The sequence below is a fragment of the Arthrobacter sp. 18067 genome, from assembly GCF_902706295.1.
GTDB lineage: Bacteria > Actinomycetota > Actinomycetes > Actinomycetales > Micrococcaceae > Arthrobacter.
Genome location: NZ_CACSJJ010000015.1, coordinates 56,752 through 147,126, shown reverse-complemented (window position 1 = coordinate 147,126; position 90,375 = coordinate 56,752). Strand labels below are relative to the sequence as shown.

General features: G+C 63.6%; 86 protein-coding genes and 1 riboswitch (1 of these 87 only partly in view). Of the genes, 51 read left to right on the top strand and 35 right to left on the bottom strand.

Annotation, left to right across the window (positions count from 1 at the left end; genetic code table 11):
• Window positions 1-141: 141 nt before the first annotated feature.
• The 14 genes from GVL04_RS15790 to GVL04_RS15725 all read left to right on the top strand — a co-directional run bounded on the left by GVL04_RS15790 (window position 142) and on the right by GVL04_RS15725 (window position 14,020).
• Window positions 142-945 carry a hydroxypyruvate isomerase family protein gene (locus GVL04_RS15790; RefSeq protein WP_089596273.1) on the top strand — a complete coding sequence of 268 codons (804 nt, stop codon included), beginning with the start codon at window positions 142-144 and terminating at the stop codon, window positions 943-945.
• Window positions 946-1,016: 71 nt separating this feature from the next.
• Entirely contained in the window at window positions 1,017-1,967 is a 951-nt protein-coding gene (locus GVL04_RS15785; protein WP_268825385.1) for a 2-hydroxy-3-oxopropionate reductase, read from the top strand.
• 146 nt (window positions 1,968-2,113) lie between these two features.
• Complete coding sequence (gene gcl, locus GVL04_RS15780) at window positions 2,114-3,889, top strand: glyoxylate carboligase (protein WP_159706268.1); 1,776 nt, start codon at window positions 2,114-2,116, stop codon at window positions 3,887-3,889.
• A gap of 24 nt (window positions 3,890-3,913) precedes the next feature.
• Complete coding sequence (locus tag GVL04_RS15775; protein ID WP_159706266.1) at window positions 3,914-5,098, top strand: glycerate kinase; 1,185 nt, start codon at window positions 3,914-3,916, stop codon at window positions 5,096-5,098.
• Complete coding sequence (allB, locus tag GVL04_RS15770; RefSeq protein ID WP_159706264.1) at window positions 5,091-6,440, top strand: allantoinase AllB; 1,350 nt, start codon at window positions 5,091-5,093, stop codon at window positions 6,438-6,440. The genes GVL04_RS15775 and allB overlap by 8 nt, the downstream gene beginning before the upstream one ends.
• 10 nt (window positions 6,441-6,450) lie before the next feature.
• Window positions 6,451-7,221 (top strand): winged helix-turn-helix domain-containing protein, encoded by a 771-nt coding sequence (locus GVL04_RS15765; protein ID WP_159706262.1) that lies wholly within the window; start codon window positions 6,451-6,453, stop codon window positions 7,219-7,221.
• Between the two features lie 97 nt (window positions 7,222-7,318).
• Complete coding sequence (gene bcp / locus GVL04_RS15760) at window positions 7,319-7,786, top strand: thioredoxin-dependent thiol peroxidase (RefSeq protein WP_159706260.1); 468 nt, start codon at window positions 7,319-7,321, stop codon at window positions 7,784-7,786.
• Window positions 7,787-7,996: 210 nt separating this feature from the next.
• Entirely contained in the window at window positions 7,997-9,115 is a 1,119-nt protein-coding gene (locus GVL04_RS15755) for a PP2C family protein-serine/threonine phosphatase (protein ID WP_159706258.1), read from the top strand.
• Between the two features lie 18 nt (window positions 9,116-9,133).
• On the top strand, window positions 9,134-11,125 hold the full coding sequence (locus GVL04_RS15750; protein ID WP_159706256.1) for a glycosyltransferase family 2 protein: 1,992 nt from the start codon (window positions 9,134-9,136) through the stop codon (window positions 11,123-11,125).
• Window positions 11,115-11,447 (top strand): STAS domain-containing protein, encoded by a 333-nt coding sequence (locus GVL04_RS15745; protein WP_159706254.1) that lies wholly within the window; start codon window positions 11,115-11,117, stop codon window positions 11,445-11,447. Before GVL04_RS15750 ends, GVL04_RS15745 begins: the two co-directional genes overlap by 11 nt.
• The gene (locus GVL04_RS15740) at window positions 11,440-11,859 is read left to right on the top strand and encodes an ATP-binding protein (RefSeq protein WP_159706252.1); all 420 of its coding nucleotides are present in this window, start codon (window positions 11,440-11,442) and stop codon (window positions 11,857-11,859) included. The genes GVL04_RS15745 and GVL04_RS15740 overlap by 8 nt, the downstream gene beginning before the upstream one ends.
• Window positions 11,860-12,104: 245 nt before the next feature.
• On the top strand, window positions 12,105-12,647 hold the full coding sequence (locus tag GVL04_RS15735) for a hypothetical protein (protein WP_235036318.1): 543 nt from the start codon (window positions 12,105-12,107) through the stop codon (window positions 12,645-12,647).
• Entirely contained in the window at window positions 12,648-13,733 is a 1,086-nt protein-coding gene (locus GVL04_RS15730) for a C2 family cysteine protease (protein ID WP_159706248.1), read from the top strand.
• An 8-nt stretch (window positions 13,734-13,741) separates the two neighbouring features.
• A complete protein-coding gene (locus tag GVL04_RS15725) occupies window positions 13,742-14,020 on the top strand; it encodes a hypothetical protein (RefSeq protein ID WP_159706247.1) in 279 nt (92 codons plus the stop codon).
• A gap of 143 nt (window positions 14,021-14,163) precedes the next feature.
• Here GVL04_RS15725 and GVL04_RS15720 read toward each other — a convergent pair whose 3' ends face one another.
• Entirely contained in the window at window positions 14,164-15,258 is a 1,095-nt protein-coding gene (locus GVL04_RS15720) for an alanine--glyoxylate aminotransferase family protein (protein WP_159706245.1), read from the bottom strand.
• 25 nt (window positions 15,259-15,283) lie between these two features.
• Window positions 15,284-16,531, bottom strand: coding sequence for an MFS transporter (locus GVL04_RS15715; RefSeq protein WP_159706243.1), 1,248 nt, complete (start codon window positions 16,529-16,531; stop codon window positions 15,284-15,286).
• 62 nt (window positions 16,532-16,593) lie between these two features.
• Between GVL04_RS15715 and GVL04_RS15710 the strand changes: the two genes are divergently transcribed.
• The 7 genes from GVL04_RS15710 to purM all read left to right on the top strand — a co-directional run bounded on the left by GVL04_RS15710 (window position 16,594) and on the right by purM (window position 22,318).
• Entirely contained in the window at window positions 16,594-17,055 is a 462-nt protein-coding gene (locus GVL04_RS15710; protein WP_159706241.1) for a helix-turn-helix domain-containing protein, read from the top strand.
• 86 nt (window positions 17,056-17,141) lie between these two features.
• Window positions 17,142-17,972, top strand: a complete 831-nt coding sequence (locus tag GVL04_RS15705; RefSeq protein WP_159706239.1) for a phosphatase PAP2 family protein — start codon at window positions 17,142-17,144, stop codon at window positions 17,970-17,972.
• A gap of 154 nt (window positions 17,973-18,126) precedes the next feature.
• Window positions 18,127-18,636 carry a 2-oxo-4-hydroxy-4-carboxy-5-ureidoimidazoline decarboxylase gene (gene uraD, locus GVL04_RS15700; RefSeq protein ID WP_159706237.1) on the top strand — a complete coding sequence of 170 codons (510 nt, stop codon included), beginning with the start codon at window positions 18,127-18,129 and terminating at the stop codon, window positions 18,634-18,636.
• On the top strand, window positions 18,633-18,974 hold the full coding sequence (gene uraH / locus GVL04_RS15695) for a hydroxyisourate hydrolase (RefSeq protein ID WP_017199951.1): 342 nt from the start codon (window positions 18,633-18,635) through the stop codon (window positions 18,972-18,974). Before uraD ends, uraH begins: the two co-directional genes overlap by 4 nt.
• 89 nt (window positions 18,975-19,063) lie before the next feature.
• Window positions 19,064-19,396 carry a hypothetical protein gene (locus tag GVL04_RS15690; RefSeq protein WP_159706235.1) on the top strand — a complete coding sequence of 111 codons (333 nt, stop codon included), beginning with the start codon at window positions 19,064-19,066 and terminating at the stop codon, window positions 19,394-19,396.
• Window positions 19,397-19,541: 145 nt separating this feature from the next.
• Window positions 19,542-21,173: an amidophosphoribosyltransferase gene (purF, locus tag GVL04_RS15685; RefSeq protein WP_159706233.1), complete on the top strand. Its 1,632-nt coding sequence runs from the start codon at window positions 19,542-19,544 to the stop codon at window positions 21,171-21,173.
• Window positions 21,170-22,318, top strand: coding sequence for a phosphoribosylformylglycinamidine cyclo-ligase (purM, locus tag GVL04_RS15680; RefSeq protein ID WP_159706231.1), 1,149 nt, complete (start codon window positions 21,170-21,172; stop codon window positions 22,316-22,318). Before purF ends, purM begins: the two co-directional genes overlap by 4 nt.
• 67 nt (window positions 22,319-22,385) lie before the next feature.
• Here purM and GVL04_RS15675 read toward each other — a convergent pair whose 3' ends face one another.
• The 5 genes from GVL04_RS15675 to GVL04_RS15655 all read right to left on the bottom strand — a co-directional run bounded on the left by GVL04_RS15675 (window position 22,386) and on the right by GVL04_RS15655 (window position 27,574).
• Window positions 22,386-23,156: a VOC family protein gene (locus GVL04_RS15675; RefSeq protein WP_159706229.1), complete on the bottom strand. Its 771-nt coding sequence runs from the start codon at window positions 23,154-23,156 to the stop codon at window positions 22,386-22,388.
• The gene (locus tag GVL04_RS15670) at window positions 23,153-23,935 is read right to left on the bottom strand and encodes a VOC family protein (protein ID WP_200846865.1); all 783 of its coding nucleotides are present in this window, start codon (window positions 23,933-23,935) and stop codon (window positions 23,153-23,155) included. Before GVL04_RS15670 ends, GVL04_RS15675 begins: the two co-directional genes overlap by 4 nt.
• 118 nt (window positions 23,936-24,053) lie before the next feature.
• The gene (locus GVL04_RS15665) at window positions 24,054-25,325 is read right to left on the bottom strand and encodes an MFS transporter (protein ID WP_159706227.1); all 1,272 of its coding nucleotides are present in this window, start codon (window positions 25,323-25,325) and stop codon (window positions 24,054-24,056) included.
• Window positions 25,326-25,412: 87 nt separating this feature from the next.
• Window positions 25,413-27,065 (bottom strand): amidohydrolase, encoded by a 1,653-nt coding sequence (locus GVL04_RS15660; protein ID WP_159706225.1) that lies wholly within the window; start codon window positions 27,063-27,065, stop codon window positions 25,413-25,415.
• A gap of 284 nt (window positions 27,066-27,349) precedes the next feature.
• Entirely contained in the window at window positions 27,350-27,574 is a 225-nt protein-coding gene (locus GVL04_RS15655) for a DUF3073 domain-containing protein (RefSeq protein WP_024818182.1), read from the bottom strand.
• A gap of 242 nt (window positions 27,575-27,816) precedes the next feature.
• On the opposite strand from GVL04_RS15655, the gene GVL04_RS15650 reads away from it, so the two are divergent.
• Complete coding sequence (locus GVL04_RS15650; RefSeq protein WP_235036317.1) at window positions 27,817-28,644, top strand: septum formation family protein; 828 nt, start codon at window positions 27,817-27,819, stop codon at window positions 28,642-28,644.
• Between the two features lie 14 nt (window positions 28,645-28,658).
• Here GVL04_RS15650 and clpB read toward each other — a convergent pair whose 3' ends face one another.
• On the bottom strand, window positions 28,659-31,316 hold the full coding sequence (gene clpB, locus GVL04_RS15645) for an ATP-dependent chaperone ClpB (protein WP_159706223.1): 2,658 nt from the start codon (window positions 31,314-31,316) through the stop codon (window positions 28,659-28,661).
• Window positions 31,317-31,465: 149 nt separating this feature from the next.
• Here clpB and GVL04_RS15640 point away from each other — a divergent pair, with 149 nt between their 5' ends.
• Window positions 31,466-32,083: an MSMEG_1061 family FMN-dependent PPOX-type flavoprotein gene (locus GVL04_RS15640; RefSeq protein WP_159706221.1), complete on the top strand. Its 618-nt coding sequence runs from the start codon at window positions 31,466-31,468 to the stop codon at window positions 32,081-32,083.
• Between the two features lie 6 nt (window positions 32,084-32,089).
• Here GVL04_RS15640 and GVL04_RS15635 read toward each other — a convergent pair whose 3' ends face one another.
• The 4 genes from GVL04_RS15635 to GVL04_RS15620 are packed head-to-tail and all read right to left on the bottom strand — an operon-like array spanning window position 32,090 to window position 35,218.
• Complete coding sequence (locus GVL04_RS15635) at window positions 32,090-33,157, bottom strand: sulfate/molybdate ABC transporter ATP-binding protein (RefSeq protein ID WP_159706219.1); 1,068 nt, start codon at window positions 33,155-33,157, stop codon at window positions 32,090-32,092.
• A complete protein-coding gene (locus GVL04_RS15630; RefSeq protein ID WP_159706217.1) occupies window positions 33,154-33,966 on the bottom strand; it encodes an ABC transporter permease in 813 nt (270 codons plus the stop codon). The genes GVL04_RS15635 and GVL04_RS15630 overlap by 4 nt, the downstream gene beginning before the upstream one ends.
• Before the next feature lie 38 nt (window positions 33,967-34,004).
• Window positions 34,005-34,811, bottom strand: coding sequence for a molybdate ABC transporter substrate-binding protein (modA, locus tag GVL04_RS15625; RefSeq protein ID WP_159706215.1), 807 nt, complete (start codon window positions 34,809-34,811; stop codon window positions 34,005-34,007).
• The gene (locus GVL04_RS15620) at window positions 34,808-35,218 is read right to left on the bottom strand and encodes a molybdopterin-binding protein (RefSeq protein WP_159706213.1); all 411 of its coding nucleotides are present in this window, start codon (window positions 35,216-35,218) and stop codon (window positions 34,808-34,810) included. Before GVL04_RS15620 ends, modA begins: the two co-directional genes overlap by 4 nt.
• Window positions 35,219-35,450: 232 nt before the next feature.
• Between GVL04_RS15620 and GVL04_RS15615 the strand changes: the two genes are divergently transcribed.
• The 3 genes from GVL04_RS15615 (at window position 35,451) to GVL04_RS15605 (ending at window position 38,547) form a co-directional block, all read left to right on the top strand.
• Entirely contained in the window at window positions 35,451-36,785 is a 1,335-nt protein-coding gene (locus GVL04_RS15615) for an FAD-binding oxidoreductase (RefSeq protein ID WP_159706211.1), read from the top strand.
• A gap of 131 nt (window positions 36,786-36,916) precedes the next feature.
• Entirely contained in the window at window positions 36,917-37,786 is an 870-nt protein-coding gene (locus GVL04_RS15610) for a DUF4031 domain-containing protein (protein ID WP_159706286.1), read from the top strand.
• Complete coding sequence (locus GVL04_RS15605; RefSeq protein WP_159706209.1) at window positions 37,783-38,547, top strand: 2-phosphosulfolactate phosphatase; 765 nt, start codon at window positions 37,783-37,785, stop codon at window positions 38,545-38,547. The genes GVL04_RS15610 and GVL04_RS15605 overlap by 4 nt, the downstream gene beginning before the upstream one ends.
• 33 nt (window positions 38,548-38,580) lie before the next feature.
• On the opposite strand, the gene GVL04_RS15600 is transcribed toward GVL04_RS15605, so the two are convergent.
• A complete protein-coding gene (locus GVL04_RS15600; protein ID WP_159706207.1) occupies window positions 38,581-39,087 on the bottom strand; it encodes a hypothetical protein in 507 nt (168 codons plus the stop codon).
• A 45-nt stretch (window positions 39,088-39,132) separates the two neighbouring features.
• Between GVL04_RS15600 and GVL04_RS15595 the strand changes: the two genes are divergently transcribed.
• A complete protein-coding gene (locus GVL04_RS15595; RefSeq protein ID WP_159706205.1) occupies window positions 39,133-40,797 on the top strand; it encodes an exo-alpha-sialidase in 1,665 nt (554 codons plus the stop codon).
• Between the two features lie 11 nt (window positions 40,798-40,808).
• Here the strand turns inward: GVL04_RS15595 and GVL04_RS15590 are convergent, their stop codons facing one another.
• The 3 genes from GVL04_RS15590 to GVL04_RS15580 all read right to left on the bottom strand — a co-directional run bounded on the left by GVL04_RS15590 (window position 40,809) and on the right by GVL04_RS15580 (window position 42,612).
• Window positions 40,809-41,210, bottom strand: a complete 402-nt coding sequence (locus GVL04_RS15590; protein WP_159706203.1) for a YccF domain-containing protein — start codon at window positions 41,208-41,210, stop codon at window positions 40,809-40,811.
• An 88-nt stretch (window positions 41,211-41,298) separates the two neighbouring features.
• Window positions 41,299-41,748 carry an SRPBCC domain-containing protein gene (locus GVL04_RS15585; protein ID WP_159706201.1) on the bottom strand — a complete coding sequence of 150 codons (450 nt, stop codon included), beginning with the start codon at window positions 41,746-41,748 and terminating at the stop codon, window positions 41,299-41,301.
• A 267-nt stretch (window positions 41,749-42,015) separates the two neighbouring features.
• On the bottom strand, window positions 42,016-42,612 hold the full coding sequence (locus tag GVL04_RS15580) for a phosphoribosylanthranilate isomerase (RefSeq protein ID WP_159706284.1): 597 nt from the start codon (window positions 42,610-42,612) through the stop codon (window positions 42,016-42,018).
• A 97-nt stretch (window positions 42,613-42,709) separates the two neighbouring features.
• Here GVL04_RS15580 and GVL04_RS15575 point away from each other — a divergent pair, with 97 nt between their 5' ends.
• The 5 genes from GVL04_RS15575 (at window position 42,710) to GVL04_RS15555 (ending at window position 46,000) form a co-directional block, all read left to right on the top strand.
• Window positions 42,710-43,336, top strand: coding sequence for a HutD family protein (locus tag GVL04_RS15575; protein WP_159706199.1), 627 nt, complete (start codon window positions 42,710-42,712; stop codon window positions 43,334-43,336).
• A gap of 57 nt (window positions 43,337-43,393) precedes the next feature.
• Window positions 43,394-43,459: riboswitch (guanidine-III (ykkC-III) riboswitch) on the top strand.
• Window positions 43,460-43,468: 9 nt separating this feature from the next.
• A complete protein-coding gene (locus tag GVL04_RS15570; protein ID WP_159706197.1) occupies window positions 43,469-43,783 on the top strand; it encodes a multidrug efflux SMR transporter in 315 nt (104 codons plus the stop codon).
• Window positions 43,784-43,785: 2 nt separating this feature from the next.
• The gene (locus GVL04_RS15565; protein WP_159706195.1) at window positions 43,786-44,160 is read left to right on the top strand and encodes a multidrug efflux SMR transporter; all 375 of its coding nucleotides are present in this window, start codon (window positions 43,786-43,788) and stop codon (window positions 44,158-44,160) included.
• Window positions 44,161-44,332: 172 nt separating this feature from the next.
• A complete protein-coding gene (locus tag GVL04_RS15560; protein ID WP_159706193.1) occupies window positions 44,333-45,340 on the top strand; it encodes an aldo/keto reductase in 1,008 nt (335 codons plus the stop codon).
• A 9-nt stretch (window positions 45,341-45,349) separates the two neighbouring features.
• Entirely contained in the window at window positions 45,350-46,000 is a 651-nt protein-coding gene (locus GVL04_RS15555) for an MBL fold metallo-hydrolase (RefSeq protein WP_159706191.1), read from the top strand.
• Between the two features lie 4 nt (window positions 46,001-46,004).
• On the opposite strand, the gene GVL04_RS15550 is transcribed toward GVL04_RS15555, so the two are convergent.
• Both GVL04_RS15550 and GVL04_RS15545 read right to left on the bottom strand, forming a co-directional pair.
• A complete protein-coding gene (locus tag GVL04_RS15550; protein ID WP_200846864.1) occupies window positions 46,005-47,726 on the bottom strand; it encodes a DEAD/DEAH box helicase in 1,722 nt (573 codons plus the stop codon).
• A gap of 362 nt (window positions 47,727-48,088) precedes the next feature.
• A complete protein-coding gene (locus GVL04_RS15545; RefSeq protein ID WP_159706187.1) occupies window positions 48,089-49,501 on the bottom strand; it encodes an MFS transporter in 1,413 nt (470 codons plus the stop codon).
• Between GVL04_RS15545 and soxR the strand changes: the two genes are divergently transcribed.
• Window positions 49,500-50,048 (top strand): redox-sensitive transcriptional activator SoxR, encoded by a 549-nt coding sequence (gene soxR, locus GVL04_RS15540; protein ID WP_159706185.1) that lies wholly within the window; start codon window positions 49,500-49,502, stop codon window positions 50,046-50,048. The genes GVL04_RS15545 and soxR overlap by 2 nt on opposite strands.
• Window positions 50,049-50,070: 22 nt before the next feature.
• Here soxR and GVL04_RS15535 read toward each other — a convergent pair whose 3' ends face one another.
• Together GVL04_RS15535 and GVL04_RS15530 are read right to left on the bottom strand one after the other, a co-directional pair.
• A complete protein-coding gene (locus GVL04_RS15535) occupies window positions 50,071-51,522 on the bottom strand; it encodes an FG-GAP-like repeat-containing protein (RefSeq protein ID WP_159706183.1) in 1,452 nt (483 codons plus the stop codon).
• Between the two features lie 156 nt (window positions 51,523-51,678).
• The gene (locus GVL04_RS15530; RefSeq protein WP_159706181.1) at window positions 51,679-52,083 is read right to left on the bottom strand and encodes a hypothetical protein; all 405 of its coding nucleotides are present in this window, start codon (window positions 52,081-52,083) and stop codon (window positions 51,679-51,681) included.
• A gap of 125 nt (window positions 52,084-52,208) precedes the next feature.
• On the opposite strand from GVL04_RS15530, the gene GVL04_RS15525 reads away from it, so the two are divergent.
• Window positions 52,209-52,955, top strand: a complete 747-nt coding sequence (locus tag GVL04_RS15525) for a cyclopropane-fatty-acyl-phospholipid synthase family protein (protein WP_159706179.1) — start codon at window positions 52,209-52,211, stop codon at window positions 52,953-52,955.
• Here the strand turns inward: GVL04_RS15525 and GVL04_RS15520 are convergent.
• Window positions 52,952-53,989, bottom strand: a complete 1,038-nt coding sequence (locus tag GVL04_RS15520; RefSeq protein ID WP_159706177.1) for an Lrp/AsnC family transcriptional regulator — start codon at window positions 53,987-53,989, stop codon at window positions 52,952-52,954. The genes GVL04_RS15525 and GVL04_RS15520 overlap by 4 nt on opposite strands.
• Window positions 53,990-54,130: 141 nt before the next feature.
• Between GVL04_RS15520 and GVL04_RS15515 the strand changes: the two genes are divergently transcribed.
• Both GVL04_RS15515 and GVL04_RS15510 read left to right on the top strand, forming a co-directional pair.
• Window positions 54,131-55,348, top strand: a complete 1,218-nt coding sequence (locus tag GVL04_RS15515; RefSeq protein WP_159706175.1) for a M20 family metallopeptidase — start codon at window positions 54,131-54,133, stop codon at window positions 55,346-55,348.
• Window positions 55,349-55,385: 37 nt separating this feature from the next.
• A complete protein-coding gene (locus GVL04_RS15510) occupies window positions 55,386-56,678 on the top strand; it encodes an MFS transporter (RefSeq protein ID WP_159706173.1) in 1,293 nt (430 codons plus the stop codon).
• A 70-nt stretch (window positions 56,679-56,748) separates the two neighbouring features.
• On the opposite strand, the gene GVL04_RS15505 is transcribed toward GVL04_RS15510, so the two are convergent.
• Window positions 56,749-58,011, bottom strand: a complete 1,263-nt coding sequence (locus GVL04_RS15505) for an MFS transporter (protein WP_235036319.1) — start codon at window positions 58,009-58,011, stop codon at window positions 56,749-56,751.
• Between the two features lie 632 nt (window positions 58,012-58,643).
• Here GVL04_RS15505 and trmB point away from each other — a divergent pair.
• Genes trmB through GVL04_RS15490 form a run of 3 tightly spaced genes read left to right on the top strand, consistent with a single transcriptional unit; the run spans window position 58,644 to window position 60,458 of the window.
• The gene (trmB, locus tag GVL04_RS15500) at window positions 58,644-59,549 is read left to right on the top strand and encodes a tRNA (guanosine(46)-N7)-methyltransferase TrmB (protein WP_159706169.1); all 906 of its coding nucleotides are present in this window, start codon (window positions 58,644-58,646) and stop codon (window positions 59,547-59,549) included.
• 22 nt (window positions 59,550-59,571) lie between these two features.
• On the top strand, window positions 59,572-59,964 hold the full coding sequence (locus GVL04_RS15495; RefSeq protein WP_159706167.1) for a hypothetical protein: 393 nt from the start codon (window positions 59,572-59,574) through the stop codon (window positions 59,962-59,964).
• A complete protein-coding gene (locus tag GVL04_RS15490; RefSeq protein ID WP_159706165.1) occupies window positions 59,964-60,458 on the top strand; it encodes a type II toxin-antitoxin system RatA family toxin in 495 nt (164 codons plus the stop codon). The genes GVL04_RS15495 and GVL04_RS15490 overlap by 1 nt, the downstream gene beginning before the upstream one ends.
• A gap of 3 nt (window positions 60,459-60,461) precedes the next feature.
• Here the strand turns inward: GVL04_RS15490 and GVL04_RS15485 are convergent, their stop codons facing one another.
• Both GVL04_RS15485 and GVL04_RS15480 read right to left on the bottom strand, forming a co-directional pair.
• On the bottom strand, window positions 60,462-61,136 hold the full coding sequence (locus GVL04_RS15485) for a zf-HC2 domain-containing protein (RefSeq protein WP_159706163.1): 675 nt from the start codon (window positions 61,134-61,136) through the stop codon (window positions 60,462-60,464).
• Window positions 61,133-61,630 (bottom strand): sigma-70 family RNA polymerase sigma factor, encoded by a 498-nt coding sequence (locus GVL04_RS15480; RefSeq protein ID WP_159706161.1) that lies wholly within the window; start codon window positions 61,628-61,630, stop codon window positions 61,133-61,135. The genes GVL04_RS15485 and GVL04_RS15480 overlap by 4 nt, the downstream gene beginning before the upstream one ends.
• 151 nt (window positions 61,631-61,781) lie before the next feature.
• Between GVL04_RS15480 and GVL04_RS15475 the strand changes: the two genes are divergently transcribed.
• From GVL04_RS15475 to GVL04_RS15465, 3 genes are read left to right on the top strand one after another with little or no spacing between them, the layout of a single operon-like run.
• The gene (locus GVL04_RS15475) at window positions 61,782-62,294 is read left to right on the top strand and encodes a hypothetical protein (protein ID WP_159706159.1); all 513 of its coding nucleotides are present in this window, start codon (window positions 61,782-61,784) and stop codon (window positions 62,292-62,294) included.
• Window positions 62,295-62,353: 59 nt separating this feature from the next.
• Window positions 62,354-62,947 carry a DUF5655 domain-containing protein gene (locus GVL04_RS15470; RefSeq protein WP_235036315.1) on the top strand — a complete coding sequence of 198 codons (594 nt, stop codon included), beginning with the start codon at window positions 62,354-62,356 and terminating at the stop codon, window positions 62,945-62,947.
• Window positions 62,948-62,975: 28 nt separating this feature from the next.
• On the top strand, window positions 62,976-63,191 hold the full coding sequence (locus tag GVL04_RS15465) for a hypothetical protein (RefSeq protein WP_159706157.1): 216 nt from the start codon (window positions 62,976-62,978) through the stop codon (window positions 63,189-63,191).
• 5 nt (window positions 63,192-63,196) lie between these two features.
• Here the strand turns inward: GVL04_RS15465 and GVL04_RS15460 are convergent, their stop codons facing one another.
• From GVL04_RS15460 to GVL04_RS15445, 4 genes are all read right to left on the bottom strand, one after another.
• Entirely contained in the window at window positions 63,197-64,174 is a 978-nt protein-coding gene (locus tag GVL04_RS15460) for an ATP-binding cassette domain-containing protein (protein ID WP_159706155.1), read from the bottom strand.
• 1 nt (window position 64,175) lies between these two features.
• Window positions 64,176-65,030 carry an ABC transporter permease gene (locus GVL04_RS15455; protein ID WP_235036314.1) on the bottom strand — a complete coding sequence of 285 codons (855 nt, stop codon included), beginning with the start codon at window positions 65,028-65,030 and terminating at the stop codon, window positions 64,176-64,178.
• On the bottom strand, window positions 65,023-65,817 hold the full coding sequence (locus tag GVL04_RS15450) for an ABC-2 family transporter protein (protein ID WP_159706153.1): 795 nt from the start codon (window positions 65,815-65,817) through the stop codon (window positions 65,023-65,025). Before GVL04_RS15450 ends, GVL04_RS15455 begins: the two co-directional genes overlap by 8 nt.
• Before the next feature lie 117 nt (window positions 65,818-65,934).
• On the bottom strand, window positions 65,935-66,783 hold the full coding sequence (locus GVL04_RS15445; protein WP_159706151.1) for a hypothetical protein: 849 nt from the start codon (window positions 66,781-66,783) through the stop codon (window positions 65,935-65,937).
• A gap of 165 nt (window positions 66,784-66,948) precedes the next feature.
• Between GVL04_RS15445 and GVL04_RS15440 the strand changes: the two genes are divergently transcribed.
• Window positions 66,949-70,398 (top strand): DEAD/DEAH box helicase, encoded by a 3,450-nt coding sequence (locus GVL04_RS15440; RefSeq protein ID WP_159706149.1) that lies wholly within the window; start codon window positions 66,949-66,951, stop codon window positions 70,396-70,398.
• Window positions 70,399-70,422: 24 nt separating this feature from the next.
• On the opposite strand, the gene GVL04_RS15435 is transcribed toward GVL04_RS15440, so the two are convergent.
• Window positions 70,423-71,163, bottom strand: coding sequence for an alpha/beta fold hydrolase (locus tag GVL04_RS15435; RefSeq protein WP_159706147.1), 741 nt, complete (start codon window positions 71,161-71,163; stop codon window positions 70,423-70,425).
• A 73-nt stretch (window positions 71,164-71,236) separates the two neighbouring features.
• Between GVL04_RS15435 and GVL04_RS15430 the strand changes: the two genes are divergently transcribed.
• Window positions 71,237-71,935, top strand: coding sequence for a YafY family protein (locus GVL04_RS15430; RefSeq protein WP_159706145.1), 699 nt, complete (start codon window positions 71,237-71,239; stop codon window positions 71,933-71,935).
• A 31-nt stretch (window positions 71,936-71,966) separates the two neighbouring features.
• On the opposite strand, the gene GVL04_RS15425 is transcribed toward GVL04_RS15430, so the two are convergent.
• Together GVL04_RS15425 and GVL04_RS15420 are read right to left on the bottom strand one after the other, a co-directional pair.
• The gene (locus GVL04_RS15425; RefSeq protein ID WP_159706143.1) at window positions 71,967-73,139 is read right to left on the bottom strand and encodes an MFS transporter; all 1,173 of its coding nucleotides are present in this window, start codon (window positions 73,137-73,139) and stop codon (window positions 71,967-71,969) included.
• Window positions 73,136-73,801: a GntR family transcriptional regulator gene (locus GVL04_RS15420; protein ID WP_159706141.1), complete on the bottom strand. Its 666-nt coding sequence runs from the start codon at window positions 73,799-73,801 to the stop codon at window positions 73,136-73,138. Before GVL04_RS15420 ends, GVL04_RS15425 begins: the two co-directional genes overlap by 4 nt.
• Before the next feature lie 323 nt (window positions 73,802-74,124).
• On the opposite strand from GVL04_RS15420, the gene GVL04_RS15415 reads away from it, so the two are divergent.
• Entirely contained in the window at window positions 74,125-77,610 is a 3,486-nt protein-coding gene (locus GVL04_RS15415) for a discoidin domain-containing protein (RefSeq protein ID WP_159706139.1), read from the top strand.
• A gap of 60 nt (window positions 77,611-77,670) precedes the next feature.
• Here GVL04_RS15415 and GVL04_RS15410 read toward each other — a convergent pair whose 3' ends face one another.
• From GVL04_RS15410 to GVL04_RS15395, 4 genes are all read right to left on the bottom strand, one after another.
• A complete protein-coding gene (locus GVL04_RS15410; RefSeq protein ID WP_159706137.1) occupies window positions 77,671-78,471 on the bottom strand; it encodes a GNAT family N-acetyltransferase in 801 nt (266 codons plus the stop codon).
• A gap of 175 nt (window positions 78,472-78,646) precedes the next feature.
• Window positions 78,647-80,524 carry a DUF2264 domain-containing protein gene (locus tag GVL04_RS15405; RefSeq protein WP_159706135.1) on the bottom strand — a complete coding sequence of 626 codons (1,878 nt, stop codon included), beginning with the start codon at window positions 80,522-80,524 and terminating at the stop codon, window positions 78,647-78,649.
• A complete protein-coding gene (locus tag GVL04_RS15400; RefSeq protein ID WP_159706133.1) occupies window positions 80,524-81,672 on the bottom strand; it encodes a LacI family DNA-binding transcriptional regulator in 1,149 nt (382 codons plus the stop codon). The genes GVL04_RS15405 and GVL04_RS15400 overlap by 1 nt, the downstream gene beginning before the upstream one ends.
• Window positions 81,665-83,632 carry a heparinase II/III family protein gene (locus GVL04_RS15395; protein ID WP_159706131.1) on the bottom strand — a complete coding sequence of 656 codons (1,968 nt, stop codon included), beginning with the start codon at window positions 83,630-83,632 and terminating at the stop codon, window positions 81,665-81,667. The genes GVL04_RS15400 and GVL04_RS15395 overlap by 8 nt, the downstream gene beginning before the upstream one ends.
• 164 nt (window positions 83,633-83,796) lie before the next feature.
• Here GVL04_RS15395 and GVL04_RS15390 point away from each other — a divergent pair, with 164 nt between their 5' ends.
• From GVL04_RS15390 to GVL04_RS15365, 6 genes are all read left to right on the top strand, one after another.
• Window positions 83,797-84,810 (top strand): hydroxyacid dehydrogenase, encoded by a 1,014-nt coding sequence (locus GVL04_RS15390; RefSeq protein WP_159706129.1) that lies wholly within the window; start codon window positions 83,797-83,799, stop codon window positions 84,808-84,810.
• Between the two features lie 61 nt (window positions 84,811-84,871).
• The gene (locus GVL04_RS15385) at window positions 84,872-86,152 is read left to right on the top strand and encodes an ABC transporter substrate-binding protein (protein ID WP_159706128.1); all 1,281 of its coding nucleotides are present in this window, start codon (window positions 84,872-84,874) and stop codon (window positions 86,150-86,152) included.
• Window positions 86,153-86,265: 113 nt separating this feature from the next.
• A complete protein-coding gene (locus tag GVL04_RS15380) occupies window positions 86,266-87,192 on the top strand; it encodes a carbohydrate ABC transporter permease (protein ID WP_159706126.1) in 927 nt (308 codons plus the stop codon).
• Entirely contained in the window at window positions 87,192-88,133 is a 942-nt protein-coding gene (locus tag GVL04_RS15375; RefSeq protein ID WP_159706124.1) for a carbohydrate ABC transporter permease, read from the top strand. The genes GVL04_RS15380 and GVL04_RS15375 overlap by 1 nt, the downstream gene beginning before the upstream one ends.
• A 5-nt stretch (window positions 88,134-88,138) precedes the next feature.
• Window positions 88,139-88,837: a hypothetical protein gene (locus GVL04_RS15370; RefSeq protein WP_235036313.1), complete on the top strand. Its 699-nt coding sequence runs from the start codon at window positions 88,139-88,141 to the stop codon at window positions 88,835-88,837.
• 19 nt (window positions 88,838-88,856) lie between these two features.
• On the top strand, window positions 88,857-90,375 hold the 5' portion of the coding sequence (locus GVL04_RS15365; RefSeq protein WP_159706122.1) for a beta-galactosidase family protein. Its footprint extends 233 nt past the window's final position; only the first 1,519 of its 1,752 coding nucleotides appear in the window; the start codon lies at window positions 88,857-88,859; its stop codon lies beyond the right edge, outside the window.

The following is a 90,375-nucleotide window of genomic DNA, read 5'->3' as shown; positions in this document are numbered from 1 at the left end:
CCCTTGACTCCCACCCCCACCTTCTCTAAACTTTTCATAAAGCAGAATCTAAATTCCACAAAGCGGAAACTGAGGCCAGGCAACAAGGCAGCAGCCAAGCTAGGGAAGATAGATCCAAGCCCCTCCTCGGAAGGACCTACGATGACGTACACAGTGAACTGTTCCATCCTCCTGACGGAGCTGCCCTTGCTCGAGCGCCCCGCCGCCGCGAAGGCAGCCGGTTTTGACGCCGTCGAGTTCTGGTGGCCCTTCGAAACCTCCGTCCCCACCGACGCCCAAGTAACAGAGTTTGAAACAGCCATCAAGGACGCCGGCGTTCAGCTCACGGGCCTGAACTTCAACGCAGGCAACATGCCCGGCGGCGACCGTGGCCTGGTTTCCTGGAAGGGACGTTGCTCTGAGTTCAAGGACAACATCGACGTCGTAGCCGGTATCGGTGAGCGCCTCGGCTGCAAGGCCTTCAACGCCCTTTACGGCAACCGCCAGGATGAGTTCACCCCTGAAGAGCAGGACGAACTCGCCGCCAAGAACCTCGCCGCAGCAGCAGAAGGCGTCGCCCGCATCGGCGGCACCGTCCTCCTCGAACCGGTCAGCGGCGCACCCAAGTACCCGCTCCTCACCGCCGAAGACGCACTCAAGGTCATCGCCCGCGTCAAGGCAGAATCCGGTGCACAGAACATCAAGCTCCTCGCCGACTTCTACCACCTGGCAGTCAACGGCGACGACGTCGAATCCGTCATCGAGAACCATGCCAAGGACTTCGGCCACATCCAGATCGCCGACAACCCCGGCCGCGGCGCCCCCGGAACCGGCACCCTCCCCCTCGGCGAATGGATCGCCCGCAGCCGCGAACTCGGCTACGACGGCTACATCGGCCTCGAGTACAAGGAACCGCAGGAATCGGCCTTCAGCTGGGCCATCCGCCAGCGCGCCAACGCCAACTAGGCAACGCAGCCCCAACTAGGTAACAGCAAACGCTCCACTGAGCACTCAGTACGACACTTACTGTCACCTAGTTGGGTAAGCACACCCGGGTTAAAACACCCGGACTCCAGACACATACAGACTTCCCCAGAAAGAGAACCACAATGAGCAACGTTGCAGTCATCGGACTCGGAATCATGGGCCTCCCCATGGCCATCAACCTCGTCAAGGCCGGCCACACGGTCACCGGTTTCAACCGCAGCCAGGACAAGATCGACAAGCTCGTCTCCGAGGGCGGCCAGGGTGCCACCAGCATCGCGGACGCAGTCAAGGACGCCGACGTCGTCATCACCATGGTCCCGGACTCCCCCGATGTTGAGGGCGTAGTCAGCGGCAAGGATGGCGTCTTCGCCAACGCGAAGAAGGGCAGCATCTGGATCGACGCCTCCAGCATCCGCCCGGACGTCGCCAAGCGCCTCTCCGACGACGCAGTAGCGGCCGGCATCCGCCCGCTCGACGCTCCCGTGTCCGGTGGTGAGCAGGGCGCCATCGACGCCGTCCTGTCCATCATGGTCGGCGGCGAAGCTGCAGACTTCGAGGCAGCACAGGATGTCCTCAACGCAGTGGGCAAGACCATCGTCCACGTCGGCCCGTCCGGCTCAGGCCAGACCGTCAAGGCTGCAAACCAGCTGATCGTAGCCGTCAACATCCAGGTCCTCGGCGAGGCCATCGCCTTCCTCGAGGCCTACGGCGTAGACACCGACGCAGCACTGAAGGTCCTCGGCGGCGGCTTGGCCGGCTCCAAGGTCCTCGAGCAGAAGGGTCAGAAGATGCTCGACCGCAACTTCGACCCCGGCTTCCGCCTGGCCCTCCACCACAAGGACCTCGGCATCGTCACCTCCGCAGCCCGCGAAGCCAACGTCGCTGTCCCGCTCGGCGCAGTCGTCGCCCAGCTCGTCGCCGCAACCGTCAACCAGGGCGACGGCGGCCTCGACCACTCGGGCCTCTTCAAGCAGGTCCTCCAGCTCAGCGGCCGGAAGTAAGCTGCTCCGGCGGAGCCGGAACAAACAGCGCGGAACAAGCAACACAGCAGGGAACCCGCCGTCGTGCATAAACGACGGCGGCTCCCTCACCACACCCAAAAACACCACAGACTTCGCCCGAAAGGGCAAAAAACAAGGAGTACACCATGGCAAAGATGCGCACCGTTGATGCGGCCGTAGCCATCCTGGAAAAGGAAGGCGCAACCGAAGCTTTCGGTCTGCCCGGCGCAGCGATCAACCCCTTCTACTCAGCAATGCGTGCCCACGGCGGCATCCGCCACACGCTGGCCCGCCACGTTGAAGGCGCCAGCCACATGGCCGACGGCTACAGCCGTGCAGCTGATGGCAACATCGGCATCTGCATCGGCACATCGGGCCCCGCAGGCACGGACATGATCACGGGCCTGTACGCAGCCCAGGCAGACTCGATCCCCATGCTCTGCATCACGGGTCAGGCACCCGTTGCCAAGCTGCACAAGGAAGACTTCCAGGCTGTGGACATCGAGTCCATCGCCAAGCCGTTGACCAAGTTCGCCATGACCATCCTGGAGCCGGGCCAGGTTCCGGGCGCCTTCCAGAAGGCCTTCCAGCTGATGCGTTCGGGTCGTCCGGGCCCGGTTCTGTTGGACCTGCCCATCGACGTTCAGATGGCCGAGATCGAGTTCGACATCGACGCCTACGAGCCCCTGCCCATCGAGAAGCCCAAGGCTTCCCGCAAGCAGCTGGAAAAGGCACTGGACCTGCTGACCGCATCCCAGCACCCGCTGATCGTTGCCGGTGGCGGCATCATCAACGCCGGCGCTTCGGCCCAACTGGTTGAGCTGGCCGAGATCCTGAACGTTCCGGTTATCCCCACCCTGATGGGCTGGGGCGCCATCCCGGACGACCACCAGCTGATGGCTGGCATGGTTGGCCTGCAGACCTCGCACCGCTACGGCAACGAGACCTTCCTGCAGAGCGACTTCGTTATCGGTATCGGCAACCGTTGGGCCAACCGCCACACCGGCGGTCTGGACACCTACACGGCTGGCCGTAAGTTCGTGCACATCGACATCGAGCCGACGCAAATCGGTCGCGTTTTCTCGCCGGACTTGGGCATCGCGTCCGACGCCGGTGCGGCGCTGGACGGTCTGTTGGAGCTGGCTCGCGAACGCCAGGCAGCTAAGTCCCTGCCGGACTACTCGGGTTGGGTTGCCGAGTGCCAGGAGCGCAAGGGCTCCCTGCACCGCAAGACCAACTTCGACAACGTGCCGATCAAGCCGCAGCGCGTATACCAGGAGATGAACAAGGCCTTCGGCCGCGACACCACCTACGTGTCCACCATTGGTCTCTCGCAGATCGCTGGCGCACAGATGCTGCACGTGTTCGGTGCCCGCAAGTGGATCAACGCAGGCCAGGCCGGCCCGCTGGGCTGGACCGCTCCTGCCGCCTTGGGCGTTGTTCGTGGAACCCCGGATGCCACCGTTGTTGCCCTGTCCGGTGACTACGACTTCCAGTTCATGATCGAGGAACTGGCCGTGGGCGCGCAGTTCAACCTGCCGTACATCCACGTTGTGGTGAACAACAGCTACCTGGGCCTGATCCGTCAGAGCCAGCGCGGCTTCAACATGGAACAGAACGTTTCCTTGGCCTTCGAGAACATCAACTCACCGGAGACCAACGGCTACGGCGTGGACCACGTGAAGGTTGCCGAAGGCTTGGGCTGCAAGGCCGTTCGCGTTGAGGACCCGAACGACCTGCCTGCCGCTTTCGACAAGGCCAAGGCACTGATGGGCGAGTTCAAGGTTCCCGTAGTTGTTGAAGTGATCCTGGAAAAGATCACCAACATCTCCATGGGCGTTGAGATCAACGGCGTGAACGAGTTCGAAGAGCTGGCAGAAACCGCGGCGGACGCACCCACCGCGATCCTGGCCAAGGCCTAAGAGAAACAGTAAGGAGGCACCGGAATGCGTGTTGTCATCGCCCCGGACAAATTCAAGGGCTCGCTGTCCGCGCCCGACGTCGCCAAGCACCTGGCAACAGGACTCTTGGCGGGATTTGAATCGGTAAAGGCTACTGCGTCAACTTTTCACGCAACACGCATTCCGGTGGCCGACGGCGGCGAAGGAACCATCGACGCCGCCATCGGCTCCGGCTTCACCCGCCGGACCACCACCGTCACCGGCCCGCTGGGCGAGCCGGTGAAGGCCGACTTCGCGGTGCGGGACCAGGAAGCTGTCATCGAAATGGCGGCAGCTTCCGGTCTCGCCCTCCTCCCGGACGGACCCACGTCCCAGACGGCCAAAACCGCAACCAGCATCGGCACGGGCGAACTCATCCGCGCCGCACTGGACCTCGGCTGCCGCAAGATCATCCTGGGTGTCGGCGGCAGCGCCAACACCGACGCCGGCGCAGGAGTCCTGCAGGGCCTCGGCGCCGTGTTCCTGGACGATAACGGCAACGAGCTCCCCGGCGGCGGCGCCGCCCTCGCGGATATCGACAGCATCGACTTCTCCAACTTCGACGTCCGCGTCGAGGCCACGGAGTTCGTGTTGGCGTCCGACGTCGACAATCCCCTCTTGGGGGCCAGCGGAGCCCCAGCCATCTTCGGTCCGCAGAAGGGCGCGACGCCGGACGACGTCACCTCCCTCGATGCGGCACTGAGCCACTTCGTGGACGTCCTCGCGGCCACAACCGGGCAGCATGCCAAGTACGCAGCCAAGGCAGAAGGCGCTGGAGCAGCAGGCGGCGTTGGCTACATTGCCATCGCAGCACTGAAGGCAGAGCGGCGGCCGGGCATCGACGTCGTGCTTGAATTCACTGAGCTGGAAGAACGCCTGAAGGGCGCCGATCTGGTGATCACCGGAGAAGGCAGCCTGGACGAGCAAAGCCTGCTCGGCAAGACTCCCATGGGAGTCTCCCGCGCAGCACAGAGGAACGGGGTTCCCGTGATCGCAGTCTGCGGCCGGAGTACCCTGAGCCGGGAACAACTAAACGACGCCGGCTTCCACACGGTCCACGCACTGACCGATCTGGAAAAAGATGTCCAAAAATGTATCGCTGAAGCAGGTCCGTTGCTTGAACAATTAGGTAAGCACATAGGCGTGTACCTGGCGGAACGGACCGAAAACAAGGAGTACCTCAATGTCTGAAGCAATCGGCGCCTATGACCTCGTTATCCGGGGCCAGCGCATCCTGACCACCGCAGGCCTCGCAGCCCGCGAAGTTGGCATCCGCGATGGCATCATCGTCGCCATCGAACCCCTGGGCAACGGCCTGACGGGCAACGAGGTCATCGAACTCGCAGACGACGAAACCCTCATCCCCGGCCTGGTGGACACCCACGTCCACGTCAACGAGCCCGGCCGCACCGAGTGGGAAGGCTTTGCCTCCGCCACCCGTGCCGCAGCTGCCGGTGGCGTAACTACCATCATCGACATGCCGCTGAACAGCATCCCGCCCACCACCAGCGTGGACGGTCTGGAGCAGAAGCGCGTCGTAGCCAAGGACCAGGCGTTCGTGGACGTCGGATTCTGGGGCGGTGCCATCCCGGGCAACAAGAGCGACCTCCGCCCGCTGCACGACGAAGGCGTTTTCGGCTTCAAGTGTTTCCTCCTGCACTCCGGCGTGGACGAGTTCCCGCACCTCGATGCAGATGAGATGGAAGAGGACATGGCTGAGCTCAAGTCCTTCGACTCCCTCATGATCGTCCACGCCGAGGACTCCCACGCGATCGACCGCGCACCCCACCCCGGCGGCGACCACTACGAAACCTTCCTCGCTTCCCGCCCCCGCGGCGCCGAGAACAAGGCCATCGCCGAGGTCATCGAGCGCGCCCGCTGGACCGGCGCCCGCGCCCACATCCTGCACCTCTCTTCCTCCGACGCACTGCCGATGATCGCCTCGGCAAAGCGCGACGGCGTCAACCTCACCGTTGAGACGTGCCCGCACTACCTGACGCTCATGGCCGAGGAAATCCCCGACGGCGCCACGGCGTACAAGTGCTGCCCGCCCATCCGTGAGGCCTCCAACCGCGAGCTCCTCTGGAAGGGCCTGCAGGACGGCACCATCGACTGCATCGTCTCGGACCACTCCCCCTCCACACTGGATTTGAAGGACCTGGAGAACGGTGACTTCGCAGTGGCCTGGGGCGGCGTTTCCTCCCTGCAACTGGGCCTGTCGCTGATCTGGACCGAAGCCCGCCACCGCGGCATCCCGCTGGAGCAGGTTGTTTCCTGGATGGCCGAAAAGCCCGCCGCCCTGGCCCGCCTGCACAACAAGGGTCAGCTCGCCCTGGGTTACGACGCCGACTTCTCCATCTTCGCCCCGGACGAAGCCTTCGTTGTGGACGTCACCAAGCTCAAGCACAAGAACCCGATCACGCCGTACGACGGCCGTCCGCTTGCCGGCGTCGTCCGCAAGACGTACCTGCGCGGCACCGCGATCGACGGCCAGAACCCCGGCGGCAAGCTGCTCCGCCGCGGCAACGTTTAGGCCTACTGCCATGGCAGTCAATGCCTACGGGCCACCGCCCACCCGTGGTCCCGCGTCCCGCGGAGCTTCCACGGGTCGGCGGAACGGCCTGACTACACCGGGTCTGACCGCGCACGGGCTGGCTCTTTGGGTCAACCCGGCTGAGGGCGACGAGATCGATCCCGCAGTCTGGGAGCGGGCCGCACGCCTTGTCCTGGCCCGCGCCATGAAACTTGCCCCGGAGGCGGAAGTCCGCATTTGGCCCGCCACCGGGGCAGAGCACTCCGGCGTCGGCGATTCGTCCTGGGGCGGCACTCCGCAGGACATCGCCGACGCCGGTACCAACGGTCCGCAGACAGCGACAGTGACGCTCGCCGATGCCCTCGCGGAGGCGCGTTCAGAGGCCGCTTCCGACGCCGGTGACCACACCGAAGCGGGCGGCAGCACCGCCATCGAGCCCGTAACGTTGGCGAGCCGCCGCAGCCAACTTGCGGTGGACCTCGCTGCTGAAGTAGTGCTGCTGGACGGCGAGCCGGTTTCCTTTACTGGCATGGAATACAAGCTGCTGCGCTACCTCGTGGTCAACTGCTCACGGGCCATCAGTCGTGAAGAATTGCAACGTTTCCTGGAGTCATTTGACCTTCCCGGCGCGGCATTTCGCTCGATCGACGTTTATGTTGGAAGGGTGCGGCGGAAGCTAGGCTCCGCCCGACACACCGTCGCCACCGTCCGTGGTGGCGGCTACCAGTTCGTGCCAGGCCCCTATGCCACAGTGCGCGGACCTGCGGAATACAGCATCTAAGTTCGCTGTTGTAAAAGATCAACGCCCCGCAATTTGTATGACCGCTGTTGTTTGAAATGAAGGCCGGCTGTTTGCCGGTGAAACGTAAAGGATCGCCATGACCCAGAAACTCCTCGTCGGAACGCAAGCACCTGACTTCGCGCTTCTCGACGCCGACGGCACCAAGGTCTCGCTGTCCGATTACCGCGGACGCAACGTCATTGTGTACTTCTACCCAAAGGCAGCCACCCCCGGCTGCACCACCGAGGCCTGCGACTTCCGCGACAACCTCGCAAGCCTGCAGGGCAAGGGCTACGACGTCATCGGGATCTCCCCGGACGCCCCGGAAGCACTGTCCAAGTTCACTGGTGAATTTGCCCTGACCTTCCCGCTCCTCTCCGACGAGAACCACGCTGTGGCCCTCTCCTACGGCGCTTGGGGCGAGAAGCTGGTTGACGGCGAAATCGTCGAAGGCCTGGTCCGCTCCACCGTGGTCCTGGACGGCGAAGGCACCGTCAAGCTCACTCAGTACCAGGTTGCTGCGCAGGGCCACGTCCAGGCGCTCAAGGAAGAACTGGGCGTCTAACCCTCTCTCACCTACCGCGTGCTTGAGCGGATCCCTCTCTCACCTCCCGCGTGCTTGAGGGGATCGCTCTCTCACCTCCCGCGTGCTTGAGCGGATCCCTCTCTCACCTAACTGCACAATTCTTGTAACGCCCGCTCACTTCTGTGAGCGGGCGTTTCATATGCCTTGACTAAACGTGACAAAAACCCGGCAGCAGTAGTTAATGGAGCCATGGTCTCTTCCTCACCCGTGCGTCATGCTGTCGTCGTCGAAGATGACGCCGACATCCGCGGACTTCTCGTCCTCGTCCTCGAGCAGCTCGACTTTGTGGTGACCGAAGCTCCGGACGGCCTGTCCGGCGTCGAAGCAGTCCGCAATACCAACGCAGAACTCGTGACGTTGGATGTGAACCTTCCGGACATTGACGGCATGGAAGTCTGCCGCCGGCTCCGCGAATTCTCCGACGCCTACATCCTCATGCTGACGGCGCGGGCCGACGAGATCGACCGGCTCAACGGTCTGGACATCGGCGCCGACGATTACATCAACAAACCCTTCAGCCCCAAGGAACTCCAGGCCCGCATCCGGGCCCTGTTCCGCCGGGCCCGCACGTCCGCAGCGGCGGCCGACGACACCGGCCAAACGGACGAGCTGGCCCGTGCAGCAGTGGTGCAGCAGAGCCTGCTCCCGCGGGAAACGGTCCGCCTTGAGGGATACGACGTCGCCGGCGCCTTCCGCCCGACCCGCAGCGTTGGTGGGGACTTCTACGACTGGTACCAGACCCGCAACGGCATGCACCTGACGTTCGCGGACGCCATGGGCAAGGGCATGGGCGCGGCCCTGATCGCGGCAACGGTCCGTGCCGTGATGCGTTCGGTGGCGGACACCCCGGCCATCGATGCCGCCTTCGGCTCAGCCAGCACCACCATAGCGTCGGACCTGGACCAGTCCGGCTCGTTCGCCACCATGTTCCATGCGCGGCTGGACGCTCCGTCCGGAAAACTCAGCTATATCGACGCCGGTCACGGCCTTGCGCTGCACATCCCGGCCGAGGGGGCGGCGCAAAGGCTTGTGTCCGCCGGACCTCCCGTGGGCATCCTCGACGGCCAGCACTGGGCCGCTGCGGAGCTTCAACTGGAGCCCGGCGATTCACTGGTCATTGTCAGCGACGGCGTGCTGGACGCCCATGCTTCACTCGAGGATTTCATCCGGAACGTGGAAAAGGCCGCGCGGAGCGAAGGGACGTCGGACGGAGTGTGCGCCGCCCTTCTTGAGCTGGCACCTGCTGCAACAGCGGAAGACGACGTGACCGCCGTCGTGGTTCACCGCAAACCTGACATCGGGCGCTAACTAGACAAGAGGGGGATTGTGACACGTTTCTGGACCCGGCTGCTGGTTCTCCTGACAGTCATTCTGGGCGTCAACTATGTGGCGTGGCGTTGGATGGCGTCCCTGAACTGGGACGCGTGGTGGATCGCCGTTCCGTTGGTGATTGCTGAAACGTACAGCCTCATTGACGTGATGCTCTTCGGCCTGACGGTGTGGAACCTCAAGATCCGCAAACCACCGCCCCCGGCTCCGGCCGATGCAACGGTGGACGTTTTCATCACCACCTACAACGAGCCACTGGACCTGGTCATGACCACGGCCTTGGCGGCCAAGGACATCCGTTGGCCACACAGTACTTGGATACTCGACGACGGCGACCGCCCCGAGATGCGCCAACTCGCCGAGTCGAACGGGATCGGCTACGTCACCCGCGGCGCGGACTGGACGCCGGACATGCCGCGGCACGCCAAAGCAGGCAACCTGAACAACGCGCTCATGGTCACCTCGGGCGAGTACCTGTTGATTCTCGACGCCGATCAGGTCCCCGAGCCGGACATCCTGGACAAGACGCTGGGCTACTTCAACGACGACCGAGTGGCACTGGTCCAGACTCCGCAGTACTTCATCAATGTCCCCGCCGACGATCCCCTGGGCAGCCAGGCACCCCTGTTCTACGGCCCCATCCAGCAGGGCAAGGACGGCTGGAACGCAGCGTTTTTCTGCGGCTCCAACGCGATCCTGCGCCGGGAAGCCCTCATGCAGTTGGGCCTGGTGGGCTACGTCAAAGCCACGGAGAAGAGCGTCCGCCGCGCATTGGCTGCGTCCCGCTCGGCCATCAAGAAGGCACGGCGCTCCGAAGAGGCCCGCAACCCGCTGGTGGAGCAGATGCTCAACGAGGTGGAGGCCGCAACCAACGCAGCCCAGCAGGAACTCGAAGCACGGGTATCCCTCAGCGAGATCACCTACCGGGTGCGCCGCAAAGTGGACGAAGCCGTGCGCACCCTGGTGGCCGCCGATTTCTCCGCGCTGCAGGCCGACCTCGACGAGATCGCTGCGATGGAACTCGCCCACGTCGGTGAGTCCGGCGTGACCACCGTGGCGAGTGACGCCGTCGACCGCATGTCCGGACGCGACTGGTCCCCCTTGGGTGCGCTCGAGTCGGTCCACGCGGTCCTGGACGCCATCTCCGTGGAACGCACCGACGAAGCCCAACCGATCATGCCCCTGGCCACCATCTCAGTCACTGAAGACATGGCCACGGCAATGCGTATCCACTCCCTCGGCTGGAAGAGCGTCTACCACCACGAAATCCTCGCCAACGGACTGGCACCCGAAGACCTCAAAACCATGCTCACCCAGCGCCTCCGCTGGGCCCAAGGCACCATGCAGGTCCTCCTTCGCGAAAATCCGTTGGTCCAACCACGGCTCTCCTGGGGCCAGCGGCTCATGTACTTCTCCACCATGTGGAGCTACCTGAGCGGCTTCGCGGCCGTGGTGTACTTCGCGGCTCCCATCATTTACCTGACGCTCGGTATCCTGCCGGTGAGCAGCCTTAGTTGGGACTTCTTCATCCGCTTCATCCCGTTCATGGTGGTGAACCAGCTGCTGTTCGTGGTGGCCGGTCACGGCATCCCCACCTGGCGCGGACAGCAGTACAGCCTTGCGCTGTTCCCCACCTGGATCAAGGCATGCACGACGGCGGCGCGGAACGTTTGGTTCGGACGTCCCCTCGGGTTCGCCGTCACCCCCAAGGCCCGGCAGAGTGGCGGCCCGAGCTGGAGCCTGATCCGGCCGCAGATCGTTGTGGCCGTGTTGCTGGCCGTTGCGATGGTTGTCGGGATCGCCCGGCTTTTGACTGGTCTTTCTGAGCCCCTCGGCACGCTGGTGAATGTCGCTTGGGTAGCGTTCGACCTGGTGGTCCTGAGCGTGCTGGTCAAGGCAGTTTTGTACAAGGGGTTCGTACCTGAAGGTGCTGGCCCTGAAGACGTCGGGCCGGAGCGCCCCGAAGAGAGGAATGCAGATGCAGTTTAGCTATGAGGTCAAGGACTCCTACGCGGAGGTGAAGAGCGTAGGACGCTTGAACATGGTGGCGGCGCCCAAGCTCCGCGAAGTAGTGAATGAAGTTGTGGCCGGCGGGTCCAGCCGGGTTGTGGTCAACCTGGCCGAAACCGACTTCATGGACTCCTCAGGCCTCGGAGCGCTCATCGGTTGCCTCAAAGCAACCCGGCAGGCAGGCGGCGACCTCCGCATCTCCGGCGTTCAGCCACAGGTCAAGATGGTGCTGGAACTGACCAACATGGATCGGGTGCTCACGGCATACCCGTCGGCCGAGGAGGCGTTCGGAGATGACTGAGGTGATTGCACGCAAGGGCTACCACGGGCCGTCCAACGAGGCCGCGATTGAGGCCATCCACAATGAATTGGACGCTCTGTGGGACGACGCTTCCTTCGTGCCCGACATGGACCGGATGACGTTCGCAACCGCGGTGATCGAGGCAGCGGCGAACATCGTGCAGCATGCCCTCCCTGTTGCGGAGAAGCCCGTGGAGATCGACGTGGACATCAGCGTCCGCCCCACCCGGTTGGTAGCGCGGGTCAGTGCGTTCAACGCCCGCGAACCGTTCGCCAACGACATGCAGGCTTCGATGCCCGACGAGGACGCGGAATCCGGACGCGGGCTGGCGCTCATCGAGGCGTTGGTGACCACAGTGACCTTTGAGCGCCAGGACGGCACCAACACCTGGATCCTCACCCGCGACACCTGACCCTCTCTCACCCCTTACGCCCTCCCAGCCAACCCTCTCTCACCCCTTACGCCCTCCCAGCCAACCCTCTCTCACCTCCTGCCACCTTTCGGCCAACCCTCTCTCACCTCCTGCCACCTTTCGGCCAACCCTCTCTCACCTGCTCGGGTTGTTCTGCCCATCGCCTAGCGCAACGCAACGTGAAACCATTCGGTGAGATTCGCCGTCGAACGCTAACTGAAACTGGGGACGAAATGAACCGCCGCATGCACCGCAAACTTTGGGCGCTGGCCGCTGCCATGACGGTGATGACCGTTGCTGCAGGATGCAGCAGCACCCCTGACGGACCCACCCGGGAACCCAGCAGCGCGCCGGCAGTCACGGCCAGCCCGGCTCCACTGGCCGAGAGCACCGCCAAGTACGACTCCCTGCGTGCCGAGCTGATTGCGGCCTTGGAAAAACAAATGCCCGACATCACCTGGGCTGTGGACGATCCTGCCTCGGTGACCCAAAGCAAGGACGGCAAGTGCATTTTCGAACCACAAACCATGAAAAGCAGCGCGGACATCGTTGCGCCGTCCAAGAACTTTGAAGAGGTCTTCGCCGCTGCCGACCCCGTCCTCAAGAAGCACGGATTCCCCGCCTTCGACGGCACTGACCCGGTCCCGGGCGGTTGGGTGGTCACCCGCAGCAGCGATGGCGTGGGCGCCACGGTCACCATCGAATCGAAAAGCCCGGCCTACCTGCGCATGACCGTTCCGGTGGATTACGAAAGCTGCAATAACGCAATACCTAAGGGGGAGAATTAAATGCCGGGATTCTACGGAGCCGATATTGCCCAATTGCGGGCTCTCGCAAAGACCATGTCCAGGCACTCGGAACGGATGACCTCCCTGTCCACGGAGCTGGGTCACCTCATCAGCAATGCGCGCTGGGATGGTCGGGATGCCGCGATGTTCCGGGCCTCGTGGGACTCCGAACACCGTCCCACGCTGAAGAAAATCTCCAGCGAGCTGCAGACCCAAGCCAAAGAGCTGATCCGCAACGCAGACGAGCAGGACAAGTCCAGCTCGGGGTCCTCGGGCTCCGATCATTCGGGACGAGGAGATTCGAACCCGCCTGGCGACCCCGGTCCGCTCGACCCTGACACTCCCGACGTCGATGTTCCCGGCGACGTTCGCGACGATCCCAACGCTGGCGACCCCAGCGACATCAACCAAGGACAGATCGGAGACTGCTGGCTGCTGGCCGGGATCGGTTCGGTAGCCCAAGTTTTGGAGCGCGAAGGCAAGCTCGACGAATTCCTCGAAGAGCACATGCGCCCCGTCGGAGATCCACCGACGCACTGGGTGGTCACCCTCTACGAAGACGGCGAACCCGTGGAAGTCACTGTGGAGGCCAAGTCCACTGAAGGCGGCGTCCGCGGCGCAGACGGCGAGCCCAACTGGCTCTCCATCTACGAGCGCGCGGCAGCCGAGCACCGCGGCGGATCCTACGACGACATCGACGGCGGATTCAGCAACGAAGCCATGGAGCTGATGACCGGCCAGTCGGCCGACAAGGACGGCGAGCTGGACCTGGACGAGATCGAGGACAAGCTCTCCGACGGCCAGGCCATCTCCGTCGGTACCGAAGACGTCAAGGACGACGATTTCGACTGGGTGTGGGAGTCTGACGAAGTCAACCGCACTGACGTTGTCCCCAACCATGCGTATGTGGTGGTGGACGTGAAAACCAACGACGACGGCGAGAAGGTCATCGTCCTCGCCAACCCTTGGGGGCCGTCGGGCGGCTACATGGAGGGCGACGACGACCACAAGTCCGGCACGCTGGAACTGACCGAAGATGAGTACAAGGAAAACTTCGACTCTGTGTACTCCGTGGACGTGAAGTAAGGATGGCCGTGGAACAGCTCGTTACAGTCAAGCAGGGCATGCAGCCCACCTTCGACGGTGTCAAGGTTGGTGTGGTCAAGATCGGTATCGCCGACGGCGCTCCCGCTATCCAGTTCTGGATCCGCACGGCCGAGCAACAGCGGAAGCAGGCCTTCCGCGAAGGCCAGTCGGTCACGCTGCCTGGCGCCGGTTTGCTGACGGTCACTTCGATCCAGCCCGCCGACGGCAGCACCGCCGCCTCCGCGACTTTAACGTACGACGCCGGTCACGTCACCGACGGTCTGTGAGAGAGCGTCACCCAAAACCCGACGTTAGGTGAGAGAGCGTTCCCAAAAGGCCCGCGGTAGGTGAGAGAGCGTTCCCAAAAGGCCCGCGGTAGGTGAGAGAGCGTCACCCAAAAGCCGACGTTAGGTGAGAGAGCGTCCAGGGGTTAGGCCTTGGCGATGGCCTCTTTCAGCGCCCCCAGCACCAGGGTGACCGAGGCACTGTTGGCGTTCGGGCCCATCATGCCGATGCGCCACACTGTGTCCGCGAATTCCCCTACACCCGAGCCGATTTCCATACTGAATTTCTCCAGAAGGTAAGCGCGGACGGCAGCCGAGTTGACGCCGTCGGGCACTTTGACGGTGGTGAGGCTTGGCAATCGGGCGCCTTCGGCAGCGAAGAGTTCCAGCCCCATCTCCTGCAGCCCGTCCTGCAATGCAGTGCCGGCGGCACGGTGCCGGGCCTGCACCACGTCCAGCCCCTCGGCGAGGATCCGGTCCAATGCTGCTTCCAGGCCGGCGATCATGGTGACGGGCGCGGTGTGGTGGTAGGTCCGGGCTCCACTTGCTGCCCCGACGTACCCGCCGAGCAACCCGATATCGAGGTACCAGGACCGCGGATCCTTGACGCGGCGCTCGAAAGCGCGGTCGGACACAGTGAACGGCGACAGACCGGGCGGAACGCCCAGGCATTTTTGGGTACCGGCATATCCGACGTCGATCCCCCAGTCGTCTGCCAAGAGCTCCAGCCCACCGATGGATGTGACGGCGTCGGTGATCAGGAGAGCGTCACCCTTGCCGGCGCCGAGGGCAGCGATGTCGGAGATGACACCTACGGAGGTCTCGGCGTGGACGGCCGCGATGACCTTGGGATTGGGGTGCGCGGACAGGACTCGGTCAGCGTCGATGGGCTGTCCCCATTCGTGATCCACCCGGACCACCGTTGCCCCGCAGCGTCGGGCGACCTCGCACATCCGTGCCCCGAACAGTCCATTGACAGCGATGACTGCCACGTCGCCGTCGGACACGGTGTTCACGAAAGCCGCTTCCATGCCGCCGGAACCTGTGGCACTCAACGGGAGTGTCCGCGCATTGGAGGTTCCCCAGACAGTCCGGAGGCCCTCGCAGGTGTGGTCGAGCCGCTCGATGAACACCGGATCAAGATGCCCCAGCACGGGGTAGGCCAGGGCGGCCATGGCTTCGGGGTAGCAATTGCTCGGGCCGGGACCGAACAGGAACCTGGACGTCAGAATCTCTGGCATGTGCGAACTCCTTAGCTGGTTGAGGTCATTCTGCCCCAGCGTGCTGTGCGGAGCGAGCCAACCGCGCACCCCCGGGCTTCTTGGGGCGACGGAGCCGGTCCGCACCCCAGATGGCCAACGCGCCGAGCGCGAAAAATGCCCCCAGCGCACTGGCCCCGGTCCAGCCCCACACGTCGTAGACGGGCGCAACCGTAGCCGCACCTGCGGCGCTGCCCAGTGAGTAGAACACCATGTAGCTGCCAATGATGCTGCTGGCCGACTCCTCGGCTCCGGACACAATGAGCGTTTGGCTGCTGACATGGACTGCCTGCACGGCGGCGTCGAGCACGATGATGCCTGCGATGAACCAGAGCAGCGACCACTGCCCCAAGGACAACGCGAACCACGAACCCAGCAGCACGGAAAGGCTGATGCCTGTGACCCGTTGGCCCCATCCCCTGTCTGCCGCCACTCCCGCCTTGGACGCGGCCAATATTCCCACCAAGCCGGCCATCCCGAAGAGCCCGACCAGGCTTGGCGGAAGGTTCCAAGCCGGCCCACTCAGCAGTAACGACATACCGCTCCACAGCACACCGAATGACGCGAACAGCAGCATGGTGATGAGCGCCCGTGCGCGGAACACAGGATTGCGGCGGGTAAGCACCACAACAGACCCAACAGCCCGCCAGTAACGGACCTCGCCCCTCTCGTCCGGTTCCCCGGGCAGGGCACGAAAAACTGCCACGGCGAGGACGGCACCGGCCGCCGCTGCGAGTACATAAACAGACCGCCAGCCCCACAGCTCCGTCATCCCACCGGCCACGGTCCGCGCAAGGATGATGCCACTTACGACGCCGGCAGTGACGGTACCGATGTTTCGGCCCCTTTCCGCCGGGGTACTGGAGGCGGCGGTGTACGCCACGATGGTCTGCACTACGGACGAGGCCACACCCAGGAGCACGAAGCCCATCAGCAGAACCGGCTGCGATGAAGCAAAGCTGACGGTGCACGCTCCCACAGCCGTAGCGCCAACCTGGAGGGCGATCAGTGCGCGGCGGTCAACCAGGTCTCCCAGTGGCACCAAAAGAACCAGCCCCAGGAAATATCCGGCCTGGGCTGATGCCACTACCCAACCGACGCCCGCCACAGGGATGCCCATGTCAGTCCCGATGCGCTCAAGGAGGGGCTGCCCGTAATAGACGTTGGACACCATGAACCCGGCCACCACGGCCAGCAGAAGGAGGAGTCCAGGACCCACTCCCCGTCCGGATCTTGCCAGCTTGGTATTGCCCATGGCACTACTCCCCTTATTTGGTTTCAATATGCAACCAAATGAGCCTATGGCAGAATGGTTTCATGTTGCAACCAAGCAAGGTGGATTGGACGGATCCCGAATGCCCCGTCGCGAGGTCGGCCGATCTTGTCGGAGACAAATGGACCCTGCTGATCATCAGGGATTCGCTGGACGGAAAACGTCGCTTCTCAGAATTTGAGAAGTCCCTGGGCGTAGCCAAGAACATCCTGTCGGACCGGCTACGGCTGTTGGTGGAAAGAGGCGTCCTGACCCGGATTCCCAATGACCGCGGCACCCGCAGCGAGTATGAGCTCACAGGCGCCGGGCGCGATCTCTTCACCCTGATCCTCAGCCTCCGGCAATGGGGCGAGCGCAACGCCTTCGCCACCGGTGAGAAGCACTCCATCCTGGTCACCAAGGGCACCGGACAGCCACCGGCGCAACTTCAACCCTTCGCAACCGATGGCAAGGAACTCGACCCGGAGGACACTCTGCTGGTCAAAGTGGGCCAACCTCTCCCGTGATGGAACAGCCCATCTTCAGGATCGCCCAAGTCCAAACTGCTAAGGTTACTCACCAACGCGGAGGCCGCCACGGATAGGGGACACGAGTGACGACTGAAGGAAAAGAGGCGCCGGAGCAAGGCGTCCGCGGCGAAGTAAGCCAGGACAGGTTCGTTGCCGGGCAGGATCTGACCCGCTGGAAATCACCGGCTGGCCGAACAATGGCGCGGGGCGCGGAATGGGTGACCGGACTACTGGGCCCGTACGCTGCACTGATCATCACGCTGGTAGTGGGGCTTGCCGTAACACTCTCGCTGGCACTGGCCTTCGGCGAAGTCTACGAGTCCGTGACGGAAGCCGACGGCGTAGCAGGCCTGGACGATCCCGTCCTGGCCGCCGCTAAGAGCGTCCGCTCCCCTGCCTTGGATGTTGCCGTCACCGCCTACACGAATATAGGCGGCACCGTGGGCATGCCCATCATTGCCGTAGGCATCATGATTTTCCTTGCCATCAAACGGCGATCATGGACACCTGTCATCCTGATGCTTGCCGCCGGGCTGGGTTCACTGCTCATCACCATCCTGGGCAAGCCGATCTTCGGCCGTTCACGCCCGGACCTCGCGGACGCCATTCCTCCCTACGAGCATTCCGCGTCATTCCCCAGCGGCCATTCCCTGAACTCCATAGTGATCGCCGGCATCGTCGCCTACCTGATCATCCTGCGGCTCAAGACCATGCAGGCACGGATCATTACCGTGCTGGTGGCCGCGGTCTTCGCTTTCACCATGGGCCTGAGCCGCGTCTACCTTGGCCACCATTGGCTGACCGATGTGCTGGCTGCGTGGGCCATCGGCGTCGCTTGGTTGGCGCTGGTGATCACAGCCCATCGCCTCTACCTCACGATGCGAACGCGGCGTCGCAGCGCGGTAGTCTCTTGACACCGGGGCAATGCCTCGGCTTAACTGAATTACGTATGCTGAAATAACAGTTCCATGATGCGGAAGCTTGAAGCAAAGGCTTCCTCTTGCAAAAGCAGGAGTTCCGCATAGCCCACACCATGGATGCCAGCATTTGCACGAGGATGTCACAAGCATGGAGCTTGCAGAATTCAACAGTGTTGACCGGGACGAGGCCATCAGGATCCTGACCCCTTGCCTGGATATCAGCCGCTGGGTGGAAGCCGTCGTCGACGCGCGGCCCTTCACCAACGTCGACGAACTGCTGGGCCAAGCCCAGCGCGCCGCCGACCCGTTCAGCCCCGCGGAGGTGGAGTCTGCCATGGCGCACCATCCCCGGATCGGCGAACGCCCCAAGGCCCAAACCACCGAGGCCGCGATGTCGCGGTCGGAACAGGCTGGAGTGGACCCGGGAGACAACCAGACCACAGCCGCCCTGGCTGAGGGCAACCGGGCCTACGAGGAAAAGTTCGGCAGGGTCTTCCTGATCCGCGCAGCGGGCCGCAGCGCGCAGGAAATGCTCAGCGCCCTCCAGGAACGCATCACCCACACCCCCGAAGAAGAAGACACGATCGTGGCCGGCCAATTGCGGGAGATCGCACTGTTGCGCCTCTCCGGATTGATCAGCGAAGGAGTCAACGCATGAGCGTTTCACAAGTAACCACGCACATCCTGGACACAGGGTCCGGCCGCCCGGCGGCGGGTGTCGCCGTCGTACTTTACGTCCGTGAAGGTGACGACTGGACCCTTGTGGCGAAGGGCGAAACCGATGCCGACGGTCGTATCAAGACCCTCGGTCCGGAGCGGATTCCCGGCGGCGCCTACCGCCTCAATTTCGCCACCGGCGCCTACTACGAGGGCCTCGGAACGGAGACCTTCTTCCCGGAAGTGGACCTGAACTTCACAGTTTCCGACGCCGGCGAGCACTACCATGTGCCGCTGCTGCTCAGCCCGTTCGCGTTCTCGACGTACCGCGGCAGCTAACCCAACGCCGAGGTGACAGTTAATGCCAATGTTCTCGACGGACATTGGCATTAACTGTCACTTGGGCGAGGAACGGTAGGCTTTAACGCATGGCTTCAGAGGACACCACCCCCAACTCCGCCCGCCGCGAAATCACGGTTCGCCGGGCACCCAAGTTTGTACCCTTCATGATTTTGGGAGCCGTGGTGGGCGCAATCGTGGCCGCGATCATTGCTTACGGCCGCCAAGCCGACCCCGCCTTCGACGCCGGCACAGTCTTCGGTTTCTTCCTGATCGTCTGCGCCGGCGGCGGCGTCATCCTCTTCTCGATCCTCGCCCTGATCCTCGACCGCATCAGCGTCAAACGCTCGCAGCGGGCAGTGGTGGAAGCCGTGCCGGATTCGATTCCGGACGAAGGACCAGAGAACGACGACGTCCGCTAAGTCGGGCGCCCGGCCCGCCTCTTTTGAGGGGGCCAGTGTGATACACACCGCATTTTTGCAGGAACGCGCCTGTTCTACGCCCGATCCAGGGGTCACATTGGCCGCGGGGGAACTTACCACGGCCACAACATGAGACAATCGACCAGTGGCACGTGGCGACGGAAAACTTTCTCATGATCTTCTCCCCGGCGAAAAAGGCCCCCAGGACGCTTGTGGCGTCTTCGGGGTTTGGGCTCCCGGTGAAGAAGTAGCAAAACTCACCTATTACGGGCTGTATGCGCTGCAGCACCGCGGACAAGAATCGGCTGGTATTGCTACCAGTGACGGCAAGCGCATCAATGTCTATAAAGACATGGGCCTTGTGTCCCAGGTCTTCGATGAGACGACCCTGAACACCCTTACCGGGCATCTGGCCGTTGGCCACTGCCGGTACTCCACCACCGGTGCAAGCCACTGGGCCAATGCGCAGCCGACCCTGGGTGCGACCGCAACCGGCACGGTTGCCCTGGCCCACAATGGCAATCTGACCAACACCGCTGAACTCCGGGAAATGATCCTTGAGCGCAACGATGGCCAGCTGACCGGTGAAATGAAGCAGGGCAACACCTCTGACACCGCATTGGTGACCGCACTCCTTGAGGGCGAAGAGGGCAAGACCCTGGAGCAGACCGCTCTGGAACTGCTGCCCAAGATCAAGGGTGGCTTCTGCTTCGTCTTCATGGATGAAGGAACGCTCTACGCCGCCCGCGACACCTACGGCATCCGTCCGCTGTGTCTGGGCCGCCTGGACCGCGGCTGGGTTGTCGCTTCCGAGCAAGCAGGCCTGGCCACCGTTGGTGCGAGCTTCATCCGCGAGATCGAGCCCGGTGAGTTCATCGCCATTGACGAGGACGGCGTTCGTTCCCAGCGCTTCGCAGAGGCGACCCCCGCCGGCTGTGTCTTCGAATACGTCTACCTGGCCCGCCCGGATGCTGCCATTGCAGGCCGCTCCGTCTACGAGGCCCGTGTTGAGATGGGCCGCCAGTTGGCCCGCGAAAACACGCACGAGGCAGACCTGGTCATTCCCGTTCCGGAGTCCGGTACCCCCGCGGCTGTTGGTTACGCCGAGCAGTCGGGTATCCCGTTCGCGCACGGCTTCGTCAAGAACGCGTACGTGGGCCGTACATTCATCCAGCCGTCGCAGACCCTGCGCCAGCTCGGTATCCGGCTCAAGCTCAACGCCTTGGAATCCGTAATCCGCGGCAAGCGCATTGTTGTGGTGGATGACTCGATCGTCCGTGGCAACACACAGCGCGCGATCGTGCGAATGCTGCGCGAGGCCGGTGCTGCTGCTGTGCACGTGAAGATCTCGTCTCCCCCGGTTCAGTGGCCCTGCTTCTACGGCATCGACTTCGCCTCCCGGGCAGAGCTCATCGCCAACGGCGCCACCATCGAGGAGATTTCCCAGGCCATCGGTGCTGACTCGCTGGCTTACATCTCCGAAGATGGCATGATCGGTGCTACCCAGCAGCCGCGCGAACGTCTCTGCACGGCCTGCTTCACCGGCAAGTACCCCATCGAGCTGCCGCACGCGGACAAGTTGGGCAAGAATCTGCTGGAGCGCACCGACCTTGGTGGCTTGCCGGCTGCCGAAGACAGCTCCTCAGTGGACGATTCCGAGGACCCTGCCGAGAAGCCGGGCGCCACTGGTTGCGATCCCGGACCTGACGCCGAATTCGAAAACCTGCTTACCGACGCTGATCGTTTGACCGACGCCGACAAGAAAGAGTCTGTATGAGCTCCGCTACCCCCGCCGCTGAGAACAATTCCGGTATCACCTACGCTTCTGCCGGTGTCGACGTTGAAGCGGGCGACCGCGCAGTCGAACTCATGAAGGGCGCCATCAAGGCGACTCACAACTCTTCGGTGATTGGCGGCGTCGGCGGTTTCGCTGGCCTGTACGACGTCTCCAAGCTGCTGACCTACAAGAAGCCTCTGCTGGCCACGTCCACTGACGGCGTTGGCACCAAGGTAGCCATCGCGCAGGCCATGGACATCCACGACACCATCGGTTTCGACCTGGTGGGCATGGTGGTTGACGACATCGTAGTGGTGGGTGCTGAGCCGCTCTACATGACCGACTACATCGCTTGCGGCAAGGTTGTACCGGAGCGCATCGCTGACATCGTCCGCGGTATCGCTGCTGCCTGCTCCGTTGCCGGCACCGCCCTTGTGGGTGGCGAAACCGCTGAGCACCCGGGCCTCCTGGGTGAGCACGAGTACGACGTCGCAGGTGCCGCAACAGGCATCGTCGAGGCCGACGCCCTGCTCGGCCCGGACCGCGTCCGTGCCGGCGACGTCGTGATCGGCATGGCTTCCTCCGGCCTGCACTCCAACGGTTACTCCCTGGTCCGCCGCGTCATCAACCACGCCGGCTGGGCACTGGACCGTCAGGTTTCCGAACTCGGCCGCACGCTGGGCGAAGAGCTCCTGGAGCCTACCCGCGTTTACGCAGCCGACTGCCTGGACCTCGCCCGCACCTTCCCCGTCACCGGCGGCGCAGCGGTTCATGGCTTCAGCCACGTCACCGGTGGTGGCCTGGCGGCCAACCTGGCACGCGTCCTTCCGCAGGGCCTCGTGGCCACGGTTGACCGCAACACCTGGGAGCTGCCCGCGATCTTCAAGCTGGTCTCCGAGCTCGGCAACGTTCCGCTGGCCGACCTTGAGCGCACGCTGAACCTCGGCGTGGGCATGGTTGCCATCGTTTCCGCTGAAGCAGCCGACGCCGCAGTGGCCCGCCTCAACGACCGCGGACTTCCGTCCTGGGTTATGGGTACCGTTTCGGCTGACAACGACTCGATCGACAAGACCGGCCCGGACTACGTCCAGGGTGCCAAGGGCGTCGACGGCGGCGCTGTCCGTTTGGTGAACGCCTACGCCTAAGCGGCTTATCGCTTCGTAAAGAGAGCGGCCGGGCAGTCTCAACTGCCCGGCCGCTCTTTTGTTCTTCCTAAACCTGGATCAGGCTCAGGACTCCGCCTTGTGGGTCCTGGATAGTAGCGAGGGAGCCGGTCTCGGGATGGTCCTCCGGTTCCACCAGGACCTCTCCCCCAGCAGCTGCCGCGGCGTCTGCGGCCTTGCGCAGGTCCGCGACGCCAAAGTAGATTTGCCAGCCGGGCTCGTCCCCTTCGCCGGCAGGGACGACGCCGGCCACCTCGTCACCGTTGACCATCAGCGTGCTGTAGCTGCCGCCGTCGTCCTGGGGATATTCAGTGACCTCGTGCCCGAAGAGCTGCTGGAAAAAGCCGACGGCGGCCTGCGGCTCAGGCGTCAAGAGTTCAGCCCACGCCAACGCGCCGGGCTCGTTGAACAGGTGGCTCCCTATGTGCGTCCCGGCCTGCCAAATGCCGGTGGTCCCGCCGCCGGGTGGTTCGATGAACGCCAGGACACCGGTGTCCGCGACAGCCTCGGGCCCGAACTGGAGCTTCCCTCCAGCATGGACGGCGTCGTCCGCAATCTCTTCAGTGTCCGTAGCCGCGATGTAGACGTTCCACTGACCGTGCGTTCCGGCAGCCTCCTGCGTGGGGTTCTGCGGGGCAATCACGGCCACCAGCTGATCTTTCACGAAGGCCTGGGCGTAGCTCCGGCCATCGGGCGTGGGCAAGTCCTTGTAGCTCCAGCCGAACACGCGCTGATAGAAATCCTTGGCCGCAGCGACGTCCCTGGTCTGCAGGTCCGCCCAGCACGGCTCACCGCTTGTGTAGCGTTTCCGTGACGTCATGCTGCGAGGCCTGTCATGATGCTGAAGGCTGCACCGGCCGGGTCCATGAGGACTGCCATCCGCCCCACTCCCGGAACGTCAAAAGCCGGTGCAATGACATGGCTTCCCAACTCAACTGCCTGCTCCACCGTGGTATCGATGTCCACGACGTTGAAATATGTCATCCAGAACGGCGACAAGCCCTCGATGGGGAGCTTCAGCGCGCCTGCCACCGCCCTCCCGTCCACCAGCAGATTCGTGTATTCCTGCAGGTCTCCCGCAGGCGCCGTATTACTGGTGCAGCCTGTGACGGCCTCATAGAAAGCCACTGCCTTGGGGACGTCATTGGTCTGAAGTTCATTCCAAACCATGGTGCCGGGCTCGTTGATCAGGCCCGATCCGGGGTGGTTGCCAGCCTCCCAGAAGCCGATCTGGGCTCCGGTGGGATCTGTGGCGAAGAACATACGCCCTGAGCCGTTCGGGACGGAGTCAGGAGGGAAGGCAAGGGTCCCGCCCGCGGCCTCAACACGCCGGGCGGCCTCATCAGCCGAATCGACTGCAATGTAGTTCGCCCAATAGGAAGGCATTCCTTCTGGAGCATCAGGCAACTGCTGCATCATGCCGGCGACGTAGCGGCCCTTGAGCTTGGCCATGTAATAGGTCATGCCATTCCCGGCGTCCATGGCATCCAGCTCCCATCCGAAGAGGTCGCTGTAGAACTTCCTGGAAACGTCAATGTCGGTGGAGGAAAGGTCCACCCAACATGGTGTCCCCTGTTTGTAGCTGTCAGCCTCCGGCATGGCGTTCCTTTCGATGGGCTGCGTCCCCCATCAACTTAGTACCGGGGTCTGATAAGGACAACGCCTGCACGGCTCCCGGACCATTGCCGGTCCGGGAGCCGCCGCTCGGCGTTCAACCTTATCCGGGCAGGCGGATAGGGCCCACGCCGTCTTCCGCCGCCGGGCGCGCAAGCCGCCGGGACAGCAACGTCATGACGACGACGGCCAGCACCACTGGGATGCATACGGCGAGGACGATGGTCTGTGGTGATTGGCCGGTCGCCAGCAGAATTCCGCCAACAGCTGGACCGGCGATCGAGCCCAAACGCCCAAGGGCAGCAGCCCAAGCGACGCCTGAGGTTCGTGAGGATGCAGGGTAGACAGAAACAGCCACTGCCGCCTGGCCCACCATGCTGGTGGCCAGCCCCATGCCAACCCCAGCGAACAAGAGCAGAAGTTGCCACTGGCCGGGGTGCCCCAAAGCGATCATGAGCAGGAACGCAATGGCCAGGGCGGCTGCCACCACCAGCATCCGGCTGGTCTTAAACCTGACCGAGAACACCATGAGCAACAGGGCTCCCACAATTCCGCCGATTCCCAGAGCGGCTGCCCCGAGCGGTGCCATGGAGACGCTCAAGCCGAAGTTGGTGAGCAGCGTGGGAAGCCAGGATGAGAAGGCGTAGAACGTGGCGAAGATCAGGAAGGCGAACAACCACAAGAGTGCGGTGGACAGTCCAAAACCTCGCCGGAACAGGCTCCGGACCGTTTCCTGGCCTGCGCCGGCAGACGGCTTGGGCGCATCGGCATCGCCAATACCAAACCACATGATCGGCAACAGGATTACCGGGAGCGCAGCACCCAGCCAGAAAATGGACTGCCACCCTAGATTGGCGATCAGGTTTCCGCCGCTTAAACCAGCAGCCAACGAACCTCCCGAAAGGCCCATGGTCACAAAGACGGCAATCCTTTCGCGCTGTCCGCCATCTCTGCCGGCGGTCGCCAGGGAAATCGCAGCAGGCAGGACGGCTCCCAAACCGGCTCCGGTCACGAAGCGCGCGACGGTCATGAAGGGGATGCCTGCCGACAGTGCCGTCAAGGCCGACCCCAGAGCGAAGGCCACCACGCCCGCAAGAAGCATTCGTCGAAGGCCAATCCGAACGGACAGCCGCCCGCAGATCATGTAGCCGAGGACCACGCCAGCGTTGGTGGCTATGAGGGGTGCAGCGAATGCCGCAGGTGACAAGGCCCAGTCCTTCGCCAGGCTGGGGACGGCGAGCCCCAAGGAAGCCGTGTCGAAGCCGTCGAGGAGCACGGCCAGGAACGTCAGGACGATGACCAGCCACCGTGACAGTCCTGTGGACGTGGCCGTTGGCACATGGGCCTTCCCGGTGGAAGCGGGTGATTCAAGCATGGGGATTCCTTTCGAGGGTGCGGAAGTCCAACCACCGGGCACCTGACCGGCAGTAACGGGGTATGAAAGTGATGGGTGTGGCCGGCCCTAGTTGGACAGTGAGCCGTGGGTGACCGTCCCGGCAGCCATGGTCAGTTCCACGCCGATGCTGCCGATGTCTTCGGGATCAACGGTCCGCGGGTCTGCGGTGAGCACCACCAGGTCGGCAAGCATGCCTGCGCGGATGGAGCCTGTTCGGTGTTCATCGGAGGCGCACCACGCGCTCCCGCTGGTATACATCGACAAGGCTTCTTCTGTCGTAACTGCCCATTCCGGCCCGAGGATGCCTGCGGAACGGCTGCGCCGCGTGACGGAACTCGAAATGCCGCGTAGAGGTTCGAAGGGCGCGACCGGGCTGTCCGAACCCCCACCCACCGGCGCATCGACACGAGCCAGATACTGGGACAGGGGTGCGATATTGGCAGCTTTATCCGGCCCGAGGTACTCGGCGAATCCCCCACCCAAAGCAAAGTGGAGCGGTTCCTGCGCGGCCACCCCTACGCCCATGGCGTTCAGCCTGCTCCAGTGATCATCCTGGGGGTACAGCATGTGGATCAAGGTCCATCGGGAATCCGTAATGGGACTTATCGAATGGGCTGCTTCGAATGCCGACAGTGCCATGTCGATGCCGGCGTCGCCCACGCAGTGCGCTCCGACAGGAAGACCTGTCCGGTTGGCCGCCACGCAGATGGCTTCCAACTCGGCTGCCGACTGGAACGATTTTCCGCAAGGGTAGTCGGGATCGTCCTGCCGCTCATAAGGTTCCCGGTAGAAGCCGGTCTCAACGCCTCCATCGACGCAGAGTTTCACGCCCAGCGTCCGCAACCAGACGTCGTCGCGCTGTGCCTCTACTGCACCGGACTCCAGCAGATCCACTGCCTCCGCGGCTGTACCACCCGGCGTCGGCAGCTTCCACATCATGGATACCCTGACCTTTTGCGGCGATTCTGAGTAAATCGCACTGTAGGCGTCCATTTCCTCCAGGGTCAGCCCGGGGTCGATGACAGAGGTAATTCCGGCGGCGCTGTACCGTTGCTGGACTACGTCCAACGCGGCGCGGAAGTCGTCCAAACCCGGCTTCGGCAACTGGTTCATCAATCCGGCGACGTAGCCGCTCCCCACGATCTGCCCGGTCAGCTTCCCTGCCTCACGAAGATAGCTTGCACCGTCGGGCGCTTGGCTGGACTCAGTGATTCCGAACCGCTCAAGTGCCAGCGAATTCAGCACTACGTTGTGCCCTCCGCGTCGAACGATCACGGGGTTGGCCGGGGCTATGCCGTCGAGTTCGCTCCGGGACGGCATTCGCCTCTCTGCGAGACCGCTCTCATGCCAGTCGCTCGCGGTGACAACCCACTCTCCGGGAACCGCAGTGTCTGCCTGCCCCCGAACAACTTCCAGTAAGTTCGGGATGGACCGGCACTGGGCAAGCGACGGCAGCAGCAGCCCAAAGCCTGTGGACAGCATGTGGTTGTGCGAGTCGTGGAATCCAGGGCACACGAAACGCCCTTGCAAGTTCACCAACTTCGTGTCCGGTCCGGCGAGGAGCAACGCCTCCGCATCGCTCCCGGCGTAGGCAATGGTTTGCCCTTCCACTGCGACGGCGGTCACGGCATCCGTGCCGTCAGCTGCGCCTGTAAAAACAGTCCCGCCATATAAGACGACATCCGGGTGCCTGCCCGATACTTCTGAAAAATAAGCCATCTGTGCCTCCTGCCGGCCGCAGCCTTATATATCGCGTTCTTCATGACCGTCACAAATAGTCGATATCCTGAGGAGACTGTAACCCCACGGCTTCCGGGGCGCAATGGTTTTTCCAGTTTGGTATACCAAGTTACGAAACAAAAAAGGGCCCTCAGGGTACGCCAATGAATGACGTGCCCTGAGGGCCCTTTTCAAAGATAAACGGCATCCGAAAATGCGCGATGACCTTGAAGTACGACGGCGGTCCGCAACTCAGTGCCTACGGCACCTGATTGTTGCGACAGCTATCCGATTCGGCGGGTGTCAACCTCGTCGTCATCGTCTTCCGCGTACTTGTCCTCGTAGGCCGAATAGTCCGGCTCCGGGGGATCTTCGGGGAAGTGGCTCTTTACACGACTGGACGGACCCGTGAGCTCCCGCTCAAGTGCCGAATAGTCAGTGTTCGGGGAGTAGTACTTAATGTCCCGAGCCTGCTTGGTAGCTTTTGCCTTTTGACGGCCGCGCCCCATGGCGTGACCCCCTTTTGTACTTGGACCGGAGGTGGTCACCTTGGCTATCGGTGAGGCCCCGGAATGTTTGGTCAATTTGTCGTATGTCTAGATTACATGCTTTCGGGAGTGCCTGCGCGCCACCACAGGCCCGCGTCGGGGCCGGCTCCTGCCAAAACCAAGCCCGAACACCTCCCAGAGGCCCGAAAATTGGGTAGAGTCTGCCTCAATGCGGCGTCACAGCAGGAAGGCACACCCCGGAAATGAGCCAGGACAACACTCCACCACGCGATGGTTCACCACGCGATCAAGACGAGGACAAGACACCTCCCGCGCCCAAAACTCCACCGCGTGCAGCTGGTGAGCAACCGCCGGCGGCTCCGTGGGCGCCGCCTTCGGGCCTCCAACCGGATCCTGCGCCCGATCTTGACCCTGACTTTGTGCCGGACCCCGTGGCACAGCCAGATCCTGCCCTGCCACCCACAGAAGCGCAGGCGCCCTCTTACCCCAGCGCTTATCCAGGGCAACAGGGCCAGCAGCCATATCCCGGCCAGGAGTTGCCCCCGGAACCCAACGGCGATCCGGTCAAGCGCCAGCGCTTGGTCATCGGCGGCATTGTGGTGGGCGTGCTGGTCCTCATTGGCGTGGTGATCTGGGTATTGCTCAATCTGCTGGGAACCCGCCCCGAAGCCACTGTCACTACCCCGAGCGCCACGGCTACCCCGGGCCCACTCCCCCGGGATGCGAATTCCAAAGACTTCCAAGTGGGCGACTGCTTCGCCGACTTTGACCCCAATGCCAGCGAAGCACGGGCCGTCGCCTGCGATACCGAACACTCGGCCCAGCTCATTGGAGTGCACCTGTACCCGGGGGACGATTCGTTCCCGGGAACGAATGCCCTGCGGGACAAGGGACGCGAGGTGTGCAAGGCCTCAGTGGCAAAGCTCAACGCGGCAGCCGACAACTACGTGCTGCTTCAACAGAACGTTTACCCGAGCACCACCAGCTGGGATCGTGGCGACCGCCGCGTTGATTGCTTCGTCGTGGTGGATTCAGGGAACACCATCAAGGAAGATCTCCTCCAGAAGTAGCCCACCAACCAAAGCTATTTCCTGTGGACCGTGAGCCCGGCACCCACCGGCATACCGCCGTCGGGACCCGCCAGTGCTTCCAGGCCGTCAATGGTGAGCTCGTCCAGGTCAGCTGCGGTATCCACCAGCACGGTGTCGCCATCGCTGATCTCGCCCGCAAGGATCTCCTTGGCCAGGCGATCACCGATCTCGCGCTGAACCAGCCTGCGCAGCGGCCGGGCGCCGTAGGCGGGATCGAATCCGGACATGGCCAACCAGGCCCGGGCTCCATCGGTCACCTCGAGGCTCAGGCGGCGATCCCGGAGCCGGTTGCTCAGTTCAGCCACATGCAGCTCCACGATTCGAGCGAGTTCCTCTACGGACAGCGGGTCGAAGAGCACGATCTCGTCCAAGCGGTTCAAGAACTCCGGCTTGAACGATGCCTGCACCACAGCCATCACAGCTTCACGTTTGGCCCTGGCATCCATGGTTGGGTCAACAAGGAACTGGCTTCCGGAGTTGGAGGTCAGCACCAGGATGGTGTTGCGGAAGTCCACGGTGCGGCCCTGGCCGTCGGTGAGGCGTCCATCGTCGAGAACCTGGAGAAGGATGTCGAAGACCTCAGGGTGGGCCTTCTCAACCTCGTCCAGCAGCACCACGGAGTACGGTCGGCGGCGAACGGCCTCGGTCAGCTGGCCGCCCTCCTCATAGCCCACGTATCCCGGAGGGGCACCCACCAAGCGGGCCACGGAGTGCTTTTCGCTGTACTCGGACATGTCGATCCGGATCATGGCGCGTTCATCGTCGAAGAGGAAGTCAGCCAATGCCTTGGCCAGCTCCGTCTTTCCAACGCCGGTGGGACCCAGGAACAGGAACGAACCTGTGGGACGGTTGGGGTCGCTGATCCCGGCACGGGCGCGACGCACGGCGTCAGACACGGCCTGGACAGCCTTTGACTGCCCAATCAAGCGCTTGCCCAGCTCTTCCTCCATGTGAAGTAGCTTCTGCGATTCGCCTTGGAGCATTCGCCCCGCGGGGATCCCGGTCCAAGCCGAGATGACCTCGGCGATATCGTCAGCAGTCACGTCCTCGGCCACCATGAGTTCGGGCTTCGAATCGCTCCGGGCGGACTCCTCCTCGGCAGCGGCACTCAGCTCCCGTTCCAGGGCGGGCAGCTCACCGTAAAGGATCCGCGACGCCGACTCGAGGTCGCCTTCGCGCTGGGACTTGTCTGCGGCGGATCGCAGTTCATCAATCTTGGCCTTGAGGTCACCGACGCGGTTGAGACCGGCTTTCTCAGCTTCCCAGCGCGCGTTCAAGGCACTGAGTTCTTCGTTTTTGTCGGCCTTGTCCGCGCGCAGGGCAGCCAGGCGTTCCACTGACGCTGGATCGGTCTCGCCCTGGAGAGCCAGCTCTTCCATGGTCAAACGGTCGACGGCGCGGCGAAGCTGGTCGATCTCCTCCGGCGCGGAATCGATCTCCATGCGGAGCCGGGACGCAGCCTCATCCACGAGGTCGATGGCCTTGTCCGGCAACTGCCGGCCCGAGATGTAGCGGTTGGACAGAGTCGCCGCGGCCACAAGGGCGGAGTCGGCGATGGCCACCTTGTGGTGTGCCTCGTAGCGCTCCTTCAAACCACGAAGAATGCCGATGGTGTCCTCGACACTGGGTTCGCCGACGTAGACCTGCTGGAAGCGGCGCTCCAGGGCAGGGTCCTTCTCGATGTTCTCGCGGTACTCGTCCAAGGTGGTGGCGCCGATGAGGCGCAGCTCGCCGCGGGCCAGCATGGGCTTGAGCATGTTGCCGGCATCCATCGCACTGTCCCCCGTTGCGCCGGCACCCACTACCGTGTGGATCTCGTCGATGAACGTGACGATTTGGCCGTTGGAGTTCTTGATTTCCTCCAGCACGGCCTTCAGGCGTTCTTCGAACTCGCCGCGGTACTTGGCGCCGGCCACCATGGAGGCGAGGTCCAGGGCAATCAGCGTCTTGCCGCGCAGGCTCTCCGGAACGTCACCAGCCACCATGCGCTGGGCGAGTCCCTCCACCACGGCGGTCTTGCCGACGCCGGGCTCGCCGATCAGAACAGGGTTGTTCTTGGTGCGACGACTCAGGACCTGGACCACGCGGCGGATCTCACTGTCACGGCCAATGACCGGGTCCAGCTTGCCGGACCTGGCAACAGCAGTGAGGTCCGTACCGAACTTCTCCAACGCCTGGAAGGTGTTTTCCGGGTCAGGCGAGTTGACGTTCCTGTCCCCGCGGACACCCGGCAGGGCGGCGAGCAGCGCCTCATGGGAGGCACCGGCGTCGCGCATTAATTTGCCGACGGCGTCACTTCCGGCCGAGAGACCCAACAACAGGTGCTCGGTGGACACGAAGGAGTCGCCGAGCTTGTCGGCCTCGTTTTGGGCGGCCTGGATGGCCTGCATGGACTGGCGGGAGAGCTGTGCCTGCTGGACCGAACTGCCCGAGGAAGACGGCAGCGCCTTGATGGCCGAACTGGCCTGCACGCTCACGGCATCCGGATCGGCACCCGTGGCACGCAGCAGGGCCACCGCGACGCCGTCACGCTGGTCCATGAGGGCTTTCAAGAGGTGTGCCGGTTCAAGCTGCGGGTTGCCGGCAGTTGAGGCGTTCATGGCGGCCGCAGAAAGGGCCTCCTGGCTTTTGGTGGTGAATTTGACGTCCAAAGAGTGCTCCCTTTCTGGAGTGGAACCAATACTTTCAAAGTTGAGTCTACTACGCTCAACTTTGATTTTTGGCCCATTGTGTCCATGTTTGCCCACGGCGAAACCGGTGTCCAGAGTCGCCGGCTTGGCACGCAGCTTAGGCTGGGGGCATGGACGCCATTTCAAGTGCTGACGAACTCGAAGAACTGATCGGACTGCCGCTTGAGCGCGTGCGCCGGAAGGTGCGAACCTCGCTCAGCGATTTCGACAGGCAATGGCTGGCCGCCAGCCCCTTCTGCGTGATCTCGACGACGGACGCGCAGGGTAGCGTTGACGCCTCACCTAAGGGTGACCCGGCCGGTTTCATCCTGGCTCTGGATGACCACACCATCGCCATCCCGGAACGCCCTGGCAACAAGCTCGCGTTCGGCTTCCACAACATCCTGGAGAACCCCAACGTAGGCATCCTCTCCGTGGTTCCGGGCCGCACGGATACCCTGCGGATCAACGGGACCGCGCAAATTGTCCGCGACGCCGACTTCTTCGACCTGATGGTGGTCAAGGGCCACCGGCCCCGCGCCGCCGTCGTTGTCGCAGTGGAGGAAGTGTTCACGCACTGCGGCAAGGCCTTCATGCGCAGCGGACTCTGGCAACCCGAGACCTGGGAGACGGGCGGCCTGCCGAGCATCGCGGTGCTTTCACAGGCCTACACGCAGCCAGAAACTCCGCTGGAAGAGCTGGAGACCTATTACGGACCGTCCTACGCGGAGAAGATGTATCGGGAGTAGACCGGCTCAGGCCGGATAGACCGATACCAGCGCTGATTTGACCACGAATCGCACCTCCATGCCCGGGACAAGTCCCAGGTCGGCGGATGCCGCGGGGGTGATGTCGGCGGACAGGGCTTGGGACGGCCCTCCGGCACGGACCCGGATCTGGTCCCCATGCGGCTCAAGGTCCGTGATGGTGACGGCAAAGGAATTGCGGGGGCTGCCGTGGACATCGCCCAGGAAGACGGAAACGCTCGACGGCGGGAACGCGGCAACGCCTGCCTGTCCGGGCAGGGGTGGCCAGCCGGGATCGTGCTGGCCGGCGAAAACCCGGCCATCCGGCGTCGTGATTCCCTCCTCGGAGATGGTGCCGGTGACGAGGTTCAGCCCCGCAAGTCCGGCGGCGAAGTGGCTCCTGGGCCGTTCAAGGACCTGACGGGTGGGGCCTTCCTCGGCGATGCGGCCCTTTTCCACGACGATGACGCGGTCGGCCAGCATGTAGGCATCCAGGACATCGTGGGTGACGATGATGGCCTTCCGATCCTTCAAGACGCGTTTGAGCACGCGGCGAAGCAACGGTGCCGCATGGATGTCGAGGGCGGCCATGGGCTCATCGAGAAGGAGGAGCTCGGGCTCGGCGGCCAAAGCGCGGGCCACTGCCACACGTTGAGCCTGCCCGCCGGACAGTTGCGCGGGTTTTCGGTTGGCCAAGTTCGCGGCATCAACCTCCGCCAGCCATAGCTTTGCGGATTCCCGTGCCGCCGTTTTGGAAGCACCGGCACTCCGCGGACCGAACGCCACGTTGTCAAGGGCGTTCAGGTGCGGAAACAGCAGCGCCTCCTGGGCCAGCAGCGCCGTCCCCCGCAGGTGGGGCGGGCTCCAATGGCGAGTACCGGCGTCGAGGTTGAAGAGGTGGCGGCCACCGATGTTCGCCGCACCGGAGTCCGGGCGCAGCAGTCCCGAGATCACCCCCAGCAGAGTGGACTTGCCAGCGCCGTTGGGACCGAGGATGGCCACGGTTTCGCCATCGCCGAGGCTGAGGGACATATCGAAGTTCCTGGCGCGGAGGCTGGCTTGCAGTTCGAAGCTCATGCTTGGACCTCCGAAGGCGTGCTGCTGCGCCGGCGACCATAACTGAGCCCCACCACGGCCACCGCGACAGCCACCAGGACCAGGGACAGCGCGACCGCAGCGTCGGCGTCGGTCTCCCGTTGAAGATAAATCTCCAGCGGCAGCGTGCGCGTCACGCCTTCAAGGCTTCCGGCAAACGTCAGCGTCGCACCGAACTCCCCCAGGCTGCGCGCGAACGACAACACAGCCCCCGACGCCAGCCCCGGCAGGACCAGGGGAAGCGTGACGCGGCGAAGGACGGTGGTGGGTCGGGCCCCGAGGGTCGCCGCGACGGCCTCAAATCTGTTTCCGGCCGATCGCAGGGCGCCCTCCAAGCTGACCACCAGGAACGGCAAGGCCACGAACGTTTGGGCCAACACCACTGCGGTGGTGGAAAACGCGATCTGGATGCCCGCTACCTCCAGGGACTTCCCCAGGAGGCCCTGCCGCCCAAACGTGTACAGGAGCGCGATACCTCCGACGACGGGTGGCAGCACCAGCGGCAACAGCACGAAGGAGCGGAGGAGCCTCTGCCCGGGAAACTCGCCGCGGGCCAGCACCAGCGCCAAAGGAACTCCCAGCACAATGCACAGGACCGTACTGGCCGCCGAGGTCCGCAAGCTCAATCCCAGGGCGGCCAGTGAGGATTCGGACGTGACGAGCGGGATGAACTGCGGCCAGTTCACTTTGGCAAGCATTGCTGCCAACGGGAGAACCACCAGGAGTCCGCCCACGGCTGCAATGGCATAGATCCAACGCGGGATGCCTTGATAGCCGGTGGCGCTCTTCATGTTCCCCTTACAGCTGTGCGTTCAGTGGCGCGGCCAGGTTACGGCGCGCCAAAACCGGCGTCGCTCAGAACCTTCTTGCCTGCTTCACTGGTGACCGCGGCGATGAAGGCCGCCGCCAGTTCCTTGTTCTGGCTGGAGCTTACCGTGGCGATCGGATACGTATTGACTGCCTTGTCCGACTCCGGGAAGGGCACACCCTTGACCTTGCCACCCGCGCCCTTCACGTCCGTGACGTAGACCAGACCGGCATCGGCCTCACCCGAGGTGACTTTGCCGAGGACATCGGTCACCGAGGATTCCTCGCTGACGGGGCTCAACGTGATGCCGGCGGCCTTCTCGACCGTGTCTGTTGCCGCGCCGCAGGGAACCTGGCTGGCGCAGGTGACTACTTTGACGCCGGGCTTGGCGAGGTCTGCGAAGGAAGCGATCGACGCCGGGTTGCTGGGCGGGACTGCGATCTCCAGGAAGTTGGTGGCGAAGTTCGTAGCGGCACCGTCCAGCAGTTTGGCGTCGGCCAGCTTTGTCATGTTTTTGGTGTCAGCGGAAGCGAAGACATCGGCAGGAGCACCCTGGCTGATCTGCGTGACCAGGTCAGAGGAGCCGGCGAAGCTCAGGGTTACCTTGGTGCCGGGGTTCTTGGCTTCGAAATCCTTGGCCAGTTGAGTGAAGGTGGCCTTGAGGGAAGCCGCCGCAAAGACGGTCACCGTCCCGCTCAACGTAGACGTGCTGCTGGTGCTCGATGGCGTTGCGGAGGGGGCCGAGGTGCCGCAGGCCGCGAGCGCGCCGGCCAATCCCACCGCAACCGACGTGGCCACGATGCTCTTCTTCAGGTGGAGGGTCCTCATATGATGCTCTTTCCTTGCGGAGTTTCGATAATGACGGTGGTGGCCTTGACCACGGCGGTGGCGACTGATCCGAGCTCCAGCCCGAGTTCCCGGACGGCTTCGCTGCTCATGAGCGACACCACCCGGAACGGACCACACTGAAGCTCTACTTGGGCCATGACCTTGTCCGTGGTAATTCCTGTGACCAGGCCGACGAAGCGGTTCCGCGCCGAACTTCCCGATCGCGAGGGATCGTCAGGGAGGTGGGACTGATCCCTGGCCAGCGTGGCCAGTTCCAACCCGTCCACTGCAAGGCGGCCTGCTCCGTCCTTCTGCGCGGTCAGCGTTCCGTTTTCCGTCCAACGCCTCACGGTGTCGTCGCTGACGCCTAGGAAGCGGGCGGCCTCGGAAATTCGTATTTGCGGCATGGAATGAGTGTAGTTCCGTGTTTGCGGTTCTGATGCCTTGATTGTTCCGCATACGAAATATGACTTGAAACACGCGCTCGTGCCCGGTCCCGCCTGGCGCGTCCGTAAGCACGGTGCGTTAGGCGCGAACGGGTGCGGCCGCCGTCGTACTTCTTTGCGCTACCCATGGTCCACGGGAAGGCGCAGTCGTACCCTGTTCTGGGGGAGAGTTTCACATTCAAAGGAACGTCCCATGGAATGGATTCGTCCGGACAACCCGGACTATGACGAAGCCCGTAAACTCTTCAATGCGATGATCGACCGCAAGCCGGCTGTCATTGCAAAATGTTCCGGTCCCGGCGAGGTTGCCGAGGCCCTCAGCTACGCGCACAACCACAATTTGGACGTTGCGGTGCGTTCGGGCGGACACTCGGTTGCGGGTATGTCCACCAACGACAACGGCCTGGTGATTGACGTCCGCCCCATGAAATCGATCAGCGTAGACCCCGAGGCGAAGACTGCAACAGCCGGCGCCGGACTCACGTGGGGCGAATTCGACCGCGCAACGCAACAGCACGGCCTGGCCGTCACCGGAGGCCGCGCGTCCACCACCGGAGTCTCCGGATTCACGTTGGGCGGCGGCTCAGGATGGCTGGAGCGATCCTGCGGTTTCGCGTGCGACAACCTCCTCTCCGTTGACCTGGTGACCGCCTCCGGCGAACAGGTGACCGCCAGCCGCGATGAGAATCCGGAACTGTTCTGGGCACTCCACGGCGGGGGCGGAAACTTCGGCGTAGCCACCTCCCTCACGTTCCAGCTGCACGATGTTGGCCCTACCGTCATGGCGGGTCTCATGTTGTTCCCCGGGGAGAACGCCACGGATTTGTCGCGCGCTTTCCGGGGGCTCGCTTTGGAAGCCCCCGACGCCGTCGGAACAGCCCTCGTTTACCTCACCGCTCCGCCGGAAGAGTTCGTCCCGGAAGACATGGTGGGAAGGCTCGCCGTCGGCATGGCCTACCTGCACGCCGGCGATGTGGAGGCCGGTGAAGAGCACGCAAAGCCGTTCCGGGACCTTGGCCCCACCGTGGATCTGGTTTCCCCAATGGGTTACTCGGACTTCCAGTGCATGATCGATGACCCTCCGGACCACTACAACTACTGGAGCGCCGACTACCACAACGAACTCAGCGATGACGCGCTGGATGTCCTGGTTGATTCGGCGCAGCGGCTTCCCGGAGCCCACTCGCAGCAACTCGTGGCCCGGTGGGGTGGAGCCGTTTCCGGGCCCGCCGCGGCTGAGACACCCTTGCAGCACCGCGGGGCGGCATGGGTCAGCCACCCATTCGGTTTGTCCGAAACACGCGAGGGCGGACTGGAAGCCAAAGCGTGGGTCAAGCAGTTCCGGCAGGACATCGCCCCACACACCACAGGCGGAGTCTGGCTGAACTTCATCGGCGACGAAGGCCAGGACCGGATCATGGCGGCCTATGGGGAACAGAACTATCGCCGGCTGTCCTTGGTGAAGCGTGAGTTCGATCCTGACAACGTCTTCCGCGGTAACCAGAACATCCTGCCAGCGGAACGCTGAGTCTTCTACGCTCCTTCCCAGTTGCCGTGGACAGCACGGGCAGTGAAGCCCGTGTTTCCGGGGCGCAGCACGGCGGTAGACGTCCCGATGGCCGGCAACTGGGAAGGATCGCCTGGGACTACACTTTGGCAATGGCTATCTACGTCGATCCGCCCCTGTGGCCAGCGCACGGGACCGTATTTTCGCACCTGGTTTCGGACACGTCGCTGGACGAGCTCCACGCATTCGCGGCGGCTGCCGGCGTACCGGAGCGAGCATTCGACGGGGACCACTACGACGTCCCGGAGCGCCGCTATGACGACCTCGTGCTCGCCGGCGCAATCCCTGTGGAGGCCCGGATCCTGGTCCGCAAACTCATCGCCAGCGGCCTGCGGATTCCTGCGAGGGAGCGGAGCAAATCCTTGACAGTTCCTCTGATGGAACGTTGGAACAGTATCTTCCCCGGCCATGAGGAGCTGGGGCTTGAGCTGTTGGAGCGGTGGGGCGAGGACGGCAGGAAGTATCACAGCCGCACACATCTCCTGGCTGTTCTGGAAGCACTGGACGTCCTGACCGAACCGGCGCTGCCTGCGCGGACCGTCTCCTTGGCTGCGTGGTTCCACGATGCCGTTTATGAAGGTGTTGCCGGGAAGGATGAGGAAGACTCAGCCCTGCTGGCCGAGGACCGTCTCATGGCTGCCGGTTTGGCTCCTGCCGATGTGGCCGAGGTGGCGCGGCTTGTCCGGCTCACGTCCAGCCACTCCCCGGAGCCTGGCGACCATGCCGGGGCTCTCCTCTGCGACGCGGACCTCTCCGTCCTTGGCGGCGACGAACAGGCCTACGCACGCTACCTGGCCGCCGTCCGGGAAGACTACGCCTACGTCAGCGACGACGACTTCGCGAAGGGTCGCGCCGCAGTCGTGCGTCACCTCCTAAGCCTTGACCCGTTGTTCCACGGCGAACGCGCCAAGGAGCTGTGGCTGGACGCCGCCCGGAGTAACCTCGCCGGCGAACTGGCGTGAGCAGTCCGCTCAGCGAACCGGGCGCGCCACAACGGCAGCTTCCGTACGCGGTCCGGTTCGAATGGGGGCTCGACGGCGCCCGCGCAGTAGTGCCCGGAGCTGACCTTGCGGTGGTGGTTGATGTTTTGTCGTTCACCACGTGCGTCAGTGTTGCCGTGGACCGTGGGGCCCAGGTTTTTCCGCACCCGTGGCGGGACGCGGCTGCCAGTGAGTTCGCTGCCCACCTCGGGGCTGCGTTGGCGGGTCCGAGGGGTTCGGAGGGGTTGAGCTTGTCCCCTGCGAGCCTTCGGGCTGCTTCTACGGTGGGCCGGGTGGTTCTGCCCTCCCCCAACGGTTCCGCGATCAGCCATGAATTGGCGGCCTTTGCCCGCCAGGTGGTGGCCGTCTCGCTTCGCAACGCCGCCGCCACTGCGGACTGGGTTCATGCCACGTTGCCCGCCGAGGCCGTGATCGCAGTTATCGCGGCCGGTGAAAAGTGGGCCGACGGGGCACTGCGGCCAGCATTGGAGGATCAGCTCGGGGCCGGTGCGTTCATTGCCGGGCTGGCAGCTGCGGGACGTCGCAACTTTTCTCCGGAAGCCGAGTCGGCTGCGTCTGCCTTCGATGCCGCAGAGCCCCGCCTGGCCGCTGTTTTGCGCGGGTGTTCCAGCGGTCGGGAACTGATCGACGCCGGTTTCGCCGAGGACGTCAGCATCGCGGCGGAGTTGGACGGCAGTTCCGCAGTGGCGTTGCTCCGGGATGGGGCTTTTCAGACGGCATAGGCCAGGCGGTGAAGCTTTCGGGTCCTCAGGCCTTCAGCCGTGCGCCAGGAGTTCCAGTCCCACCACCGCCAAGCCCAGCAGGAACTCGGCGCCCAGTGCGATGAGTTTCTTCCACCAAGCCATCTTTACCCTGCGGACAGCCAGATAACCGATCAGGACCAAGGCGGTGATCAGTGCGATGGTTGACGCGCGCAATGAGGCTTCAATGCTCCATCGGCCTACGGCAGCAACAGCGATGAAGATCAGCGGCAGAACGATGGCTCCAAACGCGCCGAAGCTGGTGCGCGCCATACGCGAAAGCTCAGCCCCGGTTGGGGTCTTTGCGTGCACGGCCAAGTGGGAGACGAGATCGGCCACGAAGACCGCCAGCAGCGTTCCCACCACCGTGATGGCCAGCGTCGAAGCCGCCTCCCCCGCTGTGAGCGTCTCCGCATGAGATTGCAAGGCAAGGACAACCGCCAGCCCGGTGAACGTTACGTAGACACGTTCTTTGAGTGCTTCGGCTCGATGCTGGGCGCTGGGTTGGGCATTGTCGGTCACTCGCCAAGGCTATCGGCGGGGACTGGTCCGAGCTAGCATAGAGGTGTGACCTCCTACCTCTTGGCTTACCCTGAGCTCCCGCTGGCTTTACCCGACGTTGAGCATGTCCTGGCTGTCCGAGGCGTCGGCGGTTACCGTCAGTACCGCATCCCAGCCCTCGCGGTCAGCACCCAGGGAACTCTCTTGGCCGCATATGACGGCCGGCCCAATCTGGACGATCTTCCCAACCCCATCGATCTCCTCCTGCGCCGCAGCTACGACAACGGGGTCACGTGGGGGCCGCAACAGCTTGTCCGCACGGGCTCCGGGCTGCACGGTTTTGGGGATCCAAGCTTGCTGGTGGACGCCGAGACTGGCCGTATCTTCATGTTCCACGCCGCCGGGACGCACGCGGGCTTCTTCGAAGCCGTCTCCGGCTTGGAACCCGAAGACGACGTCCAGCACGCGGATGTCAGCTTCTCCGACGACGACGGCGACACCTGGCAGCACCGTCGGCTCACCTCGCAGCTCAAACACGGTGCCGTCACTGGCTTGTTCGCCGCCGCTGGCCAAGGAATTCAGATACACGTTGGCCCTTTCAAAGGCCGGTTGGTGCAGCAATTTGTGCTGTTGGTGGACGGAGCCATCATGGCCGCCTCCGCGTTCAGCGACGACCACGGCGAGTCCTGGTCCCTCGGAGACATGATCGGAACAGGCCCCTCCGGCATTGGGCCCAATGAAAACAAAGTTGTGTGCTTGGAAGACGGCCGGCTGCTGCTGCACTCGCGGGCAACGCCGTGCCGGTTATCTTCCGTTTCGGAAGACGGCGGGCTTTCCTGGAGCCCGCTGGTGCCTGTTGAGGACTTGCCGGATCCCAGCGACAACGGTTCCCTGACACGTTTCGACGGCCTTCCCGGTGTCGCTTCCTTCGCGTCGGCGGACACGTCTCAGTGGTTGATCGCCAGCAACAACCAGGACCGGCATCTTCGTCGGAACACTGTCCTGAGCCTCTCTCCCGACAACGGTGCCACTTGGCCCGCAAAGTTGCTGCTGTGCGAGGGCAGCTCGGCATACTCGACGGTGACGCGGCTGCCGGATGGGAACATCGGGGTTCTCTATGAACGGCAGGGATACCGGGAGATCGTGTTCGCCTCGATCCCCGCCAAGCAACTCACGGGCCAACTTTCCGCTGCTCCTCGCGGCGTTCCAGGTACTTTGGAACCCGCCGGATTGGTCTTCGACATGGAGCTGCGCTCCATCACCCCAGGCAGGCCCGCCGTCTGGCAAAACGCAGGTGAGTTCCATGTGATCCCGTCCACCAGCGGCGGCGATTGGGACGTGCAGACCTGGAAGGAAATCGGCCAAGGCTACGCCGGGGACCAGGTTCTTGGCCCGCGGGAAGCGCAGGACCTTAACTACGGCCCCATCGTCCCGGGCTACAAAGCCGGGGACATCCTCGCCTTCACCGGACGCGTCCGCAACATCGGCACCGGGCCGGCTACCGGCGTCGTACTTCTCGGACCGCACAACAACGCCGGCGATTTCCCGCCCGCGGATCTGCTGCCCGGCGAGCATGCACTTTTCTTCACCCCGACGTATACCGTCACCAGTCTGGACCTTGATCAAGACACACTGGAGCTCGCGTTCACTGCAGAGGCCGACGGCGGGACGATGGGTTCGAAGCGGACGTTCCGTTTCGATCTGCGCACCGGCGCCGTCGTTGCTTCCTAGCCGTGCCGCGCCTAGCGGTAGGTGCTGACGAACGGCTGGCTGGTAGGCACAATCTGCTTACCGAGCGGCATCAGCGACACCGGGATCAGCTTCAGGTTGGCGATCGCCAGCGGGATGCCAATGATGGTGATGGCCATGGCAACTGCGGTGACCACATGACCGATAGCGATCCATATGCCCGCCACCAGCAACCAGATAACGTTGCCGAGAAGCGCGAAGACCCCTGTCCCGCCCGGCTTTTCAACCACCATTCGGCCGAAGGGCCACAGGCAATATGCGCCAATCCGGAACGAAGCGATGCCCCACGGGATGGTCACGATGAGCACGCAGCAAATGATGCCGGCTGCGAAGTAACCCAAGGCCAGCCAGAACCCACCGAAGACAAGCCAGATGACGTTAAGGATCGTTTTCATAGTCCTCATTCTCCCCTGCGGGTGCGACAAAAAGCCTAGGGGTCTGCCCTGATTCTTCCCTGACTAATAGCCGGGTTCGTCTGCCGGGCTAGGCGAGCAGCTCGTCCAGCTTGTCGAAGGACGTGCCCCAGCCATCGCGGGTCATGTCAACCCACTCTTCCGACTCGAACGGACCCTGAGTGACGTTCATGCGTGTACGGCCGTTGAGGTCTTCGAATTCCAAGCGCATTTCCTCGAATTCGTGATCGGCGTCCGGAGCAGCTTTGGCTGTTGCGACCAAGAGGGCCGGCGTTTCCAACTCGGTGATCACGGCCTCAATGGGAGCCGACTGCTCGCCATTCTCGTCCGACCACACCATGACTACCTGCCAGATACCGCCCACCCGGGGCTCGACGATGATCTTGTCGCGGGGAGCTTCCACTTCCACAGGTCCAAACCACTGGGTGAGCTTGTCCGGCTCCATCCACGCTTCGAAAACCTTCTCGCGGGGAGCGTCAAACTCGCGGCTCATGGTCAGGGTGAAGTGTTCCGTGCTCATTGCGTGGCTCCTGGTTTTCCGGGTCTTCGATGCGTTTCAGCGGCGAACCTGCTGTTGGGAGCGATTCTAGGGGGTGCCAGTGACAACTCCGATGCTCTCTCACCTAATCACCCGTTTTCACCAACCATCTCTCACCTAATCACCCGTTTTCACCAACCCTCTCTCACCTAGTCACCGAAAGGACGGCTGGAGGTGAGAGAGCGTCCACCGAAAGCTAACGGAAGGTGAGAGAGGAACGGCTTTAAACCCGCGGAAGGTGAGAGACGATCAGGCTTTGGCGGCGTGGACGAACGCGCGGATTTTGGCCAGATCCTTCACACCCCGCGATACTTCGACGCCAGAGGAAACGTCCACTCCCCAAGCGCCGGCCGCAGTTGCTGCGAAGGCGACGTTGCCGGGTTCGAGTCCTCCTGCGAGCAACCACTGGCGGCCGTCCAGCCCCTTTTCACGCACCGACGCGTAGTCCCAGGACTCCCCCGACCCCGGCACGGCGGCATCGATCAGGAACACTTCTTCGCCCAGGTCAGCGAACTCGTCTTGGGAGGCACCCATGGTGACGGCCCGGATGAGCCGCATCCCGGCGTCGTGCACGGTTTTGACGTCGTCGGCGGTCCGGTGACCATGCAGCTGAACCCACTCAAGACCTGCAGCCCGGGCGATAGCGACGGCATCGGCTGCGGTCTCGTGCCGGAAGACACCCACCGCCTGAACACCAGTGGGCACCAAAGGCCGCAGGATGCGCACCTGATCAGGAGTGACCTCGCGCGGGCTGGCGGTGAGGACGAAACCGACGGCCTCCGCGCCGGCGTCGACGGCTTCCAGCACGGATTCCGGCGTGCTCAATCCGCACACTTTGACGAACATTCCCGTGCCTCCAGCCGTACTCATAACGTTTTCCACATATGACGTTAGCAAGCCGCAATGCCAACGCAGAACCGGTGTCCACCACTAGGCTGGTCGGATGGAGATCATCCGCTTTGCCGACATCCATCCCGAACCATGGCGCAATGGGGGCGGGGTGACCCGTGAGCTCGCCAGCCATCCGAAGGCCGCTTCGGCGCAGGACGGGGCATGGGATTGGCGCGTCAGCATCGCTGAGGTCTCCAAGGCCGGAGAATTCTCCACCTTCCCGGGCATGGAACGGGTCATCACCATCATCGACGGTGAACTGCTGCTCCTCACTGTGGATGGAGCCGAGCACCCCCTGGAGAAGTACCGGCCGTTCCGGTTCTCGGGCGAGGCCGCATCGGGGGCCACCCTCCCTACTGGTGACATCCGGGATCTCAACGTCATTGCGCGCAAAGGCGCGTTCAAGGGCTACACCTCCATCGTTGAGATCTCCAAGAAGCGCGCACACCCGGTTTTCGAGGGCCAGCTTGCCATCCTGCTCGAGGGCAAAGCCACAGTTGCGCCGGGCGCCGCTGTGGAGGAAGAGTCCGACGGCGATGCCGCGGCACCCAGCGCGGGGGAAGCTGTTGAGTTGTCACGCTATGACGCTGTGGTGGGCTCAGACACCCGCAGTCCCGAGATCTCCGGGCGTGGTTTCGTTGCAGTGATCTCCATCGACCACGTGGAGCCCAACTCGTAGGTTGGTGACGTTAGCCACCAGAGGTGGCCACCCAGCGCGGGAGTTGCTAGCCTGAAATGAAGGTTCCGCTCTGGAACCTCCGGACGACGGTTCAGTACCCGGCACGCGACAAGACTGGCCAAAGGAAATGTCATGTCGTGGTTAATTCTCATTCTTTCCGGGGCACTCGAAGCCGTCTGGGCCGCAGCACTCCATCGCTCCAAGGGCTTCCGTAAACCCGTCCCCACAGTCGTCTTTCTGGTGTCGGTCGTCGCCAGCATGGCCGGACTCGCCATTGCGATGCAATCCATTCCGACAGGCACGGCCTACGCAGTGTGGGTTGGCGTCGGCGTGGTGCTGACCGCGACTTACGCCATGGTCACCAAAGTTGAACGCGCGACGACGGCCCGACTGCTTCTGCTTGCTGGAATCGGCGCGTGTGTGGTCGGCCTGAAGGTGGTGGCATAGCCATGACTGCTAAGACAAAGAACACCGGCAACGGAATCTCCTGGGCAATCCTCTTGGCATCGGCACTGCTGGAAGCCGTGTGGGCTACCGCATTGGGGCTCTCCAATGGCTTCACGCAGCTCATGCCCACCTTGGTCTTCGCCGTCACGGCTGTCCTGAGCATGATCGGACTGGGCATCGCGGTGAAGCGCATTCCTCTCGGCACCGCTTACGCCGTGTGGGTAGGTATCGGGGCGGCACTGACCGTTGGCTGGGCGATGATCACGGGCGTGGAGTCAGCAAGTCCGCTGAAGCTGCTCTTCATCGCTGGAATCGTGGGCTGTGCTGCCGGTTTGAAGGCTCTGCCGGCGGATAAGCCTGTAGCCAAGACCAAGTAGGAGCACTCCGCGGTGGGCCCGGCACATTTCGATGCCTCGCTGCGCGTTAGAGGTCTCCTACCATCGAATGCACAGCAAACCATCGAATCGGGCGCACTCCCCCAGCAGGAATACCCGCGGCCATCACTGAGTTCACGCCTTCAAGAGCACCCAACGCGCATTGGAGAAGTTCATGATTGCAGTTCAGCTCGGCGATGGCCTCAAGGTAAGCCCCCTCGGCTTCGGCGGCATGGCCCTGACACCTGTCTACGGCGGGATCGATCCCCAAGAAGGCCTGAACACGCTGAGGCATGCCGTGGACGCGGGCATTACGTTCATCGACACGGCAGATGTGTACGGCGCCGGAAGCAACGAGGAACTCGTGGGCAAGCTCCTGAAAGAACGCCGTGACGACATCCAGGTGGCCACGAAGTTCGGAATTGAGGGCAACCCCGCGGACGGGTACACGGGAGTCCGCGGGGATGCGCCCTACGTCAGGCAGGCGGCGGAAGCGAGCCTACGCCGCCTGGACACTGACGTGATTGACCTCTACTACCTGCACCGCCGCGACCTCCGCGTTCCGATAGTGGAAACCGTGGAGGCCATGGCGGAGCTGGTCCGTGAGGGCAAGGTCCGGCACCTCGGACTGTCCGAAGTGACAGCCGAGGAACTCAGGCAGGCCAACGCCGTCCACCCCATTGCCGCAGTCCAGAGTGAATGGTCAATCTGGAGCAGGGATGTTGAGCTCAACGTTGTTCCTGCAGCCAAGGAACTTGGCGTGGGGTTCGTGCCGTATTCGCCGCTGGGCCGAGGGTTCCTCACGGGAACAGTCAGCGCGAGCGATCTTGGCGAGAATGACTTCCGCCATAAGATCCCCCGTTTTGGCGACGAGGCACTGGATGCAAACCAGGCCGTTGTGGCCGCGGTTCGCGAGGTAGCCAGCGGGCTGGATGCAACTCCTGCCCAGGTAGCCCTGGCTTGGCTGTTTACCCAAGGTCAGCGCCTCGGGATTTCTGTGGTTCCCATCCCCGGCACGCGCAAAACGCACCGGATCGACGAGAACCTGGGGTCACTGTCCCTGCAACTGGGAACAGCACAACTCGAGAAGCTCGACCAAGCCGCGGCCGCCGTCGTGGGTTCACGATCGGCGGACCCCAACTGGGTATCGCAGGGCCGCGAAGCCAACCCGGCAACTGCATAGACTGACACGATGGATTCGCTTATTCACTCATCGCGTGACGTCACTATCCGCAGCATTTCGGTCAGCGAGATGAACAACAACGTGTACCTGTTGACCTCAAAGTCCACAGGTGGGCAGCTGTTGATCGACGCTTCAGACGACCTCCCGGCCATTCAGCAGTTACTGGAAGACAGCGCTGCCGATTCGTCGGCCCCCACCAAACTGCTCAGGATCGCCACCACTCACCAGCACTGGGACCACGTCCGGGCGCTGCCGGAGTTGGTCGCGGTTACCGGCGCAACCACCTCAGCAGGAGCGGACGACGCCGATGCGTTGCCGGTTCCGGTGGATGTCCGGCTTGGTCATGGCGACGTTGAGCGGTTCGACGACTTCGAGATCTCAGCGGTTCACTTGCGTGGACACACCCCGGGCTCGATCGCTTTCGTGTACCAGGATCCGGACGGGCCAGCCCACATTTTCAGCGGAGACTCGTTGTTTCCGGGAGGCGTCGGCAACACGCAGAAAGATCCTGCACGCTTCACTTCACTGTTGAACGACGTGTCGGAACGACTGTTCGACGCCTATCCGGACGAAACCCTGGTGCACCCGGGCCATGGACTGCCCACAACCCTCGGCGCCGAGCGGCCACACCTTGAGGAGTGGCGCGCCCGAGGCTGGTGAGTCGTTAGCGGCCGCGACGCTCGTTCGAAGCCGGAGCCGATGCGCGGCGCGGGCCGCTGCGGGCCGGACGACCTGCGCCGGAGCCACCGCGACCGGAGTTACCGGAGGCACCCGAACCGTAGGATCCACCGGAGGTAGCGCCCGTAGCGGAAGACCAGACGGCCTTGTTTCCGCCGGTGCGGGTGCTCGTCGTGGATGCCGTGCGCGGGGCCGAAGCTGAGCGCTGGCCGGTAGCCGGACGACCGCTGCGGCCGTTCTGCCCCTGCGAGCCGGGAACGTCGTTACGGTGAGTGGAAGCTGCCTTGCCGCGACCGCGTGAGCTGCGGGCGACGTCGTCGTTCGCTGCTGCACGGCGATCTGCACGGTTGGTGTCCGTACGAACCGGCTCAGCCCCAACCTTGCCGCGTCCGCCGCGACCGCCACGGCCACCCGCGGTGGGGGCAGCCTGGGTGGAACGGCGTGCGCGCTTGCGCTGGGCGTTGGCGCCGGTGGACGTGCCGCCACCCTGCGGGGCTTTCGCCGCGAGGAGTGCTGCACGGGTGCGGGGATCAACCTTGTCCGCGATGTCGCCAACGAGCTCGGCAACCAGCGGGGAGTTAGCTGTCACGCGTTCAAACGAAACGTCAACGCCGGCGGCCTTCATGAGCTTCTTGACGTCGCTCTGCTGCTCGGGGAGCGTCAGGGTGACCACGGTGCCATCGGAACCGGCGCGGGCCGTACGGCCTGAGCGGTGCAGGTAAGCCTTGTGCTCTGTGGGCGGGTCCACGTGGATGACGAGTTCGACGTCGTCAACGTGCACGCCGCGGGCTGCGACGTCGGTGGCCACCAGGACGCGGACGTCACCGTTGGAGAACTCGGCAAGGTTACGGTCGCGGGCGTTCTGCGACAGGTTGCCGTGAAGGTCGACGGCGGGAATACCGGCGTCGGTGAGGGTCTTGGCAAGCTTGCGGGCGTGGTGCTTGGTCCGCATGAAGAGGACGCGGCGGCCGGCGCCGGAGGCCAGTTCGACGATGAGCTGCTTCTTGACGGTCTGGTCGTTGACCACCAGGACGTGGTGTTCCATGGTGGTGACAGCGGCCTGGGGATCGTCCACGGAGTGCGTCAGCGGGTTGGACAGGTAACGGTTGACCAGCTTGTCAACACCGTTGTCCAGCGTCGCGGAGAAGAGCAGGCGCTGACCCTGGGTGGGGGTCATGTCCATGAGCTTCTTGACCACCGGGAGGAAGCCGAGGTCGGCCATGTGGTCTGCCTCGTCCAGCACGGTGACCTCAACGGCTTCGAGGGTCAGGATGCGCTGGCGGATCAGGTCTTCGAGGCGGCCCGGGCAGGCGATGACGATGTCGACGCCGGCGCGCAGCGCCTTTTCCTGGCGTGCCTGGGAGATGCCGCCGTAGATGACCGTGGTGTTCAGGCCCATGGCCTTGGCCAGCGGCTCGATGGTGGCGTTGATCTGGGTTGCCAGTTCACGCGTCGGTGCAAGGACGAGGCCCATGGGGCGGCCCGGCTTGCGGAAGTGCTTTGCTTCGCGCTCGGCCAAGCGGGCCACGAGCGGGATGGCGAAAGCGATGGTCTTACCGGAACCGGTGCGGCCACGGCCCAGGACGTCGCGGCCTGCGAGCGTGTCCGGGAGGGTCTTCACCTGGATGGGGAATGCCTCTTCGATGCCATCTGCGGCGAGGGATTCGGCAATGGGCTTGGGCGTGCCAAGGGCAGCAAAAGTAGTCATAAACTTCATGTCTTTCGGGCGGTGTCCAGTTGCGGACATCGGCCCCCGACGCCGGTTGGGCCAGGGGTTCGCCGAGGAAAAGTCAGGTGGTCTACCGGTTCGCTGCAACAGCGGTGGCCGGGACCAAATAGAACGCGTTCATCGACGCAGGATGTGCCTCTCACATGAAAAATGCCCCGCCGCGCAGCCTTTCAGGCCACCTGCTTCAGGGCGTCACCGCACATCAAGTGTTCCCAGTCTAGCAGTGTTTCTCCTGCGGGCCCGCATCGGGGCTGGTCAGGCCCCCGTCCCACCCTGCGTTGCGAGGCCTGTTCTGCACCCTTCCGGGCGGCAATACCCTGCAGAGCGGGCCCCACAACGAGTCATTTGGGCTGGGTGAGCGAGAGTTCGGGTTCAGCGTCCGAGGCACCTGTTCCAGCATCCGGGGACACCATGCGTGCGGCGACCCTCGGCGCAATCAGAACCCCGACGACGGCGATCACCGCCGTCAGCGCGAAGACCCCCGCAAACGAGTTCGTCGTCGTAAATGCAGCGAAGACGAGTCCCGTGGCGGCGAGGGACAGCGCGCCGCCCAGGGAATCGGAGATGGACATGGCCGCGCTGTTGAAACCTTGGTTTTCCGGGGTGGACAGCGCCAACGTCATCACGGACAGCCTCGGGTACATGAGTCCCATGCCGCCACCGGCAAGTATCCAACCGCCAATGGCCACGGCTGCGGGCAGCGAGAGAGCCGCCGTCACCAGCGTCGAGATCACGGCTACCAGCACCAGTGTGGCTCCGATCTTCACGGCAAGGTCGTCGGCCAGCTTGGCGCCCAACTTCCCCTGGATGGCCGAGGCCCCGGCCCACGCCAGCGCGGCACCGGTCAGCGTCAGTCCTGCGAATGTCGGCGTGAACGCGTAACGCTCCGTCAGCAGGTACGGCAGGTATACCTCGGCCCCAAAGAACGCAGCCGACGCCAGTCCACGGACCAGGATGACGCTGGGCAGGCCACGGCGGGCATTCAAGGTCCCGCGCGGCACCAGCGGTTTCACCGCCACCAACGCCAGGACAAACGCGACGACGGCAATCACCCCACCCACGCCCGGCACCTCAGCGGACAGGTTCAGTCCCAGGACAGCGACGGCGGCCAGCGCCGCCCAGCCCATCCTCCCGAACGCCCACGGGACAGGTTCGGCAGCGGGTTCGGAATCCATCCCCCGGACGGCTGGCACCACCATCAGCAACGCCGGAACCACCAGCCCCACCACGCCCAGGAACACCCAGTGCCAGCTGCTCAATTGGGCCACGACACCTGCGGCGAACGGGCCCACCAAGGACGGAACCACCCAGGATGCGGCGAAGGCAGCAAAGATCTTGGGGTGCAGTGCGGGCGGGTAGACGCGGGCCACCAGCACGTAAAGCGCAACAGTCATCGCACCGCCGCCAAGCCCCTGCACCAAGCGCCCGAGCACCAGCATTTCCATGGTGGCTGCGGTACCTGCAATCAGTAGTCCCACCACGAACAACGCCACGGAGGAGTACAACGGCGCGGTGGGACCACGGCGATCGGACCAGTTACCCGCCGCCACCATGCCCATCACGCCGGTAGCCAGCGGGCCGGCGAACGCCAGCGCGTAGAGGCTGGCTCCATCGAGGTCGCGGCTCACGAGGGGCATGATGGTGGTCACCGCGAGGGACTCGAACGCGCTCAGGAAGACGAGCGCGCAAGCCCCCACAGTGGCAAGCAGGTACGGACGGCTCAGAATCCCGGCCGTTGAGGTGTCAGAGGTCATGGACGCAACCCTAGAACCTCAACTAATGTTGAGGTCAATCCACCACGCCCAGCCCTGGAGTAGAGCCATGACGAACGTCGCCGCCCACCGGCCGCTCACCATCGGCGAGCTGTCAGAGCGCAGTGGAGTGTCGCCGTCGGCCCTTCATTTCTACGAACGCAACGGGCTCATCGAAGCCGAGCGCACTGCCGGCAACCAGCGGCGATACCGGCGCGACATGCTGCGGCGGGTCGCGTTCATCAAGACTTCGCAGCGCGTCGGCCTGCCGCTCAAGGACATCCGCGAGGCGTTGGACTCGTTGCCGGACGGCCGGACCCCCACCAAGAACGACTGGGCCAAACTGTCACTGCGATGGCGCAAGGAACTGGATGAGCGGATCGCCGCACTACAGCATCTGCGCAACGACCTCGACGGCTGCATCGGTTGTGGATGCCTGAGCCTGAAGTCCTGCACGCTGCAGAATCCCTCGGACAAACTCGGCGCTTCCGGGGCCGGTGCGCAGCGCTGGAACTTGCCGGAAGCGGAGGCTGAACTGCCCCCGGGTTAGAACAACGTGAAACAGGGGCCGGCTATGCGATTGCCGTCATCACGTTCCAACCAGCGCCCACCCTTACCCCTGGCTGATAGCCTCCATGTTCTGTTCCCGGGTAGAGCCAGAAGTCGCCGGAGAAATCTCGCGCCAGAATGTCCGGAATGTCGTCGCCATCGAAGTCCCCCGGAGTCACGATGCTGGTCATCGCATTCCAGCCGGTGCCGACTTGCCGCCGAGGTACCCAACGGTTGGACAGATCGCGCTCGTAGAGCCACAAGGTTCCGGCGCTGTCGCGTGCAAGCACATCAGTACCGGGGTTCGCATTTCTCCCAGGTCCCATGATTGCCGTCATGTCATTCCAACCGGAACCGACCTTCGTACGCGATAACCACCCGCCCATGCCATTGCCCGGATAGAGCCACAGGTCGCCCGCGCCGTCGCGGGCCAAAATGTCCGAGTGCCCGTCATAATCAAAATCTCCCGGTGCGAACACTGCGGTCATGGCATTCCAGCCCACGCCAACCTTGCTGGGTGACCACCAATACGACTGTCCATCCCCTGGATACAGCCAAAGGTCGCCAGAGTTGTCCCGCGCCAGGACATCCGGCTTCAAGTCGCCATTGAAGTCACCGGGAGTAACAACCAAGTTCATGCCATTCCAGCCAGAGCCGGCTCGAGTCCGCGTAAGCCAACCCTTGTTGGCGTTGCCCGGATAGAGCCACAGTGCACCTCCCGAATCACGGGCCAGGATATCTGTGGCGAAATCGGAGTTGTAATCCTTGCGGACGTTGTCGAGGCGGGGCGCATTGACCACCACGATGTGTCCTCCGCCAGTTGTTAGCCCGTAGCCCTTGCTACCATCCGGGGACATCGTGAAACTGCTGACCATTCTGGGCATGGGGGTGCTGGCCAGGACCTGAAGCGAAGGTAATGCAAGGACTACAGCTTTGCTGCCCAGCACGTAGAGCCTCTTACCGTCCGGGCTCGTTTGTACAACAGGACGGCCGGGAGTGCCTTGACCCGGGTCTACAGTGCTAATGGCTCTCGCTGTATTCTTCGCAAGGTCAATCTCAGATACGGAGTAATCGCCTGGGACGTTTTCTCCGTTCACAATGCGCCCCGGATATTGATCCACGAAGTATGCCCGTGAACCGTCTCGGGTGAATACAGGAGCGTTCACAGGCGAATTGGTCGGAATATTGGCAAGAACCGTGTCCATTGAGATCCCCACGACTGCGATCCCACCAGCAGGCTTGGGGTAAAAGATTTTTGCACCATCGGCAGAGATGGAGCCACGACCCAGCCCACCCTCGATGGGAATCGTCTTGACCACTTTGTTGGTTGCCGCGCTAATGACGGTCACGGTGTTGTCAGCGTAATTCGACACGTAAATCTTGTCCCCGGACGGCGCGACCAGGACGTCGTTGGCACCGGCCCCAACGGGAACAACGGCCTTCACAGCTTTTGCTGCGAGGTCGATGACGCTCACCACCCCGTTTCTTGGTGGCGAATCATAGGGCCTCCCAGACAACGCATAAAGGACAGCGCCGTTTGCTGAGATGGCGACCTTCTGGGCCTCTTCAGCCAGAGGAATTCTGGCTGTGACCGTGTGCCGTACGGTGTCCACCACAGCGACGTCGGCCGTCTAGTAGCTTGTAGGCAGGTACGCGGTGGATCCGCTTGGCGACATCGCGAGGTCGAAGGCGTTCATCACCTCAACGCTGCCGGACACCATGTCTGCCGGTGCGTAGATATCTGCAAAGTATTGACTGCCATAGACGAAGGCCCTGGATCCGTCACGACTGAACTTCAAAATGCTTGCGTCTACTGCAAGGGTGTCTGGAGAATCCATCGAAGCCAAAGGGACTTCCAGCGCTCTTATCCCCGAGGGACTTTGACCCGCGGTTTTCAGCGATGTCGACAGGGAAACTGATGAGTTGGCAGTGGGCTGAATGGGATGCGCGTTAGCAACCCCACCGCCCACCAACAGCAGCACTGCTGCAGCCGTCAGCGCAGTGGGCACACGAACGATGCGCGGCAAGAAAACCATGAATCCCCCAGTACGAGGCGCCACCGGAATGATTCGGGCGCAGAAGATCAAAGGTTATCCGCCGTCGCAGACAAATAGCAGAGGCGTCCACGCAGCGCTGGAGTTTGCCGGAATAGCAACAGGCGTTGCCTTTTCCTCACGGCTCACGGCACGCTTGGCGTATGACTGAAAAGACGCACGACGGCGACACTCACCAGCACGGGCACCAGCACGAGGGCGCGCAGCAGGGCGGACTCAACCTCCACGAGGACGCCGACAATGCCGTGGACATGTGGGACGGGATGTACCGGGAACGAGCCAAAATTTGGAGCGGAAACCCGAACCCGCAACTGGTTGCTGAGGTCACTGGGCTGACTCCGGGAAAGGCACTGGACCTGGGCTCCGGGGAAGGCGGTGACGCTATCTGGTTGGCCCAGCAAGGCTGGACCGTCACCGCATTGGATGTGTCCGCCGTCGCGCTTGAACGGGCGGCTGCGCACGCAGCGGAAGCCGGCCAGGCTGAGCGCATCACCTGGCAGCAACAGGACCTTACCGAGTGGGAGCCGGAGCCGGTTTTCGATCTGGTCTCGGCCCACTTCCTGCACTCGCCCCTCCTGCCGTGGCGGGATTCCGTGGCCCTGGCCGCAGCGGCGGTCGCACCGGGCGGCACTTTGTTGATCGTGGGTCATCACCCGCACGGTCTCCCGTCGTGGAGCCACCACCACGACTCCGGCATGTTCTTCACTCCGGAGCAGCTGGCGGGCGCCCTGAGGCTGGACCGCGAGCCGTGGTTCGTCAACGTCCTGACGGACCGCGCGCGTACGGTGGCCGGCCCCAACGGCGAGTCCGGCAGCACCCTGGACACCGTCTTGAGGGCTACCAAGCACGCCTAGATACCGTCAGGCAGCAGCTCCCCGTAGGGCGGAACCACCTTGCCCGTGGCGGTCGAGTCCGGGTTCAGCATCCACCCGACGCGCTTTGCCGTGTTCAACATGACCACGCTCTCCACGAGTTCGATGCCCGGGATGCGCTGCTGGATGGTGAGCTCCATTTCCATGACGTCAGCCAGCGAGCGCAGCCACATGATCATGGTGAAGTTGGTGCGGCCCGTGGTGGACGCGGAGAACCGGACGTTCCGGATGGCACGCAGTTCCGTGGCGGCGGCCTCGTGCTCTCCGGCGGGAACGTTGGCGAACCACTGCACGGTGATGGGGAAGCCGGAGAACTGCTGGGCTATTTCGCAACGGAAGGACAGCATACGGCTGTTGAGGACCCGCCCTAGTTGCCGTTGGACCGTGGCGGGATTACGGCCCAGGGCGCGGGCGATGTCCGCTGCTGTTGCTCGACCGTCGCGCGCGAGGAACGGGATGAGCGCCAAATGGCTTTCGGGGAGCGGGACCACGATTGCATCAGTCGCTGACGGGTTGGCCGATTCGGGTCCGGCGAGCGCCCGGAGTGCCTGCTGTTCTGCCTTGGTGAGGACGTTGAGCCGCCACGCGTAGCCACTGGTGTGGATCCGTGTACACAGTGCCGTGTGGTACTTGGAGAGTCCGCGGATCTCTTTCAGCCTGGGCAACAAGTGAGTGCTGAACTGCTCAAGGTCCTGGGTGATGACAGTCAGGGTGAGGTCGCGGTTGCTGGCGGCCTCTTCCACCGTAATGACCTCGGGGAGCTTGGCGACCGCCGAGGTCACCTCCGGCCTGAGGTGCATTTCGCAGTCGATATCCACCATGGCCAAGCACATGTCCTTGGGATCACCCATCAGGTGCGCCGTGGTCCAGGCTGCCCCTGCGGACTTCAACCGTTCCCAGCGGGACGCCAGCGTGGTGGCGTGGACGCCCAGGACTTCGCCGGCGTCGGACCAGCTGATCCGGGGCGAAATCTGCAGGGCATTGATCAGTCGTAGATCTTCTTCACTGAGCTCCATGAGCCGATTCTCTCAGAGTGCTGCATTTTTCCTGCCATATCTATGGGTCAGGTGCATATTTCCAGATGTTTTGCGCGGTGTGAAGCAGGTCACCCCAGAATGGCATGAGGAACACGTCACCAAGATAGACCAGGAGAACCCATGACCATTGCTGCCGACGCCAAGGAACTGCAGGAGGACATCGTCCGCCTTCGCCACGACCTCCATCGCGAACCGGAAATCGGCCTGCAGCTCCCCCGGACCCAGGAAAAGGTGCTCAAAGCGCTGGACGGGCTCCCGTACGAGATCACCCTCGGCAAGGAAACGACGTCGGTCACCGCGGTTCTGCGGGGCGGCGCGGCTCACGCTTCGGCTGAGAAGCCCGTGGTGTTGCTCCGCGCAGACATGGACGGCCTTCCCGTGCAGGAAACCACCGGCGTGGACTACACCTCCCGCGTGGATGGTGCGATGCACGCCTGCGGCCACGACCTCCACACCTCCATGCTGGCCGGCGCTGCAACGTTGCTGGCCGAACGCCGCGACCAACTTGCCGGCGATGTGATCCTCATGTTCCAGCCCGGCGAGGAAGGCTTCGACGGTGCAAGCTACATGATCAAGGAAGGCGTCCTGGACGCAGCTGGTCGTCGCGCTGACACCGCCTACGGGATGCATGTGTTCTCCTCGCTTGAGCCGCATGGCCAGTTCGTCACCAAGCCGGGTGTGATGCTCAGTTCATCCGACGGACTAGTTGTGACCGTCCTGGGGGCCGGTGGCCATGGCTCCGCTCCTTACTCAGCAAAGGATCCCGTCACGGCAGCCGCCGAGATGGTCACCGCCCTGCAGGTCATGGTTACGCGCCAGTTCAACATGTTCGATCCCGTCGTCCTGACCGTCGGTGTCCTGCACGCCGGAACCAAGCGGAACGTCATCCCCGAGACCGCCCGCATCGAGGCCACCATCAGGACCTTCTCCGAAGAGTCCCGCCGGAAGATGATGGAAGCAGTACCCCGGCTGCTTCACGGCATCGCCGCAGCCCACGGTTTGGAGGCGGACGTGCACTACCAAGAGGAATACCCCCTCACCATCAACGATGAGGACGAGACCACCACCGCCGAGAAGGTCATTGCCGGAATGTTCGGCGAGTCCCGGCACACCCGGATGGCCACTCCCCTGAGCGGTTCCGAGGACTTCTCCCGCGTCCTCGCCGAAGTCCCCGGCACCTTCGTGGGACTCAGCGCTGTTGCCCCCGGCGCCGACCACACGACGTCGCCGTTCAACCACTCGCCTTACGCAACGTTCGACGACGGCGTCCTCACCGACGGTGCCGCACTGTATGCCGAACTGGCCGTATCCCGTATCGCCGCGCTTGCCGGCAACTAAGCCCCACCTCCCAGCCCGCCCCACCTTGGAGAACCACATGACCACCACCGTAGGAACGTCCCCAGACGTCAAGGTCCACAAGTCGCACGTGCGCACGCTGGTCGGAACCGGCATCGGCAACGCCGTTGAATGGTACGACTGGGCGATCTACGCGACGTTCTCGCCCTTCATCGCGAGTGCCCTGTTCAGCCAGGCCGATCCCACATCAGCAGTGCTGTCCACCTTGGCGATCTTCGCCGTCGGGTTCGTTGCCCGTCCGTTTGGCGGCTTCGTGTTCGGCTGGATTGGCGACCGGATCGGGCGCAAGACGTCCATGACCGTGGCCGTTGCACTGGGCGCGGTGGGCAGCCTCCTCATCGGCATTGCGCCGACGTTTGCTGCCGTCGGCGCCTTCGCTTCGGTGATGCTGCTGGTGGCCCGCCTCATCCAGGGCCTGGCGCACGGTGGTGAGTTGCCGTCGTCGCAAACGTATTTGTCCGAGATGGCGCCCAAGGAACACCGCGGCTTCTGGGCGACCCTTATCTACACCTCCGGCACCGCGGGAATCCTGGCCGGCACGCTGCTTGGTGCGATCCTGACCAACGTCCTGAGCAAGGACGACATGAGCGCCTGGGGTTGGCGCATCCCGTTCCTCATCGGTGGCGCCCTGGGTATCTACGCCTTGTTCATGCGGGCCAAGATGAAGGAAACCGAAGCGTTCGAGGCAGAGGCTCCCAATGAGAAGCGCCTGCCGATCCTGCCGCAGATCATCAAGTACCGCAAGCAGGCATTCCAGGTCATCGGCCTCACTGTGGGCCTGACTGTTGTGTACTACATCTGGGGCGTCGTGGCACCGAGCTACGCAGCAACGTCCCTGAAGATGGACCGGGGCGCTGCGCTCTGGGCCGGTGTCATTGCCAATATCGTGTTCATCGCGGCCCTTCCCTTCTGGGGCAAGCTCTCCGATCGCATCGGCCGCAAGCCCGTGATCATCGTCTCCGCCGCCGGCGCCGCCCTCCTGCACTTCCCCATGACGTGGCTGCTCAAGGACTCGCCGTGGCAGCTCGCAGTGTCCATGTCCGTGATGCTGTTCTTCATCGCCGGCAGCGCTGCAATCGTCCCGGCCGTCTACGCTGAACTCTTCCCGACGCACATCCGCACCATCGGCGTCGGCGTCCCGTACTCCATCTGCGTCGCTGCCTTCGGTGGCACGGCCCCGTACCTGCAGACATGGCTTGGCAGCATCGGGCAGGGCTACCTGTTCAACGTCTATGCGGTGATCCTGCTGCTGGTGGGCATCGCATTCGCCTTCTCCATCCCGGAGACCAAGGGCAAGGACCTGACCGTCTGACCTCCCCAACTGAGTAGCAGCAGATGCCGTTTTGAGCGCTCAAAACGGCATCTGCTGCTACTTACTTGGGTTAAACGAAGCGGTCGCGGCCCGCCCGGTATCCGAAGAACGCGGCCAAGGATCCGACCACCAGGAACAGAATTCCGGCTGCTGCGAACCCGCCTGTCGCTTGGTGCAGTTGGCCTACCAGCAGGGTGCCCACCGAACCCACTCCGTACCCGACGCCCTGCATCATCCCGGACAGGTGGGCCGCCGTATGGGCGTCGCGGGTGCGGACCATGATCATGGTCAGGGCCACCGCGGTCAGCGAACCCTGCCCCAGCCCATTCAGCCCGGTCCATACCCAGATGAGTTCGGTTGGGCCAAAGATTGTGAGGGCAAAACCGCCGCCGGTCATCAGTGCCACCACCATGTTGATGATGCGCTGGTCCTTGAAACGCGTAGCCAGTGCCGGGGCGAACAGGGAGCCCAGCATCTGCAGCACGATCGACACCGAGACGATCAGCCCGGCCGTACTGCCGTCGATCCCCCGATCGCGCAGGATGGGTGCCATCCACGCGAAAACACTGAACGACATCATCGCCTGCAGCACCATGAACAAGGTCACCTGCCACGCAACTGCAGAGCGCCACACGTTTACGCCACCGTGGACTGCCTGGTGCTTGACCGAGGGCTGGCGGATTGCCAACGGCAGGAAGAGCAGAAGTACGACGGCGGCAGGCACCGCCCAGAACCACATCGCCGAGGTCCAGTGGCCGGTTGCCGTAAAGACCGGATACGTGAAGCCCGCACCGAGGGCGGCAGATGCGCAGATTGCCGTGGTGTAGAGGCCACCCATCAAGCCAAGGCGGTGCGGAAAGTCCCGTTTGACCACGCCGGGAAGAAGGACGTTGCACAGGGCGATGGCCGCACCGCAGGCCGCGGTTCCGGCGAGGAGTGCGGGCATATGCCCGATTCCCGGGATGTCGACCGGCCTCAGCAGGAGCCCTGCCGTGAGGACTGCCATGGCTCCCAGAAGGACGCGCTCCGCGCCGAATCTGCGGGCCAAGATGGGGGCAAGTGGCGCGAACACGCCCAGCAAGGTGACCGGCACGGTGGTGAGGACCACCAGCGCCCAGCCCGGCAGACCGGCGTCGGACGTGATCTCCGGGAGTACGGCGGAGAAGCTGGAGAAGACCGCGCGGAGGTTGAGGCCAATCAGCACCAGGCAGATGCCCAGGTAGATCAGGCCCTTCTTGCCGCGGAGTTGCGTGGGGTCCGCGGCTGGCTCGTCGTCGATCTCGGCGTCCACTGCTATGTCAGGCAGGACTGATTTCTCTGGGTAGCCGGGCATTTTCGAGGAGGTCACACGTCCTATTCTGTCAGCCGGATTCGGTTCGGGCTCGTTGGGGCTTGATGTGACCGAGCCGTGGACCGGATAGGGATTGTCCACATAGGAGCAATTCCCACTGTCTACGCGGCGTGCCGATCCATAACGTTGCGGACATGGACAACACCCCAGCATCAGGCCCACACTCGTCACCGCCAGAACGCCCTCGTGCAGCACGTCAAGATTCGGCCACAGCATACTCGCGGCCGCCGGGCTTACGAGCAGGCATCTGGAGCTTGGCCCTTGCCATGGGGGCGCCAATGGTCTTTTCGATCGTTTTCCCTGTGGGAATGGTTTTTGCATTTGGCGCTGAGCGCGCTTCCTACGCGGTCGCAGCGCAGATTATTCTCTTGGTCCCCACGGCCACGTGCTGGATGATGACAGTTATTTGTGGCCTGAGATGTCTCAAACTGGCAAAGCGCCGCGACGCGGATGGCCAGCGAACCATCGCCTGGATGTTTGGCGCTTTCGGCCTATGCATTGCAGGAATCGAAGTGTTAGGTGTTGGCCTTTTTGAGCTCCTAAGCTCCTAGGCGAATACCGTCCTTGGAACGTCCAACCGAACGTCCCGCCCCAACCAAAGTATTCTGGAAGCGATGAGTGAAACCCCAGATTCCCCGCGACCAGTCACGCCCGGCAGCCAGGCCTCCTTCGGAACTTACGGTGGCCGCCCGGTCAGCTTCGTGCGCCGCGGAACCCGCCTGCAGGGTCGGAGGCAGGCCGCTTGGGAGGAGCACGCAGAGCGTTGGGCCATCCAGGTCCCACGCCACGTCGCCAACACCTCCGTGCACCCGGACTACACGTTCAACGCCGAGGCTGTCTTTGGACGCAAGGCACCCCTGATCGTGGAGATTGGCTCCGGCCTGGGTGATGCCGTGGTTCACGCCGCGGAGCAGAACCCGGACAAGGACTTCCTCGCAGTAGAGGTCTACACCCCGGGTCTGGCCAACACCATCATCAAGATCAACAGCCGCGGCTTGACCAACGTGCGTGTGGTGGAAGCCAACGCCCCCGAGGTCCTCGAGTCGATGCTCCCGGAGGGTTCGGTCAGCGAGCTTTGGGTGTTCTTCCCGGATCCATGGCACAAGGCCCGTCACCACAAACGCCGGCTGATCCAGCCCGCTTTCGCCTCGGTTGCAGCCAAGGCACTCGAAAAGGGCGGCTACTGGCGCATCGCCACTGACTGGTCCAACTACGCGGTGCACGTGCGCGAAGTGCTGGCGGATTCCACGGAATTCGAGAACATGCACGAAGGCGAGCGCAGCGGCGAGGAAAGCCCGCTGACGCAAGTCTGGCAATCCGGCGTCGAATCCGTAGTCGGCGGCGCGCCGGTCAGGGAAGGCCGCGCGCCCGTCAGCACCGAACACACTGGCCCGAACGAGGGCGTGGATCAGGAAGGCGGATGGGCTCCCCGGTTCGACGGCCGCATCCGGACCAGCTTTGAGAACAAAGCCCACGAGGCCGGACGCATGATCTTCGACCTCACGTACCGCAAGATCTAGCAAACGGACTTTTGGGGGAACCATGAGCTACCAGCCACCGGTCGAGTACTACCAGCAGCCCCAACGGACGGGTAACCGCGGCTTGGGTGCCGGCATCACGAGCATCGTTGCCGCGGTCCTTTCACCCGTTGCGGCAATAGTCAGCATTCCCCTTGGCATCGCAGCCATCGCCTCGGCCATGAGCCGCTACAACCAGGGCAACGACGCGTGGTGGGTCGGTGCGCTGGTGCTGGCGGGGGTCGCGGTGGTGCTCGCCGTCCTTGCCGTGGTCTGTGGGCTGATCGCCGTATTTCGCGCCGGGCGCATGAACGCGGGGCGCATCACTGGCATCATCGGGCTGGCGATTATGGCGGTCAACATCTTTGGCATCGTGTTCATGGTGTTCCTGGTGCTTGGCTCGGGCCAGGGGTTCTGATGCCTCAGGTCCGCGCGGAGCGTTTCATTCGGCTTGACCCTGAGACCGCCTTTGCCCTCTCCCAGACCACAGGCGAATTCCGGCTCAAATGGGACCCATTCATCTCGGCGCAGGGTTTCCTGGACGGAGCCACGTCAGCTGGCAAAGGCGTGCGGACCCGGACTGTTTCACGCATGGGTTTGAAGATGGTCAGCGAGTACGTCTCCTACACACCGCCCAGGAATGTTGGCATGACCATGGTCTCCGGGCCGTGGTTCTTTGAGAACTTCGGCGGTGGCTGGCGGTTCACACCGGACGACGGCGGCACCCGGGCAGTCTGGAAGTACACCTTTTCCTGCCGGCCGGCTTTCCTGAAGCCGTTGGCCGAGCGAATCGGCGGCTGGCTCCTGGGCAGGGAGATCGAGCGGCGCATCGAAGCGTTCGCCCGGGCCTGCGAGAACCCGGCACTGGTGGCAGAACTCAAGGCGCAGGACACCGGCGTCACGGAGCACTAACCCCTACGGCACCGAAATCGACGCGACCGTCTTCTCTGCCTCGTCGCGAAGCTCAACGCCGGCAATCCCCGCCAATTGCACCGGAGTGGCGCCGGTGATCTTGATCCGGCCACTGGCCGTAGCTGTCCAACCGCAGGTCCGTTCTTCGGCGCCATCCCGGCCTTTCACCCAAAGGTAGAGAGTGCCCTCCAGCGGCATGGACCGACCCTCAACCTCCAGCTCGGTGCCCCAGTTCTTCTTCACCATGCCAACCGTCAGCTGCAAACCACTATCGGACTGCACTGAGTAGCTCGCGTCCGGTTTCGGAGGCTGGTTCAGCAGCGGCCCGGCAAGGAAACCAACAGCCAGGCAAGCGGCGGCAACGGCACCAACCAGAGCCGCCCACCGCCGTCGTGATTTCCGCCTGCGGACCGACAGGTCCACCAGAACCTTCTCGGGAAGTGGTTCGGGTGCAGGTTCCATCGGCGCGAGTTCGTTGGTCCGGCCGGTGATAGTGAGAGCTACGGCGTCGGCAGCGGGAACGGCGTCGAGCAATGCAGGCAGGCTTTCGAGTTCCTCAAGTTCGCGTCGGCACTCTGCGCATGTGGCGAGGTGGTCCTCAAACGTACGAGCTTCGTCAGGCTCGAGCCCACCGAGCAAGTAGGCGCCCAATAGTTGGTGGACGGAGTTGCCGTTCATCGTTCCACCCCCATTTCATCAAGGATTGTTCGGAGGGCTTTCACAGCATAGAAAGCCCGGGATTTCACGGTTCCCGACGGGATGTTCAGCTGCAGTGCTGCCTCGCTGACGGTGAACCGTTGGTAGTGAAGGGCCACCAGGACCTGACGGTGCTCGTGACTGAGCCGGAGCAGGGCTTCTTCCATGAGCACCCGGTTCAGGAGTTCGTCGACGCGTTCGGTGGCCGCATGGTCCGGTAGGTCCTGCTCACCGGATTCGGCAGGCCGACGCTGCGCCTTCCGGTAGTTGTCGATGATGACGTTGCGCGCCGTCCGGAAGAGGTAGCTGCGCAGGCTTCCCGTGATCTGCGGTGCGTGCTGCCACACCTTGAGGATGGTTTCCTGCACGACGTCCTCGGCCTGGTGGGCGTCGGAGGTGCAGCTGAGAACGAAGCGTTTCAGGGCCGTGCCGTGCTCACGGTAGATCGCTGCCACCACGTCCTCGTCCAACGGCATAGCCACCTCCCTCGCACTCTTTCCGCTGCCCCTTCGCCTATACGACGACGCCCGCTCGGAAAAGGTTCAGCTCCATGAACCATTCTTCCCCCAGCGGCGTCGTAGGGGTTAGCGCCGGCCCATCCCGGCCGGCTCGTCAAAGGAGCTGGACATGAAGAAACCACTTAGCTTTGGATTCGCAGCATTGGTCCTGACTGCCGCATTGGCGGGATGCGGCGGAAGCCCGGGAACCACCACCACGTCCACTCCTCCTCCCGCCGCTGCCTCCTCTGCGGCACCTACCTCCAGCGCCCCGGCCACCACCGCGGCCGCACGGGCCGAAATGATGGTTGCGTCCTCCAGCGCAGGCCAAATCGTGGTGGACAGCAAAGGCATGAGCCTTTATTTCTTCACCAAGGACGTCAAGGACTCGGGAACCAGCGCGTGCACGGAAGCCTGCCTGGCAGCATGGCCGATTTTCACCACGACGTCGGAGGGCCCCACTGTTGACGGTGTCACCGGAACGGTGGGAACAATCGCTTCGCCGGACGGCAACAAGCACGTGACGCTCAACGGCATGCCCCTGTACTACTACGCCAAGGACAAGGCGCCCGGCGACGTCACCGGCCAGGGCGTGGGCGGCGTCTGGTATCTGGTCAGCCCCACCGGAGAAATGATCAAGTAGGTTCGCACCCGCCCGGGATCGCCGGAGAACGTCAGGCGATCCCGGGCTACCATCGGGTCATGGGCGAGACTTCCGACTTCAAGGCCGCGGCCAAGACATGGCAGACCATGGTGGACGGCAACCAGGCGTTGCTTCTCCGGAAATCAGGCCATGATGTGCAGTGGTGGGCTGGGCAGGGCCGCACCCAAGGTTTGACGAACGACGCCGAACTCCGCGACTGGATGCGCGACGAACACGGCATTACCGGATACGCGCAGTACGCGGTCTCGTGGGAGATGTTTGGCTATCCGGAATTCATGCTCCGCGACGCAGACGAGCTCCTCGACGGCCAATACGCCCACCACCCCCAGCTGCGCCCGATTGCGGACGCCTTGCTGGCGTGGTCTGCGGAGACCTACGGAGTGGAGATCCAGATGCGCAAGGGGTATGTCTCGCTCCACAGCCCCCGGCGAAAGTTCGCCCAAGTCACCCGCACCAACAACACCACAGTGGACGTCGCCCTGCGTCTGGACGCCCCCGCCGAGGGCAGGCTCGAAGCTGTGAAGGTGCGAGAAGGAGACTTCTTCGACCGCCGTGTACGTTTGAAATCAATGGACGACGTCGACGACGAGATGCTGGAGTACCTCGCCACGGCGTTGGATCAGAACAGCTAGACTGCAAGCCACTCACTGGGGAGAGAACATGGCAGAACAGAAAAACACGAAGAATCCGCCGAACATGGGCTTTCTGGTCCTGCAGGAAGTTGCGTGGCTTTTGGGGGTCACCGCCATGCTTTTCCATACAGCCGATCGTGGCTTCGACTGGATCTGGCTCGGCTTGCTGACAGCGTGGCAGGTAACCATCATCTGGGGCTGGGTTAAGCTTCGGCGCGCCTTGCGCCCCCAGCCAAGCAGATAAGGCCCCTAGAGCCGTGTACTCCCATAGAGCTGCCGCACCAGGTGCTCGATGTCCGGCTCGTGCAGGGATAGATCGGCAACCTCGGCCGTGCTGGAGATAGCGGCAAGCACGGTGGCCGCCGACAGCCTGCGGGGATCGAAGGAAACGCTGTGCCGGACTCCCTCCGCCTCGATGCCCTGATGCACTGCGCCATCAGGCAGCGTCAACAGATCAGCCGAATGCACGGGGGCGGCGAGGTCAACCACCATGGTGCGCACGGCTCCGGCCACCTCAGCCAAACCGGTGAGCGGACCGTCGTAGGCGATGACGCCGTCGTCGACGACCAAGACGCGTTGGCACAAACGTTGGATGTCGCTCATGTCGTGGGTGGTCAGCAGCAGCGTGGTGCCGTTCTCGCGGCGCTCGGCGTCCAGGAACTGGCGAAGTTTCTCCTTACTGATCATGTCCAAGCCAATGGTCGGCTCGTCCAGGATCACCAGCTCCGGGCGATGCAGCAGGGCAGCCGCCACCTCGCCGCGCATCCGCTGGCCCAAGGAGAGCTGCCGGACAGGCGTGGAAAGGAACTCTCCCAAATCCATCTGATCGGCAAGTTCGCGGAACCTGGGCTTCCAGTCGGCCTCTGACATACGATGCATGGCCCCTAGGATCGGGTATGAGTCCTGCAGCGGCAGGTCCCACCAAAGCTGCGAGCGCTGCCCGAACACGACGCCGATCTTCCGGGCCAACGCTTTGCGCTGCGGCACCGGGTTGAACCCGCAGACGGTCACACGCCCCGAACTTGGTACCAGGACGCCTGTCAGCATCTTGATGGTGGTGGACTTGCCCGCACCGTTGGCTCCTATGTAGCCGACGGCTTCCCCCGGCTCCACAGTAAAGTCGATGCCACGGACCGCATGAACGGTCTTCCTGCGCCGCCGGAACCGACCGGCAGATTCCATGACCTGGAACTCCCGGCTTAGATTTTCCACTTCGATGATGGGCATGTCAGCCTCCTGCGCCGGTGTACTTTTTGATGGCCGCCCGCCAGAGGAGCAGCATGAGTCCGCTGAGGACGACGGCGGCCGGCAGCCCGAGCCAGCCCGTCCAGGCCGGGATCCCAGCGGGGCCGTCGAGGTCGAGGATGACCAGGCTGGGCGCGTATGCCACGAGCGTCGCCGGGATGACAAAGGTGAAAAAGACCTGGACGGGGAAGAACAGTGCCGCCCCGGGCATCGAGGCCACGTATCGCCCTCCGTAAGTGAACGCGTTGGCGAATTGCCGGCCGTCGAGGATCCAGAACTGCATGGCTCCGGCGCCGAGGAAGAGGGCACAGAAAATCGCAGCTCCCGCGAGCGGCGTGATGGTGGCCAGCAGGATTTTCGCGGGGTCCCATTGGATGTCGGCGAGGAGCAGCGCCACCACCAGGGCTGCCGCGCCGAACAATAATCGACCCACCCGCCGCAACTGGAAGTCGGACGTTGCGAGCTGAAGCAAAACAGGGAGGGGCCTGACCAGCAGCACCTCCAGCTTCCCTGACCGGATGGTCTCGGACATGGAGTCGGTCTCCCCCATCAGCAGGTCGCCGAGGGCGAAGGCAACGGACGCGAGCCCAAACACCACCAGCGTCTGGGCCAGGGTCATACCCCCGAACGTGGAGACGTTGTGGACGATCGCGTAAAGCTCCACGAACTCGGTCAACCCCAAGAGGACCTGGCCTGCGACGTCGGAGAGGAAGCTGCCCCGGTATGCGAGTTGTGAGCGTAGCCGGGCAGAGATGAGCAGTTTGAGGAGAACCAGGTTGGTGACCGGCGCGTGGGGATCGCGGCCTGCACCAGAACGGATTGCGCGGGGACTAGCCACCCTGCACCACCAACCGCCGCGAACCGAAGCGGAGCATCACCTGCACGATGACCACCAGCACGGCCAGCCACACGAGTTGCACGCCAACCAACGCAAGGCTCTCGCCGCCGTCGGTCCTTCCCGCGAGGATGTCCACCGGGGTCTGAAGCATCGATGGGAATGGCGTCGCCCGGGCGAACTCGAGCAGCCACCCCGGGAACCACGTCACCGGGACCAGGAACCCGGACAACAGGTTCATCACCACCATGTACAGCATCCAGAATCCCCGGATTTCGAGCACCCAGAACGCCAGGAGGTTGATGGCGAAGAAGCCCAGGAAGTTCAGGGATACGGCAGCCAGGATGGACACGAATCCCAACAGATAAGGCCCGGGAGTGCCCGGCATCGCCAGCCCGGTGACCAAGGCCCCAATGACGAGCGGCGGTACTCCGCGCGGAAGGACGTCGAAGGCTGCGCGGCCCAGGTCTTGCGCCCAATAGGACGCCGTCAGGTTCACAGACCGGGAAAGGTCGACGGCGATGTCCCCCGACTTCACGCGACCGGCCAGCTCAGCGTTGCCGAAGAGTCCCAACGGTGCCAGGAGCGCCTGGCCAAGCCACACATACGTGGCTGCCTCCGTTGCCGAGTATCCCCCGATGGCACCGCCCGCCGTCGTAATGGCGCTCAGCAGCAGCGATGCCCGGATGAGTCCGAAGATCGAGTTGGTAAAAGCACCGGCAACGGCGGCTGTTCGGTACGTTGAATGGCGGCGGAAGGATGACTTGGCCAGTTCCCAATACGCACGCACCGGTCGAGTCTACTCACGCGCGGCAGCCAAATCGCCGGAAACGCGTCGAGACCGCCGGAACGCTGCAGCGATTCCGCAGCGTTCCGGCGGTCTCGACCGAACAGCCGAATGCGCGGCCTACGCGTCGGCGAATTCCTCGGACTCTTCGAACTCCACGGCAGCGATGATTTCCTTGGTCTCCGGGGTGATCATGAAGGCCTCGTCGTCGTCCTCGATCATGAGGTAGTCGCCGTGGTCCGTGGAGAAGTGCCAGGCGAGGGTCTTGACGCCATCGTGCTCGTAGTTGGGATCGCCCATGGTGATCTTTTCCAGGGCGTAGCCCGCGACGTCGCACAGTTCGCGGATGATGACCTCGAACTCGGGAGCGTTGGCGAGGGCTTCTTCCTCAGCCTCAGCCTGGCGCTCGGCGAGGTCCGGGATCAGGGCGACGCGCTCGGCGATGTGCGCTTCAATCCCCTCATCGTCCAAGACCAGCAGCGCCGCCTGGTCGCGGAGGAACACACCATTGAGCTCGATGATGTCCTCCTCTTCCAGCAGCGCCTCAAACTCGCCGTCGAGCTCGTCCAAGGTGATAACAGCGGCAGGCGGCGTCTCGGACTCGTCCAGCTCGCCGTCGAGGTAGGCCTCGGCGTCGTCTTCAGTCAGCGCATCAAACGCGGCGGCTGTGCGGTTGAAGAGGTCCAGGTGCCTCGTGGCACCCATGCCTTCGAGGCCTGCACGGACGTAGGCGTCAACTTCTTCACGCTCCGGTGCGGTGAAGACGTACTGGGCGAACCCGCCGGACAGTGCCTGCGTCAGGTAGAAGTCCACAAAGAAACTGTTGAGCGCAGCGGGTGCGATTTCGTCACTGTTGAGGAGCTCCTGGTACATCTGGTTCACGACGTTGACGTTGGAATCCACAACATCCGCATTGCCGGCTTCGAAGCTGGTCTTGTTCAGGACGACGGGGTACTCGTTGGTAGTCATGGGAAATCCTCACTGCTGAAAGCTGTTGGTGCTCCGGACACTTTCAACGTACGCGTGGGAGCGGCGCGGCAATCGAGGATGAGGTTAACGGAGGGCGAAGTTTGGGAGCCGTTTTCTGCTGACTAAGATTGAACAGATAACCTCCTGCCGAAAGTAGCCCTACGCATGCCGTCCCACACAGACGAAAACTGGGAACTGGCCATTCAGACTCCTGCCATCACGGACCGCTCGCTCGCGGCCGGATTGGCCTATGCCATGGGCAGCCGCGTGAACGGGATCTCTTTCGACGCCGCTACGGGCCTCCTGATGGGCAAAGTCCGCGGCACCGGCCCACAGCCGTATTCGACGTCGGCGAAACTGGTCCGCAAGCCCAGCGGCTGGAGCTGCACCGTGGGTATCTGTAGCTGCCCGGTCCGCAAGGATTGCAAGCACGTAGCCGCACTGCTCTTCACAGCCGAAGACCACCCCACCATTCGTGCCCAGCTCCTGTCACAGGCACCCGGCATCCAGACATCGCGGGTTGGCTCAGGCCAGCAGGGTGGTTCGGCACGTCCCGCCTGGGAACAAGCACTCAACAGGCTCATCGCCAAGCCCGGCACAGCTCCCAGCGCTGCGGGCATCCAGCTGGCGCTCCAGTTCGAAGTGGAAGAGCCCGCGGCCCACTTCTCCTACACAGGCCGCCGTGATCCCATGCGAAGCGTCCGCCAGCTCAAGGCCCGTCCGGTCATGATGGGCGCCAAGGGCAAGTGGATCCGCGGCGACGTCTCCTGGAACAACCTCAGTTACGTCAGCTTCCGGCGCGAATTCAACGAGGTCCACGTCGAATGGCTTCAGACCTTCCTCGCCGCGCACGGTTCCAGCAACGGACGGCAGCAACCTTCCGGCGCCATGTGGCTGAGCCTGAACGACTTCGCGGCCAAGAATCTTTGGACCCTCCTTTCCGATGCCACCAAAGCGGGCATTCCGCTCATTCACTCGGCTGGTAGCGAACCTGTCCGCGTTGAGTCGCAGGCCGCCGTCGTCGGCCTGAGTTTGGCGCGCCTGGACGCGAACGGAACCGAAAGTACAACGCCCGACGGCGGCCTGCAGCTTGCGCCGTCGGTGACCGTGGGCGGGGAGACGGTTGATGCCGGAACCGTGGGCTTCCTGGGGAAGCCGGCCAACGGGATATTCTTCACTCATTCCGGCGAAATCCTGCCCGGTGTGCCGCAGCTAAAGAACCTGATTACGCTCGCACCGATCGAGGGTGGCGTCACCGACGAGCTGCTCGAGTTCGTCATGGATGGCCAAACGCTTCAGATTCCGGCCGAGGACGAAAGCCGGTTCCTGACCTCGTTCTACCCCAAGCTTCGGCAGTCCACGCCGGTGCAGGCCGCGGACGAATCCGTGGAGCTGCCCACCCTGGCTGTCCCCACGCTCTCCCTTCTGGCCAACTACGGCAATGACCACAAAGTCCGGCTGCACTGGGAGTGGCACTACAAGTCCGGCACGCTGGTCACGGCTCAACCCCTCTGGCGGCACCCCGATGACCGTGGCTACCGCGACGATCCTGAGGAAGCCCGGATCCTGGAGTCGCTCGGCCGGCCGTGGGACGTTGTTTCGGCGCTGGCCGAGTCGGCCACAGGCGGTTGGGGTGCGCCGCGCCTCGCTGCATCGGTGGAACTGGGCGGTTTGGATACTCTTGCGTTCACCGAAGAGGTCCTCCCCGCGCTGAGGGAACTGCCCGATGTCGTGGTGGAGACCTCAGGTGACATTGCTGATTACCGTGAGGCCGCTGAGGCTCCCGTGGTGTCCATTTCCACGAAGGAAACGGCCAGTGGCGACTGGTTCGACCTCGGCATCGTGATCACCCTCGAAGGCGAACCCGTCTCCTTCGCCGCTGTTTTCTCTGCCCTTGCAGCCGGGATGAGCCGTATGCTGCTGCCCAGCGGCGCGTACTTCTCGCTGGACCTCCCGGAGCTGCACCAGCTGCGCGCACTGATCGACGAAGCCCGGTCCCTGCAGGACAACCCGGACAACAAGGACGGCACCCTGCAGATCAGCCGCTTCCAGGCCGGGCTCTGGGACGAGCTCGCCCAGCTGGGCATCGTGGACGAACAAGCGGCCGCGTGGCGTGAGGCTGTGGGCGGATTGCTCGACGACGGCGTGACCGGGCTACCGCTGCCGGCCGGCCTTAACGCTGAGCTGCGTCCGTATCAGTTGGAGGGTTTCAACTGGCTGAGCTTCCTGTACAAGCACAGCCTCGGCGGGGTGTTGGCCGACGACATGGGCCTGGGTAAGACCGTGCAGGCCATTGCGCTGATTTGTGCGGCGAAGGACTTGGCCGCGGAAACCGCTGCTGCCGCCCAGGGTGACTCTGTGGAAGTAACTCCACGCGCTCCCTTCCTGGTGGTTGCCCCTACGAGTGTCGTGAGCAACTGGGCGCTGGAAGCGCAGCGGTTCGCTCCCGGGCTCGTAGTGCGGACCGTCGGTGAAACTTTCGCTAAGAGTGGCCAGTCCCCTGTCGAAGCGTTGGCGGGCGCCGACGTCGTTATTACTTCTTATGCCCTGTTCCGCATTGACTACGATGCCTACGCGTCGTTCCACTGGGCTGGACTGATGCTGGACGAGGCGCAGTTCGTGAAGAACCACCAGTCCAAGGCCTACCAGTGCGCACGCAAACTGCCGGCCCGTTTCAAGCTCGCCATCACGGGCACGCCGCTGGAAAACAACCTCATGGAGTTCTGGTCGCTGACCTCCATCGTGGCGCCCGGGCTGTTCCCGAGCCCCAAGCGGTTCGCCGAGAATTACCAAAAGCCGGTCGAAAAAAACGGCGACTCGGCGCAACTGGGCAAGCTCCGCCGTCGTGTCCGTCCGCTCATGATGCGCCGCACCAAAGAGCAGGTCATCAAGGACCTGCCGCCCAAGCAGGAACAGATCCTGGAAGTCGTCCTCAACCCGCGGCACCAGAAGGTTTACCAGACGCACCTGCAGCGCGAGCGGCAAAAGATCCTGGGTCTGATCGATGACGTGAACAAGAACCGCTTCACGATTTTCCAGTCGTTGACGTTGCTGCGGCAGCTGAGCCTGGACGCGTCACTGGTGGATTCTTCATTGTCCGGCGTGCGCTCCTCGAAGCTCGATGTGTTGTTCGAGCAGCTGGAGGACGTCATCTCCGAGGGTCACCGGACGCTGATCTTCAGCCAGTTCACAGGGTTCCTTGGGAAGGTCCGCGAGCGCCTGGACGAAGAGGGCGTGGAGTATTGCTACCTCGATGGCAGCACCAGGAACCGAGGCGACGTGGTGAGCGAGTTCAAGAACGGTGCCGCTCCGGTGTTCCTGATCTCGCTGAAGGCCGGTGGCTTCGGGCTCAACCTGACCGAGGCCGACTACGTGTTCCTGCTGGATCCTTGGTGGAACCCTGCGTCGGAGGCCCAGGCTGTGGACCGCACGCACCGCATTGGGCAGGCCAGGAACGTTATGGTCTACCGGCTGGTTGCCAAGGACACCATCGAGGAGAAGGTCATGGCGCTGAAGGCCAAGAAGTCGCAGCTGTTCGCGGACGTCATGGAAGGCGACGCGTTGGCCGGCGGCTCGTTGACGGCGGACGACCTGGCGGCGCTGTTCGCGGAGTGACCTCCCCAAACAGCGCGCACTGGTTCAGTCGACTCGTGTGGAAGCTGACTGAATGATCTTGGCAAGGTCGCGGGGGCGGCTCCACATGGGCCAGTGCCCTGTGGGGAGGTCAATCACGTCGAGATTTTCGATGTTCGCGACTTCAGCAAACATCGGATGGCCTGCGTGCGCCAACTCCAGCACCTGCGCGCCAGGGATCGAGCAGCACACCAAGGTGGTCCGGACCTGGCGACGGGCATCGTTCATGAGCTCGACGGGCTGACGAAGCACGGGGCCAGGCTCGGGGACGGCCCGGGCACGAAAACGCTCGAGGACTTCTGTGCTCAGGCCTTCGAGACTTGCCTGCTGCGCGAGGACCTCGAAGGACGGCAGCGGAAGCTCCCCCAGACCTTCCGGGAGATCCGGGGCGAAGACGCTCCCTGGTGCAAGAGGGCCGGAATCGACCCACACCACCAGATGAACAAGCTGAGGGTGTCGGTCAAGGACAAGGCTGACAGGGGCGTTAGCCCCACTGTGAGCCACGATAGTAGCGGGCCGATCTTCGGTAACCCCAAGTCGAGCAAAGATGTCCAGGACCGATGCAGCTTGATCGTCGAGGGTCTTCGTATCCCGCTCTGGATCGTCCCCATCGAGACCAGGGAGCGTCACCGCAACTGCACGGGAGTGGTCAGTTTCCAGGTGTTCAAGGACTTCATCCCACGCCCAAGCGCCCAGCCAGTGGCCGGCGATGAGGATGATGTCCGGACTGCTTGCAGTAGTTGTCATGTCATTACCCTCGCAGGCGCTATGGACAAGGGTGTGTCACTATTTATGTCATGAATTTGATGCCGGCTGAAAGTTGAAGCGTGCAGAACGCCTCCATGCTCTATCCGAGTTGCTGCGTCGCAGCGGAGCGCGGGGAGTCTCCTCCGAGCGGCTGGCGGGAGAGTTCGAGGTGTCCGTGCGCACAGTCAAGAGGGACCTGGATGCTTTGGAGAGCAGCGGCGCGCCCGTATGGTCGCGCCCAGGACCGGGCGGTGGGTACGGGTTGGCCGCCGGCGCTTCCCTGCCGCCTGTCAGCCTGTCCCCGGCGCAGGCCGTGGCACTCATGGCAGCCGTGTCCGCTGCACCCGACGCCCCTTACGCCGATCTGGCAGCAGCCGGGATCCGGAAGATCGTAGATGTCCTCGATCCCAAGACCCGAGCGAGAGCCGACGAACTGGCGGGCCGCGTCTGGGTGAATGCGGCTCCCGCCTCCTCGCGCGCCATCAGGTCGGCTCTGGAGGAGGCGATGTCCGAGCAACGAGTCATCCGCATGCGCTACACATCGGGAGATGGGAGCACCACCATCCGCGACGTCGAACCCGTGCTGTTCGCCTCAACGAACGGCCAGTGGTACTTGGTTGGATGGTGTCGACTTCGCGACGCCATGCGGTGGTTCATCGTGTCCCGCATCGAGCGAGCCAGCGTCACCAAGACCGCTTGCAGCGGCCACACCATCCACGAGGTCGGGGAACCTCCGGCGAACGCCAGACCTGTGCACGGTCGGGGCGCGTGAGTCGCTCAATCAATCTCTCAGGTCAGTTCAGTCAGTCGTCCAGCCGCACACCCCGCAGCAACAGCATGGTCCCACCCACAGCAACCGCGGATGCCAGGAACACGCCCGCCGCGCCCAGTCCTACTGCGACGACGCCGATTGCGCTGGGGAGCACCACTTGGCCCACTCTGTTTCCGGCAAGCCGCAAGGCGAGCGCACGTCCCCGTTGGCCTTCGGGAGCTTGGGCCGAGAGCCAGGACATGGTGAGCGGCTGCCCGATTCCGAGGCCCAAACCAAGAAACGCCATCACGACGAAGAGCAACCACTCGGGCATGGGAATGGCGGCCACCCCAAGGGCAACTGTGGAGATGGCCAGGCTCAGGATCAGCAGCTTCATTCGCCCGAGCTTGCGGGACATGCTGCCGAGCCCCAGCCGGGAAATCATGGAGAACACTGCCCGGACAGTGAGCAGGAGGCCCACAGTTGCAGCGGTGAGGCCTCGTTCGGCGCCAAGTGCAGGCAGGTAGACCACGGTCAGGTCCACGACGGCGAGGACGGTGGCACTCGTTGCCAGGGCACGGACAACGCCCGGAGTTCTGAGGAGCGATACGGCGCTGCCCTTTGGGCCGCCCTTGGGCGTGCGCCTCCCGCGACTGACTTTGGCGGAAATAACAAAGGTTGTCAGGAACAGCACCAGGCTCATGGCCGCCGCGAGCAGGAAGATCGCCTGCGTGTTCGGCCGAACGGAAGCACCGCCCACCAAGGAAATGGCCAACGGACCGAGAGCCTGGCCCAAGGATGCGGCAAAGGTCAGGTACCCGAAAGCAGAGTCCAAACGAGACGCCGCAGCATTGTTTGCCACCACCGCCTGCTGCCCCACCACGCAGGCCAGCTGACCCGCACCCAGCAGCGCTGTCCCAATCACCAGTGCGGGGACTGATGTCCCCCAGAACAACAGAAACGCAGAACAACCCAGCACGACGGCGGACCCGATCGCCATCAGCCGGCGCTCACCCAGGCGGTCCACCAGTCCGCCGATGGGAAGGGCGAGCAGCAGCGGGAACACGGCGTAGCTTGCGGCAAGAAGGCCCAGCGCGAAGCCGGGAACATCAAGTTCCAGTGCGCGGTACGTGGTGGCCGGCCGGACCAGGAACGTCACAGCTTGGATCAGTGCCGAGTGGATCAGGAGCGCGGTGGACGAGCGCCGTCCGAGTTCGCCGATCATTCGACCACGAGGCCCGTGCCTGAGATGACCCGCAAGGTCTCATCGCGTGCGCCGATCACATGATCGAAAGCGACCTTGGCTGCCTTTTCCGCGTCCTTGGAAGCGATGGCCTCGACCAAGAGCCGGTGATTGGCTAGTGCTTCATCGCGACGTTCAGGAGCGTTGTTGGTGAAGTATCGGTACCGTTCAGCCTGGCTGGCGATCTGCTCATGAAAGCGCTGGGCCCAGGAGTTTCCGGCGATCCTGGCGATCGCGGCGTGCAGGGCAACCCCGTATTTCATGGCTTCGTCGGCGAACTCCACCATCGCAGCGTTGCGGGCCACGATCCCCTCCAGTTCAGCAAGATCTGCTGCGGTGGCATTGGCACACGCTTCACGAGCCATCAGCGATTCCAACGCAGCACGGACGTCGTAGAGCTCTGAAACGACTTTCTCATCCAGCACCGGCACCAGCACTCCCCCGGTGGGTTGCTGCTCCAGCAAGCTCTCCGAAATCAAGCGTCGGATGGCCTCGCGGAGCGGCGTGCGGCTGACCTGCAAAGCTGTGGCCATGGCGGGTTCGTAGATGCGTTGGCCTGGCTTGAGCTCGAGGCTGAGGATCTGGCGCTTCAGCTCGCCGTAGACGAGGTGCGCCCCTGTGTTGCGTGGTTGTGGATCTGCCATGTGGTGCCGCCCTGCCGAAAAAAGAAGGTGTACTTGTATACATCTATACACTCCCGGATGAGCAGTACACAACAAAAGCAACGCGGGGTCACTTACGGCCGCTTCAAGCGCCCAAAAGGGGCCGTAAGTGACCCCGCGTTGTTTGAATGCAGGTGACCACTTCCGACCAACCCCGTTCGAGCCTGTTCGAGTGCCTTGTGACGCTCCTGGCCGCCTCATAGTGTCGGCTTGCCCGGCCTTCCCGGAAGCCAGGCAAGCACCCAATGACACCCCGACGATGAGGTCCAACCATGGCGTTTACCGCGCGAAGAATCCGAAGGCCCGTGGCAGTCCTGGCGGCAGCCGTCACTGCGGCAGCGAGCCTTGCCCTGATGCCCGCAATGGCACCACAAGCACACGCAGACGACGCAACCGCCGTCATCATCACTCCGAACCCTGCCAGCCGTGGCGAAGCCTTCGAAGGCTGGGGCACCAGTTTGGTGTGGTTCGCGAATGCGACGGCGGGATACTCCCCTGAGCTGCGTGAGGAGCTGTACCAGAAGGTCTTCGGCGAGGACGGACTCAACCTCAACATTGCCCGTTACAACGTCGGAGGTGGGAACGCCTCGGACGTCGCCAACTACCTCAACGACGGCAGCGCTGTGGAGGGATGGTGGAAGCCTGTCACTGAAGCGCAAGCCGACCAACCGGCGTCGAACCTTTACAACCCTGACGGAACCGTCGACAAGACGCAGGCCAACAAACTCGCATTCCTGAACGCCTGGAACCCGGACGACCCCGCGTCTTACAACCCCGATGCCGATAAGAACCAGCGCTGGTGGGTGGAGCGCCTGGCCGCAGACCAGCAGATCACCCACTGGGAAGCGTTCAGCAACTCCCCGCCCTGGTTCATGACCAAGAGCGGCTACGTTTCCGGCCAGGTGAACACCGCCAAGGGCGAAAACCTCCTGCCCGAAGCGGAAGCCAAGTTCGCCGCCTACATGAGGAACGCCGTCGAACTTCTCGAAAAGGGCAGCGGCATCTCGGTGGACACCATCGATCCATTCAACGAGCCGAACTCCGGCTACTGGGGCACGGACATCAACGCCGCCACCGGCAAGCCGCCCACCACGTACACGCAGAAGCAGGAGGGCGCGCTGATCTTCCCGGCCGCCCAGGACCGCGTGACCAAGCTGCTGGCCGCCGAACTGGAAAAGGGCACCACGGACGCCGTCATCTCCGCGATGGACGAGACGGACCCCACCAAGTTCATGACCAACTGGAACGGCTACAGCCAGGAAGCCAAGGACGCTGTAGCGCAGCTCAATGTCCACACGTACGGCACCAATGATCGACGCCGGGTACGCGACCTCGCCAGCTCCACAGACAAACCACTGTGGATGAGCGAAGTGGGCGGATTCTGGCCCGGCAACCCAGCTCTCGGCGACTCCACCAGCGGCTGGGACCGCTCCAACATCACCAACGGGCTGGGCATCGCCAGCCGCATGGTCAACGACCTCCGCGAACTAGACCCCAACGCCTGGGTCTTCTGGCAGCCTGTGGAGGACACGTACAAGCAGGAGAAGGCAGACAAGGGCTGGGGCTCCATCTACATCGACTTCGACTGCAATTACGAAGGCCGCGAAGGCTTCTCCAACCGCCGGCTCAACGACGGCGCATCCCAGGAACAAGCCAAGTGCAAGGTCCTGACCAACCAGAAATACAACACCACCCGGAACTTCACGCACTACATCCGGCCCGGCGACTTCCTCATCCAGAACGACAACGCCAAGACCGCCAGCGCCCTCCGCGCCGACGGCAACGGCGCAACGCTGGTCCACTTCAATGACACCCCGACGGCGGAAAAGGTCACCATCGACCTCAGCCGCTTCGGCAGCATCGCACCCGGCGCCAAGGTCACACCGGTGGTCACCACCAAATCGCCGCTGGACGACATCGAGAAGAACGCACTCGTCGCCGGTGTACCGGTGGCCGTTGACACGGTAGCCAAGTCCGCGACGCTTGAGGTTCCCGCCTCGTCTGTGGTGACGTTCGTCGTCGACGGCGTCAGTGGAGTGTCGGACGACGCCGCCCCCGTGCAGGACGGCCACAGCTATCACCTCAGCGGCGAAGCTAGCAGCAAGTATTTGACGGGCCGTGCAAATGGCTCGGCCTCGATCGAGGAATTGGGCACGGACGCTGCAGGCGTCGCGCCCCAGATGTGGACCTTCAATGCCGTGGGTGCAGGTGACTTCGCCAACGATCGCCGTTGGGTTGTTTCCAGCGCGGACGGGCGTGTGCTCACCGGCAATGGTGGGGTGCTGAACGGAAGCCAAAGTGGTGCGGCTTCACTCGCTACTCTGACGTTGGACCAGGCCAAGGCGACTCCTTCTGCACAGTGGATAGTGACAACGGAGAACGGCAAGCAGTGGTCCCTGGTCAACGCCGGTGCCGCGATTGCCTTGCAGGTTTCGGGCAACCAGACCGCTGCTGGAACGTCTGTGGCACTTGCTTCATCTACCGGAACCACCGCAACCGCCTCGGCCAGCCCGCATCAGGCGTGGGCCTTCACGGATATCGCTGACTTGAAGCTCCTGGGTGTTTCGCCCGTTGAACTGAGTACGCTCACAGGTGTTGCGCCTGCCCTCCCTTCTACAGTGACTCCGCTGTATGAGGCGGGTCCGGGCAAGCCGCTGGCCGTTACCTGGTCCGCAGTTGACCCCTCAGTCTGGCAGAAGGATGGGAAGGTAACGCTCCGCGGATCCGGTGTTGATCCCTACGGGCAGGCGTTCGATGACGCTCTCCTGACCGTGACGGTAGGACAGTACGTGGCCACCGACCCCGCGTCCGTGACCGTCGGTGTTGGTTCCAGGCTGGCCTCGGTGCAGGCGGCTGCCCCGGTGACAGTCCCCGGCCAAATCGGCGACGGACCTGCCCGCAACCCGATTCCTGTGGTGTGGGACTGGGCTTCGCTGTCTGATTCTGCCCTCCAGACTGTCGGCTCGGTGACCGTTCCTGGCAAGGCCGGCTCCCTCTCCGCGACACTCACTGTCGTGGTGGCGGAAAGGGTTCCCATCGGCAACATCTGCAAGGACGATCCCGCCACAATCGCAACAGCCAGTTACACCGAGGGCTCATATACCGCGAAGAACAGCTGCGATGGCAACGACTCCACCCGCTGGTCCAACTGGGTGAGCGGTGGCCGGGCCGGTGACAACCTGAGCTACACGTTCCGCCGCGACTACACCGTTTCCTCCGTGACGGTGACGTCGGCGGAAAAGGCAGCGGCGAGCCTTAAAGTCCAGTACCAGGATGCTTCCGGAGCATGGAAAGATACCTCGGCCGGGACCATCACGGGACTCTCTACTTCTTCGCCTACGACGGTTCGCTTCGACCCCGTGACCACCCGTGGCATCCGCGTTTCGTTTGTGACCACGGCTTCGTACACAAAGATCGCCGAGGTAGCCATCGCCGGTTCACGTTTGGCTGACGCCGGACTCGCCGACCTCGGCAGGCTCCTCGTCAACCAAGCGTCCGTCGTCGGGTTCGCCCCGGCGTCCACCGACTACCGGGTGCTGTCGACGTCGGCGAATCCCGCCGTCGTCGGCTACCCGCTGGATACGAACGCCAAGGTGACGGTCAAGCAGGCAACGGCGGAAAGCCCGACGGCCATAGTCACCGTGACAGCGCCGGACGGCACCACGAAGGAGTATCGCGTGACCATTTCAACCGGCAAGGACGCGTGCAAGAACGGCGGCTGGAAGACGAGCCCGTCGCCCGTGTTCAAGAACCAGGGGCAGTGCGTGAGCTACTTCGCGGCTGGGAAGTAGGGCTCCTCGGTAACCAGTTCGGGCCTCCTCCTGCTGAGCGCGGGAGGGGGCCCGAACGGGTCAGCCTCGCACCCAGCGGTACGGCGTAGTCGTCGAGACCTTGAGCAGCCCGGATCGCTCCAGGATTGGCCGGGAGAACTCGGTGGAGTCGCTGTGGATGAGGGTCTTGCCCAGCTCGAGTGCTGCTTGGGCACGGCGAGCCGTCAATGCCCGGTAAATCCCCCGGCCGCGCCACTCTTCTCTGGTGGCCCCGCCCCAGATACCGGCGAAGGCCGTGCCGGGCACTGGCTCCAAGCGTCCAGCGCTGACGACTTGTCCGTCAGCCTCCGCCACCCACAACTGCACCCCGTCATCGAGGGAGAGGCGGCGCAGCAAGGCATCGGCCATCTCATCCGAGACCGGCTCGCCAAAGACCTCGTCCTGCATCGCACTCATGGCCCGCACGTCCGGTTCCTCCGTGACCTGCCGCAGCGTCACGCCGTCGGGAAGTGGCACAGCTGTGCTCAAAGCCTTCGCTTCGCCGATCATGATCGATTCCGGCTCGTCCTGGGTGAAGCCGTTTTCGATGAGTGCTTCGTGCAAACCCGGTGCGTGGTCATGCCCGCGGGATTTCCATTCGACCCTGGTGATGTCCGGTTCTGCGCGGAAGTAGGCCACCGACTCAGCGACGAGCCGCTTGATGGTCTGCGAGTCCGCGCCACCGAGGTCCTGGTACGTGACGAAGCCCCGCCCCTTCATGAAGGTCACCAAGCGCACGGGTCCGTGCTGGGTCACTTTGAGGGCACTCGGGGTCTCGGCGTCGGTGCGGAGGTCCTGGTCATATGCCGCGAGGAAGCGTGCTCGATCGTCGGTTTGGCTCATCCCGCGAGCCTACTGCAGGGGTGGGCTCGCCCGATTCGATGGCCCGCTGCACACTGCGCCGCGTGCACGGCACGTTCCGCAGCAAGACCCCGAAACCGGCAGCACACCCAGCCCTACACGAACCCGATTCGACGGCTCGCTGCACATTAGAAGGTAGGAAGCGTCTAAGCCACAGCTACCCGTCGAAACGGGTGAGCAGATCACCGGCGAGGCGGGTACCGTCGGGGAATTCGAAGTGGCCATCGGCAAACGTGACACCCGCATCCGCCGAAGCACCTCCGTCACCGGCGAGGACGACGACGGCGGCGTAGTCGCCGTCGTGCGCGGTGCCCGAGGTCCCCACCCACGGAATGGTGAGTTCCGACCCCATCGGGTGCGCGCCGGAGCGAACGAACGTCCCGGACGAGTCCAAAGACAGACCGAACCCCGGCACAGCCTGGACAGTGCTGACCATGGAAGACGCTGCATCCACCGGCCACCCACCAATCCGGAGCGCACCAGCACCAGCACCGGAAACGCGTACTAGCCGGAGCTCCATGGCCCCACGCGTCGCCGAAACCACCGTGACCGAGGGCCCCTGAGTCGCAACGCCGGCGACGCCGCTGCCGTGATCGGGGCCGGCATCGGGATCGGGCTCGATCCAGTGCGCGGTGAACCGTGAAGCACCCACCTGGATGCCGCCCTCGGAGAACGATCCCAGGTACTCAAAGCCCGTCCGATGCGTAAGCCTGCCAGCAGGGTCAACGAAGACCACTGCGTTGTCCCGGGATTCCGGCGAGAGGTCGGGGAACGTGTGGGTGGAGTACCCGATCCGCGCGTACAGGGGCGAGTCCGCCACCAAAGCACCAACAACAGCGTGATCCGTGGCGTGGTTCCGGATCCGGACCACGCCGTCGGCACGAGTCCCGTCCACCTGCCATCCGGGTGCCGTGATCAGCCGCTGGGTGTCGGCGACTTCAACGGGCAGCGGAGCTTCAACAGAGGTCCACACACGGTGATCCGCCGGCAGCGCCAGGCCGAGCATGCCCTTTGCCGCCCAATACGGTGACCCTGCACCGGAGTAGGCCTGCTTCATGCCGGCGAACTCGCCGTGCCAGCCGATGGACAGCAGGCCGTCCTCGGTGATGGATCCGTGCCGGGCAAAGTAGTCGAGCATCCCGGACGCGGCCCGGCGGCTGAGTCCCGGCTGCAAGCGCGTGTGCCCGGACAGCTCCCCGACCCAGAACGGGGCAGCGGCCGCGAATCGGTAGATCAGGCTGCGGCCTTGAATGAGCGGGGCACCGTTCGCGCCGACAAGGAAGGCGGCGTCGTCCAGGAAGTCAGCCAGCCTGTCGCCGTCGAGCGCTTTGCGGGCAGTAACCCGGGGATCCGAAGGAGCCATCAAGGCCCAGAGCTGCGGATACACCTGGAAGGCCCAGCCAACGTAATGGTCATAAGCCCGCTCGGGACCATCAGCGAACCAGCCACCGCCCCGGTAGAGCGAGTCGTGGATGGCGAGTCCGGCGTCGATGTCCTCGTCCGAATACCGGCCACCAACTGAAGCCAGGAATGTCTCCACCACAATCTGGAACCACACCCAGTTGATGGGCGGATATTCCTCGCCAATGACGGTTTCGAACCACGCGATGAGTTGCTCCTGGACGCGTTCGGGCATCTTGTCCCAGAGAACGTCGCGGGTCAGCGCCAAGCCAACAGCCAACGACGCCGCTTCCACCTTCGCCTGCCCCAACTCACCTGGGGTCGGCCACCGGTCGGGATTCGCGGGGTTGGTTCCGGCGTCGAGACCAGCGGCGTACCACTCGGCGATCCACCCGGTGTTCGCGGGGTCTCCCGCAATCCGGAACGAAGCAAGCAGGAACGTCCGGGCGAAGGCTTCCAGTGAATCGCTCCGCGGGCCGTACCGGCTGTTGGCGCCGGGCAGGTGGATGTTGGCGTGGTCCTCGGTCCCAAAGCGGTGTGCCGAACGCAGGAGGTAGTCCGCGTAGGCGCACCAGTGCTCGCGGGTCAGGCCGGTGTAGGGCGAAAGCTGGTAATCCAAAGGGGGAAGAAGCATCAGAGCGAATCCTCCAGCACAACTCCGGCGAACCCTCGCGGAGCGCCCAGAGACGAATCCCGCACGATCAGCTCCGGGTTCAGGTCAATGCGATGCACAGGGCGCATCCTTCCTTCGGCCAGGCGTGCGGCCATGAGCTGCACCGCCACTTTGCCGACGTAGCTTTTGGGAGGCCGAACCGCGGAGATGGCGGGCTCGGCAAGGTAGGCAACTTCGTCGTCGTATCCCACGATCGCCATGCTGCCGGGAACGTCCACGCCGCGGTCCACGCAATGCTGCACGAACGCCACGGCCTGGGTGTCGGAGTGCACCAGCATGGCGGTGGTCCCCGTGGAACGGCACAGCTCCAGGACATGATCAAAGTGCTTGGAACGGTCCCCGTTGTCCAGCTTGGCCGAGTCCTCATGGATGGACTTTTCCAGCGGGATCTTCAACGCAGCGAGGGCCTGCTTCCAGCCACGGACCACATGCGGGCTGGTGGGACTGCTGGAATCGGTGAGGCAGCCAATCATCCGATGCCCCTCCTGCCAGAGATGCCGCACGGCCATCCCTGCGCCGAACGAATGATCGGTCGCGACCCACTCGAGCCGGTGCGACGGGATCTCCAACGGCGCCCTGCGTTCGGCCATGATCACCGGAATGGGCAGAGCGTTGAGCCAACGAAGCAGTTCCTTGCCGTGCGCTCCACCCATGTCCGGGGCCACGATCAGCCCGTCAATGTTCTGTGTATCCAGCAGCGCCTGAACCTGGCGGCGGTTGTCGGCGGCGTCGTACGCGGAGCCCCGGACCAGGATGCGGAGATTCTGGATTTCGGCCTCGCCGCGCGCCCCGGAAATCACCTGTGGCCAGTAGTAATCCAGCGAGGGAACCACCATGCCGATGGAGTAACTGTGTGCCGACGGTCTCCCCACAGCCACCGAACGATCCAGCGGGCTGGGAAGCGTCGCACCGCCGTGGACACGGGAGACCAGTCCTTCGTCGGCGAGGGTGTTCACGTCGCGCCGGATGGTCAGCTCGCTGACGCCCAGTTTCGCCGCAATATCGCGGACGGTGATGGCTCCGTGTGCCCGCAACTCCTCCATGAGCCGTTCCCGCCGTTGCAGCGAAAACAACGACTTCCCGGCTTCCGGGCTTGATTCGTTAGTCATTTGCGGCCTCCACTGTGAGGGTGAATGCGCCTGAAGCGCGGGTTTCTTCGGGCATGCGGAACCGGATCCGGGTGAGTTTTTGGCCCCAGATGTCGCTGAGGAGCGGATCGTCGAGGTGCCATTCGTCTACGAGCACGACGGCGGTTGCCGGCTTCCAGCGCAGGTGCAGTCCCACGTGGCTGATGACTGTCGGAATTCCGACAGAGGTGATGGTCGCCGTCGCGTCTGAACCCACGCGGACGGTGCCGGCAACAAGGTAGGTGATGTCGACGTCGTGCGTTCCCTCTGGCGGGTGCGCTGGCAGATTCCAACGGTCGTCAATCACCACGGACCCAAGTTCGCGGTTCATGAGTGAGGTGCGGATCCATTGCTCGGCGTGGTCCAACCCATAGGCGGCGCCAAGACCCAATGCGAGCGTGGGGTCTTCGGGAGTCGGCTCCTGGAGAACGGTCGCCGCGAACGAAGACCCGGTCCCCTGCTCCAGCCCGAACGGTGCGGGGACGCTGTGCCAGGCACTCTGCATGGCGCGAATCTGGTACCGATCAGGTCCGAACGTTTGCGCGGTGTAGGTGGGTTGGCCGGCATCGACGAGCAGGGGCACCCCGTCCACGGCGACCACGACGGAGCCGACGTCCCGGTGGTTGTGGTGCTCGCCGTTGTGTCCGCCCTTCGCCGCGAGCGTGAGCCCGTCCGAGGTGCCCGGAGCTTGCCGCGCGACCATGATCTGCACCGACTGCAGGTACGTCCCCCAACTAGGTCGCAGCACATGTCCTAATGAGCCCTCATTGCGACGTTTGCTGCTACTTAGTTGGGTGAGGGAGGTGAGGACGCGGCCGAGTCCGGAGCGGGGATCGGGGTCGGGTTCGGCGTCCATGAACACGGCGGCGTGCGCGGCGGCCTCGGAGTCGCCCAGCCGGACGGCCCAACGGTGCAGCATGTCCCACGGGAGTCCTTCATGCGCCCGGGCGGGGCCATCGGCGACGTTGAGGAACCAGCGGCCACCAAGGTGCATCCGATGCGGGAAAGCGACCAGCGCACAGATCACCGACAGGTCCGGATTCAGGACACCACCGCTGGCTTCCTCCAACAGGGCAAGGCCTTCCAGCGCGCGGCCCGCGCCGTTCCACCAATAGGCGAAGCCTTCGTCGATGGCACCGTCGGCCGGAATGGAGGCGAGGAACCGATCCAGACCCTCGATGCAACGGGCAATAACCTGGGCCTGCAACCCAGGATCATCCACCAGCAACAGCGCAGCCACGATGATGTTCGAGTGGATCCATGGGTTCCAGTTGTGGACGTCGCCGTGCAACCCCAGCCAGTGCCAGTCGAACCGGTCCAGGAACGGCCGGATCACCCGGTCGTGTGTCTCCTGACGGATGCGCTGACGCAGGCCAGGAGCACGCTCATCAAGAGCGTCACCGAGCACCAGGTCCAGCCACGCCAACTGCGCCACAACTTCGCCGGCACCGAGATCCAGATAGGGAAGCGTGCGGTCCGGGACCACCTCGCCGCTGCGCGTGAACACGTCGTCGTGCGCCGCCCAACTCCAGGAGCTCTGCTCACAGAGGAGGTAGGCGCCATCAATCACCTCATCGAGCCAGCCCACCCGATCGGGACCTGCCACTGCAGCCATTACGACGGCGCGCGTCAGCCGCTGCTGCCGGCTCGCCACGAGCCCCTCGTACGCCGTGCGGTTGCCGTCGCGGAAGTAGCGCGCGTAGTCGGAAACGAGCGGTTGGGGCCAGGGACTCCCCTTCTCGGCTTCGGCCTGGGTGCGCAGCTCCACAAGGGGGCGGGCAGCAGAGAGCTGCCATCCGGCGTCGGACGCTGGACGAACGGTGAGCCGGTCACGGGAGCCGCGGAGCGACTCCCTCAGTGAGGACTCGCCAGCCAACGGGCCCCAGGCACTCCGTAAAGGGCGAAGAGGTGGCGCTACAACGGCGGCGTTGCCGGTTGCCATAAGGATTCTTCTCTCATTTGTTCGAGTTTGAACGTTTCAGATCAACCCCGATTGAGTTGAATGAACTGTCTTGTTTATGAGTATGTACTGATTATTAGATGTGATGCAACACATAAATCACGGTCGAACAGGCCGCCGAAAATTTCGAAGGGAGGATCCCCTCAATGTCGCTCAAGCCCCAGGCACTGCTGGTCATGAATAGCGGAACCTTTGCTGACCAGTTCGATTCCACGCGACTGGAGCGGCTGGCTGGACTGGTTGATCTTGGTGACGAGCCGTGGACGGATTCCTTGGACGCCCCCGAGCTGACAAACCGCCTGGAAGAGGTGGAAATCCTCCTCACCAGCTGGGGGGTTCCGCAGCTCAATGCAGAGCGGTTGGAGCGCATGCCCAAGCTCAGGGCAGTTTTCCACTGTGCGGGAACAGTGCGCAGCTTCGTCAGCGAAGAACTCTGGGATCGCGGCATCACCGTGACCAACGGCGCCGACGCCAACGCGATCCCGGTAGCTGAATTCACGTTCGCCTCGATCGTCCTGGCAGGTAAAAAGGCACACGTGCTGGCCAACGACGCCCGCACCTTCCGCGCTGACTGGAGCTACATCGGTGATCGCGGCGAGCTGGGGAACATTGGCCGCGTGGTGGGCGTCATCGGCTTCTCCCGCATCGGCCGCAGGGTGGTCCAACTGGTCCAGCAGCTGCAGGACGTCACCTGCCTGGTCAGCGATCCCCACGCGGATCCGCTCGAAGTCGCGGCCGCGGGCGGCAAGCTGGTCCCCCTGCACGAGCTCCTGCCGGCGTCGGACGTGGTCACCATCCACGCCCCGGCACTGCCGGAAACGCGCAACATGATCAGCACGGCAGAGCTCCGCGCCATGAAGGACCACGCGACGCTCATTAACACTGCACGCGGTTCATTGGTTGACACGGCAGCACTCGAGAAGGAGTGCGCCACCGGACGAATCACAGCCCTGTTGGACGTCACGGAGCCCGAGCCGCTGCCCGCAGAATCCACCCTGTACGACCTCCCCAATGTGATCCTCACACCACATATCGCCGGCTCTCTCGGGACTGAAACCCGGCGGATGTCCGATGCTGCACTGGATGACCTCGAACGGTACCTCGCCGGCAAGGACCTCCAGGCCCAAGTAGTCCACGCGGACCTCGGCCTCAGCGCCTAGCCCCGTCAAACCCACAGCCGCAGCCGCGGCAGACTTAAGAACCCCCACTAAGGAGAACGCAATGAAGCGCACAACCCTCGCCGCAATCGCCCTTGCGGTGACTGCAGGGCTTGGACTCACTGGCTGTGCAGGCGCAGCCGGTCCGGCCGAACAACCGGCAGCCAACGGTAAGACCAAGCTGACCGTCTCGGTCTGGAACTACGAGGGCACACCGGAGTTCAAGGCCCTCTTTGACGGCTACGAGGCCGCCAACCCCACCGTGGACATTGAACCCGTCGACATCTTGGCTGATGACTACCCGCAGAAGGTGACCACCATGCTTGCCGGTGGCGACACCACCGATGTCCTCACCATGAAGAACGTGATCGACTACTCCCGCTACGCCAACAACGGCCAGCTTCAGGAGATCAACGGCGTGGTGGACAAGGTGGGCAAAGACAACCTCGCCGGCCTGGACGCCTTCAACATGGACGGCAAGTACTTCGCTGCACCCTACCGCCAGGACTTCTGGCTCCTGTACTACAACAAGGACCTGTTCAAGGCTGCCGGGATTGAAGAGCCCAAGGACCTGACATGGGAAAAGTACACGGAGATCGCCAAGAAACTCACCACCGAGGCTGAGGGCAAGAAGGTCTACGGCACTTACCACCACATCTGGCGTTCGGTGGTCCAGGCCATCGCAGCGGCCCAGAACGACGCCGACCAGAACAGCGGCGACTACGGCTTCTTTGAGGACCAGTACAACACCGCCCTGGACCTTCAGAAGTCCGGCGCCACCTTGGACTTCGGCACTGCCAAGAGCCAGAAGACCAGCTACCGCACCATGTTCGAAACCGGCCAGGCAGCCATGATGCCCATGGGCACCTGGTACACCGCGGGCATCCTGCAGGCCAAGAAGGACGGCAAGACCAACGTCAACTGGGGCTTGGCGCCACTGCCGCAGAAGAACGACGACGGCAAGGTCACCACGTTCGGTTCGCCCACGGCCTTCGCCGTGAACAAGAACGCCAGCCACTCCGATGAGGCCAAGAAGTTCATCGAGTGGGCTGCCGGCGAAGAAGGCGCCAAAGCCATCTCCAAGATCGGTGTAGTCCCGGCGCTCCAGAACGAGTCCGTCACCGCCGAGTACTTCAAGCTGGAAGGCCTGCCCACGGACGAGCTCTCCAAGAAGGCCTTCGCCCCGGACCAGACAGCCCTGGAAATGCCCGTCAGCGACAAGTCTGCCGCTACGGACAAGATCCTCAACCAGGAACACGACCTCATCATGGTCGGCGAGCGCTCCGTCACCGATGGCATCGCCGAGATGGGCAAGCGCGTCACCAGCGAAGTCCTGGGCAAGTAAGGCCAGACAAGCACCTGGTTCCGGTGCTGCGTCCCTGGACGCGGCACCGGAACCGGACCCGAATTCTCCGGATCCTGAAATGGAGGAACGCCCCCGCCCCGGGAGCGGTCATCATGACTACAGAAACAATCACCCAGGCGCCTGCCCCCGTGCACAGCCGCGGCAACAGGAAGCAAGCCAGGCGTAACACGCTGATCGGCTGGACGTTCATCCTTCCGAACTTCCTTGGCTTCCTGGCCTTCACCCTCATTCCAGTCGTGGCCGCTTTCGCGCTCTCCTTCATGGAATGGACCTCGTTCAGCGCTCCCAAGTGGGTTGGCCTGGCCAACTTTGAGCGCATGTTCGCGTCCGACTCCTTCTGGATCGCGCTGCGGAACACCCTCGTTTACGCCCTGGGCCACGTCCCGCTCACCATGGCGCTCGCGCTCATCCTGGCGATGCTCCTGAACCGCAAACTCAAGGGAATCGGCTTCTTCCGGGTCGCCATCTTCTTCCCGTACATCACCTCCCTGGTGGCTGTCGCCGTCGTCTGGAACATGCTCTTCAGCCCGGACAGCGGCCCCATCAACCAGCTCCTCGGCGCCATCGGCATCGCCAACCCGCCGGGCTGGACATCCAGTTCCGACTGGGCCATGCCGGCTGTCATCATCACCAGCGTGTGGCGGGACATGGGCTACTACATGGTCCTGTACTTGGCCGGCCTGCAAGCGATCCCCACCGAGCTGTACGAAGCCGCCGAGGTTGACGGCGCCAGTGCCTGGCAGCGTTTCTGGAACGTCACCATCCCGTCCTTGCGTCCCACCACGTTCTTTGTGGTGGTCATGCTGACGGTCTCCAGCTTCAAGGTGTTCGACCTGATCGTGGTCATGACCAACGGTGGCCCCGGACGTTCCACCACAGTGCTGTCCCAGCTGATCTACCAGGAGGGCATCGGCGAAGGTAAGTTCGGCTACTCCTCGGCCATTTCACTGGTCCTGTTCATCATCGTGCTGACGGTCACCGTCCTGCAGTTCAAGATCCAACAGCGGAGGGAACGCTGATGACCAACATGGCCGAAGACCTCAAAGCCACTCATTTGAAGGATGCAGCACCGTTCCCGAGCGGCGCACCTACTGCGGAAGACCGCCGTCGTACTGACCGCAAACGCTCGCCGCGTGAGCAGAAGAAGCGGACCGCGAACATCGTGATTTACGGTGTCCTGGTGGTCCTGGTGGCGGCGCTCATGGTGCCGTTCATCTGGATGCTTTCCTCGTCATTGAAGGAGAACAACCAGGTCCTCACGGTTCCCATCCAGTGGATCCCCAGTGAGTTCGTGTGGAGCAATTACACGGACATCTGGACCCGCATTCCCATGATGGGCTACCTGCAGAACTCGTTGTACCTTGCCGTGATCATCACCTGCCTGCAGGTCCTCACAGGCTCACTGGCTGCCTACGGTTTCTCGAAGGTCCGCTTCCCGGGCCGCGATGTCCTGTTCCTGGCCTACATCGGTACCATCGCCGTTCCGTGGCAGGCCTACATGGTGCCGCAGTACATCATGATGCAGCAACTGGGCCTGACGAACAGCTTCAACGCGTTGATTCTCCTGCAGGCATTCGGTGCCTTCGGCGTGTTCCTGATGCGCCAGTACTACATGACCATCCCGGACGAACTCTGCGAAGCCGCCCGCATCGACGGCCTCAGCGAATACGGAATATGGGCACGCGTGATCCTGCCCCTGTCCAAGCCGGCCCTGGCCAGCCTGGCCCTGCTGACGTTCGTGAACACGTGGAACGACTACATGGGTCCGTTCATCTACCTCACGTCCAACCGCCTCTGGACCGTCCAGCTGGGCTTGCGGTCCTTCGTTGGCCAGTTCGACGCCGAGTACGCCATGATCATGACCGGCTCCGTGATCTCCGTGATCCCCATCCTCATCATCTTCCTCATCGGCCAGCGTTACTTCATCCAAGGCATCGCGACGAGCGGGATGAAAGGATGAGTATTGTGAGCGCTAAACCGCGGCGGTGGGCCGGGCCAGGATTCGAGACCTTCGGAAGCATTTTCGGGTTTATTTACACCTTCCTGGCCGGCAATGCACTGCTCGCCGTGGCCAACGCGCCGCTGGTCCTCTGCCTTTCGCTGGTGGCCGACCCGGCCGCTGCGTGGCCGTTCTTCCTGGCGTTCTCGGTCACCATTGCGCCGTCACTCGCCGGCATCTTCGCTGCTTTCAAGGCCTTGAACGACGACGGCGGCGCGGTCAAGCCGGTTGCCGCCTTCCTCCGGGGATACAAGCGCAGTTTTGCGAAGGCCGCACTGCTCGGCGTGGGTGCCGTGGCCCTGCTGATGTTCCTTGGCGTGGACCTGGCCGTCCTCCAGAGCAATGTCCAGACCATTCCAGGCGCTGCCCTGCTGGTGCCGCTGATCGTCGTAGCAGCCGCAGTGACCGTGAGCCTTACCGTCACGGCGATTGCCGGCGTCGTACTTCTGCCCGAGGCGAAGCTGAAAAGCATCCTCAGGGCTTCCCTTTATCTGGTGGCGCAGCGCTGGTACCTCAGCCTGGCCATGCTGGTCCTGCTGGGGATCATCGTGTCCGCCGCCGTGATGCAGCCGGTGCTGGGCATCGCGTTGGCGCCGGCACCCCTGCTGTTCGTGATCTGGAGCAACGCTTCGTACGCCTTCTACGCCGTGCTCCGCTCCGCGTAGACCCCGTTAGGACCTCACTTTGGAAACCTTCGCAATCGGCGATCAGGACTTTCTCCTGAACGATGAACCTTTCCGCATCCTTTCCGGAGCCATCCACTACTTCCGGGTGCACCCCGATCTGTGGGCCGACCGGATCCACAAGGCCCGGCTGATGGGATTGAACACCATCGAGACCTACGTGCCGTGGAACGAGCACTCGCCAACTCCGGGTGCCTTCCTTACCGACGGCGGGCTGGACCTCGGGCGCTTCCTGGACCTGGTGGCCGATTCCGGGATGCACGCGATTGTCCGACCCGGCCCCTACATTTGCGCCGAGTGGGACAACGGCGGGCTGCCCGCGTGGCTGTTCACCGACCCCACCGTGGGCGTCCGCAGCAGCGAACCCGGCTACTTGGCGGCTGTCTCTTCCTACATGGAGTCCGTGCTGGCTTTGGTGGTGCCGCGGCAGATCACACAGGGCGGTCCAGTGATCATGTTCCAGATTGAGAACGAGTACGGCGCCTACGGGAACGACAAGGAGTACCTGCAGCATCTGGTGGACCTGTCCAAGCGTTCGGGTGTTGATGTTCCGCTGTTCACCTGCGACCAGCCATTCGGGACCATGATCGAGGACGGCTCACTGCCCGAACTGCACAAGACCGGGACGTTTGGTTCACGTTCCCTTGAGCGGCTTGCGTTTCTGCGGGAGAGGCAGCCCACCGGGCCGCTGATGTGCGCCGAGTTCTGGAACGGCTGGTTCGACAACTGGGGAACGCACCACCACACCACCGACGCCGCTGCTTCCGCCGCCGAACTGGACGCGCTGCTGACTGCCGGGGCTTCGGTGAACATCTACATGTTCCATGGCGGCACCAACTTCGGTTTCACGAATGGAGCCAACGACAAAGGCATCTACGAGCCCACCATCACCTCGTACGACTACGACGCACCGCTTTCTGAAGACGGGCACCCGACGGCCAAGTACTTCGCGTTCCGGGACGTGATTGCCAAGCACTTCCCGGTTCCTTCCGAAGTACCTGCCGTGAGGGTTCCTGTTCCCGCTTCAACCGTTCCCATCGCCAGGTCCGTGTCCCTGCTGGATGTCCCGATTGCTACGAGGCCAGTCGCGGGGTCTGTTCCCCCTGTGGAAGTCACCGGGCAGTACCGGGGCTTCTACCTCTATGAGCTCTCGCTGCCGGCTGGCGGTGTGCTGTCATTTTCGGAAGTACGGGACCGCGCCCAGTTCTTCCTGGATGGCGTGCCCGTGGGTGTGCTGAGCCGGGAACTGGGCGAGCGCTCTGTTGTGATCCCCGCTGGTGGCCGCTTGCAGGTTCTCCTGGAGGACCAGGGCCGGGTGAATTACGGGCAGCGAATCGGCGAGGACAAAGGGCTGATGGGGCCTGCGCTGCTGAACGGCGTGGAGGTTTTGGACTGGGAAATCGGCGCTGTTGACCTGGCTTCGCTGGATGATTTCCGGTCTGCGGCCGCTGAACTACCGGTCGGTGGCGTTAACGCGGGCGTGACTGGCCCATCCGTTTCGTTTGCAACCTTCGAAGCCG

Coding starts and splice junctions, on each gene's coding strand:
- GVL04_RS15790 (WP_089596273.1), top strand. CDS start 142: ATGACGTACACAGTGAACTGTTCCATCCTCCTGACGGAGCTGCCCTTG.
- gcl (WP_159706268.1), top strand. CDS start 2,114: ATGGCAAAGATGCGCACCGTTGATGCGGCCGTAGCCATCCTGGAAAAG.
- GVL04_RS15775 (WP_159706266.1), top strand. CDS start 3,914: ATGCGTGTTGTCATCGCCCCGGACAAATTCAAGGGCTCGCTGTCCGCG.
- allB (WP_159706264.1), top strand. CDS start 5,091: ATGTCTGAAGCAATCGGCGCCTATGACCTCGTTATCCGGGGCCAGCGC.
- GVL04_RS15765 (WP_159706262.1), top strand. CDS start 6,451: ATGGCAGTCAATGCCTACGGGCCACCGCCCACCCGTGGTCCCGCGTCC.
- bcp (WP_159706260.1), top strand. CDS start 7,319: ATGACCCAGAAACTCCTCGTCGGAACGCAAGCACCTGACTTCGCGCTT.
- GVL04_RS15755 (WP_159706258.1), top strand. CDS start 7,997: ATGGTCTCTTCCTCACCCGTGCGTCATGCTGTCGTCGTCGAAGATGAC.
- GVL04_RS15745 (WP_159706254.1), top strand. CDS start 11,115: ATGCAGTTTAGCTATGAGGTCAAGGACTCCTACGCGGAGGTGAAGAGC.
- GVL04_RS15740 (WP_159706252.1), top strand. CDS start 11,440: ATGACTGAGGTGATTGCACGCAAGGGCTACCACGGGCCGTCCAACGAG.
- GVL04_RS15735 (WP_235036318.1), top strand. CDS start 12,105: ATGCACCGCAAACTTTGGGCGCTGGCCGCTGCCATGACGGTGATGACC.
- GVL04_RS15730 (WP_159706248.1), top strand. CDS start 12,648: ATGCCGGGATTCTACGGAGCCGATATTGCCCAATTGCGGGCTCTCGCA.
- GVL04_RS15720 (WP_159706245.1), bottom strand. CDS start 15,258: ATGCCAGAGATTCTGACGTCCAGGTTCCTGTTCGGTCCCGGCCCGAGC.
- GVL04_RS15715 (WP_159706243.1), bottom strand. CDS start 16,531: ATGGGCAATACCAAGCTGGCAAGATCCGGACGGGGAGTGGGTCCTGGA.
- GVL04_RS15710 (WP_159706241.1), top strand. CDS start 16,594: ATGTTGCAACCAAGCAAGGTGGATTGGACGGATCCCGAATGCCCCGTC.
- uraD (WP_159706237.1), top strand. CDS start 18,127: ATGGAGCTTGCAGAATTCAACAGTGTTGACCGGGACGAGGCCATCAGG.
- uraH (WP_017199951.1), top strand. CDS start 18,633: ATGAGCGTTTCACAAGTAACCACGCACATCCTGGACACAGGGTCCGGC.
- GVL04_RS15690 (WP_159706235.1), top strand. CDS start 19,064: ATGGCTTCAGAGGACACCACCCCCAACTCCGCCCGCCGCGAAATCACG.
- purM (WP_159706231.1), top strand. CDS start 21,170: ATGAGCTCCGCTACCCCCGCCGCTGAGAACAATTCCGGTATCACCTAC.
- GVL04_RS15675 (WP_159706229.1), bottom strand. CDS start 23,156: ATGACGTCACGGAAACGCTACACAAGCGGTGAGCCGTGCTGGGCGGAC.
- GVL04_RS15670 (WP_200846865.1), bottom strand. CDS start 23,935: ATGCCGGAGGCTGACAGCTACAAACAGGGGACACCATGTTGGGTGGAC.
- GVL04_RS15665 (WP_159706227.1), bottom strand. CDS start 25,325: ATGCTTGAATCACCCGCTTCCACCGGGAAGGCCCATGTGCCAACGGCC.
- GVL04_RS15660 (WP_159706225.1), bottom strand. CDS start 27,065: ATGGCTTATTTTTCAGAAGTATCGGGCAGGCACCCGGATGTCGTCTTA.
- GVL04_RS15655 (WP_024818182.1), bottom strand. CDS start 27,574: ATGGGGCGCGGCCGTCAAAAGGCAAAAGCTACCAAGCAGGCTCGGGAC.
- GVL04_RS15650 (WP_235036317.1), top strand. CDS start 27,817: ATGAGCCAGGACAACACTCCACCACGCGATGGTTCACCACGCGATCAA.
- GVL04_RS15640 (WP_159706221.1), top strand. CDS start 31,466: ATGGACGCCATTTCAAGTGCTGACGAACTCGAAGAACTGATCGGACTG.
- GVL04_RS15635 (WP_159706219.1), bottom strand. CDS start 33,157: ATGAGCTTCGAACTGCAAGCCAGCCTCCGCGCCAGGAACTTCGATATG.
- GVL04_RS15630 (WP_159706217.1), bottom strand. CDS start 33,966: ATGAAGAGCGCCACCGGCTATCAAGGCATCCCGCGTTGGATCTATGCC.
- modA (WP_159706215.1), bottom strand. CDS start 34,811: ATGAGGACCCTCCACCTGAAGAAGAGCATCGTGGCCACGTCGGTTGCG.
- GVL04_RS15620 (WP_159706213.1), bottom strand. CDS start 35,218: ATGCCGCAAATACGAATTTCCGAGGCCGCCCGCTTCCTAGGCGTCAGC.
- GVL04_RS15615 (WP_159706211.1), top strand. CDS start 35,451: ATGGAATGGATTCGTCCGGACAACCCGGACTATGACGAAGCCCGTAAA.
- GVL04_RS15610 (WP_159706286.1), top strand. CDS start 36,917: ATGGCTATCTACGTCGATCCGCCCCTGTGGCCAGCGCACGGGACCGTA.
- GVL04_RS15590 (WP_159706203.1), bottom strand. CDS start 41,210: ATGAAAACGATCCTTAACGTCATCTGGCTTGTCTTCGGTGGGTTCTGG.
- GVL04_RS15585 (WP_159706201.1), bottom strand. CDS start 41,748: ATGAGCACGGAACACTTCACCCTGACCATGAGCCGCGAGTTTGACGCT.
- GVL04_RS15580 (WP_159706284.1), bottom strand. CDS start 42,612: ATGTTCGTCAAAGTGTGCGGATTGAGCACGCCGGAATCCGTGCTGGAA.
- GVL04_RS15575 (WP_159706199.1), top strand. CDS start 42,710: ATGGAGATCATCCGCTTTGCCGACATCCATCCCGAACCATGGCGCAAT.
- GVL04_RS15570 (WP_159706197.1), top strand. CDS start 43,469: ATGTCGTGGTTAATTCTCATTCTTTCCGGGGCACTCGAAGCCGTCTGG.
- GVL04_RS15565 (WP_159706195.1), top strand. CDS start 43,786: ATGACTGCTAAGACAAAGAACACCGGCAACGGAATCTCCTGGGCAATC.
- GVL04_RS15560 (WP_159706193.1), top strand. CDS start 44,333: ATGATTGCAGTTCAGCTCGGCGATGGCCTCAAGGTAAGCCCCCTCGGC.
- GVL04_RS15555 (WP_159706191.1), top strand. CDS start 45,350: ATGGATTCGCTTATTCACTCATCGCGTGACGTCACTATCCGCAGCATT.
- GVL04_RS15550 (WP_200846864.1), bottom strand. CDS start 47,726: ATGACTACTTTTGCTGCCCTTGGCACGCCCAAGCCCATTGCCGAATCC.
- soxR (WP_159706185.1), top strand. CDS start 49,500: ATGGACGCAACCCTAGAACCTCAACTAATGTTGAGGTCAATCCACCAC.
- GVL04_RS15545 (WP_159706187.1), bottom strand. CDS start 49,501: ATGACCTCTGACACCTCAACGGCCGGGATTCTGAGCCGTCCGTACCTG.
- GVL04_RS15530 (WP_159706181.1), bottom strand. CDS start 52,083: ATGGTTTTCTTGCCGCGCATCGTTCGTGTGCCCACTGCGCTGACGGCT.
- GVL04_RS15520 (WP_159706177.1), bottom strand. CDS start 53,989: ATGGAGCTCAGTGAAGAAGATCTACGACTGATCAATGCCCTGCAGATT.
- GVL04_RS15515 (WP_159706175.1), top strand. CDS start 54,131: ATGACCATTGCTGCCGACGCCAAGGAACTGCAGGAGGACATCGTCCGC.
- GVL04_RS15510 (WP_159706173.1), top strand. CDS start 55,386: ATGACCACCACCGTAGGAACGTCCCCAGACGTCAAGGTCCACAAGTCG.
- GVL04_RS15505 (WP_235036319.1), bottom strand. CDS start 58,011: ATGCCCGGCTACCCAGAGAAATCAGTCCTGCCTGACATAGCAGTGGAC.
- trmB (WP_159706169.1), top strand. CDS start 58,644: ATGAGTGAAACCCCAGATTCCCCGCGACCAGTCACGCCCGGCAGCCAG.
- GVL04_RS15495 (WP_159706167.1), top strand. CDS start 59,572: ATGAGCTACCAGCCACCGGTCGAGTACTACCAGCAGCCCCAACGGACG.
- GVL04_RS15490 (WP_159706165.1), top strand. CDS start 59,964: ATGCCTCAGGTCCGCGCGGAGCGTTTCATTCGGCTTGACCCTGAGACC.
- GVL04_RS15485 (WP_159706163.1), bottom strand. CDS start 61,136: ATGAACGGCAACTCCGTCCACCAACTATTGGGCGCCTACTTGCTCGGT.
- GVL04_RS15480 (WP_159706161.1), bottom strand. CDS start 61,630: ATGCCGTTGGACGAGGACGTGGTGGCAGCGATCTACCGTGAGCACGGC.
- GVL04_RS15475 (WP_159706159.1), top strand. CDS start 61,782: ATGAAGAAACCACTTAGCTTTGGATTCGCAGCATTGGTCCTGACTGCC.
- GVL04_RS15470 (WP_235036315.1), top strand. CDS start 62,354: ATGGGCGAGACTTCCGACTTCAAGGCCGCGGCCAAGACATGGCAGACC.
- GVL04_RS15465 (WP_159706157.1), top strand. CDS start 62,976: ATGGCAGAACAGAAAAACACGAAGAATCCGCCGAACATGGGCTTTCTG.
- GVL04_RS15460 (WP_159706155.1), bottom strand. CDS start 64,174: ATGCCCATCATCGAAGTGGAAAATCTAAGCCGGGAGTTCCAGGTCATG.
- GVL04_RS15445 (WP_159706151.1), bottom strand. CDS start 66,783: ATGACTACCAACGAGTACCCCGTCGTCCTGAACAAGACCAGCTTCGAA.
- GVL04_RS15440 (WP_159706149.1), top strand. CDS start 66,949: ATGCCGTCCCACACAGACGAAAACTGGGAACTGGCCATTCAGACTCCT.
- GVL04_RS15435 (WP_159706147.1), bottom strand. CDS start 71,163: ATGACAACTACTGCAAGCAGTCCGGACATCATCCTCATCGCCGGCCAC.
- GVL04_RS15425 (WP_159706143.1), bottom strand. CDS start 73,139: ATGATCGGCGAACTCGGACGGCGCTCGTCCACCGCGCTCCTGATCCAC.
- GVL04_RS15420 (WP_159706141.1), bottom strand. CDS start 73,801: ATGGCAGATCCACAACCACGCAACACAGGGGCGCACCTCGTCTACGGC.
- GVL04_RS15410 (WP_159706137.1), bottom strand. CDS start 78,471: ATGAGCCAAACCGACGATCGAGCACGCTTCCTCGCGGCATATGACCAG.
- GVL04_RS15405 (WP_159706135.1), bottom strand. CDS start 80,524: ATGCTTCTTCCCCCTTTGGATTACCAGCTTTCGCCCTACACCGGCCTG.
- GVL04_RS15400 (WP_159706133.1), bottom strand. CDS start 81,672: ATGACTAACGAATCAAGCCCGGAAGCCGGGAAGTCGTTGTTTTCGCTG.
- GVL04_RS15395 (WP_159706131.1), bottom strand. CDS start 83,632: ATGGCAACCGGCAACGCCGCCGTTGTAGCGCCACCTCTTCGCCCTTTA.
- GVL04_RS15390 (WP_159706129.1), top strand. CDS start 83,797: ATGTCGCTCAAGCCCCAGGCACTGCTGGTCATGAATAGCGGAACCTTT.
- GVL04_RS15385 (WP_159706128.1), top strand. CDS start 84,872: ATGAAGCGCACAACCCTCGCCGCAATCGCCCTTGCGGTGACTGCAGGG.
- GVL04_RS15380 (WP_159706126.1), top strand. CDS start 86,266: ATGACTACAGAAACAATCACCCAGGCGCCTGCCCCCGTGCACAGCCGC.
- GVL04_RS15375 (WP_159706124.1), top strand. CDS start 87,192: ATGACCAACATGGCCGAAGACCTCAAAGCCACTCATTTGAAGGATGCA.